The organism is Micromonospora sp. Llam0 (genome assembly GCF_003751085.1).
GTDB lineage: Bacteria > Actinomycetota > Actinomycetes > Mycobacteriales > Micromonosporaceae > Micromonospora_E.
This window is the reverse complement of record NZ_RJJY01000002.1, coordinates 2,445,769-2,561,111: the sequence shown is the minus strand read 5'-3', so window position 1 is coordinate 2,561,111 and position 115,343 is coordinate 2,445,769. Positions and strand designations below refer to the sequence as shown.

Genomic DNA, 115,343 nt, shown 5'->3' with positions numbered 1-115,343 from the left:
ACCGCCGGCGTCTTCAACGGCACCATCGGGGTGGTCACCGCGGTCAGCACCGAGGAGCGCAAGCTCACCGTACGCACCGACGAGGACGAGGACATCGAGTACGAGTTCGACGAGTTGGACGAGTTGCAGCACGCGTACGCGATCACCGTGCACCGCTCCCAGGGCAGCGAGTATCCGGCGGTGGTCATCCCGGTCACCATGAGTTCGTACACGCTGCTGCAGCGCAACCTGCTCTACACGGCGGTGACCCGGGCGAAGAAGCTCGTCGTGCTGGTCGGCTCCCGCAAGGCGATCGCGATCGCGGTCCGGACCGCCGGTGCCGGCCGCCGACACACCGCGCTCACCCACCGCCTGGCACCCGACGACTGACCCTTGATGATCAATCGTGTACGGGTTGGGTCAATGCGCACCTACCGGCCTAGGATGAGGATCTTGGTGTCGAGCAGGCCGTGTATCTCAGCCCGCTACGAACGCGCCAGCCTCATCGTCATCTCAAACAATCCCTTGGGCCGCTGGGCGCTGGTCAAACTTCGACCGTCACCAGAGCCAATTTCACATGTCGTCGACACGGTTGCTGGCTCGGATTCGTCCGCTGCATGATCCGGTCATGTTCCACTTCACTTGTCCCGACTGCACGGCGCGATGTTCGGTCGCTGACGCTGAGCACATCGGTGGGCTCTGCAGCATGTGCACGGCCGGTCAGGTCTAGCAGTCGTTGTCGGTTGGTGACCGGCAGACCGTGGACGCGGCCCTGAGTCGCGGCCCGATCGCGGCGCTCCTAGCCATGCGGGAGCTGACTCCGGCGATCCGGCTACCCATGCGGCTGACCTGCTTGCCTTCCGTCAACGAGAGGGCGATCAAGCCAAGGCCTCGCCGCCGGTGTAGGCGCGTCCTCACCAACGGCACTGTCGTCCGATTACTGCCATACTCCGCCCACTTCGAGGTGAGGATTACGCACGTTAAAACGCATGAATAACGTGCGTAATCCTCACCTCGACGCAGCCACCTTCCGGGCTCGCTAGAGCCGGAGAGCGGTTTGCACCGAAGGGCAGCTCCCGAGGGAGCTGCGACACGAGGGCCTGATCACCGTGATCCAGGGCAGCGGCATGCCTCAATGAAGGGCAGCTCCCGAGAGAGCTGCGACCGGCGGCGCACTACCCCGCAGGCAGCGCAGCACGGGGCCTCAATGAAGGGCAGCTCCCGAGAGAGCTGCGACGACACGCACTGAGAGTCCCGTGCGGATCACGCCAGGAAGCCTCAATGAAGGGCAGCTCCCGAGAGAGCTGCGACGTCGGCCGGCATCACCAGTGAGCGGGTCGCCCCGCCTCAATGAAGGGCAGCTCCCGAGAGAGCTGCGACATGATCTGCCGGACGGTGTGCCGGTGCTGGTCGTGACGCCTCAATGAAGGGCAGCTCCCGAGAGAGCTGCGACTGGAGTTTGAGCAGTTCCCGGACCTTGAGTCCGATCAGCCTCAATGAAGGGCAGCTCCCGAGAGAGCTGCGACGGAACTGCAGGTCCTCGGCCTCGACCGGCACCAGGTCGCCTCAATGAAGGGCAGCTCCCGAGAGAGCTGCGACCACGTCAACCTGAACCGGCCGGGCCTAATCGTTCTGTGCCTCAATGAAGGGCAGCTCCCGAGAGAGCTGCGACCCCCGGGCGACCGTGGTGGTCTCCCGGGGCGTCGGGCCTCAATGAAGGGCAGCTCCCGAGAGAGCTGCGACCCTTCATGCGCAGTTCGACGGTTCGGTGTCCGGTGTCGTAGCCCGCCTCAATGAAGGGCAGCTCCCGAGAGAGCTGCGACATCCGACTCAAGTCCATCAAGTCGGCAGCACGCAAGCCTCAATGAAGGGCAGCTCCCGAGAGAGCTGCGACAACGACACCACCACCGAGCCCGACCCGGACCCGTGGGAGCCTCAATGAAGGGCAGCTCCCGAGAGAGCTGCGACAAGGCGACGAATTTCGGGGCGGAGACACGATCGAGCCTCAATGAAGGGCAGCTCCCGAGAGAGCTGCGACGGAGTCAACAATGGCAGCCCCGACCTTCGTCGCAAGCTGCCTCAATGAAGGGCAGCTCCCGAGAGAGCTGCGACCGAACGGCAGATGATCGGTGCCAACGCGCCTGGCGCCTCAATGAAGGGCAGCTCCCGAGAGAGCTGCGACTCAGGTCGGCGGTGCAGCCGACGACGATGGGGGCGGCGCCTCAATGAAGGGCAGCTCCCGAGAGAGCTGCGACGGGACGTCCGGTTCGCGGGCTGCCGTGGGTGCGATGAGCCTCAATGAAGGGCAGCTCCCGAGAGAGCTGCGACGGTCGAGGCCGCCCATCTCTTCCCATCGCAGCCCGCAGCCTCAATGAAGGGCAGCTCCCGAGAGAGCTGCGACTGGGTCGGAATTCTACCCCTCCTGACCTGCTGCGGAGCACGGGGTCCGCGAGAGGTCCGCCAGCAGAGGGCGCTGCGACAACGCAAACGCCACCATTGTCCACTACAGAACGATACCTGAGCAGGGGAAATGGCTCCGCGAAGGGTCCGCGCTCACGGCCGTCATGACAGAGCCTTCGCGGCGGGGAGCTGAACCGCCGGGCCGGCCGGCAATCAGGCGGCCCTGGTCCCCCACTGTCAGGCGAGCAGTGCGGACCCTCCTGGTCGCCTCAACCGGCGTAGGCCCCACCTCGACGGCCCGGGCCGGACCGTCGAGCCAGCGCACGCACTCTTGACAGAAGGGCAGTCTAAAACCAGGCCGGCCTGGGTTACATCCCGGACGCAGACCTGGAGCGCCGACCCTGCTGAGGCGGGGTCGGCGCTCGTTGGCTGTCTCTCCGGGGTAGGCGTCAGTGGTCAGTGACGCTGCTTGGCCAGTTCGACGAAGGAGTGCCACGCGGACGGCGCGAAGGTCAGGGTGCCACCGTCGCGGTTCTTGGTGTCCCGGACCAGGACTTGGCCGGGCAGGTTGTCTGCCACTTCGACGCAGTCGCCGCTGTTGCCGTTGCTGCGGGTGCTCTTGCGCCAGACCGCTCGGTCGCGGTCGAACGGGTCCGTCGGACTCATCGCATCTCCTCCAAAGCGGCCTCGATCAGCTTGATCGACTCGTCAGGGGTTGCCGCCAGTGCGAGCAACTGCTCGTGGGCCAGCGTATATCTCCGGACCTCGGCGGGGTCGTCGACGTAGAGGCTGCGGGTCCTGATGTCGACGCAGACGACGTCGGGGTCTTCGGCTTCAGCGAAACGCAGGATGATGAAGCCGCCGTCCATCGACATGTAGGCACCCGTCTGGAACGGGATGACCTGGATGGTGATGTTCGGCTGCTTGCTGGACGACGCCAGGTGGGCGAGCTGCTCGCGCATCACGTCTCTGCCGCCGACGCCGCGTCGGATGGCGGCCTCGTCGAGGATCGCCCATAGTCGCGGCGCGTCCTTGTTCTTGACGATGGTCTGACGCAGCAGCCTGGCTTCGACGCGGCGGTCGATCTGCTCGTCGGTTTCGCCGGGTTGCGCCGCGCGAAAGATCGCCCGCGCGTACGCCTCGGTCTGGAGAAGACCAGGGATCAGCAGGCTCTGGTAGGTGTGGATGCTCTCCGCGTCGCCCTCGAAGCCGAGGTAGACGGAGAACTGGCGAGGCAAGAGGTCGTCGAACTTGTGCCACCAGTCACGTTGGCGTGATGCTGCGGCCATGGCGACCAGGGCATCGGCGTGGTCGGGGTCGTCGACACCGTAGAGCTTCACCAGGTCGGCCACGTCCCGGGGTGAGACCGGGACCAGGCCGCGTTCCATGCGGCTGGCTTTGCTGACCGACCAGGTAAACCGGCGTGCCACCTCGTCGAGCGTCAGCCCTTTGGCCGTACGGAGTTCACGCAGCTCGATCCCCAGGCGTCGCCTGCGGATCGAGCCTGAGCCGTTCGCCATGCCGGCCAGTGTGTCAGGTCTGCGGTTCTCCATGGCGGTTCAGGGTAGTGCACACTTGCACAGCTCATGCTATTGCACCACGCGATTGCACAGCTTAGTCTGCTCATCACAGAAGGCAACCGACGTACCAGGAGGCGTCATGTGGAACCTCTGGCGCTCACCGCCACCGAGTTCGTGACGTTCTTCGCGTCCCGGCACGGCGAGTGTGAGGAGCTACGGGTGAAGCCGTTGATGTACGGCTACCTGCGGGTGGACCGCGACACCCTCGACGGCGACATCCGGCAGATGGAACTCGCCCTCAAGTTCTGGGCCGAGCAGGAGGGCTACTGCCTCGCAGGGCTCTTCCATGAGTACGACACCGCGCTGAACCGCCCCGCCCTCACCGCACTGATCGAAGAGACCTGCCGCTCCAACGCCCGGCGCGTGATCACGCCCAGCCTCGCGCACCTCTCCACGCACCCGGTCGTCCAGCACCACCTTCTCGACGTGCTGGAAGACACCGGCGTCCAGGTCCACACCCTGCAGGAGGAACTGAGCCCATGAAACCGCCGCTGTACGGCTACATCCGCCTACTGCCGCCGCACGCCAACACCAGCAACGCCATCGTGGACCAAGCCGAGCGAAGCATGCAGCAGTTCGCCGACAGCCACGGCTACGACCTGACCGCCGTCTTCATCGAACGCGCGACCAGCCGAGCCGCGTTCGACCGCCTGATGCATGACCTCCTCGTCGAGGACGCCCACCACATCATCGTCCCCGCCCACGAAACCCTCTCCGCACACCACAGCCACCTCTTCAACAACCTGATCGAGGAACTACACGCGGCAGACGCGCTCATCTTCGACCTCGAAGCCATCGACACCTGCGACAGGAGGATGTGGCCATGCTAGGAATCGGGGCGGCTATCGGCGCAGCGCTGCTCGGCTTCTGCGCCGGGCTGTGGTCGTTCAAGATCAAATCCAGATGGTGCCCGGACTGCGGGCGTACCACGTACCCGATAGCGGATCGGCCTGGTGAGTAGCCGGCTACTCGCCACGCCGGAGCCGAAGCCCGGCGACGTGCTGATCATCGGCCGGGAAGCCAGCGTCCAGTTCGCCGACGACCGCGCCATCCGACTCCGGGTCATCGCCGTCGACCGCAAGTGGACCTACGACGGGTGGATCTGGATCACCGGATACGTCATCGACCGCCACGGCAACGCCGCCGAACGGCGGGAAATCTTCGTCCAGCGCCACGGACTCTACCGACTACCCCGGCGCACAGAAACCCGACCATCGACCAAATTGATCAAGGGAGAGAAATGATCACCGAAATGATCCGTGACTGGTGGCTGCGGCGGCTCGGCTGGCGCTCCGGCCGGCCGACGGCATCCAAACGGCTGCACCACCTGCGACGCGAGTTGCGCCAACAACGGCAGACGGCATCGGCCCGTCACCGCCGACTCGACGGCAACCGGGGACACCACTGGACCACACAGGCGACCGAACTCGTCCCGACCCTGCGCCCACTGATGACCTACGGCCAACAACTCGGCTACTGCCTACCGCCCACCACCACATGGTGATGCCGCCAATGGCGATCGGGCGATCGGCGTACGCCAGCGGTACGTCTGCCGGCGGTGGTTACCTGCCGGCAGACGTACGGCTGGCCCGACCGCCGCGACCGCCGCCCTGCGCCGGCACCTGCGGCGGGCTCGCCGGCCCCGGCGTCTGGCCAGCCGACGCGCGTTGCCGACCGGCCGGGCGCCAGGTCCGGCCGTTGGCGTAGACGATCCGGAAGCCCAGGTACGCCGCCAGCGGCGCCCAGTGCGACGAGCCCATCCGCAGCTCGGCCGCGTTGTTGTAGACCCCGTTGGCGAGCACGTCGAGCAGCACCGTCTCGAACGCCGCCGACTCCACCCAGTCGACCTCCCGGGTGTAGCCGCAGATCAGCGAGGCCCCGGTGGTGGCAAGAAACTCGCGCATCCGGGCGTCGGAGGCGCGCAGCACCGAGCAGCTGCCGAAGTACAGCCGCTTGCCGGTGCACCGGCCGGCCATCTGCTCGGCCACGTCGTCCAGGTCGACGTGGTGGCGTTCGGTCAGGCACAGTTTGGTCGGCTCGCCGTGCATGGCGAAGAAGCCGACCCGGTAGTCGGCGTACTGGCGCAGTAGCCAGCGGTCCAGGAAGTAGGCCAGCTCGTCGGGGGTCGCGGCGTCGCGGTGGATGAACCGGATCCGGCTGAGCCGTTCCAGCAGCTCCAGGGTCGGCAGCACCGAGCCGCGCTCGTTCAGGTCGCGATGCCACTGCCCCTCGATGCAGAAGACGCCACCGCGCGCCACGTCGCCTCCCACCGTCGGATCGCCCGCCGGGCCCGCCGCCCGCCGGTCGGTCCGGTCGGTCCGGTCAGTGACCATACCGCCGGTCAGGCCGGCGGTGTCACCTCGGACCGGGGCACCGCGAGACGGACCACCCCGGCGTCGACCGCCGCCAACTGTTCGACGCTGGCATAGCCGACACCGCCCGGCAGCGCCGCCGGCTCCGTCGTGCTGATCTTGATGAAGCCGGTACGCAGCAGCCGGGCCGCCACGTCGGGCGCGGTGGCCGGCTCGTCGCCCACCTGCGGGTGGGGCACCTCGTCGCCGATCGCGTCCTGCGGATCGACGGCGCCTTCGACCGTCACCGCGTTCGGATCCGCCGGACGGACCAGGGCGACGGTGCCGACCTCGTCACCCCGTGCGTCGACCACCGGCATGCCGGTGGCGATCCGGTCTGTCACAGATGCGTCAGCCGCGTTCATGGAAGTCCGGTTCCCCGTGTCGGCGTGCGACAAACCGTCCGTCGGAGACCTCACGCCAGGCGCCGGGGCCGCCGATCAGGCGACGGACCGCGTCGTACGCGGACTCCTCGGTGTCGTACTCGGTGAACCGTGACCTGCCCTCGGCGCCGCCGACGCGGGCCTCGACGAACCACCGGTCGGCGTCGGCGCGGAGGAACACGTCCCGCCGGGCCAACCGCCCCCAACTGCCGTTCCACCAGTGTTTACGCTGCTCCACCCGACGGACCCTATCGAACATCTGTTCGAGAGGATACGGCAGTGGCGGGTGGTTACCGGATCGGGCGACCGACCCGGGTACGGCGGTCAGTCCGTCTCCGGCCGCTGGTAGCAGGTGCCGCAGGTGGGGTCGTCGCAGCGGGGCCGGACAAGGGTGGCCACCGCCCGGCCACCAGCGGGCCGGGCGGTCGGTCGACCAAGGTCGGCGACGGGTCGGGTAGGGGTTGCGCAGTCCTGGGACGTGATCCCGGCTAGCTGCTCCATGAGTCAAGTGTCACGCAGATCACGTCCAGCCGCCGCCACTTTTCAACTGCTGGGAGTGACAAGGCAACTACGGATAGTTCTTCAAGGTCAGCGCCTCGTCGACCTGGCACCGCCGAGGGAACCCACATGGTTGTCTCGGAGCCGCTTTGACGACAATGACGGTTCCCTCGATCCGGTCCGCGCCGGGAACCACCCCGGACGACACTCACCGGTCGGTGCGGCGGGTCACCAGGGCGTCCCGGATCTCGGTCAGCAACTTGATCTCCTCGCTCGGCGCGGCCGGCGGCGGCTCCTCGCCCCGACGCCGACGCTCCGCGAGCCGGTTCATCGGCATGACCACCAGGAAGTACAGCGCGGCGGCGGTGAGCACGAAGGTGATCACCGCGTTGACGAAGGCCGGCCAGTCGAAGACCACGCCACGGTACGTGAACCCGACACCGCCGATGCCTTCCTCGCCGGTCAGCAGTACGGACAGCAGCCTGATGAACGGCTCCAGGAACGACTTGGTCAACTGGGTCACCACGGCGGTGAACGCCGCACCGATGACGATGCCGACCGCCAGGTCGACAACGTTCCCGCGCAGGATGAAATTCTTGAAGCCGTTGATCATGAGGGGCACTCCCGGCAGCTGAGCGGAATATCGGTCGACAAACTACCGCGCCGATCTGCCCGCCCCGCCGGCGCACGCCGCGTCGGCAGCCCACCGACAGCGGGTGGAATGCCTGGTGACCGGCGGTCGTTGTGCATGGTCCGCCCCCGCACCGCACGACCACCTGAAACGGCGATCCCCCCGGCACGGAGAGGTGGACCCCCCATGAACACGATCATCACCGGTACGCTCCGCGACAAGCTGCGTAACACCGCCCTCGGCATCGCCGGGCTGGCCCTGGCCGGCGGCGCGATCGCCGCCCCCGCCCTGGCCGCCCAGCAGACCCCCGGCGTCCAGGCCGCCACCACGGACACCGTCGCCGTCGCCACCGACAACGTCACCACCAGCGACCGCGTCGACAGCGACAAGCTGACCCCGCACGGTGTGCGGGGCGAGCAGTCCCGGATCACCCTGTCCGGCGAGCAGACCGACAACGTCAAGGGCATCATCGCCGCGACCAGGAAGGCCGGCATGGACGAGCGGGCCGCCGTGGTCGCCATCGCCACCGCCCTGCAGGAGTCCAAGCTGGAGAACCTCGGCCACCTCGGGGACCGCAACGACCACGACTCGCAGGGCCTGTTCCAGCAGCGCCCCTCCTCCGGCTGGGGCACGGTCGAGCAGATCACCGACGTGGAGTACTCCACCACCGCGTTCCTCGACGGCCTCAAGCAGGTGGACGGCTGGCAGGACATGCCGCTGACCGTGGCCGCGCAGACCGTCCAGGTATCGGCGTACCCGTTCCACTACGCCCAGTGGGAGACCCAGGCCGCCGAGCTGGTCGCCCAGCACTGGAGCAGCTGACTCACCGCACCATCCGCAGCAGCGCGAGAGCAGCGCGCCGCAGCACAGCACCATCGTGCAGCGCCGCTGGTCAGCGCGAGGGCCGGACCCCGCCCCCCCGGGGTCCGGCCCTCGTTGCGTCAGCGTCACGGGGTCGGTGTTGCGCGAGCATCGCGGGGTCGGCCTTGGGTGCGCGTCGCGAGTCAGTCGGTGCCGAGGTAGGCGGCCGCTTCTCGGGCCGCCCGTTCCGGGTCGCCGTCGCGGATCGCCGCGACCAGCCGGGTGTGGTCGACGTGCCGGTCCGGATGCAGGTCCGGGCCGACCGCCTCGGCGACGGTGGCCCGCATCGCCGCGCCGATCGAGTCGTACAACTCGGACAGCATCACGTTGTGTGCGGCGGCCATGATCGCCCGGTGCAGCGTCAGGTCCGCGTCGACGAACCGGGCCAGGTCGCCCCCGCGCCAGGCCGCCTCGCGGTCGGCCAGCGCCGCGTCCAGCGACGCCACATCCGTCGGGGTACGTCGCTGCGCAGCCAGCCGGGCCGCCTCGACCTCGAACGCCCGGCGGACCTCCACGGTCTCCCGCCACTCGGCGGTGGCGCAGCGACGGGCCACCGCGCCGGCCAACTCGTCGGTGGAGATCACGTAGGTGCCGGAGCCCTGCCGGCACTCCAGCACGCCGGCGTGCACCAACGCGCGTACCGCCTCGCGGACCGTGTTGCGCCCGACGCCGAGCGCCTCGGCCAGCCGTGGTTCGGTCGGGATCCGGGTGCCGAGCGGCCAGTCGCCGGCGGCGATCTGCTCGCGCAGCGAGTCGATCGCCTGGCGGACCAGAGTCTGCCGGGACCTGCGGGAAGTGCCGAGCGGGCCGGCGGATGCCGGCGGGGAAGCTGCCGAGGGTGTCATCGGTTACATCACCCGACCATAAATCATCCCATGATTTTAGGATGGACGGCATGACTCCGCCAACCGCCCTCACCGGCCGCCCGGCTGCCCGGACCACACCAGGGCCGACCGCGCCGGGGCGGACCCCATCGGGGCCGGCCGTGCCGGGGCCGACCGCGCCAGCGCAGAGCCCACCAAGGCCGGCCGCGCCGGGGCGGACCGAGCCGGTGCCGGCCACCGCACCGGCCGGGACGGCGACGGCCGGGGCCGGCCGGCGCGGCACGGTCGTGGTGCTGATCGCGATGATCCTCGTCGCGCTCAACCTGCGGCTCGCGATCACCAGCCTCGGCCCGCTGCTGGACGAGGTCCGTACCGGCCTGGCACTGTCCGGCCTGCTGGCCGGCGTGGTGACCATGCTGCCGGCGTTGGCCTTCGCCTCGGTCGGCGCGTTCACCCCCTGGCTGGTCCGCCGATTCTCGCCACCACGGCTGCTGGTGGCCTCGATGGCGGCGCTCGCCACCGGTCAACTGCTCCGGGTCACCACCAGTTCCGCCTGGTTGTTCGTGGCGACCAGCGCCCTGGCCCTGGCCGGGATCGCGGTGGCGAACGTGCTGCTGCCGATGCTGGTTCGGCAGTACTTCCCGCATCGGGCCGGCCTGGTCACCGGTGCGTACATGATGTCGTTGACGATCGGCGCGTCGGTGTCGGCCGGCACCGCGGTCCCGATCGCCCACGCGGCCGGCAGTTGGCGGGTCGGGCTCGGCTTCTGGGCGCTGATCGCGGTCGCCGCCGCGGTGTTCTGGGTGCCGGTCGCCTGGCGGGACCGACGACGCCCGGCGGCCACGGTCGTCGGTGCGACAAAGCGGGGCGCCGGTCTGCGGCCGCTGGCGCGGCCGGACGCGACGGCCGTGATCCGACCGGGCCGGACCCGGCTCGGTTGGCTGATGGCCGGCTTCTTCGGCGCACAGTCGTTCGGCGCGTACGCCCAGATGGGTTGGCTGGCGCAGGTGTTCCGCGACGCCGGTTTCCGGCCGGAAACCGCCGGGCTGCTGCTGGCCGGGGTGACCGCGGTCGCTGTCCCGATCGCGCTGCTGATGCCGACGCTGGCCGCCCGGATGTCGAGTCTGCGGCCGCTGGTGCTCGGTACCGCCGTGGCGTCCGCGCTCAGCTACGCGGGGCTGCTCTGGCTGCCGTACCAGGGTGCCCTGGTGTGGATGGTGCTGCTCGCGCTCGGCCAGGGCACCTTCCCGCTGGCGCTGGCGATGATCGGGCTCCGGGCCCGGACCGGGGCCGGCGTCGTGTCGTTGTCGGCGTTCACCCAGAGCACCGGTTACCTGATCGCCGCGCTCGGCCCGCTCTCGGTGGGTCTGCTGTACGAGCAGACCGGCGGCTGGTTGGTGCCGATCGGTCTGCTGGGTGTGGCGCTGCTGGTGCAGACCGGCACAGGCTGGGCGATCGCCCGGCCGCGCTGGATCGAGGACGAGGCGGGCACCGCCGCGTCAGTCAGTCGGCTGGAGCCGGCTGGGGGGCCGAGACCGCTTCGTCGACGGTCGGGAAGGTCTGCAGGACCTCGACCAGGCCACTGACTTCCAGGATGCGCAACACCCCGCGCTGCGGTGCGGCGAGCCGGACGACGCCGCCGGCCTCGTCGCACCCGTTCTTCGCCCGGACGAAGACCGACAGACCGGTGGAGTCGCAGAACGACACGTCGGCCAGGTCGAAGACCAGCCGGCTGCGGCCTTTGTCCAGTAGATCCGTTATCTGGTCCTGGAGTTGGGGCGCGGTGGCCATGTCCAACTCACCACCGACCGACACGACGACGACGTCGCCACGCTGCTCCGTCTGCACCGTCAGGGACATTCGAGACCTCCAGCCATTCCGCTCGAACGGTACTCCACTTGCTGTCGTCCGCGCAGGACCGGGAGTTCGTTGCCCCGTCACCATAATCCCAGGCCGTCGGGAACCCGCCGCGACCGGCGTTCATCGCGGCGATGACGCCGGTCGCGGCGGGCCCGACCGCCGGTCGGGTCAGCCGGCCAGCCCCACCCGGTCCAGGATCCAGGCCGTGACGAAGGCCTCCTCGTGCCAGGCGTCGTAGCGCCCGCTCGGGCCGCCGTGACCGGCACCCATCTCCGTCTTCAGCAGGTACGACCCGTCGGGGGCCACCGCGCGCAGTTTCGCCACCCACTTCGCCGGCTCGTGGTAGAAGACCCGGGTGTCGTTGAGGCTGGTCACGGCCAGGATCGGCGGGTAGTCGACGGCGGAGACGTTCTCGTACGGGGTGTACGAGCGCATGTACGCGTACACGTCGGGATCTTCCAGGGGGTTGCCCCATTCCTCCCATTCGGTGACCGTCAACGGCAGCGTCGGGTCGAGGATCGTGTTCAGCGCGTCCACGAACGGCACCTGCGCCACGATGCCGCCGAACGCGTCCGGGGCGAGGTTGACCACCGCGCCCATCAGCAGCCCACCGGCTGAACCGCCCCGGGCGATCAGCCGGTCCGAGGTGGTCCAGCCCGCCTTCACCAGGTGTCGCGCGCAGGCCACGAAGTCGGTGAACGAGTTCTTCTTGGCCATCATCTTGCCGTCGTCGTACCAACGCCGGCCCAGCTCACCGCCGCCCCGCACGTGTGCGACGGCGAACACCACGCCACGGTCCAGCAACGACAGCCGGGGCACCGAGAACCACGGGTCCATGCTGATCTCGTACGACCCGTACCCGTAGATCACGCACGGCGCGGAACCGTCCCGGGGGGTCCCGGCGCGGCACACCACCGAGATCGGCACCCGGGTGCCGTCGTCGGCGACCGCCCATTCCCGGTGCTGCTCGTAGCCGGCCGGGTCGTAGCCGCCGAGCACCGGCTTGCGCTTGCGCAGCGCCAGGTCACGGGTGACCAGGTCGTAGTCGTAGATGGAGTCGGGGGTGATCAGCGAGGTGTACCGGATCCGCAGGCTGGTGGTGGTGTACTCGGGGTTGGCGTCCAGCCCGACGCTGTAGATCGGTTCGGGGAACTCGATGTCGAAGGTGTCGGTACTGCCGACCGGGAGCACCCGCAGCCCGGTCAGTCCGTCGGTACGCAGCGACACCACCAGGTGGTTGGCGAACGCGTCCACCGATTCGAGCCGGGTGCCGGGGGTGTGCCCGATCAGCGGAACCCAGTCGCCGGGGGCGTCCACAGAGGTGTACGCGAGGGCGAAGTCCTCGGCGCCGTCGTTGTGCAGGATCAGGAACCGGTGCCCGTGGTGCTCGACCGAGTAGTCCACCCCCTGCCGACGCGGGGCGATGACCACCGGCTCGGCGGTCGGGTCGGTGGCCGGCAGTGCCCGTACCTCGCTGGTGGTCTTGCTGTGCGCGTCGATCAGGATGAACCGCTCGGAGCGGGTCAGCTCGACGCCGACCCAGAACCGCTCGTCGTCCTCCTGGTGGACGATCACGTCGCGGTCCGCGCCGGTGCCGACCAGGTGGCGCCAGACCCGGTACGGGCGCCACGCGTCGTCCACGGTCAGGTAGAACAGCGCGCTGCCGTCGGCCGACCAGGCGGTGCCGTAGAAGGTCGACGGCACCTCGTCGGGCAGCACCTCGCCAGTGGACAGATCCTTGATCCGCAGGGTGAAGCGCTCGTCGCCGGAGAAGTCGGTGGAGTACGCCAACCAGCGGCCGTCCGGGCTGACGTCGAAGGTGCCCAGCGCGAAGAAGTCGTGCCCCTCGGCGAGGGCGTTGCCGTCGAGCAGGATCTCCTCGCCGTCGATCGACACGCCGTCGACAGTGGCCGGCGGGGCCGACTCGCCGGGCCGGACCGCGAGCCGGCAGTGGATGCCGTACTGCTGGCCTTCGACGGTTCGGGTGTAGTACCAGTGGTCGCCCTTGCGGGTCGGCACCGACAGGTCGGTCTCCTGGGTACGCCGCTTCGTCTCGCCGAACAGTGTTTCGCGCAGCGCGGCGAGGTGCGCCGTGGCACCCTCGGTGTAGGCGTTCTCCGCCTGCAGGTAGGCGATCGTGTCCGGGTCGTCCTTGGCGGCGAGCCAGGCGTAGTCGTCGACGACCGTGTCGCCGTGATGGACGCGCTCGGTCGGGACACGCTTGGCGGTCGGCGGAACCGGTGTCTGGGTCGTCACCCGGCCACGGTACCGCCCGGAGCGGGCGGCCCGGTCGCGGCGGCACGCCGCACGGCCACCCGGATCGATTAGAACACGTGTACGATCAGCGCGGGGGGGTGACTCGACGGTGATTCAGGACGTGGCCGCTCGACTGGCTGAGATCTGTGGTGCCGCGCACGTACGGGACGCTGGCCCCGACGACGAGGTGGCGGCCGCCGCTCCGCGTTGGGTGGCGGCACCGGGCACGGCCTCGGCGACCGCCGAGGTGCTGCGCCTGTGCGCCGAACGGGATCTGACCCTGATCCCGCGCGGCTCCGGCAGCAAACTGGACTGGTGGACTCCGCCGTCCCACGTGGACATCGTGCTGGACACCTCCCGGCTGGCCGGCGTCTGGCACCGCCCGCCAGGTTCGCGCACCGTCCAGGTCGGCGCGGGCACCCCGCTGCACACCGCCCAGCAGGCCGTCGGCCGGGCCGGCTGGCGGATGCCACTGGACCCGCCCTCCGCGTCGGCGACGGTCGGCGGGATCGTCGCCACCGACGAGACCGGACCGTTGAGCCACCGGCACGGTCCGCCGTGCCGGCACGTGACCGGGGTCGACTACGTCGACGCCGCCGGGCAGCTGGTCCGGACGGCGGCGGAGACCGACGCCGGTGACGAGCTGCCCCACCTGCTCTGCGGTTCGCAGGGCGCCCTGGCGGTGCTGGTCGCCGCGACGGTCCGGCTGCAGCCGGTGCCGGCCGACCGACGCTGGGTGCGACGCACCGTGCACACCCCACTGGAGGTACGCGACCTGGTCGGCGAGCTGACCGTCGACGGGCTGCACCCGGTGGCGGTCGAGCTGGATCTGCCGGCACACGCCGCGCGTACCGTCCGGCCGTCCCAGGTGCCGCCCGGCGGGCAGCTCGCGGTGCTGTTCGAAGGCGAGCCGGGTCCGAACCGGCAACGCGCCGGCCGGGCGGCGGCACTGCTCGGCGGCGACGCCGTCGACACCGCCCGGCAGCCGGTCTGGTGGCGGCGCTACCCGTTCACCGCCACCGACATCGCTCTGCGGCTCGACGTACCGGCCGCGCACCTGCACGCCGCGATCTACGCGGTGCGCGACGCGCTCGGCGCGCCCATCGGTGTCCGCGGCTCGGTCGGCACCGGCCTGGTGCACGCCGTACTCCCCGGGTCGACGCCGCCGGAGCGGGTCGCCGAGACCCTGGCGACGGTTCGGGCGGTGCTGCTGGCGCGCAGCGGCAGTTGCGTGGTGCTGGCCGCGCCCGCCGAGGTCCGGCGGGCTGTCGACATCTGGGGCCACCGGCCGGGCCTGCCCCGGTTACGGGAGCTCAAGCAACGGTTCGACCCACAGCACCGACTGGCACCCGGCCGGTTCACCGGCGGGTCGTGACCGGGTCACCCGGTCAGCGGGTCACGCGCCGATCTGGGTGGGCGGCGAGAGCCGGCCGGGCCGGCCTTCGCCGCCGGCTCGTTGCGCACCACCAGGATCGCGATGTCGTCGCGGGGCGCCTCGACCGAGAAGTCCAGCGTCGTGGTGCGCAGCCGGGCCGCCACCACGTCGGCGGAGAAGCCGGCCAGCGGTGCCGCGGCGCGACGCAGCCGCTCGGTGCCGAACAGCTCCCGCCCGTTGCGCCGCTCGGTGATCCCGTCGGTGTAGAAGACCAGCGAGTCGCCGGGTGCCAGGCTGAGCTCCACCGACGGCGCGACGATCTCCTCCAGCAGCCCGAGCGCGGTGCCGCCGGCACCGACGAACCGGGCCTGCCCGTACCCGCTGATCAGCACCGGCCGGTCGTGGCCGGCCAGGTGCAGCCGGACGTCCAGCCGCTGGTCGGCGGTGACCGTCACGGCGGCCATGGCGAGCGTGCAGTAGCGCCCACCGCCCCGCTCGACGAGCGTGTCGTTGAGCCGGACCAGCACCTCCGGCAACGCCTTTCCGTCGCGTACCAGCACCCGAATGACGTCCCGGACCAGCCCGGTGACGGTGGCCGCCTGCACCCCCTTGCCGGACACGTCGCCGACCACCACCAGCCAGCGGCCCTCCGACAGCGGCACCACGTCGTAGAAGTCCCCGCCGACCTCGACCGCGTCGCCGCTGGGCACGTACTCGGCGGCCAGCCCGATCCCGCCGATGGTGGGCAGCCCCGGTGGCAGCAGGGACTGTTGCAGGGTGTGTGCGACCCGTCGGCGTTCCTGATGGATCCGGGCGTTGTCGATGGCCAGCGCGGCCCGCCGGGCGACGTCCTCCAGCACCGACACCTCGTCCGGGTCGTGCCGGTGCCGCTGGTGCCGGCCGACCGCGAGGGTGCCGAGCCGCTGGCCCCGGGCCACCAGCGGTACGGCGAAGCCCTCCATCGGTGCGCCGAGCGGCACCTGTGATCCGCTGCGCGACGCCTCCCGCAGCCGGGCCAGCACCGAGTCGGGGCCGGACTCGCGCAGCGCGGCATGCAGCGCGGGCAGCACCGTCTCGTCGGCGTGGCTCGCGGCGGCCAGCTGCAGCTGGCCCCACTCGTCCGCGGTGTGCACCGCGCACCACCGGCCGAGCCGGGGCACCACCAGCTGCGGGATCAGCGCCATCGTCAGGTCGACGTCGAGTGATTGGGCGAGCAGTTCACTCGCCTCGGCCAGGAAGGTCAGCCAGGTCTGCCGGCGCAGGTCGGCGCGGCGCAGCCGGTCGTTCTCCAGGTGCAGCGACAGCCGCTCGGCGACGAGCGCGGCCAGCGGCCGGGCGTAGTCCGACGGCGCGGCGTCGAGTTCGAGTTCCCCGGAGTACGGCCGGTGCACGGTCAGTGGTACGCGCAGCAGTTCACCGGAGCGCGGCTGCCGGCCGTACCGTGCCAGGACCTGGGTGCCGTTGCCGTCGCCGCGGTCCAGCCGGACGGTGCCACCGGCCGCGCCGACCAGGTCCGCGACCCGGGCGAGCAGGCTGCCGGCCAGGTCCGCGAGCGGATCGTCGGCGTGTGGTTCCGGCCCGGCCTGCATCAGTGCGGCGAGTGTCCCGGCGCTCGGCGCGGCGGGCGGCCGTGCGTGGTGATCATCGTCGTCGGTGGGTGCCGGCCGGGTGCCGGCCGGCCACGGTGGGAACCAGTCGTCCGGTGCCGGTGGGGTGCCGTGCCGGTCGAGCCGGAACCAGACCCCCTTGCCGGTCCGCAGGTGGGTGGTGCCCCAACGGCTGGCGAAGTGGTCGACGAGGAGCAGGCCCCGGCCTCGCTCGGACACCTCGGAGATGTTCTGCCGCTCGTTGCGGGGCAGCGCGGCGACGTTCTCGATCGGGCCGGCGGCGAAGTCGGTGACCGTGACGGTCAGCCCGACCGGGTCGGCCACCACCTCGATGACCAGCTCGGTGCCGGCGTGCACCACCGCGTTGGTCGACAGCTCGGTGGTGAGCAGCAGGGCCTCGTTGATCAGTTCATCCAGGGCAGCTTCGGACAGTACCGACCTGACCACCGCGCGTGCGGTGGCCGGGGTCCGTCGGTCGGCCGGTAGGCGGACCCGCCGGACATGCTCACTCCCGGTACCGGTGGCGGAACGCTCGGCCCTAGCTGTCACCTGCCGGTTCCTCCGATCCCCTGACAGATTGGTGCGGGCATGCGCCTCGCATCTGCCACGGTAGTCGAGCAATGATGAGGTCAGCCCACTCCCAGAGCTGAGCGAGGAGTTATGACCAGCGCGAAACAGCTGTCCTCCGACCAACGGCCGGCGATCGACGAGACCGCGCTGCTGACCGAGCTCGCCGAGGCGCTGCGCCGGGTGGGGCAGGGGGATCTGAAGGTACGGTTGCCCCGCCGCGTCGGGGTGGCCGGCGAGGTCGCCGACGCCTTCAACGAGGTGGTCTCGCTGCAGGAACGTCAGCACCTGGACCTGCGCCGGATCAGTCGGATCGTGGGCCGGGACGGCCGGCTCAGCGAACGCCTCGACGAGGAGGGCTTCGGCGGCGCCTGGGCGGACAACCACCAGGCGATCAACGCGCTGATCGACGACCTGGGTCGACCGACCACCGAGATCGCCCGGGTGATCCGGGCGGTCGCCGAAGGTGACCTGTCCCAGCACATGGAGCTGGAGATCGACGGACAGCCGCTACGCGGCGAGTTTCTGCGGATCGGCCGGACGGTGAACACGATGGTCGGCCAGCTGTCGTCGTTCGCCGACGAGGTCACCCGGGTCGCCCGGGAGGTGGGCACCGAGGGCAAGCTGGGTGGTCAGGCGCGGGTCAAGGGGGTCTCCGGCACCTGGAAGGACCTGACCGACAACGTCAACTCGATGGCCTCCAACCTGACCCACCAGGTGCGGTCGATCTCCCAGGTGGCCACCGCGATGTCCCGGGGCGACCTGTCGCAGAAGATCACCGTGTCGGCCAAGGGTGAGGTCGCCGAGCTCGCCGACACGATCAACATGCTGACCGACACGCTGCGGTTGTTCGCCGAGCAGGTCACCCGGGTCGCCCGCGAGGTGGGTACGGAGGGCAAGCTGGGCGGGCAGGCCCAGGTGCCGAACGTGGCCGGCACCTGGAAGGACCTGACCGACAGTGTCAACTCGATGGCGTCGAACCTGACCGCCCAGGTACGGAACATCGCCCAGGTCTCCACGGCGGTCGCCAAGGGCGACCTGTCGCAGAAGATCACCGTTGCCGCCCAGGGCGAGATCCTGGAGCTGAAATCGACGGTCAACACGATGGTGGACCAGCTGTCGTGGTTCGCCGACGAGGTCACCCGGGTGGCCCGCGAAGTCGGCATCGAAGGCAAGCTGGGTGGTCAGGCCCAGGTTCGTGGGCTCTCCGGGACGTGGCGTGACCTGACCCAGAACGTGAACCAGCTGGCCGGCAACCTGACCAGTCAGGTCCGTAACATCTCCCAGGTCTCCACGGCGGTCGCCAAGGGCGACCTGTCGCAGAAGATCACCGTCGACGCACGCGGCGAGATCCTGGAGCTCAAATCGACGGTCAACACCATGGTCGACCAGCTGTCGCTGTTCGCCGACGAAGTCACCCGGGTCGCCCGGGAAGTGGGTACGGAAGGCAAACTCGGCGGCCAGGCCCAGGTCAAGGGGGTCTCCGGCACCTGGCGCGACCTCACCGACAACGTCAACTCGATGGCCTCCAACCTCACCAGCCAGGTCCGCAACATCGCCTCGGTCACCACCGCCGTCGCCAAGGGCGACCTGTCGCAGAAGATCACCGTCGACGCACGCGGCGAGATCCTCGAACTCAAGTCGACCGTCAACACCATGGTCGACCAGCTGTCGTCGTTCGCCGACGAAGTCACCCGGGTCGCCCGCGAAGTCGGCACCGAGGGCAAACTCGGCGGCCAGGCGCAGGTGCGCGGGGTGGCCGGGACGTGGCGGGACCTGACCGACAACGTCAACTCGATGGCGTCGAACCTGACCGCCCAGGTACGGAACATCGCCCAGGTCTCCACGGCGGTCGCCAAGGGCGACCTGTCGCAGAAGATCACCGTCGACGCACAGGGTGAGATCCTCGAACTGAAATCGACCGTCAACACCATGGTCGACCAACTGTCGTCGTTCGCCGACGAAGTCACCCGGGTCGCCCGCGAAGTGGGTACGGAAGGCAAACTCGGCGGCCAGGCCCAGGTCAAGGGGGTCTCCGGCACCTGGCGCGACCTCACCGACAACGTCAACTCGATGGCCTCCAACCTCACCAGCCAGGTCCGCAACATCGCCTCGGTCACCACCGCCGTCGCCAAGGGCGACCTGTCGCAGAAGATCACCGTCGACGCACAGGGTGAGATCCTCGAACTCAAGTCGACCGTCAACACCATGGTCGACCAGCTCTCCTCGTTCGCCGACGAAGTCACCCGGGTCGCCCGCGAAGTCGGCACCGAGGGGGAGCTCGGCGGCCAGGCCCAGGTCAAGGGGGTCTCCGGCACCTGGCGCGACCTCACCGAGAACGTCAACCAGCTGGCGTCCACCCTGACCACCCAGCTGCGGGCGATCGCCCAGGTCTCCACCTCGGTGACCCGTGGCGACATGACCCAGCACATCACCGTGCAGGCGCAGGGCGAGGTCGCCGAGCTGAAGGACAACATCAACCAGATGATCGTCACCCTGCGGGACACCACCAAGAAGAACGCCGAGCAGGGCTGGCTGGACTCGAACCTGGCGCGGATCGGTGGCCTGCTGCAGGGGCAGCGGGACCTCGGCGAGGTCTGCCGCATGATCATGAATGAGGTGACGCCGCTGGTCGACGCGCAACTCGGCGCGTTCTTCCTCGCCGACGCCGACGACGGGGTGACCCGCCTCGGGCTCACTGCCGCGTACGGCTACGTGGCCCGGGACCACAAGATCATCTTCGGGCCGGGCGAAGGGCTGGTCGGCCAGGCCGCCGTCTCCCGCCGGACCATCCGGGTCGGCGCCGGCGCCACCGGCGCGCTCACCCTGCGGTCCGGACTGCTCAGCATCCCGCCCCGGGACCACGTGGTGCTACCGGTGCTGTTCGAAGGTGAGATGCTGGGGGTGATCGAGTTCGCCTCCGTCGCCGCCTTCTCCGAGCTGCACCTGGCGTTCCTGGAGCGGCTGGTCGCCACGATCGGCATCGCGGTCAACACCATCCAGGCCAACAAACGCACCGAGGAACTACTTTCCCAGTCGCAGCGACTGGCCAACGAGATGCAGGCCCAGTCGGCCGAACTGCAGCGCACCAACGCCGAGCTGGAGGACAAGGCCCGGCTGCTGTCCGAGCAGAAGGGCAACATCGAGACCAAGAACCGGGAGATCGAACTGGCCCGGATCGGTCTGGAGGAGAAGGCCCAGCAGCTGTCCCGGGCCTCGGCGTACAAGTCGGAGTTCCTGGCGAACATGAGCCACGAGCTGCGTACCCCGTTGAACTCGCTGCTGCTGCTGGCCCGGCTGCTCGCCGACAACCCGGACGACAACCTCACCGAGAAGCAGATCGAGTTCGCCAAGACCATCCACAGCGCCGGCTCCGACCTGCTGTCACTCATCGACGACATCCTCGACCTGTCGAAGATCGAGGCCGGCCGGATGGACGTGCAGCCGGCCGAGGTGCCGTTCGGCGAGATCCGGTCGTACGTCGAGCAGGCATTCGCGCCGCAGGTCGACGAGAAAGGGCTGGAACTGCGCGTCGAGGTGGCGCCGGACCTGCCGTCGGCGGTCGTCACCGACGCGCAGCGGCTGCAGCAGATCCTGCGCAACCTGCTGTCCAACGCGGTGAAGTTCACCGACTCGGGGTCGGTGACACTGCAGATCGCCCCCGCCCCGCAGGACCTGACCTTCGAACAACCAGCGCTGTCCACCGCCGACCAGGTGGTCGCCTTCACGGTGATCGACACCGGGATCGGCATCTCCGACGACAAGCTCTCGCTGATCTTCGAGGCGTTCCAGCAGGCGGACGGAACGACCAGCCGCCGGTACGGCGGCACCGGCCTCGGCCTGTCGATCAGTCGCGACCTGGCCCGGCTGATCGGCGGCGCGATCTCCGTCTCGTCGGTGCCGGGCGAAGGATCCACCTTCACGCTGTACGTTCCCGACGTGCTCAACACCGACGCGGTGCTGCCGCCGGCACCGTTGCCGGCCGCCGCGCCGATCCGCACCGCGCTGCCACCGCTGACCCGGCCGATCGAGGTGGACCGCCCCGAACCGCCGACCACCCGGCGGCTGGACGGGGCCACCGTACTGATCATCGACGACGACGTGCGCAACGTCTTCGCGCTGACCAGCGCGCTGGAGCTGCACGGGATGACCGTGATCTACGCGGACAACGGGGTCGACGGCGTACGTAAACTCGCCGAACGCCCCGAAGTGAACATCGTGCTGATGGACGCGATGATGCCGGACCAGGACGGTTACGAGACGACCCGGATCATCCGCCGCAACGAACGCTTCGCGGACCTGCCGGTGGTCTTCCTGACCGCCAAGGCGATGCCGGGTGACCGGGAGTCCGCGCTGCAGGCCGGCGCGACCGACTACATCACCAAACCGGTGGACCTGGACGAACTGATCACCCTGATGGTGACCTGGATCAACGCGGCTGAGGAGTTGAACTCGTGACTGCCGGATCGGCGAAGGTACTGCTGGTGGACGACCGGCGGGACAATCTGCTCGCCCTGGAGGCGATCCTGCAGGGGATGCCGGTGCAGGCCGTGGCGGTGGAGAGCGGCGAGGACGCGCTGAAGAAGCTGCTGGTGGACGACTTCGCGGTGATCCTGCTGGACGCGCAGATGCCGGAGATGGACGGGTTCGAGACGGCCAACCACATCAAGCGTCGCGAACGCACCCGGCACGTACCGATCCTGTTCCTGACCGCCGCGGACCGCGACGCCCAACTCGCCCTGCGCGGGTACGCCGCCGGCGCGGTCGACTACCTGATCAAGCCGTTCGACCCGTGGGTGCTGCGGGCCAAGGTCGGCGTCTTCGTCGACCTCTGGGTGAAGAACCGCCAGCTCGCCACCCAGGCGGACCTGGTCCGGCAGCGGGACGAACAGGTACGGCAACTGTGCGCGGCCATCGACCGGGCGACCGCCCGGCTGCGCGACGGCGAGGTGAATCCGGCCGAGGTCGCCGACGAGTTGGAGGCGGCCCGCTGGGGCGGCTGACCGCAGCGCCGGGCTGGCCGCCCCTGGCTGACCGCAGCGCCGGGCTGGCCGGCCCGGGTCAGCCGGCGCCGTTACGGATGGTGAGCGCCGACCGCAGCCCGGTGATGTTCAACACCCGGTGCAGGAACTCGCCGACGTTGGTGAGCAGCAGCAGACTCTGCGCGTGGCTGGCCTTGCGGGTGAGCACCACCAGGGTGCCCAGCCCCTGCGAGTCGCAGAAGGTGACACCGGCCATGTCCAGCACGATCCGCGACGGCGCGTCACCGAGTAGATCGTTGACGGTGGTGGACAGCTGGGCGGCGGTGAGCATGTCGATCTCGCCGACGAGGCGTAGCACAGCCTCGTCGGGAGTGCGCCGCAACGCGATCGACAACTCCGCCCGCTCCACCCGGCCAGCGTATCGCGACAGCGCGAGCCCGGCCCTGGTACGGCGGTCGCCGCAACCCCGGCCGCTGGGCCCGGCGGTCGCCGCGACCCGGCCGCTGGGCAGGGTCGGATGTGCGGTCCCCTGGTGACGCTGCCACAATGGCAGGGCCGTGACTGCCACCGAAACTGCCGGCGCCCGCCCGTACCCGGCGCACGCGCCCGCATCCCAGGCCCTGTTCGACCGCGCCACCAGGATCATCCCTGGCGGGGTCAACTCGCCCGTGCGCGCCTTCCGGGCGGTCGGCGGGACACCCAGGTTCATGGCCCGGGGGTCCGGCCCGTGGCTGTTCGACGTCGACGACCGGCGCTACCTCGACCTGGTCTGCTCCTGGGGACCGCTGATCCTCGGCCACGCTCACCCCGAGGTGGTCGCCGCGCTCAGCGCGGCCGCCGCGCACGGCACCAGCTTCGGTACGCCGACACCCGGCGAGGTGGAGCTGGCCGCCGAGATCGTCGACCGCACCCCGGTGGAGCAGATCCGGCTGGTCAACTCCGGCACCGAGGCGACGATGTCGGCGATCCGGCTGGCCCGCGGCCACACCGGCCGGCCCCGGATCGTCAAGTTCGCCGGCTGCTACCACGGCCACGTCGACGCTCTGCTCGCCGCCGCCGGCAGCGGGGTGGCCACCCTCGGGCTGCCCGACTCGCCCGGGGTGACCGGTGCCGCCGCCAGCGAGACGATCGTGCTGCCGTACAACGACGTGGCGGCGGTGGAGGCGACCTTCGCCGAGCACGGCGACCAGATCGCCGCGATCATCACCGAGGCGGCCGCCGGCAACATGGGTGTGGTGCCGCCCGCCGCCGGCTTCAACGCCGCGCTGGCCCGGATCGCCCACGCCCACGGCGCGCTGCTGATCGTCGACGAGGTGATGACCGGGTTCCGGGTCGCCCGGGGCGGCTGGGCCGAGCTGGAGCCGGTCGACGCCGACCTCTACACGTACGGCAAGGTGATGGGTGGCGGCCTGCCGGCCGCCGCGTTCGGTGGCCGGGCCGAGATCATGCGGCAGTTGGCCCCGGCCGGCCCGGTCTACCAGGCCGGCACGCTCTCCGGGAACCCGCTGGCCTGCGCCGCCGGGCTGGCCACGCTCCGGCTGGCCGACACCGACCTGTACCGGCGGCTGGCCGACGCCGCGACCCGGGTCGCCGAGCTGGCCACCGGGGCGCTCACCGCCGCCGGGGTGCCGCACCGGCTCTCCACCGCCGGCACCATGTTCTCCATCTTCTTCACCGACGCCGAGGTCACCGACTACGCTGGCGCCCGCCTGCAGGACGTCGACGCGTACCGCGCCTTCTTCCACGCGATGCTCGCGCACGGCGTCTACCTGCCCCCCAGTGCGTTCGAGGCATGGTTCGTCTCGGCGGCGATCGACGACGCCGCCCTGGAACAGCTCGCGGCGGCGCTGCCGGCCGGGGCCGCGGCCGCCGCCGCCGCTGCGGCGGACGGCGCGCTGCGGGCACCGACGCTGAGGGACAACGCATGAAACGGACGGTCGTCCACGTACTGCGACACGGCGAGGTCCACAACCCGGAGAAGATCCTGTACGGCCGGCTGCCCGGTTTCCGGCTCTCCGAACTCGGTGTGCAGATGGCCAAGGCGGCCAGCCAGGCCCTCGCCGACCGGGACGTGGTGCACGTGGTCGCCAGTCCGTTGGAACGCGCCCAGGAGACCGCCGAGCCGATCGCGGCCCAGTTCCGGTTGCCGGTGTCGGTCGACGAACGGCTGATCGAGTCGGCCAACTGGTTCGAGGGTCGGCGGGTCTCCCCCGGCGACGGGTCGTTCCGTGACCCGCGTAACTGGTGGGTGCTGCGCGATCCGGTCACCCCGTCGTGGGGCGAGGCCTACACCGCGATCGCCGAGCGGATGTTCGCCGCGGTGCACGCCGCCCGGGTCGCCGCCGAGGGCCACGAGGCGGTCTGCGTCTCCCACCAGCTGCCGATCTGGACGCTGCGCCGCTACCTGGAACGCAAGCGGCTCTGGCACGACCCGCGCCGCCGGCAGTGCGGCCTGGCCAGCCTGACCGCGATCCACTTCGAGGACGCGAAGGTGGTCGGTATCGGCTACTCCGAGCCGGCCGCCCACCTGATCGCCATGTCGCCGTCGGCGCGGACGGCCAAGGGGGCCTGAGATGCGGTCGGCACGTGGTGGGCTGATCGCGCCGGGCCGCCGGGCGGCCGCCCTTGTCGCCGGTACGCTGGTCGCCGCGCTCGCCCTGACCGGCTGCGCGGCCAGCGACTGGGCGACCGACTGCGAGACCGACCCGCAGGGCGTGATCCGGTGCACCGGTGACGACCGGCCGGCGGCACCGGAGCTGGACGCCGAGCTGCTCGACGGCTCCGCGTTCGATCCGGCGGCGTACCGGGGTCAGGTCCTGGTGGTCAACTTCTGGGGCTCCTGGTGCCCGCCCTGCCGGGCCGAGGCCGCCGACCTGGAGGCCACCTACCAGGCGACCCGGGACCAGGGGGTGCGCTTCCTCGGCATCAACGTCCGCGACGAACGGGACAAGGCCCGCGCTTTCGAGGCGGGCCGGGTGACGTATCCGAGCCTGTTCGACCCGGCGAGCCGGCTCGCCCTGGACTTCAACATCCCGCCGAACAGTATCCCCGCGACGATGATCATCGACCGGAGCGGCCGGATCGCCACCGTCGTACGCGCCGAGATCCGTCAGGACGACCTGCAGCCGCTGGTCGAACAGGTCGCCGCCGAGGCGACCGGCACCGGCACCGGCACCGAGCCGGACCCGGCCGATGGGTGAGACGTTCGCCGAGATCGCCCGGGGCGGTCCGGTGCTGCTGGCTCTCGGCCTGGCCGCGCTGGCCGGGCTGGTCAGCTTCCTCTCCCCGTGCATTCTGCCGCTTGCCCCCGGCTACCTGTCGTACGTCACCGGACTGGCCGGCTCCGACCTCGACGCCGGCGGCAGCGGCGGCGCGAGTGCTGGCGGTTCGTTCGGCGGCCGGCACGGCCGGGTGCTGGCCGGGACCCTGCTGTTCATCAGCGGGTTCACCGTGGTCTTCACCCTCACCGCGATCCTGATGGCCAGCGTCGGCCGCCACCTGTTCGTCTACCAGCGGCCGGTGGAGATCGGCGTCGGTCTGCTGATCATCCTGTTCGGGCTGGCCTTCCTCGGTCTGGTGCCGGGCCTGCAGCGCGAGGTGCGGGTACGCCGGCTGCCGGAGGCCGGTTTGGTCGGCGCCCCGGTGTTCGGCGCGGTCTTCGCGCTGTCCTGGACACCGTGCGTCGGCCCCACCCTCGGCGCGGTGATGGGGATGGCGACGGTCAGCGGCCAGACCGACCGGGCGGTGGCGCTCGCCGTGGCGTACTGCCTTGGGCTCGGTCTGCCGTTCGTCATCTTCGGCCTGGCGTTCCGCCGGCTGCTCGGCGTGTTCACGGTGATCCGGCGCAACAGCCGCTGGGTCACCCGGGTCGGCGGGGCGATGCTGATCCTGGTCGGGGCGGCGCTGGTCACCGGCGCCTGGACCGACTTCGTCATCTGGTTCCAGGCCACCGTCGGGGCCGGCGAGGTCGGCATCTGATGTCCCGGCCGAATCCGGCGCTGGCTCTGCTGCGCAACTCGTGGCGGCAGCTGACCAGCATGCGGACCGCGCTGATCCTGCTCTTCCTGCTGGCGGTGGCGGCGATCCCCGGTTCGCTGCTGCCGCAACGCGACGTCAACATCGAAAACGTCGACGCGTACTTCGCGGCGAACCCGCGGCTGGCCCCGGTGCTGGACCGGCTCGGCATGTTCGACGTGTTCGCCTCGACCTGGTTCGCGGCGATCTACCTGCTGCTGTTCACCTCGTTGGTCGGCTGCATCGTGCCCCGGCTGCGCGAGCATGTACGGGCGTTGCGGGCGGCGCCACCGGCCGCGCCGCGCCGGCTGGACCGGCTGCCGCAGCACGCCCGCTGGACCACCGTCGGCGACACTGCGGCCAGCGACACTGCGGCCGGCGACGCCACGGCCGGCGACGCACCCGCCGCCGCGCGGGACGCGATCGCCGCCGAACTGCGCCGCCGCCGCTGGCGGGTCACCGTCGCCGACGACAGCGTCGCCGCCGAGAAGGGCCGCCTGAAGGAGACCGGCAACCTGGTCTTCCACCTGTCGCTGATCGGCGTCCTGCTCGGGGTCGCGGTGGGAAGCTGGTTCGGCTGGAACGGCAACCGGCTGCTGGTCGCCGGGCCGGACACCGCGTTCTGCAACACCGTGCAGCAGTACGACGAGTACCGGCTCGGCCCCCGGATCTCCGACGGTGACCTGCCCCGGTTCTGTCTGGAGCTGACCGACTTCACCGCCACCTTCCTGGAGACCGGACAGCCGGCCAGCTACTCCGCCGAGGTACAGGTCGACGCCGACGGCGGTGCCGCCCGGACCGAGACGTTCTCGGTGAACTCCCCGCTGCGCCTCGACGACGCCAACGTCTACCTGCTCGGGCACGGCTACGTGCCGGTGCTGCGCTACACCGACCGCTACGGGCAGGCGCAGACCGTCTCCGCGCCGTTCCTGGCCGTCGACGGGATGCTGACCAGCGAAGGGGTCGCCAGCTTCCCGGACGCCAACGTCGACCCGGCGACCGGCGAACGCGATCCGCAGCTGCAGGTGGCCTTCGAGGGGCTCTTCCTGCCGTCCGCCCCGCAGCAGCCGCCGTACGTCCGCTCCACCCACCCGGAGCTGCGCGACCCGGCGGTGATGCTGTGGGCGTACCGGGGCAACCTCGGCCTGGACGCCGGCATCCCCGGCTCGGTCTACCAGATCGACCAGCGGCAGGTGGAGGCCGGCAGGCTGCTGCCGGTCGGTGACCCGCAGCTGCTGCGGGTCGGCGAAACCATGACCCTGGACGACGGCAGCACCATCGAGTTTCTCGACATTTCGCAGTACGTGACCCTGTCGGTCCGGCACGATCCCGGCAGCGGCCTGCTGCTGGCCAGCTCGGCGGCGCTGCTGTTCGGGCTGATGCCGGCGCTGTTCGGCCGGCGCCGCCGGGTGTGGTTCCGGGTCACACCGACCGGCCCCGACGCAGCGTCAACGACACCCGGTAGTAGCTTGGTCGAGGCCGGTGGGCTGCCGCGCACCGACCATCCCGGGTTCGGCGACGAGTTCCGGGAGCTCATCCGGGCACTCGGCGGCGACGCCGGGCCACGGGAAGGACGGCACTGATGTCAGCACTGTCGGATCAACTCCTGGTGGTGGCGATCTTCGCGTACCTGCTCGCGATGATCTGCCACGCGGTCGAAGCCGGGTTCGGCACCCGGCGTACCGCCGCCGCGACGGTGCCCGACCGTGAGCTCGCCGCCGTCGCGGCGGCCGGCACCGGCGGCGGGCCCGCTGCGCCGGTGCCCGGATCCGACCTGACCGATCCGGCCATCGGCAAGACCACGGGTACGGGCGACGAGCGGACCGGCTGGTCGGCGGTCGGACTCGCCGGCTGGTTCGCCGTCGGCGCCACCGTGCTGGGCGCCCTGTTCCACCTGGCCTGCCTGGTCACCCGGGGGATCGCCGCCGATCGGCTGCCGTGGGGCAACATGTACGAGTACGTGCTGGCGATCACCTTCGTCGGGGTGGCCGCCTGGCTGGTGCTGGTCTACCGCCGGCCGTCGCTGCGGCTGCTCGGCCTGTTCGTCGCGCTCGTCATGGTGGCCCTGCTCGGCCTGGCCGGCCTGGTGTTCTACACCCCGATCGCGCCGCTGCTGCCGGCCCTGCAGTCCTACTGGTACGGCATCCACGTCTCGACGATCATGGCCTCCTCCGGGTTGCTGCTGCTCGGCTCGGTCCCGGCCGCCATGTTCCTGCTCCGGTCCGGCTACGAGCAGGGCCGGCGCGGCTTCCCCTACCTGCTCGCCAAGCGGGTCCCGGCCGCCGCCTCGCTGGAGCGGCTCACCTTCGGTCTGCACGCCATCGGCTTCCCGGTGTTCACCTTCGCGGTGATCGCCGGGGCGATCTGGGCGGAACACGCCTGGAGCCGGGCCTGGGCCTGGGACCCGAAGGAAACCTGGGCGTTCATCTCCTGGGTGATCTACGCCGGCTACCTGCACGCCCGGGCCACCCCGAGCGTACGGCGGACCACGGTCACCTGGATCGCGATCCTCGGCTTCCTCACCATGCTGATGAACCTGTTCGGGGTCAACTACTTCTTCGAGAGCCTGCACTCCTACGCCTGACCGGCACCGGCCCGAGTCCGGACGCGGCGCGAATCACCGCCCCGGGTGGTGGCACCGGCCGCCGGGTAGGCCAGACTTGGCGGCATGGCGGCTCCAGGTTTCCCGTACCAGGATCTGAAGGACTTCGTCGCGGCGCTGGAGGCGGCCGGTGAGCTGCGGCGGGTCGACGTACCGGTGGATCCGACGCTGGAGATCAGCGAGGTCGTCACCCGGACCGTGCGGGCCGGCGGACCGGCACTGCTGTTCGACCGGCCCACCCGGGGCGAGATGCCGGTGGCGATCAACCTGTTCGGCACCGAACGGCGCACCGCGATGGCGCTCGGCGTCGAGAACCTGAACGAGATCGGTGACCGGATCGGGGCGATGATCAAGCCCGACCTGCCGGTCGGCTGGTCCGGCATCCGCGACGGGCTCGGCAAGGTCATGCAGCTCACCTCGCTGCCGCCGCGCAAGGTGAAGACCGCGCCCTGCCAGGAGGTCGTCTACACCGGCGCGGACGTCGACCTGAACCGGCTGCCCGGGCTGCAGGTCTGGCCCGGCGACGGCGGCATCTTCCACAACTACGGGCTGACCCACACCAAGCACCCGGAGACCGGCAAGCGCAACCTGGGCCTCTACCGGCTGCAGCAGCACTCGCCGACCACGCTCGGCATGCACTGGCAGATCCACAAGGACTCCACCGCCCACCACGCCGTCGCCGAGCGGCGCGGCGAACGGCTGCCCGTCGCGGTGGCGATCGGCTGCGATCCGGTGGTCAGCTACTCGGCGTCGGCGCCGCTGCCCGGCGACATCGACGAGTACCTGTTCGCCGGGTTCCTGCGCGGCCAGCGGGTCGAGATGGTCGACTGCAAGACCGTACCGCTGCAGGTGCCGGCGCACGCCCAGATCGTGCTGGAGGGCTACCTGGAGCCGGGCGAGCGGCTGCCGGAGGGCCCGTTCGGCGACCACACCGGCTTCTACACCCCGGTCGAGCCGTTCCCGGTGCTGCACATCGAATGCATGACCACGCAGCGCGACCCGCTCTACCACTCGATCATCACCTCGAAGCCGCCGCAGGAGGACCACGGGCTCGGCAAGGCCACCGAACGGATCTTCCTGCCGCTGCTGCGGATGCTGATCCCGGACATCGTCGACTACGACCTGCCGGCCGCCGGGGTGTTCCACAACTGCGTGATCGTGTCGATCCGTAAGCGCTACCCGAAGCACGCCCAGAAGATCATGTCGGCGATCTGGGGCGCCCACCTGCTGTCGCTGTCGAAGCTGATCGTCGTGGTCGACGACGACTGCGACGTGCACGACTACCACGAGGTGGCGTTCCGCGCCTTCGGCAACGTCGACTACGCCCGCGACCTGCTGCTCACCGAGGGCCCGGTGGACCACCTCGACCACTCGTCGTACCAGCAGTTCTGGGGCGGCAAGGCCGGCGTCGACGCGACCCGCAAGCTGCCCACCGAGGGCTACACCCGGGGCTGGCCGCAGGAGATGACCATGTCGCCGGAGATCGTCTCGCTGGTGGACAAGCGGTGGCGGGAGTACGGGATCTCGTGAGCGCCGCAGCCACTGCCGGGGCGGCCGGCGCGCCCGCCGCCCCGGTCGGCAAGATCCAGGCCTTCCTACGGCTCGTCGCGATCGAGCACTCGGTCTTCGCGCTGCCGTTCGCGTACCTGTCCGCGCTGACCGTGATGGCCCGCCTCGACGGTGGCGTCCGCTGGCTCGACCTGCTGCTGATCACCGTGGCGATGGTCGGTGCCCGGACGTTCGCCATGGCCGCGAACCGGATCATCGACCGGCACATCGACGCGCGCAATCCGCGTACCGCCGGGCGGGAGCTGGTGACCGGGGCGGTGAGTGTCCGGACGGCCTGGACCGGTGCGGTGGTCGCCCTGGTGGTCTTCCTCGGCGCCGCCGCCGCGCTGAACCCGCTCTGCCTCGTGCTCGCCCCGCTGGCGGCGGTCCCGCTGGTGGTCTACCCGTACGCCAAGCGGTTCACCGACTGGCCGCACGCGGTGCTCGGGCTGGCCCAGCTGGTCGGCCCGGTCGGCGCCTGGCTGGCGGTCACCGGCACCTTCGACGGAGCCGGGCCGGCGATCCTGCTCGGCGCGGCGGTCGGGCTGTGGATCGGCGGGTTCGACCTGATCTACGCCTGCCAGGACGCCGAGGTCGACCGCGAGATCGGGGTACGCAGCGTACCCGCCCGGTACGGTCGACGCTTCGCGCTGCACGCCTCGACGGTGGCGCACCTGGTGACGTTCGCCCTGTTCGGGTGGTTCGGCGTGCTGGTCGGCTTCGGCTGGCCGTGGTGGATCGGGCTGGCGTTGACCGCGGTGGCGTTCGGCTACCAGCATCTGGTGGTGACACCGACCGATCTGTCCCGGGTCAACCGGGCGTTCTTCACCGCCAACGGCTTCGTCGGCATCGCGTTGTTCGCGTTCGCCCTGGTCGACCTGGTGGTACGGCTCGGCCTGCGCTGACCGCACCGGGTCGGGTCGGGGCCAGGCCGGCGCGGAGCCACCGACCGCCGGCCCGGCGTCAGGGCTGCCGGTAGCGGGCGCTCTCGAACGACCAGTCGATGGTGCCGCGGACGGCGTACCCGACCCCGGCCAGCAGGCCGTGCGCCGCCCGGTCGTGGTCCGGCCCGAACGACGGCACCTCGGCCCGGCGTGCGTCGAACGCCGCCATCTCGGCCCGCCACCGGTGCGCGACGGTGACCAGCGCGTCGCCGATCGGCACCCGCCGCGTCTCGGCGACCGCCACCACCAGGTTGTGACCGCCGGCGGTGGTCAGGTCGCGGGGCAGCGAGAAGAGGTCGTTGTACCAGGAGAGCAGGTCGTTGCCGACGACCCGGACATCGCGCACCCGGGGGTGGTGGAAGACGGCGTCCGGCACCGGGTCGCCGGTCGCGTACTCGACCAGGGTGTACGCCACATGCGCCGCCGAGGTGGCCCGGCGCAGCTCGACGTACTCGTCCGGGCCGGGCCGGTGACCGGCCGCCTTGTTCGCCGCCTCGCGTACCGCTCCGTCGAGGTGCTCGGCCACCGCCTCGACGAACCGCCGGCGCCACCAGTCGGGCATCGACTGCCGCACGGCCTGCCACGGACCGGCGAGCATCCGGCGCAGCGGCCCGGAAAAGGCCTGTTCTACGCGCGGCTCGGGGTCGGCGCGCAGCACCGTCAGCACCTCGTCGGCGAGTCGGCGCAACGTCCCCTCCTGCGGATCCGCGACCCCGTCGAACTCGTCGTCGAGCAGGAAGAACCAGGCGAACAAGGCGGCCAGCACCCGCAGCCGGTCCACCGGCGCGCCCGGATAGAGCCGGGCGGCGTACCGGCCGATCCGGGCCCCGGCGAGCCGACGGTGGGTGGCGGTGCCCGGCGGCAGTCCGCACCGCTGCAGCCAGCCGGGCAGCCAGGCGTCGGCCTGCGCCGCGTACGGGGACAGCACGGCGGACAGCGGGCAGGCGGCGCGCAGCGCAACGAGCAGTTCGCCGAGCAGTTCGACGGTCGGCTGGTCGAGGCAGGCAGAGTTGTCCGGGACGTCGGGGCGGGGCGGCGGCGGGGTGGATTTGCGGGAGTCCATGGCCTGCCTGCGAAGTTGCTGCCAATGTGTCCGTAAGGCGGGTCGTCTTACCCTATGGGGTGACCGGGCGCCGTGACAGCCCGCGACCAGCCACGCGAACAGGGATCTTGATGAGAAGACCATGGGTGATCGGCGTCTCCGGGGCGTCCGGTACGCCGTACCCGGCCGCAGTGCTCCGCGCGCTGCTCGACGCCGGCCATCCGGTCGACCTGGTGGTGTCCCGGGCGGCCCGGCTCACCCTGCTCGACGAGACCGGCGCGCCACTGCGGGACAGTCACTGGCGGGCCGACCTGGCCCGCTGGCTCGGCCGTGGGTTGGACGACGCGGACGTACGGTTCTGGCCGGCGGGTGATCTCGCCGCCGGGCCGAGCAGCGGCTCATACCAGGTACGCGGGATGGTGGTCGTGCCGGCCAGCACGGCGGCCTGCGCGGGTATCGCCATCGGGCTGTCGAAGGATCTGCTGCAGCGGGCCGCCGAGGTGAACCTCAAGGAACGCCGGCCGGTCGTGCTGGTCCCCCGGGAGACCCCGGTGACCCGCAGTCATCTGGAGCACCTGCTCGCCCTGCACGATGCGGGAGCGGTGGTGCTGCCGGCCAGTCCCGGCTTCTACGGCGCTGGTGCCGAGGCCACCGCCGCCCAGCTGATCGATTTCGTCGCCGGCAAGGTGCTGGACGCGCTCGGCGTACCGCACGATCTGTTCCGGCGGTGGTCCGGCGAGTTGGGCGCGGACCGGGCGTGACCACCGGCTTGGTTCGGCCCGGTGGTAGTACGGCCCGGCGGTCAGTACGACCCGGCTCCTCCTGATCCGTTCTCGGTGTGCCGGGGCGGCCGGGTGGTCTCCGCGCTTTCCGCCTGCATCTCTTCCAGCACGCCTTCGCCTTCGAGTAGCGCACGCACCTCGGACTCCCGGAACCGACGATGGCCTCCGGGAGTTCGGATACTGCCGATCCGGCCGGCCGCTGCCCATCGTGTGACGGTCTTCGGGTCGACGCGGAACAGCGCGGCCACCTCGCCCGGCGTCAGCAGACGATCTCCAGTGTCCACGGTCCCCTCCTCGCGTCCACGACGGCTCTGGCGTGGCCAGTCAGCCCCCCGATGGACCATGTGCCAGATGCCGTAGTGCCAGACGTACGGCCATTAGAGCACCGGCCGACCGCCGTGTCCGGGAAATGAGGAAAGCTACCCGACTGGGCAGTTACCCGGTAGGATTTGCGCCCTATGTTGTAATTTACCCCAGCTCATCAACCAGCGGATCCGGATGGGGAACGAGGCTGACATCGGCGCGGACGACTGCGGGCCACCCGGGCGGGCGGCAGGCACTAGGGTCTACATCCCGTGGACGCCATCGACCTCCGGCTCGTCGACCTGCTGCGCGGTAACGCCCGGCTCTCCTACGCCGAACTCGCCCGCCAGGTCGGACTCTCCGCACCCGCCGTACACGAACGGATCGGCAAGCTCGAAACCGCCGGCGTGCTGCGCGGCTACCGGGCCGACGTACAGCCGGAATCGGTCGGCCTCGGCGTCACCGCCCTGATTGGACTGGTCGAAGACTCAGGTGCCGACACCGAGGCGGTGCTGGACGCGCTGCGCGACATGCCGGAGATCGAGTCGTGCTACTTCATGGCCGGCACCGAGTCGTTCCTCTGCCTCGCCCGGGTCGGCACCATCGCCGAGCTGGAACAGCTCATCATGCGGCTGAACCGGACACCGGGGATCGCCAACACCCGGACCAGCGTCACGCTCTCCACCAAATGGGAGAACCGGCCCCGCCCCCTGACCGGGTGATTCGGCGACGTCACTTGTTACCGTCTGCGAGTGAATCAACTGGACCGGTACGACGACGCCGGCCGGGCCTGGGTGACCGACGCGATCGCCAAGGTCGAGGCGGACGCCAACCGGTCCGCCGACACCCACCTGCTGCCGTTCCCACTCCCCCCGTCCTGGGGCATCGACCTCTACCTCAAGGACGAGTCGGTGCACCCGACCGGCTCGCTCAAGCACCGGCTGGCCCGCTCGCTCTTCCTGTACGGCCTGTGCAACGGCTGGATCGGGCCGCAGACCACGATCGTCGAGGCGTCCTCCGGCTCCACCGCCATCTCCGAGGCGTACTTCGCCCGGATGCTCGGCCTGCCGTTCGTCGCGGTGATGCCCGCCAGCACCTCGGCGGAGAAGATCGCCCAGATCGAGTTCCACGGTGCCCGCCCCCACCTGGTCCGCGACCCGGCCGCTGTGGTGATCGAGGCACGGTGGCTCGCCGAGGACCTCGGCGGGCACTTCATGGACCAGTTCACCTACGCCGAACGGGCCACCGACTGGCGGGGAAACAACAACATCGCCGAATCGATCTTCGCCCAGCTGGCGCTGGAACGACACCCGGTCCCGCACTGGATCGTGGTCGGTGCCGGCACCGGCGGCACCAGCGCCACCATCGGCCGGTACGTCCGCTACCAGCGGCACCGCACCAAGGTCTGCGTCGTCGATCCGGAGAACTCCGCCTTCTACCCGGCGTGGTGCAGCGGTGACTGGTCGACCTCGACCGGCCGGGGGTCGATGATCGAGGGGATCGGTCGGCCGACCGTCGAAGCGTCCTTCCAGCCGTCCGTGGTGGACCGGATGATCCAGGTCCCGGACGCCGCCTCACTGGCCGCCATGCGCATCGCCAGCGAACTGCTGGGTCGGCGGGTCGGCGGATCGACCGGCACCAACCTGTGGGGCGCGTTCGCGCTGATCGCGCAGATGCGGGCCGCCGGCGAGCAGGGCTCGGTGGTGACGTTGCTGTGTGACAGCGGCGAACGGTACGCCGCCAGCTACTACTCGTCCGACTGGCTGACCCGGCACGGCATCGATCTGGCCCCGTACCGGGCCGTGGCCGAACAGTTCCTGCGTACCGGCGAGTGGCCGGCCGACGCCCGATGATCGGGATCAGGCCCGCTGTGCCAGCCCCGGATAGTGCAGCACGAAACCGTCCGGATCCAGCGTCACCTCGGCCGTGAAGCTGCCGCTGCGGTACCGGACCCGATCGGTGCCGAGCACCGTGTAGGTCTGCTCCATCGGCATCACCTCCAGGCTCGGCACCCGGACCCAGGCCGCGACCAGCCGGTGCTCCTGCCCGACCGGCTGCTCCGACAACCGCAGCCGGCGGACCGGCAGGGTGTTGAACAGCGGTGCGGCGTCCAGGTCGACGTCGAGCGCCGCGTCGAGCCGACCCGGTTCCTCGGTGCCGGGCAGGCCGACCGGGCTGCGCCCGGCCGACCGCAGAGCACGGTCCAGGTCACCCTGTTCGGCGGTGCTCACCCGCCACCGGCCGAGCGCCCGTTCCATCCGTACGGTCCGCAGCCAGCCGGCACCCTCGACGGTGACGGTGAGCCGCACGGCGGCCCACTGCTCGTCGGTGGCGAGCTCGTAATGGCAGCTGTACGGCAGCGGCGCCGCCGCCACCGCCACCCCGCGAGCGGTCAGCCCGCGCTGGTCGTCGAAGAGGACCTGATCGGCACCGCCGGTGTCCGTCCGCGTCCAGACGATCGATTTCGGCAACGTCGGCATGCTTCCGACCGTACCGGCCCGACGAGCCGCCGCGGAGCGGGTCGTCGGCGCCGGTCACGCACGCGGGTCGTAGCGGGTCAGTAGCTGCGGCTCGGCCGCCGGTCGGTGAAGCGCCGGTCACCGCCGGCGCGGTCGGCACCGCCCCGGCCGGCCCGGTCGGCACCGCCCCGGGCACCCCGCTCGCCGTCGGCCCGGAAGCGGTCCGGCCCGTCGGCCCGGGAGCGGTCGCCCCGCCCTCGGAAGCGGTCGGGGCGGTCCGGTCGGAACCGGTCCCCCCGGGGGCGGGACTGCCGGGGCGGCTCCGGCTCGTTCACGATCGGTACGCCGCTCGGCTCGGTCGCTCCGGTCAGCTCGGACAGCGCCGCGTCGCCGCGGCGTACCCGAGTCTGGGCCGGCTCCACCCCGGCCTTCTCCAGCATGGCCAGGGTGCTGCGCCGCTGCTTCGGCAGCACCAGGGTGGCAACCGCGCCGGACTCGCCGGCCCGCGCGGTCCGCCCCGCCCGGTGCAGGTAGTCCTTGGGATCCTTCGGCGGGTCGACGTGCACCACCAACGAGACCCCGTCGACGTGGATGCCCCGGGCGGCCACGTCCGTGGCGACCAGGACGTTCGTCCGCCCTTCCTTGAACTCTGCGAGGGTACGGGTGCGTACCCGCTGGGTCTTGCCGCCGTGCAGGGCACCGGCCCGCACCCCGACCGACGCCAACTGGTCCACCAGCCGGTCCACGCCCAGCTGGGTACGGGCGAACATCATGGTCCGCCCGGAGCGCGCGGCGATCGAGGCGGCCACGGCGAACTTGTCGTTCGGCGGGATCAGCAGCAGATGGTGGTCCATGGTGGTCACCGCAGCGGTGGCCGGCGCGGTGGAATGGGTGACCGGGTCGGTCATGAACCGCTGGACCAGCGTGTCGACGTCGTTGTCCAAGGTGGCCGAGAAGAGCAGCCGCTGAGCGTCCGCCGGAGTCTTGGCCAGCAGCTCGGTGACCTCCGGCAGGAAGCCCATGTCGGCCATCTGGTCCGCCTCGTCCAGGACAGTGATCTCGATGTCGTCCAGCTGGCAGACGCCGCGCTGGATCAGGTCACCGAGCCGCCCCGGGGTGGCCACGATGATTTCCACACCGCGACGCAGCGAATCGATCTGCCGGTCGTACGGGACGCCGCCGACCGCCGTCTTGAGGAAGACCCCGACCGCCCGGCCCAGCGGGAACAACGCGTCGTTGACCTGCATCGCCAGCTCGCGGGTGGGGACCAGGATCAGCGCCCGGGGCCGCAGTGGGCGGGCCCGGCGACCGTCGGCGATCCGGGCCAGCAACGGCAGGCCGAACGCGAGGGTCTTGCCGGAGCCGGTCTGGCCCCGGCCGAGCACGTCCCGGCCGGCCAGCGCGTCGGGCACGGTGGCGCGCTGGATCTCGAACGGAGTCGTGATGCCCTCCCGGGCGAGGGTCCGGACCAGTTGCCGGGGCAACCCGAGCGCCGCGAAGTCAGGCTCGTCGGCGACCGGCTCGGCGGCCGCGGCCGCCACGACCGGCTCGGCGACCTGGCTGGTCGCCTGCTCCACCGGCAGGTCGGCGGCTTCGGGCACGGTGTCGAGAACGGAGGGGAACGTGCTGGGATCAGCGAAGGTGGTCAAGAAAACCTCTCAGAGCGGGGCGGATCTTCGCGAATGGCCCGTTCCGGTGTGCACCGTTGAATCGCCCGCAAGATCGCCCATGAGCACGCGGTAGCGCGCCGGGTTGATGATCGAGTGACAAGTGTACGGGTTTGCCGCGCCGCTGCCACCTGACCCGTCTGACCGGTGGGCCGGCTCACCCCCGCCGATCCGGCGTCAACCGCCCAGCAGCCCGTCGAAGATGTCGGCGAAGGTGTTACCCACGAGGAGCACCGCGACGACGCCGACCACCACCATCACGGCCAGGCCGACCACCATGGCCAGCACCACCTTGGTGGTACTGCGGTCCTCCCGCTCAGGCAGGTCCGCCCAGCCCTGGGCCAGGATGTGGCCGGTCAGCGAGCCGGAATTTTCCACCGCGGGATTGAACGCCACGCCGCCCGGTGCCCCGGACATGCCGCCACGTGCCCCCATCGGCAGACCCATCGTCGGATCGGCCGCTGGCCGGCCGGCCGCACCGGGTTGGGAAGGTACGCCGGAAGCACCGGCCCGGGGAGGTACGCCGGAAACACCGGCCGGGCCGGGTCCGGGCGCGTCGCTGTCGGGCCGGCGGGCCCCGTACACCCGCCCGGCCGCCGGGGCGGGGCTGGTGCGCGGCCACTGCCCGTAGGCCGGCGGAGGCTCCGGCGGCACGACCGGCTCCGGCGGTGCCGGTGGCTCGTGCCAGGGCGTCGGCGGTGACTCGCGCCACGGCGACGGTGGGACCGCCGGCGGGATCGTGTAGCCACCGGCCGCCTGGGTCATCTGGTATGCGGCCCCGGCCGGCGGCGGGAACGGCGGTGGCGGAGTCGGGCCCGGTGGGTTCGGACCCGGGGCCGGTGGGTACGGGCCTGGTGGCGGACCGGGTGAGGTCGGCCGTGGCGGCAACGGCGGAGCCGGGGCCGGGGCGGGTTCCGGCTCGGGTGAGGTCGGCCCGGACGGCGGTTCCGCAGGTGCAGGCGGCTGTACCGGGTCAGGGGGTAGGGCCGGATCGCTGGGCGAGGGCTCCTCGGTACGACGCGCACCGTAGACCCGGGTCCCGCCGGTCGGCACCCGGAGCGCGCCGACGTCACTGGCGGAGATCCGTTGCGCTCCGGCCACCGTGGCGCGGGCACGGGCCGCCGCGGCCTCCCCGCTGGCCGCCGGAGGCGACGACGCCGCGGCGGGTGGCTCGGTCGCGGCGGCTGCGGACGCCGACGCGGCATGGTCGGTCGGCGGCCGGTCAGTCGTGGCCGGCGGCTGCCAGGGCGAGGCGAACGCCGACCATGCGGACGCCGGCGACGCGGCCGCTGGCGAGGTCGGAGCCGACGGCGCGGCCGCCGACGGGGAAGACGCACCAGGGACGACCGGGACGTCGGCACCGGAGCCGGTGCCGACCGGCGACGCCCACAGCGCCCCGTCCGGTGGCGGTGGCGGTGGACTGAACGGAGCCGGCAACTCCTCCGCCGGTGGCGGCGCCGATCCGGACCGGTCGACCTGGTCGGGCACCCGCCGCTGACCACCATCGACCTGGTCCACCGACGACCAGGGCCGAGCTTCGTCCATCACTGCCTCCCGTGCCAGCTCACCGGAACACCTCCGGCCGGTGAGGAGTCCGCCGGTTTACCGTGCCATACCGATGCACCTCGGCACAGCCGGAGTATCGGCGTACCGACCGTGGCCGTCTGTCCGGTCCTGGTCGCAACGGTCCGACCGGTGGACGTACGGTCAGCCTTCCAGCGGCCCGGCGCTCGGGGTGCCGGTCGACGTCGTCGACGCGCTCGGGCTGGCCGACGCGGAACTCGACCCGCTCGGGGTACTGGTCGGCGTCCCGGAGCCGCTCGCGTCCGGATCCGGCGTCCCGGAGTCGGGGTCGGTCGGCGACGGGCTGGGGTCACTCGGCGTCGGCATCGGACCGGGCGTGGACGGGCTGGTCGACGGCGATGGGGAAGGCGACGGTGAGTCGGACGGGTCCGGCGACGGCGAATCCGTGGGATCCGGGGACGGTGAGTCGGACGGGTCGGGCGACGGCGAATCCGTGGGGTCCGGTGTCGGGTCGGGCGACGGGTCCGGCGACGGCGTGGGCGTCGGGGTCGGGGTCGGGGTCGGGGTCGGGGTCGGGGCGACCTCGCGGATCACCCGGGTCGCCGCGTAGAACCGGGACCACCAGACGGTGGAGACCTTGACCACGTCTCCGGTGGTCGGCGCGTGCACCATCTTGCCGTTGCCGACGTACATCCCGACGTGGTGCACCGTCGTCCAACTGGACCCGGAGGCGAAGAAGATCAGGTCGCCGGGGAGCAGCGCCGACCGGTCCACCTTGTTGTGCCGGGTCGCGTAGTACTGGTCCTTGGCGACCCGGGGCAGGCTGAAGTAGTCGGCACCGGGCGACCGGTACGCCGCCCACATCAGGCCGGAACAGTCGTAGCGGTGCGGCCCCTCGGCCCCCCACAGGTACGGCTTGCCGAGCTGCTTGAGAGCGAACTCCAGGGCGGCGACGGCACGGGGGTGGGCGGCGGCACCGTCGATCCCGTCGATGCCCTGCCCGATCTCCTGCTCGGCGGCCTCCCGCTGGCGTTCGATCGCCACCAGCTGCTCGGTGTTCTGCTCCTTCAACGCGAGCAGCGCGGTCTCCCGCTGCTTGAAAGTGCCCTCAGTGCTGCCGAACTCGCTGCGCAGCGCGTCGACCAGGGCCAGCGCCGCCGTGTAGGTCTGGTACGCCTCCTGCTCGGCGGCTGCGGCGAGCGAAACGTCCCGGTTGGCGGCGTCGGTGCCGACACCCGGCTGCTGGCCCCGTTGCAGCCGGGACAGGGCACCGAGTCCGTGCAGGTCACCGCGGTACTCGCCGGGCGGCATCGCGGCGGCGTCCTTCAGGGCGTACGACGCCGCGCTGTCCGCGTCCCGCTGCGCCTCGATCAGCGCGGTCCGCGCCTCGCGCAGCGACTGCTCGGCGGCGGCCAGCGCGGTCTCCGCCGCGGTCTGCTCCTGTTCCAGCTCGAGCAGCTGCTGACCGAGCAGCGCGACCTCGGTCTCACCGGCGTAGATCTGCGCGGCGAGTGGGCCCTCCACCGGGGTGGGGGTGATGGCCGGCGCGTCGGTCGTCGGGCCGGTGCCGGGCAGTTGCAGGCCGCCGGCGGGCACCGGTCGGCTGCCGGTGTCCGGCACGGTCACCGGCTGGGCGTACACCGGGGAGGCGAGGGCGACCGCGGTGACGGCACCGAGCAGACCGGCCCACAGGGCCGGGCTCAGCCGGACCGGAACGGCACCGACCATCACGAACCGGCGTTGCCGCCGTGCTCCGTCGCGCCGCTGGCCCACTGCCGCGCCCCTACTTCTTCGTGCCATGCCCGCTCGCTCCCCGTACGGCGCATTTGTCCCGGTGCTGATGCGCCGGAACCGAGTAGCGTCGCCTGGTGTCGCCTGTCCCACATCGGTCTTACCGCACGGGGCTGCTGATGTCGATGTTTCCTGAGGTAACGAGAAGCTGAGAGGTTGGCGACCCGGGCATGACGCAGGTCGCTGTGCCGCCGGGCGACGAGCCGACCGGCGGGCCCGGGACGTACGCTCGAACGCGGATCACGGCTGATGGTCGTCGACGGCGGGTCGTCGGCGTGGCCGGCCGGGAAGGGGCGTGGCGGACGTGGACGCTGGTCGCAAGCGTGAGCTCGAAGACAAGGTGTACGCCGGGGAGCGGCTGGACCACACCGACGGGGTGGACCTGTACGCCAGCGACGACCTGGCCTGGCTGGGCCGGCTGGCGCATCACCGGCGGACCGAGCTCAACGGCGACCGGGTGATGTTCAACGTCAACCGGCACCTGAATTTGACCAACGTGTGCAGCGCCTCCTGCGCGTACTGCTCGTTCCAGCGTAAGCCGGGCGAGAAGGACGCGTACACGATGCGCATCGACGAAGCGGTCCGCAAGGCCAAGGAGATGGAGGACGAGCAGCTCACCGAGCTGCACATCGTCAACGGTCTGCACCCGACCCTGCCCTGGCGGTACTACCCGAAGGTGCTGCGCGAGCTCAAGTCGGCGCTGCCGAACGTCAAGCTCAAGGCGTTCACCGCGACCGAGGTGCAGTGGTTCGAGAAGATCAGCGGGCTGCCGGCGGACGAGATCCTCGACGAGCTGATGGACGCCGGTCTGGAGTCGCTGACCGGTGGTGGTGCGGAGATCTTCGACTGGGAGGTCCGTCAGCACATCGTCGACCACGCCTGCCACTGGGAGGACTGGTCACGGATTCACCGGCTGGCCCACAGCAAGGGGCTGCGCACCCCGTCGACCATGCTGTACGGGCACATCGAGGAGCCCCGCCACCGGGTGGACCACGTGCTGCGGCTGCGCGAACTGCAGGACGAGACCGGCGGCTTCACCGTCTTCATCCCGCTGCGCTACCAGCACGACTTCGTCGACTCGGCGGACGGCAAGATCCGTAACCGGATCCAGGAGCGCACCACGATGGCGGCACCGGCCGAGTCGTTGAAGACCTTCGCGGTGTCCCGGCTGCTGTTCGACAACGTGCCGCACGTCAAGTGTTTCTGGGTGATGCACGGGCTGTCCGTGGCGCAGTTGTCGCTCAACTTCGGCGTCGACGACCTCGACGGGTCAGTGGTCGAGTACAAGATCACCCACGACGCGGACTCCTACGGCACACCGAACACCATGCACCGCGAGGACCTGCTGCACCTGATCTGGGACGCCGGCTTCCAGCCGGTCGAGCGGGACACCCGCTACCAGGTGGTACGCGAGTACGACCGGCCGCCGGCACTGGCCGACCGGCGGGCCGAGCCGCAGCAGATCTGGGCCTGAGCGAGCCGGCCCGGCCAACACCGGTGCCGGGGCCTGAGCCGACTTTAGCGGGCCGGCAGGTGTCGACCCGCACGAGACGGGAAAGGCCCTGCGGTGAGTCCGCCGCGTGAGACGCTGTCCCGCCTCCGTGGCGTGTGGGGCAGTTTCTGGGCGGTACCGGCGACGTTCGCGACCGGTGCGGTACTCGGCGCGATCCTGCTCACCGCCCTGGAGCTGCGGCTACGACTGCCGCTGGACGGCTTCCTGCCGAGCGGGCCGGCCGGCGCCAGGTCGCTGCTGTCGTCGGTGATCACCGCGATGATCTCGTTCACCGCGTTGGTCTTCTCCATCACGGTGGTCGCGGTGCAGCTGGCCTCCAGCCAGTACTCGCCCCGGGTGCTGCGGACGTTCCTGAGCGACCGGATCCCCCAGGCCACCCTGGGCACGTTCGTCGCGACGTTCCTGTTCGCCATGGTGGTCCTCGCCGCGCTGCCGGACCAGTCCGACGCCCGGCTGCCGGCGCTGTCGCTGGCCGTGTCGATGGCCCTGGTACTGGGCAGCACCGGAATGTTCATCTACTACCTGCACCACATGACCGCTCTGATGCGGGTCTCGCACATGATCGCGGCGATCGGGGTCCAGAGCAGGCGTAGCATCGACCGGTGGGCGCCCCGGCCGACCGATCCGGCTGGTACGCCGGACGGCCCGGTCGTCGACGTGCTGGCCGCACCGGCCACCGGTGTGGTCATCGAGGTCGACATCAAATCGCTGGCGCGGCTCGCCCGCCGGCACCGCTGCGCCCTCACCGTCGAGCGGATCCCCGGCGAGTTCGTCGTGGCAGGCATGCCGCTGGTCGCCGTACACGCCGTCGGAGACACACCGCCGGGCCCGATCGACGCGACGAAGGCGGCGCAGGCGGTCGAGGTCGGCGTCGAACGGGTACCCGGCCAGGACGTCGGCTTCGGGCTACGGCAGCTCGCCGACATCGTCGAACGGGCGCTCTCGCCCGGCATCAACGACGCCACCACCGCCGTCCGTGCCCTGCAGGAGTCGCACGACCTGCTACGCCGGCTGGCCGACCGGCCGGACCGGCCGAGGATCGTCCGGGACGACGACGGGACGGTCCGGGTCCACGTCCGCCGGCAGTCGTTCGCCAGCCACCTCGCCACCTCGATCACCGACATCCGGCAGGCAGCCGCTGACCAGCCCAGGGTCATCGAGCTGGTCGACAGCATCCTCGCCGATCTGGCCACGGCGGCCCGGCCCGAGCACCGGCCGGACATTCAGCGCTGCCGGGCGGCGTCACCGGCCGCCGACGCCCCGGGTCGTCGCTGAGGAGTACCAGCGGCGACCGGCAGCGCGTAGCTCAGGTGCAGCGGATGCACTCCGGACACCGTCACCTCGGCCGGTTGTCCGGATGCCGGCCCGCCAAACCTGGTCCGGGTGCGGCACCAGCCCAGGCGTACCCTCAAGTGGTCATGACGGAATCGAAGAGCGACAGTCTTCCGCGCCGGGACGCCGCAGGTCGGGTCGTCGCGTTGCCGGATCTACTCGGCGTGGTCGGCGCCGGCCTGGTGATCGGCCTGGTCGTGCTGCTGCTGTTCGACGGCGTGTTCACGCTGATCGGCGACGGCCGGCTCGGCCAGTCGAACGGCTGGTTGGCGGTGATCCTGCCGGCGTGGCTGTTCGCCGAGGACTTCCGGGCCTGGGCCGGCGGCTCCGCTCGGTTCGTCGCCGCCGCGGTGGCGACCGGGGTCGGGGTCGCCTCCGGGCTACTCGCCGCCGGGATCGCGGCCGAGCTGCCGGCGACGGCCGGCGGCGGGATCGGGGCGGCGGTCTTCGCCCTGGTGTACGCGGCGGTCTGGTTCCATGGCGTCCGGTGGCTGGACGGCCGGTGAGGAGAAGCATGAGCCCTGCGGTGAAGTACACGCTCGGCCGGATCGGGCTGTTCGTGATCGTCGTGCTGGCCCTCTGGCCGGTCGACATAAACATTTTTCTTAAACTTATGATCGCGGTCATTTTCTCGGCCGCGCTGTCCTGGTTTTTGATGCGCGGCTGGCGGGACGAGATGGCGCAGCAGATCGCCGAGTCCGCCGAGCGCCGCCGGTCCGAGAAGGAACGGTTGCGGTCCGCGCTGGCCGGCGAGGACCAGACCGACGGTACGGTCGGCAAGCCCGGTTCGGTCGGCAAGTCCCGGGAGGATTCCTAGCTTTCACCAACCGGCATTGACCGTGCCCGAGTGCGATCGATTCAATGTCGACCGGAATCACCTCGGCGGATGCACCTGGGACGGTGGTTGATCATGATGCCCGGATCCTTGCCGTTCCGACGCCTGCTCGACCTGTTCCGACGCCTGCTCGACCGGCTCCCGCGACGCACCACGGCAGGCATCATCGCCGGGCTGGCCGCGCTTTCCACGGTCGTCGCGACCATCGGGTTCGGTGCGGCATCCGCCCGCGACGACGACCTGATCGGCCAGCCGGTCTCCGACGAGCAGTTGGCGGTCATCGCCGCCGCCGCCGAGTCGTGCCCGATGCTCAACCCGGCCCGGGTCGCCGGCCAACTGATGGCCGAGTCCGGGCTGGACGCCGGCGCGGACACCACCACCTCCGGTGGGCAGGGCATCGCCGGGCTCGACGCACAGGACTGGCAGGACTGGGCCCCGTGGCCGGCGGCGGAGCGCGCCGACGTCGAGGCCAACGTGATCGCCCTGGCCCGCCAGATGTGCCAGCTCAGCGGCCAGTTGCGGGTGGCGGAGGTGCCGGGTGACCAGTGGTGGCTGGCGCTCGCGGCGTTCCACACCGGGCTGGACACGGTCACCGACGCCGGCGGGGTGCCCGATCCGGCGCTCACCTACGTCGGCCAGGCCAGCGGCTACGCGGCGTACTACAGCAAGCTGCCGCAGTTCGGCGGGTCGGGCGACGAGCCGGCCGACACGAACCGTCAGCCGAAGGCGATCCCCACCGAGTACGTCGAGCTGATCGTCGAGGCCGGATCGGCCTGCCCGGCGGTCACCGCCCCGGCGGTCGCCGCCTCGTTGATGGCGCTGTCCGGGTTCGACGCGACCCTGGTCGGCGCCGACGACCGGCAGGGCATCGCCCAGTTCACCGCCGAGCTGTGGCAGGAGCACGGGTCGGCCGACGCGTCACCGATGGTGCCGGCGGCGGCCATCCCGGCGTTCGGCACCGCGATGTGCGCGCTGGTCGAGTCGTTCGGCGACACCGAAGGCGACGTCTACCTGATGGCGCTGGCCGCGTACCACGCCGGGGTCGACGCGGTACGGCAGACCGACGGCCCGCTCGACAAGGAGACCGAGAACCTGCTGGAGTCGGTACAGCGGCTCACCGACTTCTACGCGATGGACGCCCGGATGACCACCGACGCGTCGCCGTCGCCTTCGGCGTCAGCGTCGGCCACGCCCTCGCCCTCGCCTTCGGCGTCGCCGACCCCGGCCGCCTCCCCGACCGGTTCGCCGAAACCCCGGTCAGCGACGACCCCGCCGCGTACGGCCAGCACCCGGCCGGCGGCGCCGCCACCCAGCCCGCGCGCCACGAAGAACCCGCCGAAGCAGACCACCCCGGCCGCACCGCCCGCCCCGGCACGCCCGTCCAACACCTACCAACTGGTCGGCAAGGAGACCGGGCTGTGCGTCAGCGCCGGTGCCGGCTCCGACGGGACCCGGCTCACCCTGCAGCGCTGCGCCGAGAACAAGTCGCAGTGGTGGCAGTTGCGCAGCGACGGCACGATCCGCGCCAACGGGCTCTGCATGGACGTGGCCTGGGGCGCCAGCGAGGACGGCACCGCAGTACAGGTGGCGTACTGCAGCGGCAACCCGGCGCAGAACTGGCAGAAGTGGCAGGGCCGCAGCGGCACCCTGGTCAACCCGCTGACCGGCAAGTGTCTGGACGTCGACGGTCACGGGGTGGGCGCGCCGCTGATGATCTGGTACTGCGTGGGTCACCCGAAGCAGACCTTCAACCAGCGGTGACCGTACGGCCGGCCGGCCCCAGCCCGGGGCCGGCCGCGACCGCACGGCGGTGCCAGGTCAGTCCCTAGCCGGGCAGTTGTGCCTCGATCGCGGCGACCACCGCGTCGTCGGTCGGCTCGACCCGGGGCCGGAACCGGCCGACCACCCGGCCGTCCGGCGCGATCAGGAACTTCTCGAAGTTCCACTGGATGTCACCGGCCGTGCCGTCGACGTCGGCGGTTTCGGTCAGCTCGGCGTAGACGGGGTGCCGGCCGGGCCCGTTGACCTCGATCTTGGCGAACATCGGGAACGTCACCCCGTACGTCGCCGAGCAGAACTCCTGGATCTCCTCGGCGCTGCCCGGCTCCTGACCACCGAACTGGTTGCACGGGAAGCCGACCACCGAGAAGCCCCGGTCGGCGTACCGCTCGTGCAGCTGCTCCAGGCCGCCGTACTGCGGGGTCAGCCCGCACTTCGACGCCACGTTGACCACCAACAGTGCCTTGCCGGCGTAGTCCCCCAGCGAGCCGGGCTGCCCGGCCAGGGTGGTGAGCGGAATGTCGTAGATCCCCACGTCTCGATCCTCTCTCCCGCCCGGTGCTCGCACACCGGCCGGCCGTCGTGCAGGTAGGCGACGTGTCCATGGTCGGCCGCCGCGAGTGCACACCGCACCCACCTGCCAACATAGGCCGCCGCAGCCGTCCGACCGCCTCGGGGCGGACAAGCACGCGCCCGGTTCCGGCGCGGTGGACTGCCAGGAACCGGGCGCGGGATCGCCGTGACCAGGAACCCTGTCGGGACGCCGGCCGAGGAAGGGCCGGTCAGCCGCGCCGCCACTTCTGGTTGGCGCCGCCGTGGCACTCGTAGATGATCAGCCGGGCACCGTCGGCGGTGTTCCAGTCGACCACGTCGACGCACTTGTTGGCCTGCGGGTTGACCAGGTCACCGGCGCCGGAGAGCACCCACTGCTGGGCCGGGTTGCCGCTGCAGTTCGCGAGCTGCACCACGGCACCGTTGGCGGTCGAGCCCCAGGCGACGTCCATGCACAGGCCCAGCGCCCGGATGGTGCCGTCGCCGGGGAAGGTCCAGTTCTGCGCGTTGGTGCCGTTGCACCGGTACAGCTGCAGGTGCTGGCCGTCGACTCCGTTGGAGTTCGGCACGTCGATGCACTTGTCGGCGAGCCCGATGATCCGGCTGGTCGAGCCGCCGCCGGTGGTGGTCAGCGACAGCCCGTAGCGGGACAGGATCTCGTTGACCGGCTGGTAGACGGTGGTGCCACCGGAGCTGCAGGTGCCACCGGCGCCGGAGGTGACGCCCTGCGCCTGGGTGCCGGCGAGGAACGAGCCGCCGGAGTCACCGGGCTGCGCGCAGGCGCTGCTGGAGACCAGTCCGTAGACGAGCTGGCCCGAGTAGTTGACGGTGACGTTCTTGGCGGTGATCGTGCCGCACCGCCAGCCGGTGGTCCGGCCGGACCGGCAGACGGCGGCACCGACCGCTGCCTCCCGGGAGCCGGTGACGTTGACCGTGCCGCCGCCGTAGTTGTTCACCCACGGCCGGGGCACCCAGTTGGCGTTGGTCTGCACCCAGGCCAGGTCGTCACCGGGGAACGACGACCCCCGGAAGGTGCCCTGCGCGACCCCGCTGCCGGCGGTGGAGGCACCGACGCCGCCGCAGTGGCCGGCGGTGACGAACCCGCCGGCGACGGCGAAGCCGACCGAGCAGAGCACGCTGTTGTTGATCACGTACTGGTCACCGCCCCGGATGTCGTACACCGGGCGGTAGGCGTCGTCGCTGCGTACCACCGAGGTGGCGGTGGTGGGCAGCCCGGCGGCGCGGGCGAAGCCGGTGGCCGCCGCGACGTCGGCGGCCTCGATGGTCACGGTGTTGGTGACCGGGTCGACGTACCAGGAGTGCACGGCGGCGTCGGCGCTGGCGGCCCGCCGGTCGAGTCCGGCTGCGAGCCGGTCCAGCTCGGCGAGGCTGCGGGTGACGGTCCGGGGTTCGGCCCCGACCGCGCGGACCCGGGCGGCCTGCGCCGGATCGGTCACCCCGACGACGACGGTACGGCCGTCGTCGGCGACCCAGGTGCCGGCGTACGCGTCGGCCAGTTCGGTACGCAGGCGGTGTTCGATCGGTACGGCGGCCGCCTCGACGGCGAGCCGGGTGGCCAGCTGGTCCGGGGTGAGGTCGAGATCCCGGCGCAGTGCGGCGAGCTGGCCGGCGGGCAGCGCGGCCACGTCGGCGGCTGCGGCGGAGTCGGCCGGATCGGCGATCTCGGCGGTGGTGGCCGGCGCGGTCGTGGCGGGGCCGGGGATGCCGACGGTCGGCGCGGCGGCGGCCGGTGGCGGTACGGCGAGCAGGCTGGCGCTCAGGGTCAGGCCCAGCAGCGCACCCAGCTTGCGGTTCATCTGCATACCTCCGAGAGGTCGATGTGAGCAAGTCGTGAGAGCGCTCTCAGATAGGAAAGTTTACTAATTGACAAACTTCTGTCAATATCCACAGAGGTCGACCCGGTCACCCACGGTCGGAGACCGCCGACGGACGAGGTCGACCGGGGTCGGGCCAGATTCGACGTCGCAACGCGGGCCCGGGGACCACCGAGTTGCCCGGTGCGTCGCCGACCGGTTCTCCTGACCGCCGCAGGCCGGTGCGCCGTCGTCCATGCCGCCGGCGTCCTGACGACCAGTCCACCCTGGCGCTACGCCGTGGTGCTGGCGATCGGTCTGCTCGTCGCCTACGCCGACGATACAGACCCGCTCTTCCCCGGCTTCGCGGATCACCGGCGCCACGAGTTGAAGGTGAGATACCTTTCCCGCCGGTTGAAAGGTATCTCACCTTCAACTGATCTTGGTGATCCCGGCCGGGCGGGCGTGTGACCCCGGCTTGGTGCAATGCCACGTAGCCTAAGTTGATCTTGGGTTTGACCTGCGGGTTTGATGTGGACTCCTGGGCGGTGCGGCGTGGCGGGACGACCACGGCTCGGCTGACTGTTTTGATCACGGGTCATGTCGGTGGATGTGGTGGACCGTCCAGTGGTACGGCCGGATCAGGTGACGCTCGGGGTGCTGATCTCGCAGGTGTCGCGGGAGGAGGTCGACGCCGCGATCGAGGTGTGCGGGGTGCGGGAGCAGCGGTCGGACGGGAAACTGCCGGCGCACGTGAGCACCTACCTGACGTTGGGGTTGGCGTTGTTCCCCGACGATGACTACACCGAGGTCGCGACCAGGGTCACCGGGTCGTTGGACCGGTTCGGGTGCTGGGACGCGGCGTGGAGCGTGCCGACCTCGAGTGCCATCAGCCAGGCGCGGAAACGGTTGGGCCGCCGGGTGTTCGCCGAGCTGTTCGAGCGCACGTGCGGGCCGGTCGCGGGCGAGGCGGGCCCGACAGCGCCGGCGGGCGCGTTGGGGACCGCGCGGGGGTCGTTCCTACGCCGGTGGCGGCTGCTGGCGATCGACGGGTTCACCGTCGATGTGCCCGACAGCACGGCCAACGCGGCCGAGTTCGGCTACGCCGGGTCAGGGGGGAACCGTTCCGCGTTTCCGAAGGCCCGGGTCGTGGCCCTCGCGGAGTGCGGCACCCACGCCTTCGTCGCCGCCGAGATCGGCGCCTACCCGGAAGGGGAGAAGACCCTCGCGCAGCGGCTGTACCCACGGCTACGGTCCGACGAACTACTCACCGCCGACCGGGGGTTCTACTCCTGGCAGGCGTGGGACACCGCCGCCGCGACCGGCGCCGCGCTGCTGTGGCGGGCCCCGACCCAGCTCGACCTGCCCGTGGTCAAGATCCTGTCCGACGGCACCTATCTCACCGTCCTGATCAAACCGACCGTCCGTGGCGGTCGACGGGAACGACTGCTCGCGGCCGCCCGCGCCGGAGCTGACCTGACCGACATCAACAGCGTTCCCGACGCGTTCGACGACCGGGGCCTGCCGGTCGTCCACCTCGCCCGGGTGGTCGAGTACGACATTCCCGACCGCGTCGGCGACGGCACCGGCGAGTTGATCGCCCTGATCACCACCATCGTCGACCCCGCCGACGCCCACGCCGACGAACTAGCTGGCGGCTACCACGAGCGGTGGGAGGAGGAAACCGCCAACGACCAGCTCAAAACCCACCTCCGTGGTCCCGGACGGGTGCTGCGGTCCCGTCTGCCGGACCTGGCCCATCAGGAGATCTGGGCCTACCTGATCGTCCACCACGCGATCAGCGCGCTGACAGCGAAAGCGTCCGCCGCCGCCGACCTCGATCCGGACAGGATCTCCTTCACCAGAGCCCTGCGCCTGATCCGCCGCACCGCCACCGGCACGGCGGACATTCCCCCCTCAGGACTGGGCTGACCAGCTACCGACCCACCTCGCCCGGATCGCCGCTCTCCTGATCCCCACCCGACGCGAACGCACCTGCCCCCGCGCGGTCAAACGCGCCCGCCACAACCAGTACCGGGTCAAGAAACCCCACGAACCGGCCAGCATCCGCCACCAGCGTCCACCGACCATCCACATCCATCGGGTCCAGCCACCATCAAGATCAACCTAGGCTACGTGGCATTGCGGCTTGGTGGGTGTCGGGGCGTGCGTCGGTCAGGGTGAGCCGTGCAGGACGACCCGGTAGCCGAGTTGCTGGCCGTATGTCATCAACGGGCGCAGGGTCGGGACGAGTTCGGTGGCCTGCGTGGACCAGTGGTGTCCCCGGTTGCCGTCGAGTCTGTGGTGGCGGACCGGTGTCGTCTGCCGTTGTCGCCGCAACTCGCGGCGCAGGTGGTGCAGCCGCTGGGACGCCGTGGACCGGCCGGAGCGCCAGTCGAGCCAGCGTAGCCACCAGTCACGTAGCATCTCGGTGATCATTTCTCTCCCTTGATCAATTGGTCGATGGTCAGGTTTCTGTGCGCCGGGGCAGTCGGTAGAGTCCGTGGCGCTGGACGAAGATCTCTCGCCGTTCGGCTGCGTTGCCGTAACGGTCAATGACGTATCCGGTTAGCCAGATCCACCCGTCGTAGGTCCACTTGCAGTCGACGGCGATGACCCGGAGTCGGATGGCGCGGTCATCGGCGAACTGGACGCTGGCTTCCCGGCCGATGATCAGGACGTCGCCGGGTTTCGGCTCCGGTGTGGCGAGTAGTCGGTTACCCGTCACGCCGATCCGCTATCGGGTAGGTCGTACGCCCGCAGTCCGGGCACCACCTAGACTTGACCTTGAACGACCACAACCCGGCACAGAAGCCGAGCAGCGCCGCGCTGAACAACGCTCCCACTTCCATCATCGACATCCCCTCCTGTGGCATCGACACAGCATCAGCGCCACCACCCAATGAACCGCCAGTACAGGTACCCGGACCTGTGCAGCGGCAGGTCGGTCATGGCGTCTATCAGGCACGTGGCCATGTAGACCGACAGCGACACCCGTGCACCGGTGTACTCGGCGAGTAGCTCCTGACGGCGCGCGTCGCACGGCCATGGAAGTCCGCACTTCGCACACATCCAGTGGGGACGATCCGGAGTGTGCGTGCTCACTGGGCTTCCTTCGGCCAGTGCCCCCGGTTGACAGGGACGTGTTGAGACATGCCCGCTCCCTCGCATCTGCGCGGTGTGGCTCGTGCGTCCAGTTTGCGCGCGCACTTTTGTGGAGTCAAGGATTGGCAGCCATCTAGGATTGACGAAATATGGATGGCCGAGAACGAGGCGTCAGGAGCAGAATGTGGGCATGACGAGCCCGACCTTCGTGCGGTTCCAGCTCGGCGTGCAGCTCCGCCGAGCACGCGAGGAAGCCAACGTGACCACCGAGAAGGCAGCTGACACCATCGAAGTCTCGGCAAGCACCCTGCGCCGCATCGAGCAGGGCAGGGTAGGGCTGAAGGGTCCGGCGCTGAACGCCCTACTGGACCTGTACGGCGTCGCCGACGCCGAGCTGCGCGAGACCCTGCTGTCGATGGCGCGGAGCGGCAAGCAACGCGGCTGGTGGGCGAAGTACGGAGACCTGCCGAACTCGTACCGGCAGTACATCGGACTGGAGTCCGCCGCGACGACGATCCAGAACTTCGAGACGCTCGTGGTGCCTGGCCTGCTGCAGACCGTCGACTACACCCGTGCGATCGCCGCCGCCGCCGTTGAGCAGCCCACGCCGCAGGCCGTAGAGGAACGGGTCGCGGTCCGCGTGGAGCGACAGAAGCTACTCACCGAGGAGAAGCTTCGCCTGGTCGCGGTCATCGACGAGGCAGTGCTGCACCGCCGGATCGGCGGACCGGAGGTAATGACCAACCAGCTGACAGCGCTGCTCGAAGCCCAGGACCGGTGGAACGTGATCATTCAGGTCATCCCGTTCGGGGAGGGTGCATACGCCTCGATGTTGTCGAGCTTCCACATCCTCAGCTTCGACGAGGGGCCAGGGGTGGTCTACATCGAAGGGCTGACCGGAGACCTCTACGCTGAAGGTGAGGATGTGCAGAGATGCGCCAGGGTCTTCGACGACCTACGGGCATCTGCCCTGTCACCCGCAGCATCGGCCGAGATGATCAAGGACCTCCGGGATAGGGAGACACCATGAAGGCACTCGACAACCAGTGGCGCACGAGCAGCCGCAGCGGCCACAACGGTGCCTGCGTGGAGGCGCGGTACGTCGACCAGGCCGCCCAGGTGCGTGACAGCAAGGATCAGGCTGGGCCGGTTCTGTCCTTCACCCCGACCCGGTGGACCGGCTTCGTCCAGGAGATCAAGACCGGCAGGTTCGAAGCCTGATACCCGTCCGACCGTTGGCCCTACAAGCGAATGCCAGCGGTGCTGCTCCGTCGATGTTTGCCTGGAGCGTTGGTGAGCGATCCGACCGCTGACGGAGGGCCGGGCTAGATTCACCCGGTGCGTCGCGGACCGGTTCTCCTGACCGCCGCAGGCGGGTGCGCCGTGATCCACGCCGCCGGCGTCCTGACGGCCAGCCCGGCCTGGCGCTACGCCGAGGTGCTGGCGATCGGCCTGCTCATCATCTATGCCGTGGCCAGCGGGCTGCCGACGCCACGGTGGGCGGTGCCGGCGGCGCTCGCCGTACTGCTGCTGGACGCCCTCTGGACGATGCCCGCCGACCGGGCCGAGGGTCACGGCTGGCAGGTGCTGCGGCCGGATACCGCCGGCGTCGACCGACTCGCCGGCTTCGAGGCGGGCCTCGCCATCTGCTGGGCGTCGCTGACCGCAGTGGCCTTGCTGCTCGCGGCGTGGCACCGACGGGGTAATCGCCACCTGGGACCGGGTGTACACCCCCGGCGGCGGCGGACAACGGTCACCGCAGCGCTGGCGGCTGTGCTGATCACCGGGTACGCGGCGGTCCGGATCCTCGCCATCTGGCTGACCTTGGCGACCGCCCAGCGTGACCACCCGACCGGGGCGGACCTGGCCGGTTCGGTGATCGCCGTGAGCCTGGCCGTGCTGCCGCCACTCGGGCTCGGGTTGGCCGCGCTGGCGCTCGCCACGGCACTGGCCGGCCACCGCCGGTGGCTCGCCTCGGCCGGCGCGACGTTGCTCGCCGTGACCGCGCTGTCCCATGTGGATACGGCCATCCGAGCCGTGCCGCTGCCCCTGTACGCGGGCGACCAGCTCGCCTGGTCCGCCGCCTACGCCATCGCGTCCACGCCGTGGACGCCGTCCCCTGTCGCGGCGCTCACCGCGCTGCTGGAGCTGGCCGCGTACCTGCTGCTCGTCACGGGCTTGACCGGTTTCCACCCGCCGACATCCACCGCCCGGTCCCAGGCAGGCCAGTCGCGGCGGTGAGCCATCGGGGTCGCTGCCACACTCGCTGACCAACTGCCGGACGACGGCGCCTATCTTCAGTAAACGATAACCGTTATCATCACCATGCCGGTTGCCGAGCGAGGAGGCGTCGATGGCGCATGTGTTGCTGGTGGAGAGCTGGGTCGGTGCGATGGCGCATCTGCTGCCCAGGGCGGTGCTGGAGGCCGGGCACCGGTTCTCCTTCCTGACCCGCGACCTGCACCACTACCTGCGCAGCGCGCCGGCCGGGGGCGCGCATCCGCTGCTCGCCGCCCACAACGTGCTGACCGCCGAGACCAACGACCTGCCCGCTCTGCTGGAGCACGCGGAACAGCTGCACCGGGCGCTGCGCTTCGACGGCGTACTCACCTCCTGCGACTACTACCTCGACACCGCCGCCCAGCTGGCCGCCCACCTGGGTCTGCCGGGCACCGACCCGGCGGCCGTGCGGCGGGCGTACCGCAAGGACCTCGCCCGGGCGGCGATGGAGGCAGCCGGCGTGCCGCAACCCCGGTATGCGCTCGCGTGGAGCTGGTCCGAAATCTCGCAGGCCGCTCAGGAGCTGGGATTCCCGCTGGTGGTCAAACCGGTCGACCTCTGCGCCGGCATGTACGTGCGCGAAGTCGCCGACGAGGCCGGGCTGCGAGCGGCGTTCGACGCCCTCGCCGGGTTCCCGGTCAACGCCCGACACCAGCCCCGGGTGCCGACGGTGCTGCTGGAGGAGCTGCTGTCCGGCCCGGAGGTGAGCGTGGAGACGGTCGCCGTGGACGGGCACACGACGGTCGTCGGAGTGACCGACAAGAGCCTCGGCGGCGCCTCGGGGTTCGTCGAGACCGGCCACATGTTTCCGGCGCTGCTCGACCCGGCGACCACCCGCCGGGCCAGTGAGGTGGCGGTGGCCGCGCTGGCGGCGGTCGGGCTGGACCGCGGCGTCGCCCACACCGAGCTGCGGCTGACCCCGGCCGGGCCCCGGGTGGTCGAGGTCAACCCCCGGCCGGCCGGCAACCAGATCACCGAGCTGGTGCGCCGGGTCACCGGCATCGACCTGCCCATGGTGTACGCGCAGCTGGCGCTCGGCGAGACCGCCGACCTCGCACCCGCCGACACCGGCGTACGCAGCGCCGCGATCGCGTTCGTGCTGCCGCCGCGCCCCGGTGTCATCGCCCGGGTCGACGGAACCGGGGCCTGGCAGACCGACCCACGGGTCGTCGACTGGTCGGTGAAACCCGCCGGCCACCGGGCCGGGGACAGCAGCAGCAACAACGACTACCTGGGCCACGTGATGGTGGTCGACACGGCCGGGCCCGGCGCGCGGACCATCGCTGACGGCCTGGCCGCACAGGTACGGGTCGGGTACGTCGACGACGGCGGCAGCACCGACCGGCACCGGTCCGCCGCCGCGCCGGCCGGAGCGGTGGTATGACGGCGTCCACCGACAGCACCCCGGCGGCATCCCTATCGTCGGCCCGTCCGGCCGCGCCCGTATCGCCGACCCGGCCGGCGTACCCGTCCCTCGCCGCACTGATCGACGCGGTACGGGCCGGACGGCACGGCGTGGACCCGACCCGCTGCCAGGTCAGCGTCGGGTTCGTGACCAGGCAGGGCGCCCGGCACGCGACCCGGCTGCGCAGCTACCGCAACCAGGTGCTGAGTCTGCGGGTCGACGCGGCGGTCGGCTCCTGCGCGATCGAGCCCGGCGAGCTGCCCGACGAGGTCGTCTACGACTGCGTCGGCGCCTCGGTCACCGATCTGCTCGCGCATCCGCTGCTGCCGGTGCGGGTGGCCGCGCTGGACGCGTACCTGATGGCGCAGCGCCCGCACGCCGAGGCGGCCGACACGGTGGTCACCGTGCCCGCCGGCAGCTCGCTGGCCAAGTCGCAGGCCCGGGCCGCCGCCGTGGTCGACCTGCTGCCGCCGACCAGCGGCCCGGTCCTGGTCGTCGGGGTGGTGAACTCGCTGCTGGCCCGGCTCCGCGCCGCCGACCGGCGGTACCTGCCGTGCGACCTGGCCGGCGGCCACACCGAATGGGACGAGCCGTGTCTGCCCGACGCGGCGGCGCTGCTGGACCGCTGCGACGCGATCCTCGCCTCGGGGATGACGCTCGGCAACGGCACCTTCGAGCCGCTGCTTGCCCACGCCGCCGCCGAGGGCAAGCCGTTCGTGGCGTTCGCACAGACCGGCAGCGCGGTGCTGCCGTGGTTCCTCGGCACCGGGCTGACGGCGGTGTCGGCCGAACCGTACCCGTTCTTCTGGCTCGACGGCGGCCCGACGACCCTTTACCGGTACGGGGTGTCCGGGTGAGCGCGCCGCAGCTGCTGAACCTGCTGGGACACACCCCGCTGATCTACGTCGACGCGCCGCTGCCGCACCCGCACGGCGGCTTCTGGGCGAAGGTCGAGTCCGCCGCACCGGGCGGGATGAAGGCCCGCGCGGCGGTGGCGATGCTGGCCGGCGCGCGGCGGCGCGGCGAGCTCCGCGACGGCGCACCGGTGGTGGAGTCGACCAGCGGCACCCTCGGCATCGGGCTGGTGTTCGCCGGGCAGGCCCTCGGCCACCCGGTGGTGCTGGTCGTCGACCGGGAGCTGGAGCCGTCGATGCGGGCGCTGCTGCGCGCGTACGGGGCCCGGCTGGAGGTGGTCGACCGGCCCCACCCGACAGGTGGCTGGCAGCAGGCCCGCCGGGAACGGCTGACGCAGGTGCTGGCGACGCTGCCCGGCGCGTACTGGCCGGACCAGTACCACAACCCCGACAACGTCGCCGGGTACGCGAGCCTCGGTGACGAGATCGCCGCCCAGGTCGACGCGGTCGACGTGCTGGTCTGCAGCGTCGGCACCGGCGGGCACAGCGCCGGGCTGGCCCGGACGTTACGCCGGCACTGGCCGCAGCTGCGCATGATCGGCGTGGACACCATCGGTTCGACGATCTTCGGCCAGCCGGCCCGGCGGCGGGTGATGCGCGGGCTGGGCAGCAGCATCTACCCGGACAACGTGGACTATCCGGCGTTCGACGAGGTGCACTGGCTGGGCCCGGCGGAGGCGGTGGACACCTGCCGACGGCTGGCCCGTACGGCGTTCGTCACCGGCGGGTGGTCCACCGGCGCGGTCGCCAGGGTGGCCGCCTGGGTGGCCCGCACCCAGCCGGACACCCGGGTGCTGGCGGTCTTCCCGGACGGCCCGCACCGCTACCTCGACTCCATCTTCGACGACGGCTGGTGCGTCCGGCACGGCCTGCTCGGCCCCACCCCGGGCCATCCGGTCGAGATACCGCACCCCGGTGCGGTGGAGGTCACCCGGTGGAGCCGCTGCCGGGTGGTCGGCGACCCGCTGCGCCACGAGCGGGTGCCGGCATGAAACTGTCCTGGCACTCCTACCGGCTGGTGCTGCGCGAACCGCTGCGGATCTCCCGGTCGGTGATGGCGCACCGCGAAGCGGTCCGGCTCACCGTCACCCGCGACGGGCTCACCGGCCACGGCGAGGTCGTCACCAGCGGCTACTACGGACTCGACCGGGCGGCGATCGAACGTACCTGTGCCGGCTGGACCGGCCGGCTCGCCGGCTGTGCGGATCCGGCGGCGTTGCGCGACGAGCTGAGCACGTTCGACGGTCCCGCCGGGGTGCTCGCGGCGCTGGACACCGCCGTGCACGACCTGCTCGGCCAGGCCCGAGGGCTGCCGGTGCACCGACTGCTGGCAGCGCCGGCGCCCACGCCGGTCGCCACGGCGTACACGATCGGGCTGGTGCCGGTCGCGGACGCGGCGGCGACCGCGCGGCGGCTGGTCGCCGCCGGGTTCGCGGTGCTGAAGGTGAAAGCCGGTGACGACGCCGACGTGGCCCGGGTGGCGGCGGTACGCGCGGAGGCCCCGACGGCCCGGCTGCTGCTCGACCCCAACGGCGGCTGGTCCGCCGAGCAGGCGGTCCGGCGGCTCGACGCGCTCACCCCGTACCGGATCGACGCCGTCGAGCAGCCGATCCCGCCGGGACGGCCCGACCTGCTGGCCCGGGTGGCCGCCCGCACCGCGGTCCCGGTCGTCGCCGACGAGGACGCCGAGCGCCTGGCCGACCTGGACCGGCTCACCGGCGCGGTCGCCGGGGTCAACATCAAGCTGGCCAAGTGCGGCGGGATCGCCGCCGCCACCCGGATCGCCGACGCGGCCCGGGAACGCGGCCTGGACATCATGCTCGGCTGCCTGGTCGCCAGCACACTCGGCGTCGCACCGGCCGTGCACCTGGCCGGCCTCGCCCGCTGGGTCGACCTGGACGGGCACCTGCTGGTCGCCGACGACCCGTGGACCGGGATCGGCGGCCACGACGGCGTGCTGCGCCTGGCGGACACCCCCGGGCTCGGCGTGACGCCGACGGAGACGACCGGATCCGGCCTGGCGGAGGCGGACCGGCCCGGCACGGCGGAGGCGGCGCGGTGAGGGCGACCTGGACGACGCTGACCAGTTTCCCGCCGGCGATCCGGCTGCTGGTGGTCAACCAGCTCGGGGTCAACGTCGGCTTCTACATGCTGCTGCCCTACCTGGCCGGCTACCTGCGCGACGACATCGGCCTGTCGGCCACCCTGGTCGGCCTGGTCCTCGGCGTGCGCAACCTGAGCCAGCAGGGGCTGTTCCTGGTCGGCGGGTCGGCCGCCGACCGGCTCGGCGCCCGCGGCGTGATCATCGCCGGATGCGGGCTGCGGGCGGTCGGCTTCGCGGTGTTCGCGGTCGGCGGGTCGCTGCCCGCGCTGCTGGCCGCCTCGGTGCTGACCGGGCTGGCCGGGGCGCTGTTCAACCCGGCGGTACGCGCCTACCTCGCCCAGGCCGCACCCGAGCGCCGGGCCGAGGCGTTCGCCCTGTTCAACGTCTTCGCCAGCGCGGGTGCGCTGCTCGGTCCGCTGCTCGGCAGCGCGCTGCTGCTGGTCGACTTCCGGGCCGCCGCGATCGGCGCGACGGTGGTGTTCGCCGCGCTGACCGTTGCGCAGCTGCTGGTGCTGCCGCCGCATCCGGTGACCCGCAGCGGGCAGAGCGTCGGCCGGGACTGGCGGGAGGCCCTGACCGACGGACGGTTCCTGGCATTCACGGTGGCGTTGAGCGCGCTGTTCGCCCTGCAGACCCAGCTCTACCTGGTGCTGCCGGTGCAGGCCGAGGCCGCCGCCGGCACCGCGCTGGCGGTGGCGACACTCTTCGTCGTGTCCACGGTGGTCACCCTCGGCTGGCAGGTGCGGCTGACCGGGTGGCTGCGCCAGCGGCACAGCCGTGGAGTGTCCATCGCGGCCGGGATGGCGGTGGCCGGTCTCGGTTTCCTGCTGCCGCTGCTGCCGGTGACCGGCCCGCCTCCGGTGCGGGCGCTGCCGACGCTGGCCGCCGCGCTGGCGCTGGCGGTCGGGGTGATGATGGCGCAGCCGTTCGTGCTGGAACTGGTGCCCGGCTTTGCCCGCGACGGGCTGACCGGCACCTACTTCGGGGTGTTCTACCTGGCCTCCGGGGTCGTAGCGGCGCTGGCCACCACCGCCGTCGGCCGGTTCATGCAGACCGGTGGCCAGCCGGACGGGGCGGCGCCGGGCGTACCCGCCGGGGCGTGGCTGCTCTGCGCCGGGCTTGGCCTGGCCTCCGGCGCCGCCGTGTGGGCGCTGCACCGCCGGGGCCTGCTCGCCCCACGTGCGGTGCCGGCCGCCGCCGGAAAGGCGGCCCGGTGAGCGAGCCGGTGGTCGAAGGCGGACCGGTGGTCACGGGTGGACCGGTGGTGGCGGGCGGCAACCTGCTCACCGACAACCCGCAGCTGTACGAGGCCCAGTTCCCCGACCCGCAGCACCGGGCGGCGAGGTTCGTGGCCGACCTGGTCGACCGGTTCGCGCCCGGCCCGCCCGGCCGGCGGCTGCTCGACCTCGGCTGCGGCACCGGCCGCGACGCCGGGTACCTCGCCGGCGTCGGCTACGACGTCACCGGGTTGGACCTGTCCGCCCGGATGCTGGCCTACGCCCGCCGCCGCCACCGGCGGGTCCGGTTCGTCGAGGGTGATCTGCGTACCTTCGCCCTCGGCGGCCACTTCGACGTGATCACCTGCCTGGACAGTGCCCTGCTGTACTGCCACGACAACGCCGACCTGGCCGCCGCGCTGGCCAACTGCCGGCGGCAACTGGCCCCCGGTGGGCTGCTCGTCGCCGAGATGCGCAACGGCGCGTACTTCCTCGGCAACACCGACCTGCTCGACGGGCCCAGCATCCGGTCGGTGCGCTGGCAGGGCGTCACCTACACGTCCCGTACCACCTTGTGGATCGACGCCGCCGCGCAGCTGCTACGTCGCCGTCGGGTGTGGACCTGGCCGGGTGCCGAGCAGGCGCTGGTGCGGACCTCCGCGTGGCGGCTGCTCTTCCCGCAGGAGTTGCGCCACCTGCTGGACCACGCCGGGTTCGACGTCCTCGCCCTGTTCGACTCCCCCGGCCCGCGTACCGAACCGCCCTGGCATCCCGGCGCCGAGCTGGCGACCGGCCTAGGCGGCGACCGCCTGCACCTGGTCGCCCGCCGCCGCGACGACGCGGCCTGACATCCCCGCTGAGAATCCCCGCTGGAAGGAAAGAACTGACATGTCGACTGCTGCCCGACTACGCCGCCGAACATTGCTCGGCGGCGGTGCCGCCGTGACCGCCGCGCTGCTCGCCGGTTGCGGTGCCGACGCTCCCGCTGGTTCCGACAACGCCGCAGGTTCCGCCACCCCGAAGCGGGGCGGCCGGCTGCGGGTCGCGTTCGCCGGTGGCGGTGCCGCCGAGAGCCTCGACCCGCACCTGGCGAACCTGTTCAACGAGGCGTCCCGGGCCAAGGCGATCTTCGACAAGCTCGCCGACTACGGCCCGGACGTGTCGATCCAGCCCCGGCTCGCACTGAGCTGGGAGCCCAACGCCGACCTCACCCGCTGGCGGGTGCCGCTGCGGGAGGCGACCTTCCACGACGGCCGGCCGGTGCGGGCTGCCGACGTACTGGCCAGCTACGCCCGGATCACCGACCCGGACCGGGCCTTCCGCGCCAAGGCCAGCCTGTCCCTGATCGATCTGCGGGCGAGCCGGGCCGTCGACGACCGTACGGTCGAATTCGCGCTGACCCGTCCGTTCGCCGAGTTCGGCAACGTGCTCGCCGCGTTCGGCGCGTACATCGTGCCCGAGGGCAGCGAGTCGTTCGACCAGCCGATCGGCTCCGGGCCGTTCACCGTCAGCAGCTTCACCCCCGGTACGTCGCTGCTGCTGGCCCGGTACCCGGACTACTGGGACGGCGCCGCACACCTCGACGAGCTGGAGTACGTGATCGCCAACGAGGAGTCGGCGCGGGTCAACGCGCTGCTCGCCGGGCAGGTCGAGTACGCGCACGACATCAGCCCCACCACGGCCCGCAGCTACGCCGCCGACGACCGGATCGCCATCACCCGGATGGCCAACAGCGGCCTGCAGGGCTTCACCATGAAGCTGGACCGCCCCCCGTTCGACAACCGGGACCTACGGGAGGCGATGTTCCTGCTCACCGACCGGCAGCAACTGGTCGAGACGGTCCTGTCCGGATCCGGGCAGGTCGGCAACGACCTGTTCGGCAAGGGCTACCAGTACTACGCCGACGACATCCCGCAGCGCGAACCCGACCTCGACCGCGCCCGCTCGCTCATCGACCGGGCCGGCGCAAGCGGCCTGCGGATCCCGCTGGACACCGCGCCGGTGGCCGCCGGGTTCGTCGAAGCGGCCAGCGTCTTCGCCGACCAGGCCCGCGCGGTCGGGCTGAACGTCGAACCGGTGCAGCGCAACAAGGACACCTACTGGCGGGAGGTGCTCGACAACGGAGTCATGGCCTGCTTCCGCTCCGGCGCCATGCCGATCGAGACCCACATCTCGCAGCGGTTGCTGAGCACCTCCACGACAAACGCCACCAAGTGGATGCGGCCCGAGTTCGACGACCTCTACGCCACCGCCGTGTCCAGCGCCGACGAAGCGGGCCGGCGGCAGGCGTACGGCGAGATGCAGCGGATGCTGCACGCCGAGGGCGGGCTGCTGGTGTGGGGCTTCGCCGACTTCCTCGTCGCCACCGCGCCCCAGGTCGGCGGCGTGTCCGCCGAAGCACCCGCCAACACCCTCGACTGGGCCCGCTTCGACAAGGTGTGGCTGGCTTGAGCCTGGCCCGCTACACCGTACGGCGGCTACTGCTCGGCGTCGGGCAGGTCGCCGGCATCACCACCATCGTGTTCGTGCTCACCGAGGCGTTGCCCGGCGACGCGGCGGTGGTGATTGCCGGTGACCAGCCCGACCCGGAGCGGATCGCGCTGATCCGCGAACAGCTCGACCTCGACCAGCCGCCCTGGCAGCGGTACCTCGACTGGCTCGCCGGGCTGCTGCACGGAGACTTCGGCGTCTCGCTGATCTCTCAACGGCCGGTCCTGGACATGATCGTCGGCAGCGCCGCCGCGACCGTACTGCTGGCCGGCGCGACGCTGCTCGTCCTGGTCCCGCTCGCGATCGGCCTCGGCATGCTCGCCGCCTGGCGCGAAGGCGGCCGGCTCGACCGCGCCATCAGCGCCGTCGCCGTGGGTCTCTACGCGGTGCCGGAGTTCGCCCTGGCCATCCTGCTGGTCGCGGTCTTCGGCGTACAGCTGGGCTGGTTTCCGCCGACCGCCGTCGGCACCGGCCCCAACCTGCTCGCCCAGCCGGCCGTGCTGGTCCTGCCGCTGCTGGTGCTGCTGGCCCGACCGATCTGCTCACTCAGCCGGCTGACCCGCGCCGGCATGGTCGACGCGCTACGGTCCGAGTACGTCGCCCACGCCCGCCGGCTCGGCCTCGGTGCCGGTCGGCGGTGGCTGGCCCACGCACTGCCCACCGCCGCCGCGCCGGTCGTGCAGCAGCTCGCCCGTACCACCGACTGGCTGCTCGGCGGCGTCATCGTCGTCGAGGCGGTCTTCGTCATCCCCGGTCTGGGCACCGCGCTGGTCGACGCGGTCGCCGCCCGGGACGTCCCCACCGTCCAAGGGCTGTGCGTGATCGTGGCGGTCACCACCGTGGTCGTCAACCTGGTCGCCGACCTGGTCGCGTTCCGGCTCGCCCCGCGCACGGCCGGTGCCCGATGATCAGCCGGGTTCCGACGACCGGCCGGGTTCCGACGACCAGCCAGGCTCGGCGGACCGGCCGGGTTCCGCGCCTGGTCACCGGGGTCGTCCTGCTCGCCGTACCGCTGCTGCTCGCTCTCGCCGGTCCGGCCCTGGTCGATCTGGCCCTGGTCGGCGACGGCGCGGACCGGACCCGGCCGTTCGACCAGGCTGGGCTGCTCGGCACCGACTTCGTCGGCCGGGACGTCACCGGGCAGATCCTGCTCGGCGGCCGGTCCGTCGTCGCGGTCGCCGCAGCCGCGACCGCCCTGGCCTACCTGGTCGGCGTACCCGTCGGTCTGCTCGCCGCCCTCACCCGCCGTCGCTGGCTCGACGAGGTGCTGATGCGCCCGCTGGACCTGCTCCTCGCCGTCCCGTCGCTGCTGCTGCTCATCCTGCTCGCCGCCACCGCACCCCGGGGGCCGGTGACACTGGTGGTCATCGTCGCCGTCATCGCCCTGCCGGAGATCGCCCGGATCACCCGCGCCGCGGCCCTGCCGCTGGCCCACGGGCCCGCGATGGAAGCGATGCGGCTCTACCGGGAGACATGGTGGCGGCGGGCGGTCGGGTACGTCGCCCGGGACATCCGCCGGGTCCTGCTCGCCGACGCCGGGGTCCGGTTCATCGGCGCCGTCTACCTGGTCGCCACCGCCAGTTTCCTGGGCATCGGCGTCGCCCCGGACGCCGCCGACTGGGCCGTCATGGTCGACCGCAACCGCGCCGGGATCTTCCTGCAGCCGTGGGCGGTCGTGGTGCCCGCCGCGCTGCTCGTCGCGCTCGCCGTCGGGGTCAACCTGGTCACCGACCAGCTGCTGGCCGCCCGACCGAAGGTCGCGAAGTGATCCGGGTCGACGGGCTGTGCGCCGATGCCGGTGGACAGCGGCTGCTGCGCGACGTGTCGTGCGCCGTGCCGGCCGGCGACGTCCTCGCCGTCGTCGGTCCGTCCGGCAGCGGCAAGACCACGCTCGGGCGGGCGCTGCTCGGCGAAGCCGGCCCCGGCGTCCGGCTCACCGGCGACATCGAGATCGACGGTCGCCCGGTCACCCCCGACATGCCGCCGGCTGGCAGCACCGTCGGCTACATTCCGCAGCAACCGGCGGCGGCGCTGACCCCGGTACGCCGGATCGGCCCGGTGCTGCGCGAGATCGCCCGCCGGCACACCCCGGCACCGTCGCGCCGGACGCGGCGCGCGGCCATCCGGCAGGCGGTCCGGGCGGTGCTGGCCCGGGTCGGCCTGCCGGACGACCGCGACCTGCTGCGGCGCTACCCGCACCAACTCTCCGGCGGCCAGCAGCAGCGGCTGGTCATCGCGCACGCCCTGCTGGCCGGTGCCCGCGTCCTGGTCGCCGACGAACCGACCACCGGGCAGGACAGCCTCAACCGCCGCGACGTCGCCACCGAACTGCGCGGTCTCGCCGCCACCGGCGTCGCGGTCGTCCTGCTCACCCACGACCTGCACCTGGCCCGGGCGGTCGCCGACAGCACTCTCGTGCTCGACCGGGGCACCGTCGTCGCCTCCGGTCCGCCGGACACGGTCCTCGACCACACCGGCCCGGCCCGGCCAGCGCCGACCCCGACCGACCAACCACAGTCGACTGTTATCACCGACAGGCCACAGTCAACCCAGACCGCCGACCGGGCGGACGGTGCCGGCCAGCTGCTGCGGGTCACCGGGCTCACCGCGGCGCACCACGGCCGCACCGTGCTGCACGACATCGACATGGTCATCGGCCCCGGCCAGCGCCTCGCCCTGGTCGGCCGCTCCGGCAGCGGAAAGACCACCGTCGCCCGGTGCCTGGCCGGCCTGCACCCGCCCAGCGGCGGCAGTATCGAACTCGACGGCCGCCGGCTCGCCTGCTCGATCGACCGCCGGCAGCGGGCCGACCTCGCCGCCGTGCAGTACGTCTTCCAGGACCCACGGGCCAGTTTCCAGCCGTACGCCGCCCTGCTCGACCAGGTTGCCCGCCCCGCCGTACGGCTGCACCGCCAACCGACCACCGACGCGCTGCGGACCGCCCACGACCTGCTGCGTCAGGTCGGGATCGGTGATGCTCTCGCCGCCCGCCGACCCAACCGGCTCTCCGGCGGTGAACTGCAACGCGCCGCTCTCGCCCGCGCCCTGGTGGCCCGACCCCGGCTGCTGGTCTGCGATGAGATCACGTCCGGTCTCGACCACGCCAACCAGGACCGGATCCTCGGCCTGCTCGACGAACTGTGCCGCACCCACCGGCTCGCGCTGCTGGTCATCACGCACGACCCGGACGTGGTCGACCGGCTCGCCGACCACGTCACCGTGCTCGACGACGGCCGGGGCATCGAACACGGTCCCGCCGCCACCCTGCTGACCGCCGGCCGGCAACCGCTGACCCGTGCCCTTCTCGACCCTGACCTGCCGCGACCGCGCGACCCCGACCTGCCGCGACATCTGCCACGACCCGCAACCACGTCCAGCACCGGAGAGATGAGCACCACGTGAACGACCAGAACATCGGCCCGTACGACATCCGTACCGCCACGCCGCAGCACCTCGACGGTGCCCGTAGCGTCATGCTCGACACCTTCTACCAGGTGTTCGGCTACGGCTACCAGCCGCAGTGGCACGCCGACGTCATCGACCTCGCCGGCACCTACCTACGGCCTGCGCGGAATGCGCTGTTCGTCGCGGTCAAGGGCGACGAGGTGGTCGCCACCACCGCCGTCCGCGCCGCCGCGCCGAACAGCCCGCCGCATCCCCGATGGCTGGTCGACCGCTACCCGGCGGCGAGCACCGCCCAGCTGTTCCGGGTCTACGTACGCCCGGAACACCGCCGCAACGGGCTCGCCCGCGCACTGGTCCGACGGGCCGTCGCGTTCGCCGCCGGGCAACCCGGCTACCAGGCGGTCTACCTGCACACCGACACCGGCGTCCCCGGCGCAGAGGCGTTCTGGCGGAGCGTGGCCGACGTGGTGCACGACCCCCGCGACGGCAGCCCGCACGCCTCCCGGGTCGTGCACTTCGAGATCCCGATGCCCGCGCTGACCACCGCGTCCCGGTAGCGATCGTTCGGCAGGCCGGAGCCGTTGGTCGAGGTCACCGTGCTCGGGAAGAGCCCGTCTGTCGAGGTCACCGTGACCAGGGCTGCGGCGGCCCGGCCAGCCGGATCGCTTCGACCGGGCCGGCCAGCCGCAGCGGGCCGGCAGCGTACGGCACCAGCAGGGTGTCCCCGCGCCGCAGCGGCACGTCGTCGTGCTCGCCGGTGAGCCGCCCCTGTCCCGCCAGCCCGACCAGGACGCCGAACCCCTGCTCCAGACGGTCGCCGCCGCGCAGCCGGCGGGCGGTGAAGAACTCGTCAGCGGCATCGGGCAACAGGTGTCGCCCGCCGCGCAGGCGGTCGAGCTGCTCCGGCGTCCACTTGCTGCGGTCGACGCACTGCAGGGCCAGGTCGTAGCCGAGGCCCAGGTGGCCGTCGGCGAGGCCGAAGTCGGCGTACTCGAGCAGCACGGAGAAGTCGGTCGGCTCCTGGACCTCGACCAGCAGGATGCCGTCGCCGATGGCATGCGGCAGGCCGGCGGGGCAGAGAATCGCGTCGCCGGCCGACACCGGGACCTTGTTGGTGGCGGCGAGCAGCTGCCCGGTCTGCTGGCCGGCCACCCAGCCGGCGAGTTCGTCGGCCGAGACGTCCCGGGCGAAACCGAGATGGACGTACGCGTCGGGGCGGGCGGAGACGATCACCCAGGCTTCGGTCTTGCCGTACGGCGACGCCAGGTGCGTCGTGGCGAAGCGGCGGTCCGGGTGTACGTGCAGCGGTAGTCGCTGGCCGGCGTCGAGCAGCTTCACGAGCACCCCGGTGTCGGTGCGGTGCGGACCGAGCCACCAGCGCGGGTCGGCGGCGATCGCGTCGGCGAGCACCCGCCCGTCGGACAGGGTGGACAACCCGGACGGGCCGAGGTCGAACCGGGTGCTCACCGAGCCCACCCAGTCCTCGGGGCGGTCGGGCAGCGCGGGTACGTTGCGAAATCCGGCTATCCGGCCGGCACCCCGGTAGAACGTCTCCGGCTGGTTGGCGGGCAGTACGTCGACGGTCATCGGCCGTGGTCCGATCGTTGGCGCGGGGACGAGCTGGTGGCCGCGGCCGTACCCCGGCGGGCGAGCGCGGCGAGGAAGCCGCCGACGAACGTGTCACCCAGCCCGACCGTGGTGGGGTTCGTGACGTCGAGCGCGAACGCGGGTACGCAGTGCACCCGGTCGCCGAGCCGGGCCCGCAGCTCGGCGGCGAAGGTGGCGGATTCGGGCCGTCGCGGTTGCCGGCGCAGCCGTTCGATGTCGGAGTCGGTGAAGTCGTCGCCGTGGCGGTAGCGCAGGGCGGCCATGACGGTGCCGGTGTCGAGGGCCGCGGCGTAGCTGGCGGCCTGCGCGCCGAAGGCAGCGGCCCAGTATTTGGTGTGCAGGACCAGCATCGGTACGGGCACGAGCGCGTGCAGCGCCGTCAGCGCGTCGGCGACCTCCGCCGCCGACAGCAGGTCGACCGGGTGCCCGAGATAGGACTGCATCTCGTCCTCGTTCAGGCCGTACACGTCGATCGCGTCGCGCAGCGCGGCCAGGACCCGGCGGTTGAGCGCGGGCTCGTGGTAGGCGGCGTCCTCGAAGTAGGTCACCGCCCCGGGTGGCAACCGCCGCATGTGTACGCGCAGTTCGGCGAGTCGGCGGTCGAGCTGCTCGGCGGAGCGCATGGCGTTGAATCCGGAGATCAGGAACACGTCGGCCCGGCTGAGCCGGTCGCCGAGTTCGCCGCTGAGCAGCATCGTGCCGTTGGCCGGGTCGTTGACGTAGATCAGCCGGTTCGGGAACGGTGCGGTGAGGTCGAGTCCGTCGGCGCGGATCCGCAGACCCTGGTCGTACTGGACGATCAGGTGCGGGTGCAGGGTGTCCTCGGCACCGCTGGACAGGTACGCGCCGTCCGGTGGCAGCAGCCGGCGTACGGTGTCGTCGACGCTGACCAGGTGCAGGGTCGACGGCACGCCGAGGCGGCTCAGCAGGATCCCGGCCCGCACCGAGGTGCCGCCCAGCGCCACCCGGTGCGGGAACCGGTTGGCGAAGTGCTCCAGCGCCGGGGCGGAGGCGACGTAATGTTCGCCGCCGCCGCCCCGGGCGACGTACCCGAGGATCGACACCACGAGATCCCGCTCGCTGGTCACCGTGACCGGCGAGGTCAGTTCCGCGGCGGCGATGCCGTAGTCGGCGACCAGCTGTGCCAGGACGTCGGCGGTCAGCTTCAGCTCGTAGTCGACGCAGCCGCCGAGGCCGAGGACGACGCGGGACGGGTCCGCCATGTCAGTAGAGCGATGCCTTGCCGGCGGCACCGAACAGCTCGATCTTCTGGGCGGCTACCACCTTCATGGCCTCGATGCAGGCGGGCTGGATGGCGTTCGGCTCGCGTACCTTGCGGTCGCTGCCGAGGACCTCGCGCATCTTGTCGTGGTAGGCGACCTTGATGTCGGTGGAGATGTTGATCTTGTTGATGCCGATCCGCGCCGCCTCGCGGATCTCGTCGTCCGGGTTGCCGGAGCCGCCGTGCAGCACCAGCGGGATCTGTACCCGGCTCTTGATCTCCTTGAGCAGGTCGAGCTTCAACTCCGGCTTCAGATGGGCCGGGTAGAGGCCGTGGAAGGTGCCGATCGCGATGGCGAGGCTGTCCACGCCGGTCTCTTCGATGAACGTGACGGCGTCGTCCGGGTCGGTGTAGATGATCTCGGCGGCACCGGCCTCGGCGTAGCTGTCGTTGCCGCCGATCGTGCCGAGCTCGCCCTCCACCGACACGCCGAGAACGTGCGCCGAGTCGGTCACCTTCCGGGTGATCGCGATGTTCTCCTCGAACGGCTTCAGCGACCCGTCGATCATCACCGAGGTGAAGCCGAACTGGACCGCCTGCAGGATCTGCTCGTAGGTGGCGCCGTGATCCCAGTGGATCGCGATCGGGACGCTCGAGTTGTGCGCGCGTTCGGCGATGCCGCGGATCATCTCGCGGCCGATGTGCCGCATCTCGTCGGGGTGGATCCCGACGATCAGCGGTGCGTTCGTCTCCTCGCTGATCTCCACGATGCCCTTGAACATCGCCCAGTCGCTGATGTTGAAGGCGGGCACGGCGAAGCTGTGCGCGTTGGCGACATCGAGGATCGCCTTGCCGGTCGTCAGCATTTCCGATTTTCTCCTTGGTTGCTGGTTGACGTTCGGAGGTCAGGTCTTCACTGCGCCGGCGGTCAGTCCGCCGACGAAGCGACGCTGGAAGAGGAGGAAGAGAACGAGGACGGGAACGGACCCGAGGATGCTCATCGCCATCATCTGGTTCCACTCGTACGAGTGCTGCCCCATGAGCAGCTGGATCCCGATCGGTACCGTCCGCATGTCGTCGGTACGGGTCAGCGTGAGGGCGAACAGGTACTCGTTCCACGAGATCATGAACGTGTAGACACCGACCGCGACCAGGCCGGGAACCGAGACCGGCACCAGGATCCGCCACAGCGCTGTCCACCCGGTGCCGCCGTCGATCTTGACGGACTCGTCCAGCTCCCGGGGCAGCGTGTTCAGGTACGCGGTGATCATGATGATCGCGTACGGCAGGGTGAACACCATGTGCGTCAGGATCAGTCCGGCGTAGGTGTCGTACAGGCCGAGCGCGACGATGAGCCCGAAGTACGGAATGACGAGCGTGATCGGCGGCACCGCCTGAACGCTGATGATCGCCGCGTTGATGGTCTTCTGGAAGGGAAACCTGAACCGGCTGAATGCGTACCCGGCGAGAACCGCAACCAGCAGGGTCAGGATGGTCACCGCGAAGGCGACGATGTAGCTGTTGAGAAAGAACCGCAGCTGGGTGCCGTTGCCCAGGATCTCGCGGTAGGCGTCGAACGAGAAGCCCTCGGTGAACAGCTGCGGCGGGCTCTGGAAGACCTCGCCGTTGCGCTTCAACGAGGTGGAGAGCATCCACAGCACCGGCAGGCCGGCGAACAGCCCGCCGAGGACCAGCCCGGTGACGACGCCGACTTTCGCGAGGGTACGCCGAGTCTTGACGGCGGCCATGTGCCTCACCGCTCCCTTTGCGAGCGTACGTAGAAGAAGGCCAGCACCATCGTGAGCAGCAGCACGATCACCGCGGCGGCGGACGCCGTGGCGAACTCGTACTCACTGAAAGCCTGCTTGTAGGTGAAGGTGCTGAGCATCTCGGTGGAGTTCAGCGGCCCGCCGCCGGTCGTCATCCAGATCAACGCGAACTGGTGGGAGGTCCAGATCAGGTCGAGCACCGCCATGCTGACGATCACCGGCCGCAGCTGGGGCAGCGTCACGTGGCGGAACCGCTGCCACCAGTTGGTGCCGTCCACGGCGGCGGCCTCGTACAGGTCGGCGGGGATCCCCTGCAGCCCGGCCAGCAGGCTGATCATGAAGAACGGATAGCCGGACCAGATGTTGACGAACGTCACCGCCCAGAGCGCCGTGGCCGGGTCGCCGAACCAGTTCACGCCCTGCTGGACCAGGCCGACCGTCTGCAGCACGTAGTTGACCACGCCGGACGGGTCGAACAGCAGCCGCCAGATGACGGCGATCACCGCGATCGTGAACAGCCAGGGCAGGATGTAGACGATCCGGAAGATGGCCTTCGTGACCCCGCTCAGCAGCTGGGTGTTGAGCATCATCGCGAAGGTGAGGCCGAGGACCAGGTGCGCCACGGTGCTGACCGAGATGAAGACGGCGGTGTTGCGCAGCGCGGCCAGGAAGTCCGGGTCGGTGAGCACCCTGGTGTAGTTGGCGAACCCGGCGAAGACCGAGTTCTCCTGGACGATCACGTTGTCCCGGAACGAGTAGCCGACCACCATGACGATGGGGACCACCATCAGGACCACGATCAGCAGCACCGTCGGGGACAGATAGCCGTACGGGACCAGGCGCCGGGCCAGCGTGGATCGGGGCCGCCCAGGGGCGGCCGGTGCGGCGCGGGTCGAGGCCCGGGGTGCCGTCAGTGTCATGCCTTCTCCTTGGTCGGGTGCCGCGCCGGGGTGCGTCCCGGCGCGGCACCCGGGCGGGACTACTCGATGACCGAGGACCAGTTCTCCTGCGCTGCGGCGAGTGCGTCGTCAACGCTCGTCCCGCCGGTCAGCACCAGCTGAAGCTGCTCGGCGAAGCTACGCATCAGGTCCTCGGACTTGGGTAGGCCGACGAACTCGTTGGCCGGGTAGCCCTGCTGGTAGATCTCGAAGGCGGTCCGGAACAGCGGGTCGCTGCTGCCGAAGTCGGGCTCGGCGTTCTTGTTGCCGGGGAAGCCGTTAGCGATCGTGCTCAGCTGCGCGTTCGTCTCCTGGCTCATCAGGTACGACACGAACTTGAACGCCTCGGCCTTGTGCTCGCTGGAGTCGGAGATGCCGATGCCCCACGACGCGTACGGGATGCCGCGCTCGCCGGTGTAGCCGTCGGCGGCCGGCAGGGCAGCCACCTCGAACTCCATGTCCGGCTGGTTCTCCCGGATCAGGTTGATGTGCGCGAGCGAGTCGATCATCATGCCGATCTGGCCGTTGCTGAACTTCTCGACCTTGTCCTGCTCCTTCATGGTGAGCGCGCCGGGTGCGATGACGTCGGCGTCGTTCAGGCTCTTCACGTACTCGACGGTGTCCTTGACCTCCGGGCTGGTCAGATTCGGCTTGCCGTCGGCGGTGAGCATGCTGCCGCCGGAGGCCCAGAGCCAGGACATGACGTCGTTCTGGATGCCGTTGGGCACGGCGGTGTCGAGCGGGAGCGCCCAGCCCTTGACGTCGCCGCCGCTCGCGCTGATCTTCGTGGCCGCGTCGAGGAACTCACCGCGGGTGGTGGGCACGTCCGCGACGCCCGCCTCGGTGAGCAGTTCCTTGTTGACGAACAGCGGGTAGACGAAGTTGACCACCGGGATCATGTAGGTGCTGCCGTCGATCTGGATCTGGCTGGCCAGCTCGCTGTCGTCGTAGTCCGCCTCGGCCATCAGGCTGGACAGGTCGGTGATCGCGCCCTGCTTGGCGAAGTCGTTGACCCAGGCACCGTCGAGACCGACCACGTCCGGCAGGGTCTTCGAGGCGGCGCCGGTGAGCAGTTGCTGCTTGGTCGAGGCGTACGGCGCGCTCAGCAACTCGATCTCGATGTTCGGGTTCTGCGCGGTGAACTCGTCGATGATCCGGTCGAACTCCCCCGCCGGCAGTTCGGCACCCCACCACTGGGCGAACTCCAGCGTGACGGTGCCGTCCCCGTCCGAGCCGCCGTCGTCCGCACCACACGCCGCGACGAACGCGACTGTCGTCGCCGCGGTCACCGCCCCCACCAGTCTGCTCAGCCGGCTGACACGAAACACCATGGCGGACTCCTTCTATATGGAGGTCATTCGATTCTGTGCGAATGTTGGCGTCACGTTAGCAACGTGTTACGGGCAAGGACAAGAGTAGAACGGCAAAAAAACGCGGAGCACCGCAGACTCCTGCGCCAGCGCCAGGGTCCGGCACGCCTCCGTGGCGACCCCTGGAGCCCGTCGACGCTGGTCCGGAGGTCACGCCGACGGCTCTCTGACCCGAGGCACGCCACTGCCGGTCGATGCTGTTCCATACAGCAGACTCGGCAGGAAACGCAGGTTGTGGCATACTCCCGCATTGACAAGGGGGAAGCATGAACGTCGACAAGGACGAGCGGCAGCGCAACCTGCCCGCCGGGCGCAAGGCCCAGCTGGCCGCGTACGTCGCCGACACCGGTCAGGTCACGGTGAACGAGCTGGCCGAACGCTTCGGCGTCTCGATCGACACCGTGCGGCGGGATCTCGACCAGCTCAGTGCCGACGGAGCGCTCGTACGCACCTACGGCGGAGCGGTCAGTCTGTCCACAGTCTCCCGTACCGACCGCGCCGTCGACCAGCGGCTCAGCCTGCAGGAGCAGGAGAAGGAGAAGATCGCGGCACTGGCCGCGGCGCTGGTCCAGGACAGCTCGACAATCATGATCAACGGCGGAACGACGACCCTTGCGGTCGCCCGCAACCTGGGTCAGCACCGCGATCTCACCGTGGCGACGAACAACCTGCTGGTGCCCGGGGCGCTGCCGCCCACGGCGATCCGCGACATCTACGTCTTCGGCGGTGCGGTACGCACCCTGACGCTCGCCACCATCGGACCGGTGCGGTTCCAGGCCACCAGCGGCGCCGAACTGGACATCAGCTGCGACCTGGCGCTGATCGGCGTCGGCGCGGTCGACGCGGAGGCCGGCTACACGACAAGCAACCTCGCCGAAGCCGCGATGATGCAGGAGATGATCTCCCGCGCTGGTCGAGTGGCCATCCTCGCCGACTCCTCCAAGTTCGGTCGCCGGCTCTTCGCCCAGGTCTCCGAGCTCGGCAGCGCGGACTACCTGATCACCGACACCCCGCCGCCCGCCGAACTGCGGGAGGCCCTCGACGCGAACGAGGTGAAGGTCATCACCCCGCCGGCCTCACCACGACAGCGAGGAGCTCGCAACCCGGTCTGACGTCCACGATCTCCGCTCCCAACGGGTGCCCTGCTGGAGCCCGCCGCGCCGTCGGACCGCCACCCCCACTTGCGTCGCCACCCCTTTCGTACGGGAGAATCCCCTCATGACCGAGGACTGGGAGCTCCCTTCAGGCTCCAAGCTGGACACCGCGGTTCCGCACTCGGCCCGGATCTGGAACTACTGGCTCGGCGGCAAGGACCACTTCGCGGTCGACCGGGCCGCCGGCGATGAGGTGATCGCCCACATCCCGGACATCCCTATCGGAGCCAAGTCCGAGCGCGCGTTCCTCAAACGGGTGGTCAGGTTCCTTGTCCAGGACGCCGGTATCCGTCAGTTCCTCGACGTCGGCACCGGGCTCCCATCGGCCGACAACACCCACGAAGTCGCGCAGTCCCTCGACCCGCACTGCCGGGTGGTCTACATCGACAACGACCCGCTCGTCATGGCACACGCGCGGGCGCTGCTGACCAGCGCCCCGGAGGGCAGCTGCGACTACATCGAAGCCGATCTACGACAGCCGGACGCGATCCTCGCGTCCGCGCGGCGGACGCTCGACTTCTCGCAGCCGATCGGGCTCATGCTCCTCGGCGTCGTCAACCACCTCATGGACGACGACGTGGCGTACGGCTCCGTCGCGCAACTGGTGCAGGCGATGCCCACCGGCAGCTACCTGGTGCTCACCCACTCCACCGCGGAGATCCACGGCGAGCCGATGCTGCGCGTGATGCGGGAGACCACCGAGCGCGGCGGCACGCCGATCCGTGCCAGGACCAAGATCGAGCTCGAACGCTTCTTCGACGGGATGGATCTGCTGGAGCCCGGCGTCGTCACGTGCTCGCGCTGGCGCCCCGACCCGGAGTCCGACGAGCCCGAGGTCTACCTGTTCGGCGGCGTCGGTCGCATCGGCTGAGCTAAGTCCCTCGACGCTATTCAGCAGCGAGGGCAGGTGGTACTCCAACACACCGCCGGAACACCCCTGAAAGGGTGAATGCTTACCGCAGGTGCGGTGGGGTCGGGGTTTCGTGTCGGGGCGGCGGGTGACCGCCCACCGCCCCGACCGCGTCGTGTTCAGCTGCGCAAACTCCACTGCTGGTTGGCGCCACCGTGACAGGCCCAGAGATGAATCCGGGTGCCGTTCGCCGTCCCGTAGGCCTCCGCGTCCAGGCAGAGCCCGGACTGCACGCTGGTGATGGTGCCGTCGGCGTTCACACTCCACTGCTGGTTGACGCCACCGTGGCAGTCCCAGACCACCACCTGCGTGCCGTTCGTGGTGCCGTACCCGGACGCGTCGAGGCACTTGTCGCCGTACACGGTGAGTTGCCCGCCCGCCGTGTAGGTGAAGCGTTGATTGGTGCCGCCGTGGCAGTCCCAGAGATTCATCTGGGTGCCGTTGGTGGTCGTGGCGCCCGGCACGTCCAGACACCGACCCGACTGACCACCCACGACCTGGACGTTCTGCTGCGGGTCGCCGCCGCTCGCCGGCGCGTACCCGGCGGCGTTGATGTTGGCCTGTACGGCGTTCTCGGTCTCCGCCGACGGGTAGCCGGAGGTCAACACACCCTCGTAGAAAGTGCCCCGGCCGGAGACGCTGTTGTCGCCGCCGATGCCGAGGAGGATGGCCCCTTCCTTCTTCATCGGGTGGTAGCCGTTGGGGCGCGGCCCGTCGAAGTAGGTCGTCAGGCCACCCGACTGCGCGTTCCCGCCCCGAATGGCCCAGTGGTTCGGCTCGCCCTTGACGATGGCCGTCACGAAACGGTGGTTGATGGGGGCGAGGCTGTTGTACCCCGCGTTGACCCCGGAGAACAGGCCCCACTCCAGGTCGGCCATGATCCACGGGCCGGATCCGTCCCCGTAGCCCCACTGCCTGTTGGCACCGAAGTAGACAGTCTCCATGATGGCGGGGGCGTCGGCTTGGCCGTCCGTCTGTGCATTGCCGTAGTCGAAGCAGCACCACTGGTTGTAGTGCGTGCCGTCGACGACGGCGTAGATGCCCTCGGGTTGGTCGCCGGTCGCGACGCCGTTGGTGTTGTTGTTGCGGTAGCCGGTGCCGGGCGCGATGTAGACGCCGTACGCCCTCTGGCCGCCGATGGTGATCGGGGCCGCCTTCGCATCGGCGAGGTTGTCCCATCCGCCCGGAGCGGGGCCGGGCCAGTAGCCGGGAGGCGCCTGGGTGAGGCGGTTGTCGCGGCCGGACTGGTCGTAGATGATGGTGATGACGCAGCTAGTGTTGGCGCAGAACGAGTCCTGGGTAGCGGCGTTGGCGTAGCCACCGGCGCTCAGCACCCCAATGTCCTGGGTGGCGGCGTCCGATGAGCGCCGCACCTGGTAGAGCGGACCGTCGTACGCGCCGTACAACGCCCGGGTGGTGCTGTGTGCGGCCACGCATGGCGTGCCACCCGAGGTGTAGATGTCACACGGCCCCACGGTGGCTGCTTGAGCGGTGGAGGCGTCCGAGATCACGTAGGTGGCAGCGCTGACGACGAGGACCAGCACGGTCCCTGCCGCCGCCATCGAACGACTCAGTCTTCTCGTCACATTCATCGAAGCCTCTCCTGTGCGGTTGCGGTCTGAGGTGACGGTCGCGGGTCGGGGCCGGGGACGCCGCCTCCGCCGAGGTCGGTGCGGGGTGTATCCCAGCGGGAGTGACCCGTCCCAGAAAGTGGGTAGCGGCCGCCGGAGTGGGCGTTGCCGCCCTGAATGGCGAAGCGGATCGTGCCGTCGCCGAGGCAGCAGCCGCTGTTGACCTGGGTGCCGGGGGTCACCAGGTACATGGCCTCGGGAGCGGCGCCGGCCGGCACTCCGGTCAGGTGTCCGCCGCGTGGGTAGCTGTTGCCGGGCTGACATAGAGCGAGCACGCCTTCACTCCACCCACGGTCAGTGACTCCGAGTTGGCGACCGCCGCCTCGCTCTGCGGTAGGCCGACTCGGTCCTGCGTCGCGGCGGTGGCGGTGCCACCCAGGCTCGTATCACGTGTCGCGGGTCGGGTCGTCCGAGGTGCCACCGGAAGGGTAGAGATCCAGTTTGGCGGTGCCGTGGCCGGTGGCAGCCGGGCACTTTGTTGCCGTACGCCGTGAGCTACTCGCCCGCCGTCCTCGGCGGCCTCGGCGGTGGGAGGTGGCCTGCTGCGAAACGGGGTGTTCATGGACGGTTCCTTGTAGCGCGTAAAGACGATCTCCGGCCGGGGCGGCGAATCGATTCGACCGATGGTAGGCCAAGAAACTGAGACATGTCAATGAGCTGCCGCTGACGTGGGACCTTTGCTTCTCAGCCAATCCTTGATGTACTGGTGGCTTTGGTAGCGGGAGACTCGGATGAACCTCTGCCCACCCGGCCCGGCATGGCGAATCGATTCGCGGAGGGTTCGACCTAACGGGCTCGGTCTGGTTCTACAGTCCACCGGTCTCACTGCGCGCTGCGCTGGACCGGCGCGAGGCCGGCCCCGAGCGCACGTCAGGTCGCGCACCAGCTCCTTGCCGTACCCGTGACGGCGAGGCGCGTCGATGGGCGACGACGATGGGGTGGACATCCAGAGACTCCTTACACAGGGTATCGGTGACACGGTTCTCGCGACGAGTCGAATCGTTTCTGCAGTCACGGACATGGATAGTTCAGCTGGACCATTTACCCCCTTATTATGCACTTCTCGACATTCTTTACTGATTTGTAGTTTATCCTGGAAGATTGGAGTGAAAATGCTGTTTTTGCACTGCGGGTCACTATGAGCTAGAGGGCGAGGGCGGCGGTCTGGCTCTGCGGTCACCAGGATGATCAGGACCTGCACGGCTTTCTCTTGACCGGTGGACTACTCATCGAATCGATTCCAGCAGCACGTATTGACTTGTCACGATGCCTGTCGCATGCTGACTGCGCAGGCCACGGGACCAGGAGCGCATCGACGTGACGCTGCGTGATGGCAATTACGGAGCTGACCGCTTGTCGCGGCGGACGCCGCGTTTCGGACCTCGGCCGTGTTCTGGACGTCGACGGCCCGGTCGGGAGCGGCCATCAGGAGACGGCGCCCGACCCGACCACCTCTCGGCACCAACGAAACTCGACGCGAAGAACCTTCACCTATTGCGTAAGGAATGCCGATGTCCACCTTCCACCTCCCCCGCGACCGCCGCAGGCGGCTGCCCCTCCTGGCCGGCGTGCTGATCGGCGCGTTGGCCACCACCGGTGCAGCCGTCACCTCGGCGGTTGCGGCCATCCAGCCAGGCCAGAGCACCCCGATCGTGGGCGGCCAGTCGGGCCGCTGTCTGGACGTCCCGAACGCGAGCACGACAAACGGCACCCAGACGCAGCTGTGGGACTGTCATGATGGCGCCAACCAGCAGTGGACGTACACATCGGGCGGACAACTCATGGTGTACGGCAGCAAGTGCCTGGACGCTTCCGGTCACGGAACCGCCAACGGCACGCTGGCGATCATCTGGGACTGCAATGGACAGAGCAACCAGCAGTGGAACGTCAATCCCGACGGCACCATCACCGGTGTGCAGTCCGGGCTCTGCCTGGACGCCAGCGGCTACGGCACGGGGAACGGCACGGTGATCCACCTCTGGTCGTGCCACGGAGGCGCGAACCAGCAGTGGAATTCGCCGGCATCACCGACACCGACACCGACGTCGACACCGACGCCCTCGCCGGCCGGCGAGCGGCCGTGCGACATCTACGCCGCCGGCGGTACACCATGCGTCGCGGCGCACAGCACCGTACGTGCCCTCTACGGCTCGTACGACGGCAACCTCTACCAGGTCCGACGCTCATCGGACAACACGAGCCGGGACATCGGGCTGCTGGCCCAGGGCGGTACCGCCGACGCGGCCGCCCAGGACTCGTTCTGCGCCGGCACCACCTGCGTCATCACGGTCATCTTCGACCAGTCCGGCCGGGGCAACGACCTCTGGTACCAGGGATCGAGTGTGGTCCCGGGCTCGACCCAGAGCCGTCCGGCGATCGCGACCTCCGAATCGCTCACGATCGACGGCAGCAAGGCATACTCGCTCTACATCAACCCGGGCAACAGCTACTGGCGCGACGGGCACCTGACCGGTGTGCCGACCGGCAGCCAGCCTGAGGGCATGTACATGGTGACCAGCGGCACGCACGTCAACAGTGGCTGCTGCTTCGACTACGGCAACAGCGAGACGACACGATCGGCCGACGCCGCCGGTGCCATGGACGCGATCAACTTCAGCACCCAGTGCTGGTTCGGCGGGTGCCAGGGGACCGGTCCCTGGGTCCAGGCGGATCTCGAATGGGGGCTGTACCCCGGGGGCAGCCAGACCTGGAACCCGAACCAGCGCTCGTTCACCAGCAAGTTCGTTACGGCGACACTCAAGAACAACGGGACGACGCGGTTCGCGATCAAGGGGAGCAACGCACAGTCCGGCAGCCTCTACCCGCTGTGGGAGGGTCCGCTACCCCCTGGCTACAGTCCCATGAAAAAGCAGGGCGCCATCATTCTGGGCAGCGGCGGAGACTGCTGCAAGCCGGGCGGCGGTGCCAATCTCAGCGCCGGCACCTTCTACGAGGGCGCCATGGTCACCGGGTATCCATCCGATGCGACTGAGGAAGCCGTGCAGGCCAACATCGTGGCCGCCGGCTACCGCTGAGCCGGGCAGGAACTCCCAGCTTCAACGCGGCTTGCGCCGGCCTGCGGCCGGCGCAAGCCGTCCACCCCCGCACCACGTTCTGATTCAGCCTTGAGATCAAAGGCCGGCTATGCTCTCGAGTGAGCTGGTGGGCCTCCGTGTCGGGGCAGGAATCGATTCGGGGGCGGTGGATGAACATCGGGGAGATCGCCCGGCGCGCGGGTGTGTCCCGTAGCACCGTCTCCTATGTGCTGAGCGGCAAGCGGACCGTGTCGCAGGCAACGCGGGAGCGGATCCAGGCGGTTATCGACGAGCTGGGCTACCGGCCGAACGCCAGTGCCCGTGCCCTGAAGGAAGGACGCACCCGCACCCTCGGCCTGGTGATCCCGCCGGCGAGTCAGCGGCTGACCGACATGCAGTTGGGTTTCGTGGCCAGCGTTGTCGAGGCGGCCGCCCGCCACGACCTCGATGTGCTGCTGTCCCCGTCCGGCGGTGACCACGACCGGTCCTTCGAACGGATCGTGACGGGGCGTCGGGTGGACGGTGTGGTCCTGATGGAGATCCGGTTGGACGACGAGCGGGTGACACGGCTCGCCAAGACAGGTGTGCCGTTCGTCATGATCGGCCGGACCGTCGAGCCACACGGTATGAGTTGGATCGACGTCGACTACGCCGGACTGACCGCCCGGTGTGTGCACCATCTGGCCGATCTGGGCCACCGGCACGTGGCCCTGGTGAATCGTTCCGCCGAGCTGGTGGCCGCCGGCTACGGCCCCGGCCATCGAGCGCTGGCTGGTTTCCGAGCGGCGGTGACGGATCGGGCCCTGACCGGCGTCGAGGTCTGCTGCGGCGACGACACGGCATCCGGCGAGGCGTGCATGGAGCAACTGCTCGCGACACACCCGGACGTCACGGCCGTGACCACCATCAACGAGGCCGCACTGCCCGGAATCCAGCGGGCCCTGACCGGCGCGGGGCTGTCCGTGCCGGGTGACTTCTCCGTCACCGGGGTCGCCGCCCAGCACTGGGCGGAGGATTTCCGCCCACCGTTGACCGCTGCGGACGTTCCGACAGGTGACATGGGAGCCGAGGCGGTGGCACTGCTGCTGGAGATCATCGCCGCGCCCGGGGCCACGGCACGCCACCGCCTGTACAGCCCGCCCATCTCGCTGCGCTCCAGCACCGGCCCGGTCCGGAACCGCTAGCCGCTCCGGTCACCCGTCGTTGACCCGTCGCTGCGTCTGGGCCGCGGCGATGATGAGGTAACTGCTGGCGGTCCAGGTGTACGCGCGGTCCCGAAGCCCGGCTCCGGTCTCGGCGTCGAAGTTCTCCGCGAAGCCGGACTTCTCGCACAGCGCGAGGAAGCGCCGACCGATGTCGTCAGCGATACCGGTGTGCCCGGCCCGGCGTAGGCCGTCCTCGACCAGGACGGTGGAAGGCGCCCAGATCGGGCCGCGCCAGTAGCCGTCGGCGACGTAGTGGGCCGAAACCGTCGGCTCGGTGGCGAGCCCGTGCGTGGTCAGGTGGGCTTCGACCCCCCGGGCCAGCGCGGCGGCGATAGCGACGGGCAGGTCGGCGCCGAGCGCGACGGGCATCAGGCCGAGCAGACTACGGCTCGTCGTCAGCTGTCCGGTGCGCGGGTTGCGGGTGGTGAAGCGCTCGCCGTCCCACAGGTCACGGATCATGGCTGCGCGGATCCGGTCGGCTTCCTGGGACCACCGGTCGGCGGGTTCGCCCAGCTCGTCGGCGAGGTCGGCCAGGCAGCGTAGCTGGGAGACCAGGAACGCGGCCAGGTCGGCGGTCTGGACGACCCGGCCCCCGTCGAAGGTGGTGGCGTTGTCCCAGCCACTGTCGTTGCCGTGCTGGTAGTAGGGCAGCTCGTGGCCTCGGGCGCGGCGGGCGTCGAGCCAGAACCTGGTCCAGCGGGCCAGCCGGTCGTACGTCTCGGCTAGCGCCGACCGGTCCGGCTGCCTGGCAAGACGCTGGCGCAGGTGGCGCAGCGCCCAACCGTGGATGGGGGGTTTGACGTAGTTGTGCAGGACCTCCGAGTGGGTGATGGAGTCGGGCAGGGCACCGGCGGGATCCTGGTGGTCGAAAGGCAGGTGGAACTGGTGCCAGGCCAGCTCCGGCTCACCGGCCGCCAGTGCGATCGCGTTGAAGCAGTGGTCCCAGCTCCATACCTTGTCCATCCAGTGCTTGGACATCAGGACGGCCGGCCGGGTGACGAAGCCCGCCGGGGCGACGGTGGCGGACCACAGTACGTATGCGGCCAGCTCGGCAGCTGGGGTGTCCGCGCCGCGCCACGGCGCGACCGCGTCGGCGAACGCGGTGAACTCGGTGCTCCGAGCGCGACGCAGCTCGTCGAAGGTGGCGGATCCGGCGTACGGCCGACGGGCGGTGGTGTGCTCCTCGATCGCTATTTCCCAGGACCGGTCGGCAGGCAGCTCCAGGGTCCGGTCGGCGGTGCCGAGCGCCTCCACACCCTCGGCCCGGTGCGGAGTGCCGGTGAGCATCGTGATCCGGTAACGGCGCCCGGTCTCGTAGGAGGTGAACACATGTGACCCGTCGACCGGGTCGAGGTAGAGGTAGGTGCCGCTGAACGGGGTGAGAATGCGCTCGGCCGCGACCACCCGCAGGCCGAGCCGTCGACCCCGGATCCGCAGTGTGTCCGGACCGTCGTAGACGGCCTCGATCCGGCCGTCGCCGTTTCGCCAGGTCAGTACGGCAGGCGAGGCGACAACCGTGGTGCCGGCGGCCGCCGGGATGAGACGCAGCACGGGGTGCATCCCGGTCTGGTGGGAGACCAGGTGCAGGTCCTCGGCGTACGTCCCTTCGGCAATTACCGGAGAGATGTCGAGCCACGATCCGCGGTAGCTGAACGGGATGTCCTGGATGGAGAACTCCGGACCAGACGAGGCGACGGTCATGGGTGGCTGTTGCCTTTCTGCCATACAGAAGATCAGTCCTTGACGGCGCCGGCGGTGACGCCCATCGAGACGTAGCGCTGGGCGAGGACCAGCAGCACGCCGGCGGGGATGGAGGCGACGACCGCAGTGGCCATGATGGCGTTCCACTGCTGGTTGTTGTTGCCGATGTAGTGGTAGATGCCGAGCGTGATCGGCCGGTGATCACCACCGCCGGCGAGGGTCGACGCGTAAATGAAGTCCGACCAGGACCACAGGAACGCGAACAGTGACACCGTGACGATCGAGTTGCGGCTGACCGGCAACACGACCGACCAGAAGGTACGCAGCCGACCGGCGCCGTCGACCACGGCGGCCTGGAGCAGTTCATCGGGAATTCCGGACATGAACGCGGTGAAGATCAACACTCCGAACGGCACCGCGAGTGTCGAATCCGCCAGGATCAACCCGGGTAGCGTGTTCAGGACCCCGAGAGACAGATAGCTGGAGTAAAAGCCCATCGCCATGATGATTCCCGGGATCATCTGTGCGATCACCAACACGAAGCTCAGTACGGGGCCGCCGGGGGGTCTGAGCTTCGCCAGTGCGTATCCGGCAGGGGCGGCCAGCACCAGGGTCAGCGCCACCGTGCCGAGACCGACCAGAAAGCTGGTGCCCAGGTACGGCAGTTGCTGGTCGAGCACCGCCCGGTAGCCGTCCCAGGTGCCGTTGGTCGGGATCAGGTGCGGCGGACTTGCCCGCATGTCCTGTTCCCGGGTGAACGACACATTGATCATCCAGTAGACCGGGAAGAGCATCAGCCCGGTCAGCACCAGGCCGATCCCGGTCTTCCACCAGGTCCGAGGCGGGGAAATGGTCATCTCAGGTGCCGCCTGCGCTGAATCCGGAGGTAGCCGAGCGCGGCGACCAGAGCCATCACGATGAGCAGGTTGCCGATCGCCGCTCCCGGACCGAACTCGGGCAGCAGGCTGCCGAAGCCGAGCCGGTACGACCAGGTCGCGAGCGTAGCGGAGGAGCCGGTCGGGCCACCCCTGGTCATGATCCAGATGATGTCGAAGACCTTCAACGTGTAGATCAGCCCCAGCAGCAAGGTGATCGCGGAGACGGGGCGCAGCAACGGGAAGGTGATCGACCAGAATCGCTGCCAGCCCGTCGCGCCGTCGAGCGCGGACGCCTCGTACATCTCGGCGGGGATCGCCTGCAGGCCGCTGTAGAGCACCACCAGGTTGAACGGGATGCCGATCCAGATGTTCGCGATGATCACCGAGACGAGCGACCAACGTGGCGACGTGAGCCAGTTGACCTGCTCCATCCCGACCAGGTCGAGGGCCGCGTTGACCAGTCCTGAATCGCTGTTGAGCAGCCACGACCAGGTCGACGCCGAGACGATCAGCGGCAGCAGCCACGGCACGAGAATCAACGCCCGTAACGTGCGGGACAGCGGGAAGTGCTGGTGGAAGAAGAGCGCCAGGGTCATGCCGATGGCGAACTGGAAGGCCAGCGACCCGACGGTGAAGACCAGGGTCTGCGCCAGAGTCGGCCCGAACGCCGGGTCAGCCATTACCGTCCGGTAGTTGTCCAGGCCGGCGAAGGGCGCACCGCCCTGCACGAACGAGCGGACGGTGTAGTCGCGCAGGCTCAACTCGATGTTGCGGTAGAGCGGGTAGGCGTAGCAGGCGGTCAGGTACACGGTCACCGGCGCCAGGAATCCCCACGCCGGCCAACGGCCGGATCGGCGGGTACGCAACGAGGGAGGCCCGGGTGGGGCGGCGGTCGCCGCCCCACCACGGCCTCGCTGAGCGGAGGACTGCGTCGTAGGAGCCATGGCGTCGGCAGTCCTAGCTGGTCGTGGCAGCGGCCTGTGCGGCGGCCAACGCCTCGCGTGGCGTCATAGCACCGCTGAGGGCTGCCTGCACCGCGGTCCACAGTTGTTCGGAGATTCTCGGATACCTGGTACCGAGGTCGTCACCGGTACGGCCCCTGGCCGCCCTGACCGCTTCCACCCAGACCTTCAGCCTGGGGTCCGCGGCCACCTGCTGCTCCTGCAACTCGGCGACCGGCGCGACGTAGGAGAGGGTCGAGTCGGTGGTCAACAGGTTGTCGGCGCTGGTCAGACAGGACACCAGTTGCTTGGACGTCGCGTACCGACCGGTGTCCTCCTGAACCGGGATGGACACGAACTCGCCGCCAGTCGGTGCCGGTGCCGCGCCGCCGGTGCTGGCGGGGATCGCGATGATGCCGTAGGCGAAGTCCAGCTTCTCCGCGTTGGTCAGTTGCCAGGTGCCGTTCTCGCCGAACGCGTACTCGCCGGTGGCGAACTCCTGCCAGCTCGTGGTCTGGGTGTTGTTGATGACCGAGTTCGGGGCGTAGCCCCGGTTGAGCCAGCCGGTCCACAGCGCCAGCGCGGACTCCGCCTGCGGCGAGTCCAGGTTGGTCAGATCCGCGCCGGAGCCCCAGAACCAGGGTAGGAACTGGAAGCTGCCCTCCTCGGTACCGATCGCGGAGAAGGTGATGCCCTTCTTCCCGATGGCCGTGACCTCGGCCAGCGCCGCAGTCAGCGAGGTCCAGTCCGTGATCGCGGCGGGGTCGACGCCCGCTGCGGCCAGCAGGTCCTGGTTGTAGTAGAGAGCGAGGGTGTTCGCCCCGATCGGCACCCCGTACGTCCTGCCCTCGCGCTGGCCGGCTCCGAGCAGGTTCGCCGCCATGTTCGAGACATCCAGCCCGGTTTCGTCGGTGGTGGTGAGTGCGCCCGCCTCGGCGAGTGTGGAGACCACCGGGTTGTCCACTATCAGTACGTCCGGTGAGTTTCCCTGCTGGGCGGCGAGTAGGGCCTTGTTGGTCAGGTCGGTGGTGTCGTAGCCGATGCGCTCGGCGGTCACCCCCGCCGAGGTGCCGCAGTTCTCGAGCAGCGTGACCCACTCGGAGTCGTCGTCGAACTGTGGATACGGGTCCCAGACGAGGTAGGTGCCGTCTGCGGGGTCGTCGGAGGCCGGCGAGCAGGCACCGGCCGCCACTGCGGCGAGGGCCATCACGGCGGCGGCCAGGCGTCGCCGACGGCTGAGTCTTGTCACGTGCAGCCTCACTTGAACGTCGAGTCGTCATAAAGGGGGTGGGGGGGCTGACCACGACAATCGGGCGCGGACGGCTTTTCCTGCCCACGCGCGCGAAGACCGCGCCCACGACAGCCTCGGGGGTTTCGCATCGGGGCGGCGGGTGACCGCCCACCGCCCCGACCGCGTCGTGTTCAGCTGCGCAAACTCCACTGCTGGTTGGCGCCACCGTGACAGGCCCAGAGATGAATCCGGGTGCCGTTCGCCGTCCCGTAGGCCTCCGCGTCCAGGCAGAGCCCGGACTGCACGCTGGTGATGGTGCCGTCGGCGTTCACACTCCACTGCTGGTTGACGCCACCGTGGCAGTCCCAGACCACCACCTGCGTGCCGTTCGTGGTGCCGTACCCGGACGCGTCGAGGCACTTGTCGCCGTACACGGTGAGTTGCCCGCCCGCCGTGTAGGTGAAGCGTTGATTGGTGCCGCCGTGGCAGTCCCAGAGATTCATCTGGGTGCCGTTGGTGGTCGTGGCGCCCGGCACGTCCAGACACCGACCCGACTGACCACCCACGACCTGGACGTTCTGGTTGGTCGGCGGCGGCGGAGTATCGCCCGGCGGCAGCAGCGTGATGGTGGACGTGTCGTTGATGTTCGTGTGTGGCACGTTGATCGTCGTAGCGTTGCTGGACAGTGTCACCACGTTGTCCCGCACGGTGACCGGACCCGACACGGCGCCACCGTTGTTGTACGGAATGTTCTCGACGACCACCCGGACCTGGTTGTTCACCACTATGCCGCTGGTGGTGTCGAGACCCTGCAGGTTGACGGCGACGTTCCCGGTGGTTCCGCCGCCGCCGACGAGAATCTTCGCGGAGCCGGCCGTCTTCGTGGCTACCGCGTCGTAGGAGACGCTGGGCGTGACCGCGACCTTCTGCCCGGTCTGCGATCCGTAGAAGCGGTAGGCCCACCATTCACCCTTGGGTTGGTACTGGCCGGACGAGTCGCGCGTAACGAGGTTGCCGAGGTCGTTGTGCAGGTTGCCACCGCCGGCCCAGTTGGCCCGCAGGCCGTCCGCGCCGGCCCGCTCCAGGCGCGCGATGTACCAGGCGCCGTCGCCGGGATTCTGCTCGTCCGGTGCGGCGTACTCGTTGATCTGGTAGGGCCGGGGGTGTGCGATGCCGCGCGAGTCCAGCGTCTGGTTGGCGGTGGCGACGTTGGCCACCGGGTCGCCGGGTAGGGCATGCCAGCTGACGATGTCGGGTACGACGTTGTTCGCCTTGACGTAGTCCAGGTACTGCGTCCACCAGCCGCCGGTCGACGGCACACAGGCGCAGCTCGGCCCGACGATCAGGTGGGTCGGGAACTCGGCTCGGATGCGCTGGTAGGTGCGGCGCCACAGCTCGAAGTACTGGGACTGCGGTCGGTTCCAGAAGAGGGTGATGTTGGGTTCGTTCCAGATGTCCCACTGAACCGTGAGCCCGGCTGCCCTGACGTCGGCGAACACCCGGGTGAGGAAGGCGTCGTAGTCGCTCCAGTCACCGTTGTCACCGGGGAAGCGGCTGATCGGTGCGCCGTCGGCGCCCCACAGGTCGTGCGGCAGGATGATGAACTCGCCGCCGAGGGCGGCGGTACGTCGCGCCTGCGCGAGAGTGGAGTTCCACCGGCGGTCGTAGGCGCCGCCGACCCAGCCGCTGCCAGGTAGCTGTGCGCCGCCGGCCCGCATGTACCGGAACTTCACGTCCCGAAAGTAGCTGTCGGGTGGGTTCGCCCCGTCCTCGGTCATGCCGTAGATCCAGCCAGAGGCACGGTAGGTTGGGGCACCATTAGCTTGCGCGAAATTGACGCTGATCGACTCGTCGGCCGCGAGGGCCGGCTGAGCGATCACCACGGCGAGTCCGACGGCGACGGCAAGCATCGCGGTAAGGGCGCTGCGGCTACGCCGTCGACGCACTGATGGAACGTGCACTGCATCTCCTTGGTGCTCGGGTGGGACAGGGCGACGGACAATGACCTCCCGGGCGCGGTCAGCCGGCGGCGGGTTGGCACTGTCGGACGGATGGCCGACCGCCAACCACGATGGACGATGGACGGGACGGCGGAGGGAACCAGCGGTAGTTCGGTCATCATCCATCCGAAAGGAGGCCGCGATCTTCACCACCGAGACGACACCTGAACACTCCACCAGTCCGTGGTCGCCAGGTTGGGAGACCGCGATCCGAGGTGTCGAACCGATTCGCTAGCACCGTAGGTCGGCCTGTGATACATGTCAATAGCTGAGTGGGCCGCCGGGTCGCTCTAGGTCGACGTTGCGGCTCTGGGTGGCGACGCCAGCGCCCCTCCCAGTCGGCCTGCCACACCGAGGGGACCCGTCGAACCGGTTCGAGCAAACCACCGTCGGATCCAGCGCGATCTCGACTACCTCGATCTCGACTACCTCGATCTCGACTACCTCGGCCCGGACGGTACAAGACCAATGTCAGTCGACACACAACGACCAGCTCAGGGCTCACCTGAGTGGCCCCGCCGGGTCCTGCGCTTCGCGCTGCTGCCGGACCCGGTCCATCAGAGGACGTCTGATTCACGTATTTTGTCGGTGATGCGGGTTTAGCCGTATCGCCAGGTTGGGGTGGTTTCGGCGGTGAGTCGTTTGGCGAGGTTGTCGATCATCGCGATGGTGATCATGCTGGCGGAGTTGTCGGGTCGGGCTTCGTAGTCGCGTACGAGTCGGCGGTGGTGCATGAGCCAGCCGAGGGTGCGTTCGACGACCCATCGGCGTTTGACGACGCTGAAGCCCTTGGTCTGTGGGTCCTTGGTGACGATCTCGACGTCGACGCCGAGTTGGGCGCCGTGTTCGACGACGCGGTTCTTGAAGCCGGCGTCGGCCCAGGTCTTGGTGAGGGTGGGGTAGGTGGTGGTGGCCTGGTCGAGCAGGTCTGCGCCGATGGCGTTGTCGCTGGCGCTGGCGGCGGTGACGATGACGGCGAGGAGTAGTCCGAGGATGTCGGTGATGATGCCGCGTTTGCGGCCTACGATCTTCTTGGCGTTATGCCGATCCCGGCATAACGCCAAGAAGGTGTCGGAACGGAAGCGGGGCTTGGCCGTGGACGCGTTGGGGCTGGTCATCGCGGTCGCGGTTACCGCGGTGTCGGTCACCGACAACGCCGTCGGCAGCCGGCTGCTCGACAAGGTCGTCGCGCACACCCCAACGGTGAGCCGCGCCTGGGTTGACGCCGGGTTCAAGCAGGACATGGCGCTGCACGGCGCCGTCCTGGGTGTCGACGTCGAGGCACCTCCCGATCTGCGACCACACCAACCCCTGACGACCCCAACCTGCGACTGAGGACACCAGATCGCCCGACGCGTCACCCACCGGCACCCGTCAGCCGCAACAGCCCCAGACCCCGGGCAGCAGACGGGCGGATGCAGAAGCCGCGGCCAGGCGGAGTAGGGTTGGCCCTTGACGGGCCGTTAGCTCAATCGGCAGAGCTGAGGACTTTTAATACCCGGTGTACGCCTTTTCCTCCGCTACTGAATGTCAAGCGCTGTCGTCCGAATTCCTGGCCGGCAATCCAGCCGGATACCGCGCGATATCGGCAGGTCAGCGCGGCCGTCGCGCACCGTAGTCGCCTAATCGGCAGCCGATCGTGGCAAAAATCCAGTATCCAGGGGTCGGATCCGTCTAGGTCGGTGACATCCGATCACCCACGGAGCACCCACACCTCGTTCCCGGCCCGCAAGCTACGAAAGGCACGTCACGTTCTGAGGTCGGCCACGTCGCCTGCCGAAGGGCGGTCCACCCGGTCACCGAGACGTCGATGTCTCCCGGCGGAATGGTGCGGGCCAGCCGAGGTCGCCGGCGACCATGTTGGCCGCACGGCGACCCCGACCGCAGCGGTGACGTGGCCGGGGTGATCTTCCACTCCGACCAGGGCGGGGAGTACACCAGTAAACCTGTTCCAGGCGGCCTGCCAGCGGGCGAAAGTGCGCCAGTCGATGGGCTGCACCGGCTCCGGGCTGGACAACGCGGTCGCCGAGTCGTTCAACTCCACCCTTTGAGTTCGCGGCGTCGGCCGCTTCGCCACCCGGGCGCAGGCCCGGACCGCGGTCGCCGGGTTCATCGACGAGTAACGACAGACGGCACTTGACCGCTGGCCGGCTCCCACCGGCGGTCTACGAGGCCAGCAGCGAATGCCGCATTCCTCTGCCGAGGCTAGCGCCCCGCGCGAAGCCCTTTTGATGACACAAATTCATAAAAGTCGGATGCATCCAACTGGACCGCACCAGTCTCATGATCGAGAAAGCTTACCTGCTCGCCACAAAAGCCATCCTCAGAGACAAATCCCCACCAGTCACCCGTGCCAACGGGAGCAACTGATACGAAATTAGGAACGGCGAATGTTCCGGTATTGACGGAAACTAGATCTTCACTACGCCCATCCGGCGATCTGGCGGGCAAGAGTTCCACGAAGGAAAAAACGCCGCCACCGAATATTTGCATGAATCTCTTGTATTTAGACGGCAACTGGGTCCGCAAAACCGCCTCGACGGCGGCAAGATCATCCTCTGTCGCAGTCCAGGAGTCGAAGAGCTGAAATCCGGGAGGATACTGCTTACCTGCCCGTTCCATGCGGAACGACTCCACCTGAGCTTCTAGCTCTTCAAACTCCATCGCCGTCTCCTTTGTTTCGCGCTAGCCCGGCTAGTTGTCATACCAGAGGTCCGGCCCATAATGACCCCAACCCTGCTCCTGTGAGCGATACCACCAGTGTAGTTGGGTGTCTTCCGCGCGCATACCTCCGGTGACGCCTTGGTTGTTGGCGTTCGGATGGAGTTGAGAGCCAGGCCCTCGATGCACTACCTGATCAAGTTCATGAATCGGCGACCCAGGCATTTGGTCCGCGTGGTGAATCTCAATTCGGTCACCCAAGTGATTCGGACGCAAACCATGTGCGCCACGACCAATGTCACCCAGAGTCCAAGGCCCTTCGACGCGAATTGGCGGCACGTTTGGGCCTGCACCGGTCGCAGGAGCACAGTTACACCCAACACCCGACGGAGTGTTACCGCAGTTGTGTACCAGGACTGGTGTTGTGCCGGCTAGCACATAGTACGTGTGGATGTCGGTGATGGTGAGGTTATGGACCTGTGTCGTGTTGATGTGGTGCTCGACTGCGGTGATCTGGGTCCGGGTACCGGTGGAGGTTTCGAGCCACTGGCCGGCCTGGAGGTCTGCGGCGTCGATCCACTCTGATATTTCTGGGACCCAGAACGGGTGTTTGTCGGTGGCTGTGATCGTTGCCTGATCGCTGGTGTCGGTCGAGATGGTCACGTCGACGAGGTTCTTGTCGCCGTCGCCGGTGATGGTCGCTTCGACGGGTTTGGCGGCCGTCTCACCGGTTTCGGGGTCGGTGGCGAGGACCGTGTCGCCGATCTTGATCTGTTCGATGGGTTTGGTAGTGCCGTTGGCGAGGAGCACTGCGGTGCCCGGGATGAAGCTGTTTCCTCCACAACTGGCTCGAAGTTTAGGTATTTTCACTGGTATCAATGCTGCTGCGACGGTCAGGGAGTTGGTGGTAGCGGCGTAGGTGAAGCCTCCGGGGTCACCGTTTCGTACGGCTTGGATGCCGTCCCACCAGGTTGCTCCGAGGCCCCGAACTGTGTGGTAGATGCCTCGGTAGGACATGGTGTAGCCGTCGACGAAGATGCCTCCCAGCCGCTTCACGTGGCCGAATGCATTTCCCCAGTTGCCGTTCCATGCGTCCGCGATTGCCTGTCCGGCTTCGGAATAGCCGCCGCCGATATGGGAGGCGACTCCCTTGACCGCCCCGGCGATCCCTCGGCCAAAATCGGTCACAGCGTTCTTGACACCCGTGGCCGCAGATGTTTTCTTTGGTTTGGGCTTTGGTGTTGTTGTTCCTTTAAAGGTGCGATTTTTGGGTGTGCTGTAGGCGACGGTCTGTCGGCCGGTACCACTGCTGCCGCCGTTGCCTTCGAGGAAGGCGAGGCCGGTGGGGTCGGTGTAGGTGGTGGGGTTGTTGTTGGCGTAGGCGTAGGCGTTGAGGGTTTGTGGGTTGTCGGGGTTGACGAGTGGGTCGACGGAGATGAACCGTCCGAGTGTGGGGTCGTAGTGGCGTGCGCCGATGTGGGTGAGGCCGGTGGGGTCTTTGGTGCCGCCGACGAAGCCTTTGTCGTCGGGCCAGCCGGTGGGCGCAGCTCCGCGGGTGTCGCCGAAGGGAAGGGTGCGGCGGCGGGTGAGGTCGAGGGTGGTGGGGTCGACGCTGATCTGGTTGGTGCCGTGGTGGTCGGGGATGAGCCAGGTGAGGCCGGTGACGGTGCGGACGGCGATGGTGGCGCCGGCGTGTTGGTAGTGGCGGGTGCCGTCGACCTGGCCGTTGCTGGCGGTGCGGCGGAGTTCGGTGTGGCCGAGGTAGAGGGTGGTGCCGGTGGTGTCGCGGCGGATGAGCCGGTTCCCTGAGGCGTCGTAGATGTTGGTGGTGTCCAGGCCGGGTTCGGCGGTGGTGGCGAGACGGCCTTCCGCGTCCCAGGTGAGGGTCTGGGTGACACCATCGACCACGCGGGTTTGGGTGTGCCCGCCCGTCGTGTACGCGTACGTGTCGGTCCGGGTGGTCTCGCCGGTGTGGTCGACGGCGGTGACCGTGTGCGGTTGGGGGCTGCCCGGGGTGGGGTACGTGGAGGTGGCGGTCGTCGACCCGGTCGCGGACCAGGTGGTCGCGGTCAGCCGGTTCCCGGTGGTGTCGTAGGTGAAGGCCTGCCGGTAAGGGTCGGCGCCGGCGCGTTGCGGAGTGGTGCAGGTCGGGGTGGTTTCGGTCCACGCCTGGGTGAGGCGGCGCAGGTGGTCGTAGGTGAAGCATTCGGCCTGGTCGGCGACACCGGCGGTGGTGCCGGCCATCGAGGTGACGTTGCCAACCTGGTCGTAGGTGTAGCTGGTGGTCGCGGCGTCGTCCCACGCGTCGGGGGTGGTGGGGTGTTCGGTGTCGACCTGCGAGGCGGCCAGGCGGCGGGTCGCCGTCTCGACCGGTGACGACACCCGGATACGGGTACCGCCGGTGCCGAGGATGCGCTGGGCGACGGTGCCGTCGTAGTGGTAGCTGGTGGCGGAGACGAACGTGTCGGTGCCGGTGGTGAGGGTGGTGGGCAGGCCGGACGCGGTGTGGTAGCCGTAGGTGAGGGTTTCGGCGGGCAGGCCGCCGATCGCGGGCAGGCTGGTGGTCGCCGGGGCGCCGTTGTCGTGGTACGTGTGGCTGGTGGTGTAGGTGCCGGCCAGGCCGGTTTCGGCGGCGGGGATGGTGACCGTGGCACCGAGGGGCCGGTAGCCGTCGTCATACCCGGTGACCGCCGTGGTGTAGGCGTCGCCGCCGTGGTGGCGGGTCGACGAGGTCGGCAGGCCAAGCTCAAGGGTGTCGTAGGTCCACGACGCCCGCAGTGCGCCGGTGGAGGTGTCGTCGCGGAGTTCGGTGGGCCGGCCGAGGTTGTCGTAGCCGTGCCAGAGGGTTTCACCGCGGCCGTCGGTGGTGGTGACCACCTGGCCGGCGTTGTCGTAGGTGCTGGTGGAGGTGCCGGCGTCCGGGTCGACGGTGCCGGTACGCCGGCCGAGCAGGTCGTAGGTGTAGGTCCACTGGTTCCCGGCCGGGTCGGTGACCGTGGTCAGCTCGTCACGCGGGCTGTAGCCGTAGCTGGTCTCCTCGTAGGCGCCGGTCGGCGAGGAGCCGGTGTGTTGGCGTAGCGCGGTCTGCCGGCCCCGGGCGTCGATGATCGACGTGGTCGGGGTGCCGCCGGTGGGTGGGTCGACCGTGACCCGGTCACCGTCGTAGCCGGTCACGGTCTCCCACTGCAGGGTGTTCGCCGACCACAACTGGGTACGGGTGGGCCGGCCGGCGCCGTCGTACACGGTGCGGGTCTGCGAGTCGATAGCGGTGTCGGCGAAGGTGACCAGGCTGCCGGTCGGCCCGGACGCGTCGTTGTAGAACGTGGACGTCTTGACCGTCTGGCCGCGTACGTCGTACTGGGTGTCGCTGATGGTGCGTTTACCGTCCGGGGCGGTGACCTGTGTCTGCCGGGGGCGCAGCAGTCCGTCGTAGATGTCGTAGCTGTCGATCTGGTTGCCGTTCGGTCCCAGGGCGCGGGTCCGGATGTGGCTGGGCGCGGTCTTGGTGATCGTGTACGCGTACTCGAGGTCGGGTGTCTCGGTGGTGGGCCGGCCGGGAGCCCACACCGTGGTCAGCCGGCCGAGTGGGTCGTACACGCCGGTGGAGACTTTGTCGTTGATGTCGCTGACCTCGGTCGGCAGGCCACGACGCGGGTCGAGGGTCGTGGTGGCGTCGTGACCGAGCGGGTTGGTGGCCGTGACGGCCGTCGTCGGCGCACCGGACGCCGGGGTGTAGGCGGTGGTCGTGGTCCGGTTGAGGGCGTCGGTGACGGTCAACGGCCGGCCGTGGCTGTCGTAGGTGGTGGTGCCGGTGGTGAGGTAGGTCGGGGTAGTGCCGTCGTGGGACCGCGCTGTCTCGACCTTGGTGACCAGGCCGCGGGTCGGCGCGGTGGTGTGGCTGGTGGCGCCGTCGCGGTAGAAACGGGTGTCGGACAGCAGATCGTTCGGGTAGGACGGGGTGGTGCCGCACGGCGTCGCGACGGTCTCCACCCGCGACGCGGTGTCGATCAGCCACGGGGCGCCGGTGTTGCGGGCGTACGTGTACCGGGTGCACACGTCGTCGGCGAGGGTGGACACGTCACCCCGGTCGTCGGAGGAGATCAGGGTGCCGTAGGTGGTGTCCCAGGTGTCGACGGTCCGGGTGTGCCGCCACGTGCCGTCGTGTTCCAGCCACGTGTACCCGATCGTGGTGACGACCCGGGAGATCACCGACTGCCAGGTGGCCGGCTGGGCGTGGACCGGATCCTCCTCACGCAGGGAGGTGCCGTAGCCGGCCACCTGCTGGATCGTCCGGTTCAGCTGCTGCCCGCCCGGCGCGGCGTAGTCGATCCGCTCGTACAGGAAACCGGCCCGCCACCAGTCGTCGCCGTGCACCGCGCCGTCCGTGCCGGTCAACGTCACGCTACGGGTGCCCTCACCGGCGTCGGTGCGGTCCCGGTGCATCCCCCGGAAGTACAGGTACCGGGACTGCGTCTGATGCCCGCTCCCGGTGCCGGTGGTCACCGTCACCGTCGGCCAGCCACGGAAATCCGACCACGTCCGCAACGGCAACGACCGCGACCACACGTCCGCGTCGTTGTGATGCCACAACACCGTCGACGTCGCCCCCGCCGTCGAATACGCGTAGCTGTGCGTCACCGCCGGTGAACCACCGACCAGGTCCCGCTCCACCACCTGCGTCACCCGGTACTTGTTCCACCACGACCACCCCGCCGGCGACCCGTCCGGCTTGTAGTACTGCGGGAAACACCGCTTCGAGTTGTGGTCCGGATCCGCCTGCGACGACACCGTGCAGTCCGAACCCTGATAGGTGATCTCGATCCGCCCACCCGACTCGGTGTTGATCTCGGTGACCCGGTACTTGTTCGTCACCGGCACCGCCGCCGACACGTTGTGGTCCGTCCGGTTCGCGTACCGGGTCCCGCCGAACGTCACCGCCGGCAACGCCGCCTGCCCACCGGCCAGACCCGTCCGCTGGATGCCCGACAGCCACAACGACGGCGGATTCAACGCGCTCGACTCGTTCGTCGACGGGAAGCCGTGGCTCAGATCCCACCGGTCCACGTCCTGATACACCCCGCCGACCCGCACCTGCGTCGTCACCGACGTCAACCGCTTCGCCGTGAAGTACGACGGCCCGATGTTGTTGTTGCACGGCGCCGCGTCACACTGCAGATCCCACGGCGTGTCCGGCCAGTTCGCCGTGTTCGGCGAACTCCCACTCCAACACGACGACAGACACCGGTCACCCACCGCGAACAACACCCGCATCGGCGGGTTCACCGTGTCCGCCTCACCACCGGCCACCGTGCCGTACTCCACCCGCCGCAGCGCACTCCCCCGGTCGTACTGCACCTGATACGTGCCCGTCCCGGTGATCCCCGCCCGGCTCAACTCCCGGTCGTACCAGTACGACATCGAGTTCCCGTGGACATCCACCACATAATCCAGATTCCACCGATACGCCATGAAACACCGCGAATAGTAGAAACCGTCCGAGCGGTAACACGGCTCCCACGTGTGGTTCGCGAAAACACCCTGCCCCATCACCGAGTTCGTCTCACGATCCCCCGCGTTCCACCCCGGCAACCGCTGCCGACCGAAGTAGAACTGCGTACCGTCCGTCGTGGTCAACCGCCACGCCTCACCGTTGTGCGTGTAACCGTGCCGGCCGGTCAACAACTCGATCCGGGAACCGTCATCGTTGGCCAGCCGCCACTTCCCGTCCCCGTCACCCAGCACGATCTCCGTCGACTGCCCCCGCCACACCAGCTTCGCGTTCGGCTCCCGCCAACACGGATCCGGCGTCGCGTTCGTGTAATGCGCCGGAAACCCCTCAAGATCATCACTACACGTCCGGTACGACCGCTCGATGAACCCCGGATGGAAATCCCAACCCTCACCGATCCACGACGGCTGCGAGTTCTCCCCGTTCGTCCGACCATCCACCGCCGACGACGAATACCCGAACGACACCTCCGGCTCCAACCCACCCGGCGACGGCGGCACCTCCAACGGATACGACCACGAGAACCCACCCCCCGACCGGCCCGCCTGCCACGACGCCGACTGCCCCAACGACGTCCGCTTGAACGACCCCGTCTCCCCGTCACCCGCCGCCAACAACCCCACCACCACACCACCACCAGAAACAGCGGCGTCGACCCGACCCGCCCCCGCCCCGCCAGCGGACAACTCCACATCCACCCCGATCCGCCCCACCAACGGATCATTCCGCGAACCCAACCCCACCGGCCCGGCACACTCCGGATCCGACGTCTCCACCAACGCGCACTCCGACAACCCCACCAACCGCAACCGCGACGCCCACGCCGCACCGAACGCCCCCGCGAACCCCGAATAGTCCAACTCCAACCGCACCCCACCACCGGCCACCGACTCACCCTCGACCGCTACCCGCACCACCAACGCCGCCCCCGCCGCCGACGCCTCAACCGGATCCACCACCTCCACCCGCACCCGGTCCGGCACCTCCGACGCATCCGCCCAATCAGGCCACACCCGCCCCGACAACACGTCACCCACCGGCTCCGGAGCCGACAACACCACCGGCAGACCACCCACATCCACCGCCGCCGACCCCGACGACAAATCCGCCACCACCGACGCCGCCCTCGGCCACACCGGAGGCACCGGCGCGAAGTCCGCCACCGACGCCCCGTCATCCACCCCCGCCGGCACATGCTCCGCCACCGCCACCGACCGCAGGCCCACATCCGGCTCCGCCGCCGTCCCCACCGGCGCCGCCACCGCCCGCGGAGCCGCCAACACCGACGCCACCACCACCAACACCAACACCGCCGCGACCCGGCGACGCACACCCGACAACCAGAACCGGTTGACCCGACGACCCGACATCAGCGCCACCCCCCAGAATCAAGACAACAGACTGCCAGCAACGTGGTGGACACACCATCACCGACCGACATGGAGTGATCGGTTGCGCGCGTAGACGTGCAGGGCGTTGGATCCCTCGCCCGGTGGGGTGAGGGTCAACGTCACGCTCGCCCCGAGGACGACGGTCACCGTGGTGCCTGCCGGGCTGCTCCAGCCGTACACGTAGGCGACCACATCGGGCGACGACGTGCTGAAGGTGAACTCACCCGCGACGTCCCGGCCGCCGTGCGACACGCCGTCGTCGGGGTAGTCGACCGAGGTCACGGTCGGCGCCGGCACCGGGTCTCCGGGTGGATCGGCGACCGCCGCCCCGGGTGTGCTCAGCGTCAGTACGGCGGCGGTGGCGGCCAGGATCTGTGGCCAGCGATGTCGTGGGCGGCTCGGACGGATCGGCGGCGTCTGGGCAGCATCCACTAGGGACCCCCGTGGCTATGCGACATGTACGTCCGACCCTAGAGATCCATGTCCATATCTGTAAAGGGGGCATCACGATCCGCTACCACAAACCTCCCTCACCGGACATCGAACAACACAGAGTCATCAGTCGGGTACGACTGGCCAGGCGTACAACTCTGACGAAAACTCGTCGACGTTGAGCCGAGCCACCCGTCCACCGATCGACGGAGTTCATAAGTCCACTAGTGACGGCAGGATGGGTCAGGTCGAGCATCCCAGGAGGTGGTAGCCATGTCTCCGTCCGTGTTGAACTCGTCCGTACCGCGCCGACGACTGGGCCGGGAGCTGCGTCAGCTGCGCGAACGGCTGACCCAGCTGCCGCAGACGTCGGTCGCCAGCGAACTGGAGTGGTCGGCGACGAAGCTGTGGCGGATGGAGCGCGGCGAGGTCCCGGTCCGCTCCGGCGACGTCGTGCTGCTCTGCGAGTTGTACGGCGTCGACGAGGAGACCACCGAGATCCTTGCCGCCTTGGCAACCAAGTCACCCGGTCTCTTCGGGACGCCTCGCAGGCGTGAAAATGGGGGTCAGGTCGCCCGTCGACGTCGCCTGTTCTTGGTCCGTGTGAGGCCGTAACCAAGTCTGACGCCGGGGCCCGGACCTCATGGGTCACGCACTGTTGCTTCGAGCACGCCGGTCAAATTTCGGTTCCCGACCAAGGCCCCCGGGCGACCGCCTGTACCAACGGTTGATCACGGGGTGAAGGAGGACGTGGATCAGAATGCGTGGGGTACCCGAGGAGATCCCGGATGCGGAGTCCGAACAGGTTCTGGCGTGGGTGTGTGCGATCGACGTGGCCAAGGAGTCCGGGATGGCCTGTACCCGGATACCTGGCCCGAGCGGGCGGCGGGTCAGCCGGGTGTGGCAGGTGGCGGCGACCACGAAAGCGGTCAGTGACCTCGCCACGGATCTGGTCGCGGTGGGAGTGGAGAAGGTCACCGTGGAGAGCGTCGGACTACTGGCGGATCTGGTTCTACCTGCTGGAGGCCGCCGGGTTGGACGTGTAGTTGGTCAACGCCCGTGACGTGAAGAACGTGCCCGGGCGGCCAAAGACCGACAAGCTGGACGCGGTGTGGTTGGCCAAGCTCACCGAGAAGGGTCTGTTGCGGCCCTCTTTCGTGCCCCCGACACCGATCCCTGCTGCGCGACTGCACACGGCTGCGGGTGGACCTCATCCGGGACCGTACCCGCTACTGGTCGAGGTTGGAGAAGCTGGTCGAAGACGCCCTGATCAAGGTGTCGTCGGTGGCCTCCACCCTGAAGACGGTCTCGACGCGGGACATGATCGAGGCGTTGATCGCCGGTCAACGCGATCCGCGAGCACTGGCAGATCTGGTCCGTGGCGCCATGCGTGGTATACGCACCGCTCTCATCGAGGCGCTCACCGGCCGGTTCGACGCCCATCACGGCGAGTTGGCCCGCGTCCTGCTCGACCAGATCGACCGTCTGGACACCGAGATCGCGAAGGTCACGCAGCGGATCGGGGTGTTGCTCGACCAGATCGATTCGCCTCCGCCATCACAGACCCCGGCGGCCGTGACGACGCTTCGGCGATGAACGCCCGACGGCGCTTGGCCGAGATCCCGGGTATCAACACCGAGTCCGCGCAACTGATCATCGCGGAGATCGGTCTGGACATGACGCGATTTCCCACTGCAGGCCACCTGGTGTCCTGGGCGAAGCTGTGTCCACGCACCATCCAGTCCGGTACCAGCCTCACCGCAGGCAAGACCGGCAAAGGTAACCCGTACCTCAAAGGCGCGCTCGGTAGCGCCGCGGCCACGAGCGCCTGCGGCAAGGGCACGTTCCTGTCCGCACGCTACCGGCGCCTGGTCAAACGTCGAGGCAAAGGCAAGGCCCTCGTCGCCGTCGCCCGGTCCATCCTCGTGATCATCTGGCACCTGCTGGCTGACCCGACCACCCGTTTCCACGACCTCGGCGCCGATTACCACGACCGCCGTGTCAACACCATCCGCAAGACCAACAACCTGGTCCGGCAACTCGAAGCCCTCGGTCACACCGTCACCCTGCAACCAGCGATCTGACCCCACACCCGACCCCGCCCGGCTGGCTAATCGACACCGGGCAAGCTCCGTACGCCCAAAACCCGTCGTGGTACAGGTCCATTTAGGGTGGTGTCGGGAGCCTATTACGGCAGGGAGCCGACGAAGCGGCACGCCCGGTCGACGCCGTCGAGGCAGAGCGGACGGCTGCGGAATTCGGCGATGCCGACCAGGCCGTGGTCGCCGAGCTCGGCGCACCGGCGGCGCAGGCGGGTCCAGTCCAGGTTCAGGTAGTCGGCGAGAGCCTGCACCCGACTTAGGTCACGTTAATGATCATCTTCCAATCTCAGCGCTGTGACCTGCCGCGTTGCTCGCGATCCCGCCAGAATTTGCGCACTAACCGGCACTACGGCCTCGCCAAAAGGTCCGTGCTCTGGTAGTTCTTCACGCCTTTCAGGAAGGGTGAGACCATCCGATGTAGATGGACAACCGGACCGAAGAGCTCCAGAGTCTCCGACCGCGAGGCGTGGACCAGGGTCCACGCGAGCAGATGCCGAGTATCCGTCAAGCCGACGCGCCGCTATCCAGAGGGAAGTGTCCCTTCGGTTGGTGCGCTCAACGTGCGACACCACGACCACCAGCGGAAACACCGCGCTGATCGTCGTGCGCACTAAATGACCCAAGTCGGATGCGTGCGGGCGTTGACGGCCCGTCCCGCGACGATCCGACGCTCCAGCGAATGCCGCCACTGTCTATCGGCATCGTCGTTGGTGGCGATGTATGCGGATGGGATCAGGTCGGCGAGATGGTTCAGAAGGCTGTTGGGAGCTACCCAGTCATAGAAGATGAACGATCTCGGTGTGTCCATCTTTGTTCTGAAATGTCAGATGGCCTCCGCCGCGCTCGATCAGCTCAAGTACGACGTCGTAGACAACGAGGGCTCGGTTGATGCTGTCGGTCTTCGTGTCCTTTGTCTTGGAGCACGCAGAATCGAGAGCATCGACTGCACGTGGCGTGAGGTTGACCGTAACTCGCACGAGTCCCCTGCCGACTTCCATGCCGGACTCACTCTTCGCGCCCGATCCTTCAGGCTGACTCGGCAGCGAACCACCCGGCCCGGAGGGCCAGACCGGCTGCTTGGGAAGCTTGTCAGCCATGATCGCCGCCCTCCCTGGTTGCATGAGGTGCAGGCGATTCGCCCCATGTCGGCAATGCCTGCATGCGTCCCGGGTTGATCACGAGTCCCCTTCGCTTTGACCGCGCGCTTTACTCTTCTACAGAGGTAGCTCTGGTAGGTGCGCCAGTCTGCCTCATCTAGCGGCCGTGCACCAGCCCATGTCAACCGGCTGACTTTCGAGGTCAGTGGGGGTGTCGGACAAATAGTGCGACGCTGGCTCCTCGAGTTGTCAGACTCGTCCACCGCCGACGACGATAGCCGAAATGATGTCACATCAGTTCACTTTCCGACGCAGGTGGCGCCGCCGAATACATCAGATGTACTCTCGCCGATGCAGTCCAGCGTACGCGGATCGTACGGTCCGGCATCAGAACTGAGAAAGGCTCACCATTCATGCACCTCCCCGGCCTAGCCGACAACGAGTCACCCAGCGAAAGGGGGTACGCCGCAGATGTTCGCGGCAGCTTTCGTAGGTTGGCAAACGAAGATGATGAATGCGAGCAGGATTCCGCACTGCCAAAAGCGCCACAACCAGTGTCCGTCGGAGACTCCCTGGACTCGCGCGTCCAAAGAATCGGAACTAAACCGAGATAACGGCACTGAATGCGTGGGGTAAGTCTTAACGCTAAGGCTGAATGCTTAGGTCGAATTGTCTCGACTGAGACACCAAGGACCTGCAGTGCGATTCGTTCGACGAAAGATAATTAGCGCAGGAACCATCAGATCCGACTTGATTCACAAAGACCGTCCGGGTGGCGCGCGTCAGGTTGAACCGAATGGCTGCCGCCGGAAGGAAAGGAGAAGGACCCAGTGCAGACCCCGAGGAAGGCGCCAGTCGGTAGCCTGACCCTGGTTGCCTGTATCGCTATCTGCGCCACACTTTGGATCGTGCTTGCCAGCGGGGAGAAAACAGCGGGTGTGGCCCAAGCGGGCGTCGCAGCTATCAGCACTGTCGCGTTGGCCGCTATCGGAGCTATCACGGTTCCGGCCCGGAACCAGCGCAACCGGTCTGGCCGTTCATAGCTTCAAGTCAAGCAGGGTGAGTCCTTGTCTCGACACAGCCGAGTCGGAGCGCGCCGAGAAATCAACGCCGACCAGGTTGCATAGAGCGGCGGCTGGGAGAACCCCCCTGGTGAACCCCCAGATTGGACGTTGGCCGCTCCGCCGAGCGGAGCGGAGCGGTCCGGATGCGGTTGCGGGACTGCCGGACGGGGTGCGCCTCCCCCGGAAGTCATCCGCCCAGCCGTCTCGGAATGGACGGGAATGTTGCCCGATCAGGGGCGGTGGACGGGTGCCCGTGGTGGTCGCCGGGGTGCCGGGTTGATCGATTTCCCTCCTCGCCTTGCGTCGTCGGTGTGAGGACGGATTCGGCGATGTCTAGGGCCTGGGTGAGTTGGGCGAGTGTTGAATCTGGTAGCTCGGCGGCGTCGAGTCCGCAGGCGTCAACGCGGTTGCTGAGTTGACGCATCTGCTGCTCGGTGAGTACCTCGCTGGCCACAGGGTGTGTGAGGAGGTCGCGGGCTGCGTAGCCGTCATGTGCCGCGTGGCGATAGATGTCGATGATGATCGACCTGGTCACAGGCTGGTGGGCAGCGCCGAGTGCGTCGGTGAGGCAGAGTCCGAGGCGGGTACGGAACACGGCGAGGCCGGCTGCGGTCGTGCTCAGTGTTTGGAAGGCGTGGACCGCCCGGCTGCGGTCGGTGTGCGTGGGGTTCTGCCGGCAGAGCAGGGTGAGGCAAGCGGTTACTGCTTGTTCCCAGGTTTCGCCCGGTTCGGTGTCGTGTAGCAGGCTCAGTGCCTGGTTGTGTCTGCCGGCGGCGGCGTTGGCGATGACGGCGATCTGTCGGCCGTCGAGCATGCGGCGGCCGATGCCCCGGTGGTGTTCGAGTCGGCGGTGGGCGTCGTCCCATCGGCCGGCGGCTGCGAGGGCGTGGGCGCCGCTAGACAGCAGGACTGCCCACAGCCAGCGGCGAAGGTCGCGGTGCTCGGTCCGGTCGGGCAACAGGCGTGAGGCGGGAACGGTGACGCCGTCGATGTTGATGTCCGTTCGGGTGGTAACTGCTAGGTAGAGGCGTTCCAGCGTCATCCATGCTCCGGCGCCGTCGCCAGCTCGGGTGCGTAGGCGGGCGAGGTTGATGAGGGGTTCAAGACTGTGTGTCGCTGAGCGGACGTCGCGGGGTGGGCGGGCGAGGGAGACACGGGCGAGCCGGGCCGACCATTGGCGGGCTAGGTCGGGTAGTCCGCAGTCGGACGCGAGTAGCGCCGCGAGGTTGAATACGGAGGTCGCGGCGGCAGTGTCGCGGTTGCATGCGGCGGTGACGGCTCGGCGCTGCAGGTCGGTCACGCGTTCGGCGAGTGGGGTGCAGGTAGGTCTGGGGCGGGCGACGAGGGGAAAGCGTCGGGCTTGTTGGCCTAGGCGATCCGTCATTTCGCGGTTCCCGGACCGGTGGCGATGTTTGGTTTGGTCGTCGCGGCCTGCTCCGGGCTGCGTTTCTCGGGTCGCGCGGCTGGGTCGGGGCCGAAGACGGTGTCCGCGGCGTGGGTGGCGAGAACGGCTTGGGTGGTGGCGGGTAGGCCGAGTCTGTTCATCGCGAAGATGATGTGGTGGGCGAGGACGTCACGGAGGCCTCGGTGTAGGTGTCCCGTCGTGGCGAGGTGGGCGAGGTCGTGGCCGGCGGTGGCGAACGCGCCGGCCCAGTCGGACGCTGTGGCGGACGGCCCGTCTGGGACAGCGGTTGTGGTTAGGTTGATGCTCATCAGCCGACGCAGGGCTGAATGAATCGCTGCGGCGTCGTGTAGGCCGAGGTCGGCGGGTGAGGGCCGGTGGTCAGCGACCCGGACCCATACGTCGCCTTGTTCGTACCAGTCGAGTCCGGCGGCACGGAGCAGGGCGGTGGACAGAATCATGGCGAGTTCTCGCCGACGGCGGTCGGTGGGGTGCTCTGCCGTGGCCGCGAGGTAGGTCAGCACGTGCCGGCTGTCGGCGTGCCAGAGCCGGTGTGCGACGGCCATCGCTTCGACTCCGCCGAAGGCGCGTGTCTCGGGCTCGTATACACCGTCGACGGCGTGCCGTATGTGTTCGTCGCGGGTGAGGGAGTCGAGATGGTCCAGCACATGCGACCGTGTTCGTGCAGGTTGATGGGCGGGCAGGTAGCGCAGCCGCCATCGGGGTGTCTTGCGGATGAAGAACCAGGCTGTGATGAGTTTGTCGGTTTCTGCTTCGGTGAGCAGCGGCATCAGATGGGTGACGGCGAGGTGTTCGGTCTGGGCCGGGTCGGGTGGCTCGATGGTGACCTGTAGCCAGGGTGTGGGGTTCACGAGTCCTCGTGGGGTCGGGGGTGGTCAGGACAGGAGGAGGGCGCTGTCCCACGCGGAGGCAGGCGGGGTGCCTGTTCCGATGGCGTGGAGAGCGAGGGCGGCACCGGCGGCGCCGTCCATGAGTTCGTGTCCGGCCCCGGGCTGCGCCAGTTGGTCGGCGAGTTCTGCTGCCAGGCCGGGTAGTTCGGCGGCGATGGCCGGATTGCCGCCGTCGATGGCCATTCGGAAGGCCGCCTGGAGCAGGCCGGCCTTTCCATGGCAAAGGCCGATTCCGGGTAGCAGCGCGCGTTGGTTGGGGTCGCGTAGCGCGGTGAGTATCGCGTTCTCCGCGGTTGTCTGCCGGCTGGTGTCGCCGAGGGCGATGCCGGCCAGTTGTTGTGCGCGGGCGGTGCCGCTGACGCCGTAGCACCAGGACGGCCGGGGACGGTGCGGCGGTGTACGGCGGACGGCGTGGTCGGTGGTCAGGTAGCCGGGCCACCAGGCGCCGATGCCGTCGGGCTGGCGCCACTGGTCGGTCCAGGCGCAGAGGGCGGCGAGGGCGTCAGTCAGGCCCTGTACGCAGATGTGGCGGAGTGTGGCGATGGCCATGAGCGCGATGACCGCGCCGACGCCATGGGCGATTCCGAGGTTGCCGTGCCCATCCGGATAGTCCGGGTGCGGGTCGCCGGACAGACCCACTGGCATCCACCACGGCGGGAGGTTCTCGGTGCCGGATGGTCCGGGAAGGGGGTGGGTTAGGCGGACCAAATAGGAGAGCACCTCGTGGGTGGCGGGGTGATCGGGGTGGCGGCGAAGGTGGTAGACGCCGAGCCCGGACAGTCCGTGGATCAGGTCGAACTCGCGCATCACGAGTGGATCACCACGGTCTATACGGGCGTGCGCGGCGGTCAGGCGGGTGCGGGTGAGCGTGATCGTGGTGTCGTCGAGTGCCGCCAGCACCCGGCGGGACCAGGTCGTGCCGGCGGCGTGGAGAGCGAAGCCGAGGGCGGGCGCTCCGTGGAACAGGTTGGCGTTCGCTCCTGCGCTGATCGGTTCGCGGGCGGCCGCCGTCAGCCAGGTGCGGGCGAGGGCGTCGTCGCCGTGGCCGCTGCGGGCACGTTCGATGTGGAGCAGTGCGATGCCGACGGCACCACCTGCGAGGGACTGCGGCCGGAACCGCCTGTTCGAGGGCTCGTGGTGAGCGATTGTTGGCGAGGCAAGGGTGTCTGCGATGGTCGTGGCCGCGGTCATCGCTGCCTGGTTCGGGGCGATCATCGGCGGCTCGGTGCGCGGGTGGTCCAGCTCAACGCGGCGGCGCGGGCCAGGTGCAGGCAGAGGCGTTCGCTGTTCGGGTCGGGCCCGATCATGCGGGTGTGGTGTAGGTGGAGTAGGTCGGGCAGCACGCTCGCGGGTGCGATTGTGGCGGCGGTCAGAGTGTCTCGGTACCGGGCCAGCGCCTGATGGCGCCAGCGTCTGGCGGCGTGGAGTTTTTCTCTGTCCTGGGAGCCTGTCATCTGCGGCTGGTCGGGGCCTGTTAGCTGGATGGTGTGCTGGTAGACGTCGCGGGGTGGAGCGGGTCGGTACGGGCGGGTGTGGTCGATCAGCCAGCGCATGCCGGTGTCTTCGCCGAGGACGGAGGTGGTGAGGTCGAGCAGGTTCGCTGCGGTCGCCGCGCGGATGTCGGGTGTTCGTTCGTGGCGGACGAGTGCGAGTTGCGCGACGGCGGTGGCCGAGTCGGCCGCGAAGACCTCGTTGCTTGCTTCGCGGGTGGCCGGGCCGCCGAAGCGGGCGTCTTCCGGATAGTCGGTGTCGATCTGTACCCGGGCGATCAGACCGGCACGGCGGAGCTCGCAGGTCCACTGTCCGATCAGGGTGTGGTCCGGGTCGCCGGTCAGTCGTAGCCGCAGGTGCGGCTCTGGGTCGCCGTAGCGTAGGAACCACCACCGTGCCGGGGTGCCCAGCCGGTGCAGCAGGAGCGGCAGGTGTTGGGTGAGGATCGTGGTCTGCCTGCCCGGGTGGCCGTACAGCTTGAGGTAGAGGCGTTCGTCGCTTCCTGGCAGGTGCCCATGTTCACGGACGTTCACCACCGGCGCGGTGGCGATCAGTGGCGGTGGCGGTGCCGGGTTAGCGGTAGAGGCGAGCGGAATGACGATCTCGTGTGCGTGCCCGCCGATCCAGCCGGCGGTGTCCGGTAGCGGCGCGGCGCGCAGCACCGCCGTGGTGTTGCGGTCGAGGTGGTCGCGCAGCAGCGCCTGGTGGGCGGGTTCGGCCAGATCCAGGCCGATGCGTTGGTCGCTGTCACCGAGATACACCGTTTGCGGACACCCGGTCGTCGTTTGCCACGACCACAGCTTCTCGGTCCACTCTCGCCAACTGGTGGTGGCAGTGGTCAGGGCGGTCCTGGCCAGCAGCCAACGCGCCGGCGACAGGATGGTTCGTCCGTACCGCAGAGCGGGTAGGAACGGTAACCCGCTCGCGGCGCCCCAGTCGAACGCTGTGCAGGCCGTCGAGAAGGCGGTGGTGGCCTCGGTGAGAAACCGAACGATCGGCAGGGTGTAGTGCACCTGTTCGACCGCGTTGAGCACGATCGGTTCGAGCAGGCGGCGCCGAGACACCGACACCAGGTACACGCGGTTGGCGTCGGCGGTGACGGCGATGTCGTCGAGGGTGATCCGGTCGGAACCGCTGTCGTGGTACTCCCCGACCGGGATGACGTAGGGCATCACCTGCGGGGCGCGGGCCACGTCCTCGGTGATCGTGTACGGGGTCACTGCGGACACCTGCGCGGGCAGCGCGCCGCGCGTCGTGGTCGACAGGTACGAGTACTGGTCGGCGATTCGTTTCTGATCGGTCGTGTCGAGTAGGTCGAGAAACCGACCGGTGGTGGTGCCGGCGTTGCGGGACACCCCGACGACCACGAGCTGGAAGGTGCCCTGGTCGAGATCCTGTACGGTTCGGGCCTGCACAGTGACGGTCAGTTCCGTGCTCGGTCGGATACGGATGCGGGGCACGCCGTCGGCTAGGTCGCCGATGGCGGTGTCGTCGAGAACGATCTCGTGCTGACGCCGCAGCGCCGCGTTCTGGGTCAGGGCCAGCAGTTTCCGGTCGCGTGGTGTCAACACGGCCGCCGGGGTGGGTGGGGCGCCGCGGTAGCCGGCGGGGAATCCGAGGCCGATGTCGGCGTCCACGACGTCGCGGACGGGCACCAGCGCGTGTGGCCCATAGCGTTCCAGGAAAAGGCGGTGCCATGCTGGCCAACCCGTGCGGCCAGACCCGGAGAGGCGGGTGAGTGCGTCGGCCGCTGACGCGGCTTCAGAGGCGACGGTCTCGGTGATGGCAAGCTCGATGTCGAGGCGTACGTCGACCACGACGGATGGTTCACCGGTCGGGTGCAGGGCGGCCATCGCCTCGGTGAGGCGGGCACGCCGCTCGGCTGTGGCGCTGACTGGCGCCCTCCTGTGCCGCGCTATCTGGTCGCTCAGCCTCTGTATCCGCGTGCCGGCGGATGGTTCGTCGGTGAACTTCTCATCGCTTGGGTAACGGTCGTCGCGGCTGGCGAGCGCGCGGTCGACGCCTGCGACGACGACGGACAGCGGGTCGATCGAGGTGGACGCCGGCCGTAGCTCAGTCAACAGAAGTCGCTGCGACACCATTTCCGCGAGCAATGCAGACACCACGCCCGCACCGACCCGGTGGTCGGTGGCGAGTTTGTCGACGAGGTCGGCGAACAGTACTGGGTCGCTCGCCGCGGCAAGAGCGGCACGCACTGGTCCGGTGCCACGGACGTGGACCTCGGCTCGGTTCTCGTCTGGACGCTGCCGGAAGCGGTGTTCCAGGACGACCTCGCCGTCGCGGAAGGTCAAGAGATCGTTGGCGCGCACCAGCAAGTGGCGCGTCAGTATCGGGTCCGCTTCCAACTCGTCGATGACTTCAGCCAGCCATCGCGCACCTGCCCGCGCGATCGCCCGATGCTCGGTGCCGAGACGCACCGTTGTGGTGGATGCCAGCCGGGTGACCGCGACGCCGGCAAACAATCCGAAAGGAGTTGCCCGTCCACGAGCTCGTAGCAGGTACCGGAGCACCGACATCACCACCCGCCGTGCTTGCCGCTCACTTGTCGCGTGGCCGTCGCAAATCACGCGGGCACGCTCAGCGAGAACCGGACTGGCGTGTTCCACAGCGGCGGCGAACTGCGGCACCGCGAAGACCTGACGCAGCCACGGCCGCCAGGACGCGACACCCTCCGGTCCGGTCAGATCCGGCCATCCCTGCCGCAGCTGGTCAGGCGGGCACACCGCAGCGCGCACCATCAACGCGTCGAGATGCTGGTACACGGTACCCCCTGGGAGTAAGGGGCCGTCCGACCATGGGCAGCGCCGCGATCGGACGGCTTCCGGGCTTTGTCTCCTACGGGCAGGTGGTGCTGCAGGCGGATTGGCAGGTCTTGCCGCACCCGTCGTTGGTCATGTAGATCAATGTGTCGACGCTTTCGCCGGACTCGACGAATGTGACGTCCAGCTCCCAGCCGTCCGTGTCGAACTCGTCGTCCGTGCCGGCCGTCGCCGGCAGGATCGACGTGACAGACCTCTCCTCGGTTGTGATCGACATGACTCTCCCTCCAACGTTGTTTCCTCCGCGCGCCCCGGACGGGACGCCGGTAGCTGTCAGGGCCACGAGACCGCGACAACCCCGTGGCGTTTCGGCGCGCACCACCCGCGCGGCGTACCCCCGTCGCCATCACCTGGGATGTACTCGATGCGCGCGGCCCCTCGGCGGCGGTAACCGGCCGCCCACCGGCGCAGCAGGTCGAGGTACCGCTCGGCCACGTCCTCGGCGTTCGGTCCGTGCGCGTAGACGCCGCTCTCCCACCCGCCGGTGTCCTCGTTCCCGCGTTTCGTCCGGTAGGCGAAACTGCCCGCCTCGACCAGGACAGCCGCGCCGACAGTCACCGCCGGCGTGAACACGCCCTGGTCGACCAGCGCCTGGCTGGCGTGCAGGAACGGCACCAGCGGCCCGCTGGTCACCACGAACAGCTCCAACTCATCAGGCAGGTCGAACGCCGCCCCGGACCACCGTGCGATCCGCCGCCCGTGGATCGCCCGGCGCAGCGCCGGCACGTCGAAGCCCGGGTCGGGCCCGTCGACCCGCAGCGCCGCGTCACCGGTGACCGGCACCACCGTGTCGGTGAACGTGCCCTGGCCCTGCATCGGCACGAAACCACCGAGACAGTAGCTGCGGGAGACCAGGCGGGTGCCGACGCGGTCGAACGCGATACAGCGGGACAACCCGGCGAACCGCAGCGGCACGACGATCCTGCCGCGCCCGGACAGTTGGTTGATCCACGCCGGAGGGATGTCCCACGCCCCGACCGTCACGATGATCCGGTCGTACGGCGCGTGCTCCGGCACACCATGCTCGGCGTCAGCCCGCACGACCCGTACCCGCCCGTAACCGGCCGACCGCAGACACCGGCGCGCCCGCGCGACGATCTCCTCGTCGATGTCCACCGACGTGACCGAACCCTCGGGGCCGACCAGCTCCGCGATCAGCGCCGCGTTGTAGCCACCCGAGCCGATCTCCAGCACCCGCATCCCCGGCTCGATCCCGGCCCGCTCCAGCATCACCGCCTGGATATGCGCGGCGGACACCGAACTCAGCGCCGCCCCGCGGGAGTCGACCTTGGTCACCAGCGGCGTGTTCGAGTCGTACACCGCCTCCAACGGTTCACCCTCCGCGAACACGTGGCGAGGCACAGTCAAGAACGCCGCAGCCACGGCCTCCGAGACGATGACGTCCTCCCGCAACTCGGAAACCATCGCTGCCCGTCGCATCGCGGGATCCTCGACACCCATCTCGCCTGTCATAGTCATGCCGTCGCACCTTCGCCGTGTGATGGTTGTTGCCGGTCAAAGACCGACCCTGCCTTGCGGGATCTTGCCGACGACTCTCACGCAGATCGTCATCGAAGTTATCCATATGGTGACCCATGGTAAGCAGCGAGGGAGTGCTGACCTGCGGTCCGACTTCGCCGTCGCCCGTGCCACGTGTCGGAATGCGCTCCGTTCGCGTTGACGCGACTCTCCCACCCGCCGGTGGCATCGTTCTCACGTTCGGTCTGGTAGGCGAGACTGCCGCGTGGGAACCGTCCGGAGTGTCCACAACGCCGTCGCCGAGGAAACCCACGTCCTGCAGTCGATTCGCATACAGAGAGCAAACCCAACGTGTGGGGGTCTCGGGCAGGGGGGAGATGCGGACACTGGGTGTGTCCGCGTGGCGGTCGCGTGCGTTGCTCGTCGTCCCCTGTCTCATCGACAATGAACCCGTTGGCGTTGCGTGGCAGGTAGGAACAGGCGGTGAGCCGTGGGCCAAGCCCTCAAAACGCTCGAGCCGGGAAGGTCTGTGCGGCACTTCCTCGGCGCGGAGGTCCGTCGCCTACGTCAAGAGCGCGACATGTCTCAGGCGGACCTTGGCAGGGCGTTGTTCGTGCACAAGGACCTGATCCGCAAGATCGAGGCTGCGGAGCGAACAGCTTCAGATGATCTGGTAGAACGATGCGATGTAGCGCTTGCCGCTGGAGGCGCGCTCCGCCGCTTGATCCCGATGCTGCAACGTGAACGTGGGCTGGGAGCGGGTGGAGACGCGGGGAGCAGGGCGCGGGGGTTTCGGTCCGAAGCTACCGATCGTCCGGTCCTGGACTGGCTCTTGTCCTCTGCTCTGGACGCTGGGCACTCACGTGACTTCGATGACAAGAGCTCGGAGGCGGCGCTGAGACTGCAGGAGCTCCGAAGCGCTGACCACGCTCATGGTGCCGGCCAGGTCTACTCGATCGTCACCGACATCCTTGGGCGCGAACTCGACATCATGGCCGCTCGCTCGCCGCTCGTAGCAACGGGGTTCCTCGAACTCGCTGGGTACGAAGCGGTCGACCTCGGGGCGGATGCCGCCGCGCAGCGGCACTACCAGCATGCTTTGGCGATCGCGACGAGAAGCGGAAACCGTCTGTACGGGGGATACCTCATAGCTGTCAGCCTTGCCCATCTGGCACTGCACTGCGGGGACGCGGACCAGGCGGGGCGCCTCGCCACCGCCGCACTGCGCGGCACCGAACATCAGACCACGCCCGGCGTACGGGCGGTCTTCCGCACGGTGCTGGCCCGCTCTCAGGCAAGACGCGGCGACGAGGCCGCCTGTGCCGCAACGCTCCTTCAAGTTGAGGCGGATCTCGCCCGGAGCATTCCCTCGGGTGAGCCGCCCTGGATCGCCTACTTCAGCGAAGCCGATCTCGCCGACGAGAAGGCTCACTGCTTCTATGATCTTGGACTTCATGAGCTAGCGCAACGCGAAGTGACCCGAGCGGTCGCGCAGCTGGAGCCGACTCGTGCACGACGTTTGGCGATAGACACTGCCCTCTACGCTGCGTCCCTCGCGCGATCGCGTCAGATTGACCACGCCTGCGCCGTGGCACGCCAGGCGATTGACCATGCCGCAAAGCTCAATTCGTTTCGCAGCGCTCACCGCATCGTCCTCATGCTCGCCGAGCTTCACCCCTACACGGATCTTCCCGATGTGAGGGACCTCGGCGAGTACGCCGCGACACAGTTACCCACCCTGATCACTCCGGAAGGGAGTGCCCGCTACTCTTGATCACCTCGAGGTAGGCTTGGAGTTCCGCTTCCAACGCCGCCGATAGAGCAGCGGGCGTGGATATGTAGTGCCCGACGCCGCCGAGTGCCAACATGCCGGCCAGCAGTCCTCGGTGATCGAGCGCTGCCGCTAACTCGGTCACGTCATCTATCGGCGCGACATCATCCCGATCACCGTGGATTAGCAGGACAGGGCATCTTACTCGATCCGGCATGACGCGAGCGCCGTCGGAGGCCAGGATTCCCGCGTGTGGTCGCTGAAAACGGGGTGCCGTAGTCATCCACCTTACTGGATCGACAATTGCCGACCTGGCTACAGCCAGCAGGAACGGCCCTTCCTCGCATGCTGCCCGCAGCGCGGTGAAACCTCCGGCACTCGCCCCTGAGATGAAAACGCCGCCAGGACACACTCTGCCCGTTGCCAGCAGATGCATTGCCACATAGCGACAATCCTCGACGTCAAGTCGACCCCACTCGCCGTCCAATGCCTTGCGAAATTCTCGGCCGTATCCGGTGCTCCCACGATAGTCGACGTCGGCCACCGCAAACCCGCGACTCGTGAAGAACTGTACTTCCCAGTCTAGTCGAAGATCGCTGTGATATGTCGGCCCAGGATGCGGCCGGACAATCAGTGGGGCTGGATCACCCTTGCCCGTTGGCGGATAGAATAGGACGGTCAAGTCGGCCTCTTGAGAGGCCACCTGTATTATTTCCGGAACGGAGATTGAGACGGATTCCGTGACGCCAACAGCACTCTCCCGAACCACTTCCAGATTTTCGGAGCCGTCGGTCGACACCAAGGCAATCTGCTGCGGGCGGGTTGGGGATGCGCCGATAAGTGCAATCCTGTTATCGATTGCGGCAACATGAGGCTTGATTGCGGTGTAGGGCAGCTTGACGGGGTTCATGTGACCGTCAGGTTCGACAACAATCAGCCCGAACCTTGGTCCGCGTTGAAAGACCAGGCCGATCCGCTGCCCCGGAAGAAGGACATAGTTGGAGTAGCTCGACTCCCACGGTGCAGCAGCACACTCGGCGGCCATCGGTGCTATCTCATACGTCTGTCCATCGCGCCAACGATATAGGTTCCACCAGCCTGAACGGTCAGACAGAAAATACAACGCTCCGTCAACGTTCCATTGTGGCTGAACAGCTGACTCGTCAGGCCCTCCGGCGATTCTCCTTTTTCGGCGGATGGATTTTCCTGGTTGGTATTCGGCAACCCACAGTTCACTGGAGTCCCAGGGCATCGCGCCCCTGCCCCATTGAGTCCAAGCTAGTCGGCCCGCGAATGTCCGCGGCGAGGCGAGAAACCCATCGGTTGCCAGCAAGACACGTAGCCCGCCTGTCAGAATATCGATTGCAACCAACTCGTCTCCGGCGTCATCCTCGCGGACACACAGCAATTCATCGGCATTTTGAGTGAGATCGCCATAGACATGCGCGGTTTTGGTGGCAGCGATGTCGACCGCGAGTAGCCCAGTAGAGCCGCTCACCATCACCGCACCGGCTGACGGGTGGATCGCGTAGGGCATACCGCCGTAGGCGTGCAGGCTACTGCCAACGTTCGCCCCATAGAGGCGTGAGATCTGAACGTCGGAGGGATCCTGCTCGGGCCTCCACGTCACTACCATGGCTCGGCCGGTCTCTGGTGACGACTCGACCCAGTGCAGCGCGCCGTCCACGCCGGTGAGCCAGTCGTACGACACGCGGGCCTGAGCAACCTGTCCAGCCGTCGGTGCCGATCCGCGAACACTGCCATCCGCCACAGGCTATTCACCCCTCAATGTCGCCCGTAGCGATCACAGCACGAACCGGACCATGAGCGCGACCGCTCCGGAGCAACGTCGGCAGGTGCGGACAGTCTCCGTGTCTGCGTCAGCGGTCTAGCGACGGCCCTGCGATACCCCCTGAATGGACCCATGACCTAGCCGTCGTACACCTACAGGGCTTCCCTCCCGGCGGGCTCGTCGGCATTCGGAACCGCGCCGGGAGCCGTAGGGCGCAGGTCCGTTGGTGTCCTAGACCGCCTGCCGTGCCGGTGCCCCCGTCACCGGCACGGCAGGCCCAATCAAGGTTTCTAACTGGAAGGTGTAGCCATGTCGCTGACCGCCGCATTCGTAGTGGCAGTCGCCTCCGCACTGGTGGGCACCATCGCGGGTTTTGCGCTGTGTAGATGTCGGCACCGGTGGTGCACCGACTGTGGGCAAACGCTGCGGTGCCCGGACTGCACCGCGCCCCGCTCACACAACTTGGGCCACCCTGCGCGCGTTCGGGCGTCTGAGCCGGGGCGACGGTGGCCGGTCTCGCGCCTGCGGCTAGTACACGGGTGGGGGACTGCACCGATGGGGGCAGCGCGCAGCGGCGGTAGGCCTAGCCGTGTGGTCCTTCGCGGGCGACGTCCGAATGCTGTAGTGGCCGTCAGGGCTCAGGCAGCGGTGGCGGCGAGCCCTGTCCGTCTGCGCCAGCTGTCACAGCAAGCCATGCCTCCGCTGTGGAGTGCCTGGACGAGGAAGGGTCGGCCGTGACCGTCTACCAGTCTGAGGCCGGTCGGCGGTCGGTGTTGTCGGTGCCGGTGGAGCGTCGGTTGTTGGCGGATGAGTTCTTCCTGATGGCGCATCACGACGTGTCGGGTCAGCTGCGGGTGACGGCGCGGATCGCCGGGTTCGGGGCGACGGCCGCGGTGTTGGCGGACCTGGTCGTGGCGGGGGTGTTGGAGGTGACGCCGTCGGGGCATCTGGCGTGTCCCGAACCGGGGGTGCGGCTGGTCGGGTTGGAGCGGCAGATAGCGGCCTGGGTGGCGGCCGAGCCGGGTCAGCCGGTTCCGGCGTGGCTCGACGTTCTCGCCGATGTGTCGGTGCCGGCGATCGGTCAGCGGTTGGCCGATGCGGGGGTGGTGCGTCCGGTGCGGGTCCGGCGGCTGGTGACGGTCCGGACGGTGTGGGAGCCGACGGACATGAACGTGGCGGCGTGGCCGTGGGCCCGGTTGTCGACCCGGATCGGCCGCGGCGACCGGTTAGACCAGTTCGACAGCGCCCTGGCGCGGTTGTGTGTCGCCGCTGGTGTCGAGGGCCGGTTCCTCGGCGGTGAGCCGCGGGCTCGGCAGCGTCTGGACCGGTTGTTGAGTCCGGTGCCGGCGCAGGTCGACGCCCTGTTGTGGGAGTTGTCGGCGGCGGTCGGTCGGGCTGTGTTGGGTGGTCGGACCTGACCACCGTCTGCCCTGCTCAGGCGTCTGCCCAGGCACCCTGCCCGCCCTTCCTGACCCGCATCCGTCTCGTCTGGTTCTTGTCATTTCTTGGGGGATCGTTGTGTCTGTTTCTCATGGTGTGCCGCGTCCGCGTCGAGGTGGTGTCGCCGCCGCGTTGGCCAGGTCCCAGCTGGGCGTGCCGCAGGTAGTGTTCTTCGTCCTGGCGGCTGCGGCGCCGATGACGGTGGTCGCGTCGGCGGTGCCGACGGCGTATGCGGTGACCGGCCTGTCGGGGGTGCCGGTCGCGTACGCGGCGACCGCCGCCGTGATGGTGCTGTTCGCGGCCGGCTACGTCGCCATGTCGCGGCATGTGGTCAACGCCGGGTCGATGTACTCGTACGTCGCCCACGCTCTCGGTCCCGCCTGTGGTGTGGCGGCGGCGTTCGTGGCGGTGGTCGCCTACAACCTGATGCAGGTCGGCCTGTACGGGGCGTTCGGTGTCGTCACGGCCGCGACCGTGTCGGCGGTGGCCGGTGTCGGCGTGCCGTGGTGGGTGTGGGCGCTCGGAGGCTGGCTGCTGGTCGCGGGTCTGGGGTTGGCGCGGGTCGACCTCAACGGCCGGGTTCTGGGTGTGCTGCTGGTCGCGGAGATCACCGTGGTGGTGGTCTTTGACACGATCATGGCCACCCATTCCGCCGACGGGGGACTAGCGCTGCACGGGTTGGAGCCGGCGCATCTGGCGGTGCCGGGGATGGCGGCGATCCTCGTCGGTGGGATCGCCGGCTACGTCGGGGTCGAGGCCACCACCGTCCTCGCGGAGGAGACCCGTGACCCCC

100 protein-coding genes, 3 pseudogenes and 1 CRISPR repeat array (2 of these 104 only partly in view) are annotated in these 115,343 nt (G+C 69.5%); of the genes and pseudogenes, 55 read left to right on the top strand and 48 right to left on the bottom strand.

What is annotated here, in order from left to right:
• Positions 1-369 carry the final stretch of an ATP-dependent RecD-like DNA helicase gene (locus EDC02_RS38935; RefSeq protein ID WP_233606746.1) on the top strand. The gene continues 1,821 nt to the left of window position 1, outside the view, so 369 of the gene's 2,190 nt are visible here — the last part of the coding sequence; its start codon lies beyond the left edge, outside the window; its stop codon occupies positions 367-369.
• A gap of 666 nt (positions 370-1,035) precedes the next feature.
• Positions 1,036-2,380: direct repeats of the CRISPR family, unit length 36 nt; unit sequence GCCTCAATGAAGGGCAGCTCCCGAGAGAGCTGCGAC.
• Between the two features lie 455 nt (positions 2,381-2,835).
• Here EDC02_RS38935 and EDC02_RS38930 read toward each other — a convergent pair.
• Positions 2,836-3,045, bottom strand: coding sequence for a DUF397 domain-containing protein (locus tag EDC02_RS38930; protein WP_123607048.1), 210 nt, complete (start codon positions 3,043-3,045; stop codon positions 2,836-2,838).
• On the bottom strand, positions 3,042-3,899 hold the full coding sequence (locus EDC02_RS38925) for a helix-turn-helix transcriptional regulator (RefSeq protein WP_158632467.1): 858 nt from the start codon (positions 3,897-3,899) through the stop codon (positions 3,042-3,044). Before EDC02_RS38925 ends, EDC02_RS38930 begins: the two co-directional genes overlap by 4 nt.
• 141 nt (positions 3,900-4,040) lie before the next feature.
• Here EDC02_RS38925 and EDC02_RS38920 point away from each other — a divergent pair, with 141 nt between their 5' ends.
• From EDC02_RS38920 to EDC02_RS38905, 4 genes are all read left to right on the top strand, one after another.
• A complete protein-coding gene (locus EDC02_RS38920; protein WP_158632466.1) occupies positions 4,041-4,442 on the top strand; it encodes a recombinase family protein in 402 nt (133 codons plus the stop codon).
• Positions 4,439-4,789, top strand: coding sequence for a recombinase family protein (locus EDC02_RS38915; RefSeq protein WP_123607045.1), 351 nt, complete (start codon positions 4,439-4,441; stop codon positions 4,787-4,789). The genes EDC02_RS38920 and EDC02_RS38915 overlap by 4 nt, the downstream gene beginning before the upstream one ends.
• A gap of 123 nt (positions 4,790-4,912) precedes the next feature.
• Positions 4,913-5,203, top strand: coding sequence for a hypothetical protein (locus EDC02_RS38910; protein WP_123607044.1), 291 nt, complete (start codon positions 4,913-4,915; stop codon positions 5,201-5,203).
• Positions 5,200-5,463, top strand: a complete 264-nt coding sequence (locus EDC02_RS38905) for a hypothetical protein (protein ID WP_123607043.1) — start codon at positions 5,200-5,202, stop codon at positions 5,461-5,463. The genes EDC02_RS38910 and EDC02_RS38905 overlap by 4 nt, the downstream gene beginning before the upstream one ends.
• Before the next feature lie 58 nt (positions 5,464-5,521).
• Here EDC02_RS38905 and EDC02_RS38900 read toward each other — a convergent pair whose 3' ends face one another.
• From EDC02_RS38900 to mscL, 5 genes are all read right to left on the bottom strand, one after another.
• Positions 5,522-6,217 (bottom strand): DUF6642 family protein, encoded by a 696-nt coding sequence (locus tag EDC02_RS38900; RefSeq protein WP_233606745.1) that lies wholly within the window; start codon positions 6,215-6,217, stop codon positions 5,522-5,524.
• An 83-nt stretch (positions 6,218-6,300) separates the two neighbouring features.
• Positions 6,301-6,654: a hypothetical protein gene (locus tag EDC02_RS38895; RefSeq protein ID WP_148083824.1), complete on the bottom strand. Its 354-nt coding sequence runs from the start codon at positions 6,652-6,654 to the stop codon at positions 6,301-6,303.
• Positions 6,655-6,661: 7 nt separating this feature from the next.
• A complete protein-coding gene (locus tag EDC02_RS38890; protein WP_123607041.1) occupies positions 6,662-6,952 on the bottom strand; it encodes a hypothetical protein in 291 nt (96 codons plus the stop codon).
• 65 nt (positions 6,953-7,017) lie between these two features.
• The gene (locus EDC02_RS40670; protein WP_158632465.1) at positions 7,018-7,194 is read right to left on the bottom strand and encodes a hypothetical protein; all 177 of its coding nucleotides are present in this window, start codon (positions 7,192-7,194) and stop codon (positions 7,018-7,020) included.
• A gap of 205 nt (positions 7,195-7,399) precedes the next feature.
• Positions 7,400-7,804 (bottom strand): large conductance mechanosensitive channel protein MscL, encoded by a 405-nt coding sequence (gene mscL, locus EDC02_RS38885; RefSeq protein WP_123607040.1) that lies wholly within the window; start codon positions 7,802-7,804, stop codon positions 7,400-7,402.
• A gap of 204 nt (positions 7,805-8,008) precedes the next feature.
• Between mscL and EDC02_RS38880 the strand changes: the two genes are divergently transcribed.
• Positions 8,009-8,644, top strand: coding sequence for a hypothetical protein (locus tag EDC02_RS38880; protein ID WP_123607039.1), 636 nt, complete (start codon positions 8,009-8,011; stop codon positions 8,642-8,644).
• Positions 8,645-8,826: 182 nt separating this feature from the next.
• Here the strand turns inward: EDC02_RS38880 and EDC02_RS38875 are convergent, their stop codons facing one another.
• Positions 8,827-9,528, bottom strand: coding sequence for a FadR/GntR family transcriptional regulator (locus EDC02_RS38875; protein WP_123607038.1), 702 nt, complete (start codon positions 9,526-9,528; stop codon positions 8,827-8,829).
• Positions 9,529-9,578: 50 nt separating this feature from the next.
• On the opposite strand from EDC02_RS38875, the gene EDC02_RS38870 reads away from it, so the two are divergent.
• Positions 9,579-11,093: an MFS transporter gene (locus EDC02_RS38870; protein ID WP_123607488.1), complete on the top strand. Its 1,515-nt coding sequence runs from the start codon at positions 9,579-9,581 to the stop codon at positions 11,091-11,093.
• Here EDC02_RS38870 and EDC02_RS38865 read toward each other — a convergent pair.
• Both EDC02_RS38865 and EDC02_RS38860 read right to left on the bottom strand, forming a co-directional pair.
• On the bottom strand, positions 11,011-11,367 hold the full coding sequence (locus EDC02_RS38865; RefSeq protein ID WP_123607037.1) for an STAS domain-containing protein: 357 nt from the start codon (positions 11,365-11,367) through the stop codon (positions 11,011-11,013). The two genes, EDC02_RS38870 and EDC02_RS38865, sit on opposite strands and share 83 nt — an antisense overlap.
• A 168-nt stretch (positions 11,368-11,535) precedes the next feature.
• A complete protein-coding gene (locus EDC02_RS38860; protein ID WP_123607036.1) occupies positions 11,536-13,623 on the bottom strand; it encodes a S9 family peptidase in 2,088 nt (695 codons plus the stop codon).
• Between the two features lie 121 nt (positions 13,624-13,744).
• Between EDC02_RS38860 and EDC02_RS38855 the strand changes: the two genes are divergently transcribed.
• Complete coding sequence (locus EDC02_RS38855; RefSeq protein ID WP_233606671.1) at positions 13,745-14,998, top strand: FAD-binding oxidoreductase; 1,254 nt, start codon at positions 13,745-13,747, stop codon at positions 14,996-14,998.
• Positions 14,999-15,075: 77 nt separating this feature from the next.
• Here EDC02_RS38855 and EDC02_RS38850 read toward each other — a convergent pair.
• Positions 15,076-17,154, bottom strand: a pseudogene (locus tag EDC02_RS38850) (SpoIIE family protein phosphatase); the annotation flags it as partial.
• Positions 17,155-17,265: 111 nt separating this feature from the next.
• On the opposite strand from EDC02_RS38850, the gene EDC02_RS38845 reads away from it, so the two are divergent.
• Together EDC02_RS38845 and EDC02_RS38840 are read left to right on the top strand one after the other, a co-directional pair.
• Complete coding sequence (locus EDC02_RS38845) at positions 17,266-21,630, top strand: HAMP domain-containing protein (protein ID WP_123607034.1); 4,365 nt, start codon at positions 17,266-17,268, stop codon at positions 21,628-21,630.
• A complete protein-coding gene (locus EDC02_RS38840) occupies positions 21,627-22,175 on the top strand; it encodes a two-component system response regulator (RefSeq protein WP_123607033.1) in 549 nt (182 codons plus the stop codon). The genes EDC02_RS38845 and EDC02_RS38840 overlap by 4 nt, the downstream gene beginning before the upstream one ends.
• Before the next feature lie 58 nt (positions 22,176-22,233).
• Here the strand turns inward: EDC02_RS38840 and EDC02_RS38835 are convergent, their stop codons facing one another.
• A complete protein-coding gene (locus tag EDC02_RS38835) occupies positions 22,234-22,563 on the bottom strand; it encodes an STAS domain-containing protein (protein WP_123607486.1) in 330 nt (109 codons plus the stop codon).
• A 148-nt stretch (positions 22,564-22,711) separates the two neighbouring features.
• Between EDC02_RS38835 and hemL the strand changes: the two genes are divergently transcribed.
• The 8 genes from hemL (at position 22,712) to mqnP (ending at position 31,223) form a co-directional block, all read left to right on the top strand.
• Positions 22,712-24,082: a glutamate-1-semialdehyde 2,1-aminomutase gene (gene hemL, locus EDC02_RS38830; protein WP_123607032.1), complete on the top strand. Its 1,371-nt coding sequence runs from the start codon at positions 22,712-22,714 to the stop codon at positions 24,080-24,082.
• Complete coding sequence (locus EDC02_RS38825) at positions 24,079-24,726, top strand: histidine phosphatase family protein (protein ID WP_123607031.1); 648 nt, start codon at positions 24,079-24,081, stop codon at positions 24,724-24,726. The genes hemL and EDC02_RS38825 overlap by 4 nt, the downstream gene beginning before the upstream one ends.
• Before the next feature lies 1 nt (position 24,727).
• Complete coding sequence (locus EDC02_RS38820) at positions 24,728-25,354, top strand: TlpA disulfide reductase family protein (RefSeq protein ID WP_123607030.1); 627 nt, start codon at positions 24,728-24,730, stop codon at positions 25,352-25,354.
• Positions 25,347-26,132, top strand: a complete 786-nt coding sequence (locus tag EDC02_RS38815) for a cytochrome c biogenesis CcdA family protein (protein ID WP_123607029.1) — start codon at positions 25,347-25,349, stop codon at positions 26,130-26,132. Before EDC02_RS38820 ends, EDC02_RS38815 begins: the two co-directional genes overlap by 8 nt.
• Positions 26,132-27,751: a cytochrome c biogenesis protein ResB gene (locus EDC02_RS38810; protein WP_123607028.1), complete on the top strand. Its 1,620-nt coding sequence runs from the start codon at positions 26,132-26,134 to the stop codon at positions 27,749-27,751. The genes EDC02_RS38815 and EDC02_RS38810 overlap by 1 nt, the downstream gene beginning before the upstream one ends.
• Positions 27,751-28,752 carry a c-type cytochrome biogenesis protein CcsB gene (gene ccsB / locus EDC02_RS38805; RefSeq protein WP_123607027.1) on the top strand — a complete coding sequence of 334 codons (1,002 nt, stop codon included), beginning with the start codon at positions 27,751-27,753 and terminating at the stop codon, positions 28,750-28,752. The genes EDC02_RS38810 and ccsB overlap by 1 nt, the downstream gene beginning before the upstream one ends.
• A gap of 84 nt (positions 28,753-28,836) precedes the next feature.
• Positions 28,837-30,300 carry a menaquinone biosynthesis decarboxylase gene (locus EDC02_RS38800; RefSeq protein ID WP_123607026.1) on the top strand — a complete coding sequence of 488 codons (1,464 nt, stop codon included), beginning with the start codon at positions 28,837-28,839 and terminating at the stop codon, positions 30,298-30,300.
• Positions 30,297-31,223, top strand: a complete 927-nt coding sequence (mqnP, locus tag EDC02_RS38795) for a menaquinone biosynthesis prenyltransferase MqnP (protein WP_233606670.1) — start codon at positions 30,297-30,299, stop codon at positions 31,221-31,223. The genes EDC02_RS38800 and mqnP overlap by 4 nt, the downstream gene beginning before the upstream one ends.
• Before the next feature lie 58 nt (positions 31,224-31,281).
• Here the strand turns inward: mqnP and EDC02_RS38790 are convergent, their stop codons facing one another.
• On the bottom strand, positions 31,282-32,325 hold the full coding sequence (locus tag EDC02_RS38790) for a terpene synthase family protein (RefSeq protein WP_233606669.1): 1,044 nt from the start codon (positions 32,323-32,325) through the stop codon (positions 31,282-31,284).
• A 110-nt stretch (positions 32,326-32,435) separates the two neighbouring features.
• On the opposite strand from EDC02_RS38790, the gene EDC02_RS38785 reads away from it, so the two are divergent.
• Entirely contained in the window at positions 32,436-33,065 is a 630-nt protein-coding gene (locus tag EDC02_RS38785; protein WP_123607024.1) for a UbiX family flavin prenyltransferase, read from the top strand.
• A gap of 41 nt (positions 33,066-33,106) precedes the next feature.
• Here EDC02_RS38785 and EDC02_RS38780 read toward each other — a convergent pair whose 3' ends face one another.
• Positions 33,107-33,370, bottom strand: a complete 264-nt coding sequence (locus EDC02_RS38780) for a BldC family transcriptional regulator (protein WP_305036233.1) — start codon at positions 33,368-33,370, stop codon at positions 33,107-33,109.
• Positions 33,371-33,661: 291 nt separating this feature from the next.
• Between EDC02_RS38780 and EDC02_RS38775 the strand changes: the two genes are divergently transcribed.
• Positions 33,662-34,111 carry an Lrp/AsnC family transcriptional regulator gene (locus tag EDC02_RS38775; RefSeq protein WP_123607023.1) on the top strand — a complete coding sequence of 150 codons (450 nt, stop codon included), beginning with the start codon at positions 33,662-33,664 and terminating at the stop codon, positions 34,109-34,111.
• Positions 34,112-34,141: 30 nt separating this feature from the next.
• The gene (locus tag EDC02_RS38770) at positions 34,142-35,242 is read left to right on the top strand and encodes a PLP-dependent cysteine synthase family protein (RefSeq protein ID WP_123607022.1); all 1,101 of its coding nucleotides are present in this window, start codon (positions 34,142-34,144) and stop codon (positions 35,240-35,242) included.
• A gap of 6 nt (positions 35,243-35,248) precedes the next feature.
• On the opposite strand, the gene EDC02_RS38765 is transcribed toward EDC02_RS38770, so the two are convergent.
• From EDC02_RS38765 to EDC02_RS38755, 3 genes are all read right to left on the bottom strand, one after another.
• Entirely contained in the window at positions 35,249-35,869 is a 621-nt protein-coding gene (locus EDC02_RS38765; protein ID WP_199758070.1) for a putative glycolipid-binding domain-containing protein, read from the bottom strand.
• A gap of 77 nt (positions 35,870-35,946) precedes the next feature.
• A complete protein-coding gene (locus EDC02_RS38760) occupies positions 35,947-37,389 on the bottom strand; it encodes a DEAD/DEAH box helicase (RefSeq protein ID WP_233606744.1) in 1,443 nt (480 codons plus the stop codon).
• A 303-nt stretch (positions 37,390-37,692) separates the two neighbouring features.
• Complete coding sequence (locus tag EDC02_RS38755; RefSeq protein ID WP_123607020.1) at positions 37,693-38,280, bottom strand: hypothetical protein; 588 nt, start codon at positions 38,278-38,280, stop codon at positions 37,693-37,695.
• A gap of 337 nt (positions 38,281-38,617) precedes the next feature.
• Between EDC02_RS38755 and EDC02_RS38750 the strand changes: the two genes are divergently transcribed.
• Complete coding sequence (locus EDC02_RS38750; RefSeq protein WP_123607019.1) at positions 38,618-39,013, top strand: BatC protein; 396 nt, start codon at positions 38,618-38,620, stop codon at positions 39,011-39,013.
• 209 nt (positions 39,014-39,222) lie between these two features.
• On the opposite strand, the gene EDC02_RS38745 is transcribed toward EDC02_RS38750, so the two are convergent.
• A complete protein-coding gene (locus EDC02_RS38745) occupies positions 39,223-40,839 on the bottom strand; it encodes a C40 family peptidase (protein WP_123607018.1) in 1,617 nt (538 codons plus the stop codon).
• Between the two features lie 295 nt (positions 40,840-41,134).
• Here EDC02_RS38745 and mqnE point away from each other — a divergent pair, with 295 nt between their 5' ends.
• The 5 genes from mqnE to EDC02_RS38720 all read left to right on the top strand — a co-directional run bounded on the left by mqnE (position 41,135) and on the right by EDC02_RS38720 (position 46,271).
• Positions 41,135-42,304, top strand: a complete 1,170-nt coding sequence (gene mqnE, locus EDC02_RS38740; RefSeq protein WP_123607483.1) for an aminofutalosine synthase MqnE — start codon at positions 41,135-41,137, stop codon at positions 42,302-42,304.
• A gap of 93 nt (positions 42,305-42,397) precedes the next feature.
• The gene (locus EDC02_RS38735; protein WP_123607017.1) at positions 42,398-43,618 is read left to right on the top strand and encodes a DUF2254 domain-containing protein; all 1,221 of its coding nucleotides are present in this window, start codon (positions 42,398-42,400) and stop codon (positions 43,616-43,618) included.
• 143 nt (positions 43,619-43,761) lie between these two features.
• Positions 43,762-44,181: a hypothetical protein gene (locus EDC02_RS38730; protein WP_123607482.1), complete on the top strand. Its 420-nt coding sequence runs from the start codon at positions 43,762-43,764 to the stop codon at positions 44,179-44,181.
• A gap of 8 nt (positions 44,182-44,189) precedes the next feature.
• Positions 44,190-44,492, top strand: a complete 303-nt coding sequence (locus tag EDC02_RS38725; protein WP_123607016.1) for a DUF4229 domain-containing protein — start codon at positions 44,190-44,192, stop codon at positions 44,490-44,492.
• A 93-nt stretch (positions 44,493-44,585) separates the two neighbouring features.
• The gene (locus tag EDC02_RS38720) at positions 44,586-46,271 is read left to right on the top strand and encodes a ricin-type beta-trefoil lectin domain protein (protein ID WP_233606668.1); all 1,686 of its coding nucleotides are present in this window, start codon (positions 44,586-44,588) and stop codon (positions 46,269-46,271) included.
• Positions 46,272-46,335: 64 nt separating this feature from the next.
• On the opposite strand, the gene EDC02_RS38715 is transcribed toward EDC02_RS38720, so the two are convergent.
• Both EDC02_RS38715 and EDC02_RS38710 read right to left on the bottom strand, forming a co-directional pair.
• Complete coding sequence (locus EDC02_RS38715; RefSeq protein ID WP_123607015.1) at positions 46,336-46,824, bottom strand: glutathione peroxidase; 489 nt, start codon at positions 46,822-46,824, stop codon at positions 46,336-46,338.
• Between the two features lie 247 nt (positions 46,825-47,071).
• Positions 47,072-48,658: a ricin-type beta-trefoil lectin domain protein gene (locus EDC02_RS38710; RefSeq protein WP_123607480.1), complete on the bottom strand. Its 1,587-nt coding sequence runs from the start codon at positions 48,656-48,658 to the stop codon at positions 47,072-47,074.
• Positions 48,659-48,955: 297 nt separating this feature from the next.
• Between EDC02_RS38710 and EDC02_RS40665 the strand changes: the two genes are divergently transcribed.
• The gene (locus EDC02_RS40665; RefSeq protein ID WP_158632464.1) at positions 48,956-49,126 is read left to right on the top strand and encodes a hypothetical protein; all 171 of its coding nucleotides are present in this window, start codon (positions 48,956-48,958) and stop codon (positions 49,124-49,126) included.
• A 144-nt stretch (positions 49,127-49,270) separates the two neighbouring features.
• Positions 49,271-50,587, top strand: coding sequence for an IS4 family transposase (locus EDC02_RS38705; RefSeq protein WP_233605980.1), 1,317 nt, complete (start codon positions 49,271-49,273; stop codon positions 50,585-50,587).
• Between the two features lie 243 nt (positions 50,588-50,830).
• On the opposite strand, the gene EDC02_RS38700 is transcribed toward EDC02_RS38705, so the two are convergent.
• Positions 50,831-51,094, bottom strand: coding sequence for a hypothetical protein (locus tag EDC02_RS38700; RefSeq protein WP_123607014.1), 264 nt, complete (start codon positions 51,092-51,094; stop codon positions 50,831-50,833).
• A 28-nt stretch (positions 51,095-51,122) separates the two neighbouring features.
• On the bottom strand, positions 51,123-51,383 hold the full coding sequence (locus tag EDC02_RS38695) for a hypothetical protein (RefSeq protein ID WP_123607013.1): 261 nt from the start codon (positions 51,381-51,383) through the stop codon (positions 51,123-51,125).
• Positions 51,384-51,950: 567 nt separating this feature from the next.
• Between EDC02_RS38695 and EDC02_RS38685 the strand changes: the two genes are divergently transcribed.
• The 14 genes from EDC02_RS38685 (at position 51,951) to EDC02_RS38620 (ending at position 66,132) form a co-directional block, all read left to right on the top strand.
• Entirely contained in the window at positions 51,951-52,790 is an 840-nt protein-coding gene (locus EDC02_RS38685; RefSeq protein ID WP_123607011.1) for a helix-turn-helix transcriptional regulator, read from the top strand.
• On the top strand, positions 52,787-52,981 hold the full coding sequence (locus tag EDC02_RS38680; protein ID WP_123607010.1) for a DUF397 domain-containing protein: 195 nt from the start codon (positions 52,787-52,789) through the stop codon (positions 52,979-52,981). The genes EDC02_RS38685 and EDC02_RS38680 overlap by 4 nt, the downstream gene beginning before the upstream one ends.
• 117 nt (positions 52,982-53,098) lie before the next feature.
• Positions 53,099-54,001: a hypothetical protein gene (locus tag EDC02_RS38675; protein WP_123607009.1), complete on the top strand. Its 903-nt coding sequence runs from the start codon at positions 53,099-53,101 to the stop codon at positions 53,999-54,001.
• Between the two features lie 112 nt (positions 54,002-54,113).
• Positions 54,114-55,424, top strand: coding sequence for an ATP-grasp domain-containing protein (locus EDC02_RS38670; protein ID WP_123607479.1), 1,311 nt, complete (start codon positions 54,114-54,116; stop codon positions 55,422-55,424).
• Positions 55,421-56,302, top strand: coding sequence for a Rossmann-like domain-containing protein (locus tag EDC02_RS38665; protein WP_123607008.1), 882 nt, complete (start codon positions 55,421-55,423; stop codon positions 56,300-56,302). The genes EDC02_RS38670 and EDC02_RS38665 overlap by 4 nt, the downstream gene beginning before the upstream one ends.
• On the top strand, positions 56,299-57,351 hold the full coding sequence (locus EDC02_RS38660; RefSeq protein ID WP_233606667.1) for a PLP-dependent cysteine synthase family protein: 1,053 nt from the start codon (positions 56,299-56,301) through the stop codon (positions 57,349-57,351). Before EDC02_RS38665 ends, EDC02_RS38660 begins: the two co-directional genes overlap by 4 nt.
• The gene (locus EDC02_RS38655; RefSeq protein WP_123607007.1) at positions 57,348-58,421 is read left to right on the top strand and encodes an enolase C-terminal domain-like protein; all 1,074 of its coding nucleotides are present in this window, start codon (positions 57,348-57,350) and stop codon (positions 58,419-58,421) included. Before EDC02_RS38660 ends, EDC02_RS38655 begins: the two co-directional genes overlap by 4 nt.
• A complete protein-coding gene (locus EDC02_RS38650; RefSeq protein WP_123607006.1) occupies positions 58,418-59,680 on the top strand; it encodes an MFS transporter in 1,263 nt (420 codons plus the stop codon). Before EDC02_RS38655 ends, EDC02_RS38650 begins: the two co-directional genes overlap by 4 nt.
• On the top strand, positions 59,677-60,528 hold the full coding sequence (locus EDC02_RS38645; protein WP_233606666.1) for a bifunctional 2-polyprenyl-6-hydroxyphenol methylase/3-demethylubiquinol 3-O-methyltransferase UbiG: 852 nt from the start codon (positions 59,677-59,679) through the stop codon (positions 60,526-60,528). The genes EDC02_RS38650 and EDC02_RS38645 overlap by 4 nt, the downstream gene beginning before the upstream one ends.
• 40 nt (positions 60,529-60,568) lie before the next feature.
• The gene (locus EDC02_RS38640) at positions 60,569-62,131 is read left to right on the top strand and encodes an ABC transporter substrate-binding protein (protein WP_123607005.1); all 1,563 of its coding nucleotides are present in this window, start codon (positions 60,569-60,571) and stop codon (positions 62,129-62,131) included.
• On the top strand, positions 62,128-63,078 hold the full coding sequence (locus tag EDC02_RS38635; protein ID WP_123607476.1) for an ABC transporter permease: 951 nt from the start codon (positions 62,128-62,130) through the stop codon (positions 63,076-63,078). The genes EDC02_RS38640 and EDC02_RS38635 overlap by 4 nt, the downstream gene beginning before the upstream one ends.
• Complete coding sequence (locus EDC02_RS38630; protein ID WP_123607004.1) at positions 63,075-63,938, top strand: ABC transporter permease; 864 nt, start codon at positions 63,075-63,077, stop codon at positions 63,936-63,938. Before EDC02_RS38635 ends, EDC02_RS38630 begins: the two co-directional genes overlap by 4 nt.
• A complete protein-coding gene (locus EDC02_RS38625; protein ID WP_123607003.1) occupies positions 63,935-65,572 on the top strand; it encodes an ABC transporter ATP-binding protein in 1,638 nt (545 codons plus the stop codon). The genes EDC02_RS38630 and EDC02_RS38625 overlap by 4 nt, the downstream gene beginning before the upstream one ends.
• Complete coding sequence (locus tag EDC02_RS38620) at positions 65,569-66,132, top strand: GNAT family N-acetyltransferase (RefSeq protein ID WP_199758069.1); 564 nt, start codon at positions 65,569-65,571, stop codon at positions 66,130-66,132. The genes EDC02_RS38625 and EDC02_RS38620 overlap by 4 nt, the downstream gene beginning before the upstream one ends.
• A gap of 67 nt (positions 66,133-66,199) precedes the next feature.
• Here the strand turns inward: EDC02_RS38620 and EDC02_RS38615 are convergent, their stop codons facing one another.
• From EDC02_RS38615 to EDC02_RS38590, 6 genes are read right to left on the bottom strand one after another with little or no spacing between them, the layout of a single operon-like run.
• On the bottom strand, positions 66,200-67,162 hold the full coding sequence (locus tag EDC02_RS38615; protein WP_123607002.1) for a class I mannose-6-phosphate isomerase: 963 nt from the start codon (positions 67,160-67,162) through the stop codon (positions 66,200-66,202).
• Positions 67,159-68,406 (bottom strand): ADP-dependent glucokinase/phosphofructokinase, encoded by a 1,248-nt coding sequence (locus EDC02_RS38610; RefSeq protein ID WP_123607001.1) that lies wholly within the window; start codon positions 68,404-68,406, stop codon positions 67,159-67,161. Before EDC02_RS38610 ends, EDC02_RS38615 begins: the two co-directional genes overlap by 4 nt.
• 1 nt (position 68,407) lies before the next feature.
• Complete coding sequence (locus EDC02_RS38605) at positions 68,408-69,271, bottom strand: ketose-bisphosphate aldolase (RefSeq protein WP_123607000.1); 864 nt, start codon at positions 69,269-69,271, stop codon at positions 68,408-68,410.
• 39 nt (positions 69,272-69,310) lie between these two features.
• The gene (locus tag EDC02_RS38600) at positions 69,311-70,153 is read right to left on the bottom strand and encodes a carbohydrate ABC transporter permease (protein ID WP_123606999.1); all 843 of its coding nucleotides are present in this window, start codon (positions 70,151-70,153) and stop codon (positions 69,311-69,313) included.
• A gap of 5 nt (positions 70,154-70,158) precedes the next feature.
• Entirely contained in the window at positions 70,159-71,094 is a 936-nt protein-coding gene (locus tag EDC02_RS38595) for a carbohydrate ABC transporter permease (RefSeq protein ID WP_123606998.1), read from the bottom strand.
• 59 nt (positions 71,095-71,153) lie between these two features.
• Positions 71,154-72,443, bottom strand: coding sequence for a sugar ABC transporter substrate-binding protein (locus EDC02_RS38590; protein ID WP_123606997.1), 1,290 nt, complete (start codon positions 72,441-72,443; stop codon positions 71,154-71,156).
• Between the two features lie 305 nt (positions 72,444-72,748).
• Between EDC02_RS38590 and EDC02_RS38585 the strand changes: the two genes are divergently transcribed.
• Positions 72,749-73,594: a DeoR/GlpR family DNA-binding transcription regulator gene (locus EDC02_RS38585; RefSeq protein WP_123606996.1), complete on the top strand. Its 846-nt coding sequence runs from the start codon at positions 72,749-72,751 to the stop codon at positions 73,592-73,594.
• A gap of 106 nt (positions 73,595-73,700) precedes the next feature.
• The gene (locus EDC02_RS38580; protein ID WP_123606995.1) at positions 73,701-74,507 is read left to right on the top strand and encodes an SAM-dependent methyltransferase; all 807 of its coding nucleotides are present in this window, start codon (positions 73,701-73,703) and stop codon (positions 74,505-74,507) included.
• Between the two features lie 158 nt (positions 74,508-74,665).
• Here the strand turns inward: EDC02_RS38580 and EDC02_RS38575 are convergent, their stop codons facing one another.
• Together EDC02_RS38575 and EDC02_RS39980 are read right to left on the bottom strand one after the other, a co-directional pair.
• Entirely contained in the window at positions 74,666-76,108 is a 1,443-nt protein-coding gene (locus EDC02_RS38575) for a lectin (RefSeq protein WP_233606665.1), read from the bottom strand.
• 26 nt (positions 76,109-76,134) lie between these two features.
• A complete protein-coding gene (locus EDC02_RS39980; RefSeq protein ID WP_148083823.1) occupies positions 76,135-76,452 on the bottom strand; it encodes a hypothetical protein in 318 nt (105 codons plus the stop codon).
• 1,236 nt (positions 76,453-77,688) lie between these two features.
• Here EDC02_RS39980 and EDC02_RS38570 point away from each other — a divergent pair.
• Together EDC02_RS38570 and EDC02_RS38565 are read left to right on the top strand one after the other, a co-directional pair.
• Positions 77,689-79,212, top strand: a complete 1,524-nt coding sequence (locus EDC02_RS38570; protein ID WP_123607474.1) for an arabinofuranosidase catalytic domain-containing protein — start codon at positions 77,689-77,691, stop codon at positions 79,210-79,212.
• Between the two features lie 170 nt (positions 79,213-79,382).
• Entirely contained in the window at positions 79,383-80,396 is a 1,014-nt protein-coding gene (locus EDC02_RS38565; protein ID WP_123606993.1) for a LacI family DNA-binding transcriptional regulator, read from the top strand.
• A 9-nt stretch (positions 80,397-80,405) separates the two neighbouring features.
• On the opposite strand, the gene EDC02_RS38560 is transcribed toward EDC02_RS38565, so the two are convergent.
• The 6 genes and pseudogenes from EDC02_RS38560 to EDC02_RS38535 form a co-directional block, all read right to left on the bottom strand.
• On the bottom strand, positions 80,406-82,142 hold the full coding sequence (locus tag EDC02_RS38560; protein ID WP_233606664.1) for an amylo-alpha-1,6-glucosidase: 1,737 nt from the start codon (positions 82,140-82,142) through the stop codon (positions 80,406-80,408).
• Between the two features lie 8 nt (positions 82,143-82,150).
• A complete protein-coding gene (locus tag EDC02_RS38555; protein WP_123606991.1) occupies positions 82,151-82,975 on the bottom strand; it encodes a carbohydrate ABC transporter permease in 825 nt (274 codons plus the stop codon).
• Positions 82,972-83,811, bottom strand: a complete 840-nt coding sequence (locus tag EDC02_RS38550; RefSeq protein WP_233606663.1) for a carbohydrate ABC transporter permease — start codon at positions 83,809-83,811, stop codon at positions 82,972-82,974. The genes EDC02_RS38555 and EDC02_RS38550 overlap by 4 nt, the downstream gene beginning before the upstream one ends.
• Positions 83,812-83,953: 142 nt before the next feature.
• Positions 83,954-85,186, bottom strand: a complete 1,233-nt coding sequence (locus EDC02_RS38545) for an extracellular solute-binding protein (RefSeq protein WP_233606662.1) — start codon at positions 85,184-85,186, stop codon at positions 83,954-83,956.
• A 173-nt stretch (positions 85,187-85,359) separates the two neighbouring features.
• A complete protein-coding gene (locus EDC02_RS38540) occupies positions 85,360-87,129 on the bottom strand; it encodes a lectin (protein WP_370461607.1) in 1,770 nt (589 codons plus the stop codon).
• 612 nt (positions 87,130-87,741) lie between these two features.
• Positions 87,742-88,205: pseudogene (locus EDC02_RS38535) on the bottom strand (transposase); the annotation flags it as partial.
• 22 nt (positions 88,206-88,227) lie between these two features.
• On the opposite strand from EDC02_RS38535, the pseudogene EDC02_RS43030 reads away from it, so the two are divergent.
• Positions 88,228-88,449, top strand: a pseudogene (locus EDC02_RS43030) (transposase); the annotation flags it as partial.
• 924 nt (positions 88,450-89,373) lie between these two features.
• Here EDC02_RS43030 and EDC02_RS38525 read toward each other — a convergent pair.
• From EDC02_RS38525 to EDC02_RS38500, 3 genes are read right to left on the bottom strand one after another with little or no spacing between them, the layout of a single operon-like run.
• A complete protein-coding gene (locus tag EDC02_RS38525) occupies positions 89,374-89,832 on the bottom strand; it encodes an SMI1/KNR4 family protein (RefSeq protein ID WP_123606987.1) in 459 nt (152 codons plus the stop codon).
• Positions 89,833-89,862: 30 nt separating this feature from the next.
• Positions 89,863-96,708: a polymorphic toxin-type HINT domain-containing protein gene (locus EDC02_RS42480; RefSeq protein ID WP_158632463.1), complete on the bottom strand. Its 6,846-nt coding sequence runs from the start codon at positions 96,706-96,708 to the stop codon at positions 89,863-89,865.
• A gap of 57 nt (positions 96,709-96,765) precedes the next feature.
• Entirely contained in the window at positions 96,766-97,161 is a 396-nt protein-coding gene (locus EDC02_RS38500; protein ID WP_123606983.1) for a hypothetical protein, read from the bottom strand.
• A gap of 273 nt (positions 97,162-97,434) precedes the next feature.
• Between EDC02_RS38500 and EDC02_RS38495 the strand changes: the two genes are divergently transcribed.
• The 4 genes from EDC02_RS38495 to EDC02_RS42195 all read left to right on the top strand — a co-directional run bounded on the left by EDC02_RS38495 (position 97,435) and on the right by EDC02_RS42195 (position 99,245).
• Positions 97,435-97,776 carry a helix-turn-helix transcriptional regulator gene (locus EDC02_RS38495; RefSeq protein WP_123606982.1) on the top strand — a complete coding sequence of 114 codons (342 nt, stop codon included), beginning with the start codon at positions 97,435-97,437 and terminating at the stop codon, positions 97,774-97,776.
• 145 nt (positions 97,777-97,921) lie between these two features.
• Positions 97,922-98,224, top strand: a complete 303-nt coding sequence (locus tag EDC02_RS42205) for a hypothetical protein (RefSeq protein WP_233606660.1) — start codon at positions 97,922-97,924, stop codon at positions 98,222-98,224.
• Between the two features lie 140 nt (positions 98,225-98,364).
• On the top strand, positions 98,365-98,757 hold the full coding sequence (locus EDC02_RS42200; protein WP_233606659.1) for a hypothetical protein: 393 nt from the start codon (positions 98,365-98,367) through the stop codon (positions 98,755-98,757).
• A gap of 14 nt (positions 98,758-98,771) precedes the next feature.
• Entirely contained in the window at positions 98,772-99,245 is a 474-nt protein-coding gene (locus EDC02_RS42195) for a transposase (RefSeq protein ID WP_233606658.1), read from the top strand.
• 104 nt (positions 99,246-99,349) lie between these two features.
• Here EDC02_RS42195 and EDC02_RS40660 read toward each other — a convergent pair whose 3' ends face one another.
• The 8 genes from EDC02_RS40660 to fxlM all read right to left on the bottom strand — a co-directional run bounded on the left by EDC02_RS40660 (position 99,350) and on the right by fxlM (position 109,547).
• A complete protein-coding gene (locus tag EDC02_RS40660) occupies positions 99,350-99,514 on the bottom strand; it encodes a hypothetical protein (protein WP_158632462.1) in 165 nt (54 codons plus the stop codon).
• 525 nt (positions 99,515-100,039) lie between these two features.
• Entirely contained in the window at positions 100,040-100,360 is a 321-nt protein-coding gene (locus EDC02_RS38485; RefSeq protein ID WP_199758067.1) for a hypothetical protein, read from the bottom strand.
• A 1,251-nt stretch (positions 100,361-101,611) separates the two neighbouring features.
• Positions 101,612-102,808, bottom strand: coding sequence for a hypothetical protein (locus EDC02_RS38480; RefSeq protein ID WP_199758066.1), 1,197 nt, complete (start codon positions 102,806-102,808; stop codon positions 101,612-101,614).
• Complete coding sequence (locus EDC02_RS38475) at positions 102,805-103,698, bottom strand: thiopeptide-type bacteriocin biosynthesis protein (protein WP_123606980.1); 894 nt, start codon at positions 103,696-103,698, stop codon at positions 102,805-102,807. The genes EDC02_RS38480 and EDC02_RS38475 overlap by 4 nt, the downstream gene beginning before the upstream one ends.
• A gap of 24 nt (positions 103,699-103,722) precedes the next feature.
• Entirely contained in the window at positions 103,723-104,952 is a 1,230-nt protein-coding gene (locus tag EDC02_RS38470) for a lanthionine synthetase C family protein (protein WP_123606979.1), read from the bottom strand.
• On the bottom strand, positions 104,949-107,987 hold the full coding sequence (locus tag EDC02_RS38465; protein WP_233606742.1) for a lantibiotic dehydratase: 3,039 nt from the start codon (positions 107,985-107,987) through the stop codon (positions 104,949-104,951). Before EDC02_RS38465 ends, EDC02_RS38470 begins: the two co-directional genes overlap by 4 nt.
• Before the next feature lie 97 nt (positions 107,988-108,084).
• Complete coding sequence (locus tag EDC02_RS38460) at positions 108,085-108,285, bottom strand: FxLD family lanthipeptide (RefSeq protein WP_123606977.1); 201 nt, start codon at positions 108,283-108,285, stop codon at positions 108,085-108,087.
• A 56-nt stretch (positions 108,286-108,341) separates the two neighbouring features.
• Positions 108,342-109,547: a methyltransferase, FxLD system gene (gene fxlM / locus EDC02_RS38455; protein WP_123606976.1), complete on the bottom strand. Its 1,206-nt coding sequence runs from the start codon at positions 109,545-109,547 to the stop codon at positions 108,342-108,344.
• Positions 109,548-110,037: 490 nt separating this feature from the next.
• Here fxlM and EDC02_RS38450 point away from each other — a divergent pair, with 490 nt between their 5' ends.
• A complete protein-coding gene (locus EDC02_RS38450; RefSeq protein WP_123606975.1) occupies positions 110,038-111,321 on the top strand; it encodes a helix-turn-helix transcriptional regulator in 1,284 nt (427 codons plus the stop codon).
• Here the strand turns inward: EDC02_RS38450 and EDC02_RS38445 are convergent.
• Positions 111,290-113,029 carry a prolyl oligopeptidase family serine peptidase gene (locus EDC02_RS38445; protein ID WP_233606657.1) on the bottom strand — a complete coding sequence of 580 codons (1,740 nt, stop codon included), beginning with the start codon at positions 113,027-113,029 and terminating at the stop codon, positions 111,290-111,292. The two genes, EDC02_RS38450 and EDC02_RS38445, sit on opposite strands and share 32 nt — an antisense overlap.
• A gap of 815 nt (positions 113,030-113,844) precedes the next feature.
• On the opposite strand from EDC02_RS38445, the gene EDC02_RS38440 reads away from it, so the two are divergent.
• Both EDC02_RS38440 and EDC02_RS38435 read left to right on the top strand, forming a co-directional pair.
• The gene (locus EDC02_RS38440) at positions 113,845-114,528 is read left to right on the top strand and encodes a GPP34 family phosphoprotein (protein ID WP_148083820.1); all 684 of its coding nucleotides are present in this window, start codon (positions 113,845-113,847) and stop codon (positions 114,526-114,528) included.
• A 100-nt stretch (positions 114,529-114,628) separates the two neighbouring features.
• Positions 114,629-115,343: the 5' portion of an APC family permease gene (locus tag EDC02_RS38435; protein ID WP_305036232.1), read on the top strand. The gene runs 806 nt beyond the window's last position; the window shows 715 of its 1,521 coding nt (coding positions 1-715); the start codon lies at positions 114,629-114,631; its stop codon lies beyond the right edge, outside the window.

What these genes read in the sequence shown, in the direction of transcription:
- EDC02_RS38930 (WP_123607048.1), bottom strand. Translation starts at nt 3,045, where the DNA reads ATGAGTCCGACGGACCCGTTCGACCGCGACCGAGCGGTCTGGCGCAAG.
- EDC02_RS38925 (WP_158632467.1), bottom strand. Translation starts at nt 3,899, where the DNA reads ATGGCGAACGGCTCAGGCTCGATCCGCAGGCGACGCCTGGGGATCGAG.
- EDC02_RS38915 (WP_123607045.1), top strand. Translation starts at nt 4,439, where the DNA reads ATGAAACCGCCGCTGTACGGCTACATCCGCCTACTGCCGCCGCACGCC.
- EDC02_RS38905 (WP_123607043.1), top strand. Translation starts at nt 5,200, where the DNA reads ATGATCACCGAAATGATCCGTGACTGGTGGCTGCGGCGGCTCGGCTGG.
- EDC02_RS38890 (WP_123607041.1), bottom strand. Translation starts at nt 6,952, where the DNA reads ATGTTCGATAGGGTCCGTCGGGTGGAGCAGCGTAAACACTGGTGGAAC.
- EDC02_RS40670 (WP_158632465.1), bottom strand. Translation starts at nt 7,194, where the DNA reads ATGGAGCAGCTAGCCGGGATCACGTCCCAGGACTGCGCAACCCCTACC.
- mscL (WP_123607040.1), bottom strand. Translation starts at nt 7,804, where the DNA reads ATGATCAACGGCTTCAAGAATTTCATCCTGCGCGGGAACGTTGTCGAC.
- EDC02_RS38880 (WP_123607039.1), top strand. Translation starts at nt 8,009, where the DNA reads ATGAACACGATCATCACCGGTACGCTCCGCGACAAGCTGCGTAACACC.
- EDC02_RS38875 (WP_123607038.1), bottom strand. Translation starts at nt 9,528, where the DNA reads ATGACACCCTCGGCAGCTTCCCCGCCGGCATCCGCCGGCCCGCTCGGC.
- EDC02_RS38870 (WP_123607488.1), top strand. Translation starts at nt 9,579, where the DNA reads ATGACTCCGCCAACCGCCCTCACCGGCCGCCCGGCTGCCCGGACCACA.
- EDC02_RS38865 (WP_123607037.1), bottom strand. Translation starts at nt 11,367, where the DNA reads ATGTCCCTGACGGTGCAGACGGAGCAGCGTGGCGACGTCGTCGTCGTG.
- EDC02_RS38845 (WP_123607034.1), top strand. Translation starts at nt 17,266, where the DNA reads ATGACCAGCGCGAAACAGCTGTCCTCCGACCAACGGCCGGCGATCGAC.
- EDC02_RS38825 (WP_123607031.1), top strand. Translation starts at nt 24,079, where the DNA reads ATGAAACGGACGGTCGTCCACGTACTGCGACACGGCGAGGTCCACAAC.
- EDC02_RS38820 (WP_123607030.1), top strand. Translation starts at nt 24,728, where the DNA reads ATGCGGTCGGCACGTGGTGGGCTGATCGCGCCGGGCCGCCGGGCGGCC.
- EDC02_RS38815 (WP_123607029.1), top strand. Translation starts at nt 25,347, where the DNA reads ATGGGTGAGACGTTCGCCGAGATCGCCCGGGGCGGTCCGGTGCTGCTG.
- EDC02_RS38810 (WP_123607028.1), top strand. Translation starts at nt 26,132, where the DNA reads ATGTCCCGGCCGAATCCGGCGCTGGCTCTGCTGCGCAACTCGTGGCGG.
- ccsB (WP_123607027.1), top strand. Translation starts at nt 27,751, where the DNA reads ATGTCAGCACTGTCGGATCAACTCCTGGTGGTGGCGATCTTCGCGTAC.
- EDC02_RS38800 (WP_123607026.1), top strand. Translation starts at nt 28,837, where the DNA reads ATGGCGGCTCCAGGTTTCCCGTACCAGGATCTGAAGGACTTCGTCGCG.
- EDC02_RS38790 (WP_233606669.1), bottom strand. Translation starts at nt 32,325, where the DNA reads ATGGACTCCCGCAAATCCACCCCGCCGCCGCCCCGCCCCGACGTCCCG.
- EDC02_RS38785 (WP_123607024.1), top strand. Translation starts at nt 32,436, where the DNA reads ATGAGAAGACCATGGGTGATCGGCGTCTCCGGGGCGTCCGGTACGCCG.
- EDC02_RS38765 (WP_199758070.1), bottom strand. Translation starts at nt 35,869, where the DNA reads ATGCCGACGTTGCCGAAATCGATCGTCTGGACGCGGACGGACACCGGC.
- EDC02_RS38755 (WP_123607020.1), bottom strand. Translation starts at nt 38,280, where the DNA reads ATGACCCAGGCGGCCGGTGGCTACACGATCCCGCCGGCGGTCCCACCG.
- EDC02_RS38745 (WP_123607018.1), bottom strand. Translation starts at nt 40,839, where the DNA reads ATGGCACGAAGAAGTAGGGGCGCGGCAGTGGGCCAGCGGCGCGACGGA.
- EDC02_RS38730 (WP_123607482.1), top strand. Translation starts at nt 43,762, where the DNA reads ATGACGGAATCGAAGAGCGACAGTCTTCCGCGCCGGGACGCCGCAGGT.
- EDC02_RS38725 (WP_123607016.1), top strand. Translation starts at nt 44,190, where the DNA reads ATGAGCCCTGCGGTGAAGTACACGCTCGGCCGGATCGGGCTGTTCGTG.
- EDC02_RS38720 (WP_233606668.1), top strand. Translation starts at nt 44,586, where the DNA reads ATGATGCCCGGATCCTTGCCGTTCCGACGCCTGCTCGACCTGTTCCGA.
- EDC02_RS38710 (WP_123607480.1), bottom strand. Translation starts at nt 48,658, where the DNA reads ATGAACCGCAAGCTGGGTGCGCTGCTGGGCCTGACCCTGAGCGCCAGC.
- EDC02_RS38700 (WP_123607014.1), bottom strand. Translation starts at nt 51,094, where the DNA reads ATGATCACCGAGATGCTACGTGACTGGTGGCTACGCTGGCTCGACTGG.
- EDC02_RS38685 (WP_123607011.1), top strand. Translation starts at nt 51,951, where the DNA reads ATGACGAGCCCGACCTTCGTGCGGTTCCAGCTCGGCGTGCAGCTCCGC.
- EDC02_RS38680 (WP_123607010.1), top strand. Translation starts at nt 52,787, where the DNA reads ATGAAGGCACTCGACAACCAGTGGCGCACGAGCAGCCGCAGCGGCCAC.
- EDC02_RS38670 (WP_123607479.1), top strand. Translation starts at nt 54,114, where the DNA reads ATGGCGCATGTGTTGCTGGTGGAGAGCTGGGTCGGTGCGATGGCGCAT.
- EDC02_RS38665 (WP_123607008.1), top strand. Translation starts at nt 55,421, where the DNA reads ATGACGGCGTCCACCGACAGCACCCCGGCGGCATCCCTATCGTCGGCC.
- EDC02_RS38655 (WP_123607007.1), top strand. Translation starts at nt 57,348, where the DNA reads ATGAAACTGTCCTGGCACTCCTACCGGCTGGTGCTGCGCGAACCGCTG.
- EDC02_RS38640 (WP_123607005.1), top strand. Translation starts at nt 60,569, where the DNA reads ATGTCGACTGCTGCCCGACTACGCCGCCGAACATTGCTCGGCGGCGGT.
- EDC02_RS38630 (WP_123607004.1), top strand. Translation starts at nt 63,075, where the DNA reads ATGATCAGCCGGGTTCCGACGACCGGCCGGGTTCCGACGACCAGCCAG.
- EDC02_RS38615 (WP_123607002.1), bottom strand. Translation starts at nt 67,162, where the DNA reads ATGACCGTCGACGTACTGCCCGCCAACCAGCCGGAGACGTTCTACCGG.
- EDC02_RS38610 (WP_123607001.1), bottom strand. Translation starts at nt 68,406, where the DNA reads ATGGCGGACCCGTCCCGCGTCGTCCTCGGCCTCGGCGGCTGCGTCGAC.
- EDC02_RS38605 (WP_123607000.1), bottom strand. Translation starts at nt 69,271, where the DNA reads ATGCTGACGACCGGCAAGGCGATCCTCGATGTCGCCAACGCGCACAGC.
- EDC02_RS38600 (WP_123606999.1), bottom strand. Translation starts at nt 70,153, where the DNA reads ATGGCCGCCGTCAAGACTCGGCGTACCCTCGCGAAAGTCGGCGTCGTC.
- EDC02_RS38595 (WP_123606998.1), bottom strand. Translation starts at nt 71,094, where the DNA reads ATGACACTGACGGCACCCCGGGCCTCGACCCGCGCCGCACCGGCCGCC.
- EDC02_RS38590 (WP_123606997.1), bottom strand. Translation starts at nt 72,443, where the DNA reads ATGGTGTTTCGTGTCAGCCGGCTGAGCAGACTGGTGGGGGCGGTGACC.
- EDC02_RS38585 (WP_123606996.1), top strand. Translation starts at nt 72,749, where the DNA reads ATGAACGTCGACAAGGACGAGCGGCAGCGCAACCTGCCCGCCGGGCGC.
- EDC02_RS38580 (WP_123606995.1), top strand. Translation starts at nt 73,701, where the DNA reads ATGACCGAGGACTGGGAGCTCCCTTCAGGCTCCAAGCTGGACACCGCG.
- EDC02_RS38575 (WP_233606665.1), bottom strand. Translation starts at nt 76,108, where the DNA reads ATGGCGGCGGCAGGGACCGTGCTGGTCCTCGTCGTCAGCGCTGCCACC.
- EDC02_RS38570 (WP_123607474.1), top strand. Translation starts at nt 77,689, where the DNA reads ATGTCCACCTTCCACCTCCCCCGCGACCGCCGCAGGCGGCTGCCCCTC.
- EDC02_RS38565 (WP_123606993.1), top strand. Translation starts at nt 79,383, where the DNA reads ATGAACATCGGGGAGATCGCCCGGCGCGCGGGTGTGTCCCGTAGCACC.
- EDC02_RS38560 (WP_233606664.1), bottom strand. Translation starts at nt 82,142, where the DNA reads ATGGCAGAAAGGCAACAGCCACCCATGACCGTCGCCTCGTCTGGTCCG.
- EDC02_RS38555 (WP_123606991.1), bottom strand. Translation starts at nt 82,975, where the DNA reads ATGACCATTTCCCCGCCTCGGACCTGGTGGAAGACCGGGATCGGCCTG.
- EDC02_RS38525 (WP_123606987.1), bottom strand. Translation starts at nt 89,832, where the DNA reads ATGGAGTTTGAAGAGCTAGAAGCTCAGGTGGAGTCGTTCCGCATGGAA.
- EDC02_RS42480 (WP_158632463.1), bottom strand. Translation starts at nt 96,708, where the DNA reads ATGTCGGGTCGTCGGGTCAACCGGTTCTGGTTGTCGGGTGTGCGTCGC.
- EDC02_RS38495 (WP_123606982.1), top strand. Translation starts at nt 97,435, where the DNA reads ATGTCTCCGTCCGTGTTGAACTCGTCCGTACCGCGCCGACGACTGGGC.
- EDC02_RS42205 (WP_233606660.1), top strand. Translation starts at nt 97,922, where the DNA reads ATGCGTGGGGTACCCGAGGAGATCCCGGATGCGGAGTCCGAACAGGTT.
- EDC02_RS38485 (WP_199758067.1), bottom strand. Translation starts at nt 100,360, where the DNA reads ATGGCTGACAAGCTTCCCAAGCAGCCGGTCTGGCCCTCCGGGCCGGGT.
- EDC02_RS38480 (WP_199758066.1), bottom strand. Translation starts at nt 102,808, where the DNA reads ATGACGGATCGCCTAGGCCAACAAGCCCGACGCTTTCCCCTCGTCGCC.
- EDC02_RS38470 (WP_123606979.1), bottom strand. Translation starts at nt 104,952, where the DNA reads ATGATCGCCCCGAACCAGGCAGCGATGACCGCGGCCACGACCATCGCA.
- EDC02_RS38465 (WP_233606742.1), bottom strand. Translation starts at nt 107,987, where the DNA reads ATGGTGCGCGCTGCGGTGTGCCCGCCTGACCAGCTGCGGCAGGGATGG.
- EDC02_RS38460 (WP_123606977.1), bottom strand. Translation starts at nt 108,285, where the DNA reads ATGTCGATCACAACCGAGGAGAGGTCTGTCACGTCGATCCTGCCGGCG.
- fxlM (WP_123606976.1), bottom strand. Translation starts at nt 109,547, where the DNA reads ATGACTATGACAGGCGAGATGGGTGTCGAGGATCCCGCGATGCGACGG.